We start from the raw sequence: 111,560 nt of genomic DNA, 5'->3' as shown, positions 1-111,560 counted from the left end.
ATGCACCATGCGGATCTCTACCGGGACCTTATCGAGGCCGAGCCCGATGGCGGCTGCCAGCCGGTGCTTGCCCGAGGTGTGGCGGACGAGACGGCCGTCCTTGTCGATCGCAACGCCGATGTCGCGCTCGACGAAGTCCTGCCAGAACGACCGCGCCCGGCGCGGTTGCCGGCCGGTGTTGGTCGCGCGCTGGAAGCGGTTGCGCGGCAGGATGCCGGTGCGTTCGATATTGTCGATCAGGTCGGCATAGTAGCGGAAGTAGGCGTCGAGCTTGTCCACGGTATCGATCGTTTGGCCGTTGCGCCGCGGCGGCTTACCGTCGCCGATCTGGCGCAGATAAGTCCGATAGCGCCCGCCGTCGCGGAAGTTCTCCCGTGTCCGGCAGATCTCGACGATTTCCCGATGCGCAGGAGAGCGTTGGAGCAGCGGCAGCCGGTCCTGCCAGTCCCCGGCGTCGAGGAAGCTCTCGCCGATCCAGTGCCAGCCGTCGTCATCGACATATTTCTCGTCGAGCCGGTGCGTGAGGTTCCGCGGGTCGATTTCCAGGAACAGGCTTCCGCCGAAATAGGCTGCGGCCTGCCGCGGCGACACCGCCCGCCCGCCGTCCTGCGCCAGTTGCGCGACGGCCCGGTCGAACCGCTGCGGGAAGGCGAACCAAGCCGCGATCGACGGCAGGAAGAGATGCTCGAGCGCCTGCGCCACGAGCCCGGGACGGAGATGGCGGGTCGAAGGCGCGGACGCGACCGATGGCGAAAGAACTGATCCGGTCGTCTGACGCCCATCCTTGCCGGACCTGGGTGGCGAAGACGGAATCATGCGAGGTCTCGTATCTGCGGTATCCATGGGCGCAAGTTTCACATGAGAGCATGCGCGCCGCAATCGGCAATTTACCTGTTAAGCGCGTCGATCCGGTCAGGGCTGGGAGGTTTGGGCCGCTGCGGAGCCGCTTTTAAGAGCTCGGTTGAACAAACGGGAGCAAATGGATTTTTTGTATGCGGAAATGCCGGGCGATATGTTGGCCGGCGAGCCGCCGCGATCAACGCCTGGAGGCGTCTTGCCGTAGCGATCCGTAGCCGCCGGTTGCCGATGGATTTAGCGCTTGCGCATTCCTTGCGAAAGCCTTAAACGGCTGCCAAACCGGGAAGGGCCGGTTAAGCCCAAAGTTCGTTCACAGGAAGAATAAACATGGCAAAAGGTAAGTTTGAGCGCAACAAGCCTCACGTAAACATCGGCACGATCGGCCACGTTGACCATGGCAAGACGTCGCTGACGGCAGCGATCACGAAGTACTTCGGCGAGTTCAAGGCGTATGACCAGATCGACGCCGCTCCGGAAGAAAAGGCGCGCGGCATCACCATCTCGACGGCTCACGTCGAATACGAGACGCCGGCCCGTCACTATGCCCACGTCGACTGCCCCGGCCACGCCGACTACGTCAAGAACATGATCACCGGTGCAGCGCAGATGGACGGCGCGATCCTGGTTTGCTCGGCTGCCGACGGCCCGATGCCGCAGACGCGCGAGCACATCCTGCTCGCCCGCCAGGTCGGCGTTCCGGCGATCGTGGTGTTCCTGAACAAGGTCGACCAGGTCGACGACGCCGAACTCCTCGAGCTCGTCGAGCTGGAAGTGCGCGAACTGCTGTCGTCCTACGACTTCCCGGGCGACGATATTCCGATCGTCAAGGGTTCGGCTCTGGCCGCCCTGGAAGATTCGGACAAGAAGATCGGCGAAGATGCGATCCGCGAACTGATGGCTGCGGTCGACGCCTACATTCCGACGCCCGAGCGTCCGATCGACCAGCCGTTCCTGATGCCGATCGAAGACGTGTTCTCGATCTCGGGCCGCGGTACGGTCGTGACCGGTCGCGTCGAGCGCGGCATCGTCAAGGTCGGTGAAGAAGTCGAGATCGTCGGCATCCGTCCGACCTCGAAGACGACGGTGACCGGCGTCGAAATGTTCCGCAAGCTGCTCGACCAGGGCCAGGCCGGCGACAACATCGGCGCGCTGATCCGCGGCGTGAACCGTGACGGCGTCGAGCGTGGCCAGATCCTGTGCAAGCCGGGTTCGGTCAAGCCGCACAAGAAGTTCATGGCCGAAGCCTACATCCTGACGAAGGAAGAGGGCGGCCGTCATACGCCGTTCTTCACCAACTACCGTCCGCAGTTCTACTTCCGCACCACCGACGTGACGGGCATCGTCTCGCTCCCGGAAGGCACGGAAATGGTGATGCCGGGCGACAACGTCACGGTTGCCGTCGAGCTGATCGTTCCGATCGCGATGGAAGAAAAGCTGCGCTTCGCGATCCGCGAAGGCGGCCGCACCGTCGGCGCCGGCATCGTCGCCTCGATCGTCGAGTAATCGACGAAGGACGACGGGCTAAGGCTCGTTGGCAAGCTTAAAGGAGGCCTCGCAGGCAACTGCGGGGCCTTTTTCTCTCTCTCTCTCTCTCGCTGTGAATCTGGTTGCGCGCAGGCTGACCGCCCGCGTGGGTGTGCGTCGCGGGCTTGTTCATGGTCGCGGAAACGACGGCCCTTCCCAAGGACTGGCAGGGCAGGGGCGCTAAGAACGCTCTTACCCACCTCGGCGGACGCGTCGGCCGGATGCTTTCCACGCAGAAATCTCGCTTTTCTCTGAAAGGCGCTTGTCATCGTCGGGCAAGTTGAATAATAAGCCGCTGTTCCGGAGCGAACGCCGCGATTTGCAGGCGCTGCGACGGTGACGAAGGGGTATAGCTCAGTTGGTAGAGCGGCGGTCTCCAAAACCGCAGGTCGGGGGTTCGAGCCCCTCTGCCCCTGCCATTCGCCAGTCTGCGCAGGCTCTTGCAGCGGTGGGGTGTGGCGAAGGACCCGGTCCGGTCCAATTTCATCAAAAGCGCGTTTACCTCTTGTGAAAAGGAGAATCGCGCTTTATGTAGGGTCAAACAGACACGCGGTGCGTGGGGCTGATCATTCGGCTTTACGCGCCGTAATGGCGTGAGCATTCAATGGCATCCAAGACGAACCCGATAGCGTTTCTGCAGCAAGTCCGCTCTGAAGCGTCCAAAGTGACTTGGCCGTCGCGGCGCGAGACGACGATCTCGACCGTCATGGTTTTCGTCATGGTATTCCTCGCGGCGATTTTCTTTTTTGCGGCAGATCAGCTCATGGGATGGCTGATCGGCCTGATCCTGAACGTCGGCGCGTAATCGGGTTGGAGATCAGCATGGCTTCGCGTTGGTATATCGTTCACGCATATTCGAATTTCGAGAAGAAGGTCGCGGAATCGATCGAGGAGAAGGCTCGCCAGAAGGGGCTGGAGCATCTGTTCGAAAAGATTCTCGTGCCGACCGAGAAGGTGGTTGAAGTGCGCCGCGGCCGCAAGGTCGATGCCGAGCGCAAGTTCTTCCCGGGCTACGTCCTGGTTCGTGCGAACCTGACGGACGAGGCCTACCACCTGATCAAGAACACGCCGAAGGTCACGGGCTTCCTCGGTTCCGACAACAAGCCGGTGCCGATCCCCGATCACGAGGCCGAGCGCATCCTCGGCCAGGTGCAGGACGGCGTCGATCGGCCGAAGCCCTCGATCTCCTTCGAGATCGGCGAGCAGGTTAGGGTTTCGGACGGTCCGTTCGCGTCGTTCAACGGAACGGTTCAGGACGTCGACGAGGAGCGTTCGCGCCTCAAGGTGGAAGTGTCGATCTTCGGTCGCGCGACCCCGGTCGAGCTGGAATACGCCCAGGTCGAGAAAATCTGATCATCGGCGCCGCCGGACATTGTCCCGCGGCGCATGTCGAATTCCGGCGCCTTGACGGTGCCGGCCGCGGGGTGACCCGCAATCGCGTGGGAGGGGGAGGCGCCTGAAGCCGGGCGCCCGGAACCGCACCACGCAACCGCAGCCGCCGCACACCTTCGGGTTTGCGGCAATGTTGGCCGGGAGACCGGCCGCACACAGAAAGGCAGAGAGAAATGGCTAAGAAAGTTGCAGGCCAGCTCAAGCTGCAGGTCAAGGCAGGATCGGCAAACCCGTCCCCGCCGATCGGCCCGGCACTTGGTCAGCGTGGCATTAACATCATGGAATTCTGCAAGGCGTTCAATGCCGCCACGCAGGAAATGGAAAAGGGTATGCCGATACCGGTCGTCATCACCTACTACCAGGACAAGTCCTTCACCTTCATCATGAAGCAGCCGCCGGTCAGCTACTTCCTGAAGAAGGAGGCGAAGATCCAGTCCGGTTCGAAGCTGCCGGGCAAGACGAAGGCTGGCTCCATCACCAAGGCTCAGGTCAAGACGATCGCGGAAGCCAAGATGAAGGATCTCAACGCAGCCGACATCGACGGCGCAATGGCCATGATCGAGGGCTCCGCCCGCGCCATGGGCCTGGAAGTGGTAGGTTAAGACGATGGCTGGCAAGCGCACCAAGAAGATCAACGAAGGTGTTGATCCCACCAAGCTCTATGCTCTCGACCTCGCCATCGGCATGGTCAAGGAACGGGCTGTCGCCAAGTTCGACGAAACCGTCGAAGTCGCCATGAACCTCGGCGTCGATCCGCGTCACGCAGACCAGATGGTCCGCGGCGTGGTCAACCTGCCGAACGGCACGGGCCGTGACGTTCGCGTCGCCGTCTTCGCACGCGGCGCCAAGGCTGACGAAGCCAAGGCAGCCGGTGCCGACATCGTCGGCGCCGAAGATCTGGTCGAAATTGTCCAGGGCGGCAAGATCGATTTCGATCGCTGCATCGCCACCCCGGACATGATGCCGCTGGTCGGCCGCCTCGGTAAGGTGCTCGGCCCGCGCGGCATGATGCCGAACCCGAAGGTCGGAACGGTCACCATGGACGTCACCGGTGCGGTCAAGGCTTCCAAGGGCGGTGCTGTCGAGTTCCGCGTCGAGAAGGCCGGTATCATTCATGCCGGCATCGGCAAGGCTTCCTTCGACGCCAAGGCGCTCGAAGAGAACATCAAGGCCTTCGCTGACGCCGTCATCAAGGCAAAGCCGGCTGGCGCCAAGGGCAACTACGTCAAGCGCGTAGCCATCTCTTCTACGATGGGTCCGGGCGTCAAGATCGACCCGGCGACCGTCGCCTGATTTGGGCGCCTGATTTTTCCGGTCCGGCTTCGGCCAGGCCGCAACACGAATTCCCGGTCATGTCTGGCCGGGAATTTCCGGGGAAACCCGGAACTCCTGTCCGAGATTGCAGGTGGTTATCCCTTAATCACTTTGCCTGCATGAGACGGGTAAGACTCGGATTTCGCGCGAATGCGCAAAGTTCGGTTCGAACCTACCTTGCCTTGTGCCGCGACTGAGAGGTCGAGCGCGAGGGGACAGGATCCTCGAGCGTCGCTCGGGATCTTCGACAGATGATCCCTGGCGGCAAAGGCAAACCCGATGGGGACTGCGGATGTCCGTAGCCCCGTCAACTGGAGATAGGCAGTGGAAAGAGCGGAAAAACGCGAATTCGTCACGGAGCTGAACGAAGTCTTCAAGGCTTCCGGTTCGGTTGTCGTGGCCCGCTATGCCGGTATCACCGTTTCGCAGATGAACGATCTTCGTACGAAGATGCGTGCTGCGGGCGGAACCGTCAAAGTCGCGAAGAACCGCCTGGCCAAGATCGCCCTTCAGGGTACGGAGTCGGAAGGGATGACAGATCTCTTCCAGGGTCAGACGCTCATTGCATACGCAAATGATCCGATGATCGCTCCGAAGGTTGCCATGGATTTCGCCAAGACCAACGACAAGCTCGTTGTTCTCGGTGGTGCCATGGGTGCGACCACGCTCGACGCAGATGCAGTCAAGTCGCTTGCGACCCTGCCTTCGCTCGACGAGCTGCGCGCAAAGCTGCTGGGCCTGCTTGCAGCCCCGGCAACGCGCGTCGCCACGGTCGTTGCAGCACCGGCAAGCCAGCTTGCCCGCGTGTTCGCAGCCTACGCCAAGAAGGACGAAGCCGCTTGAGGCGGTTTTTCGCTGTAATTCAAACAACCCAGTTCGAACCGAATATAAGGAACTATGAAAATGGCTGATCTCGCAAAGATCGTTGACGACCTCTCCTCGCTGACCGTCCTGGAAGCCGCTGAGCTTTCCAAGCTTCTCGAAGAGAAGTGGGGCGTTTCGGCTGCAGCTCCGGTAGCTGTTGCTGCTGCTGGCGGTGGCGCTGCTGCTGCTGCTGTTGAAGAAGAAAAGACCGAGTTCGACGTCATCCTCGTTGATGCCGGCGCGAACAAGATCAACGTCATCAAGGAAGTCCGCGCCATCACCGGCCTCGGCCTCAAGGAAGCCAAGGACCTCGTCGAAGGCGCTCCGAAGGCTGTCAAGGAAGCCGTCTCCAAGGCTGAAGCCGCTGACCTCAAGAAGAAGCTTGAGGACGCCGGCGCCAAGGTCGACGTCAAGTAATATCGGAATGTGCCGGGGGAGGCTCGTCCTCTCCCGGTCGTTTCCTCTGAACTGATTACCCAAGAGCCGTCGAAAACGGCTCTTGGGTAATGGGTTCTCAAGAGGATGGTCCAGAACCGAACCGCTTTCAGGCATTCCGGCCGGCGGGTTCGCGTGACGGACGAGATTGGGAATACCCATGTTCGACGGGATCGACTGGCCAGCGAACCCCGTCCGTTGCAGGCCCGGATGCACTAGTTTGAAGGAGCGACGATGGCTCAGACCCTTTCGTTTAACGGTCGCAGGCGCGTACGCAAGTTTTTTGGAAAAATTCCCGAAGTCGCAGAGATGCCGAACCTCATCGAGGTTCAGAAGGCGTCCTACGACCAGTTTTTGATGGTCGAAGAGCCCCAGGGCGGCCGCCCGGACGAGGGGCTTCAGGCCGTTTTCAAGTCGGTCTTCCCGATCACCGATTTCTCCGGCGCCTCCATGCTGGAGTTCGTTTCCTATGAGTTCGAGCAGCCGAAGTTCGACGTCGAGGAGTGCCGCCAGCGCGACCTGACCTATGCGGCGCCGCTCAAGGTGACGCTGCGCCTGATCGTGTTCGATATCGATGAGGATACCGGCGCGAAGTCGATCAAGGACATCAAGGAACAGAACGTCTACATGGGCGACATGCCGCTCATGACCGACAACGGCACCTTCATCGTCAACGGCACCGAGCGCGTCATCGTCTCGCAGATGCACCGTTCGCCGGGCGTGTTCTTCGACCACGACAAGGGCAAGAGCCATTCTTCCGGCAAGCTGCTGTTCGCCGCCCGCGTCATCCCCTATCGCGGCTCCTGGCTCGACATCGAGTTCGACGCCAAGGACATCGTGCATGCCCGTATCGACCGCCGCCGCAAGATCCCGGTGACGTCGCTGCTGATGGCGCTCGGCATGGACGGCGAGGAAATCCTCGATACCTTCTACACGAAGTCGCTCTACCAGCGCGACGGCGAAGGCTGGCGCGTGCCGTTCCATCCGGAAGGGCTGAAGGGCCAGAAGGCCGTCTCCGACATGATCGACGCCGATAGCGGCGAGGTCGTGGTCGAAGCTGGCAAGAAGCTGACCCCGCGCGTGCTGAAGCAGTTGACCGAGAAGGGCCTGAAGGCGCTCAAGGCGACCGACGACGATCTCTACGGCAACTATCTGGCGGAAGACGTCGTCAACGTCTCGACCGGTGAGATCTACCTCGAAGCCGGCGACGAGATCGACGAGAAGACCCTGCCGGTCATCCTGTCCGCAGGCTTCGACGAGATCCCGGTTCTCGACATCGACCACATCAATGTCGGTGCCTACATCCGCAATACGCTGACTGCCGACAAGAACGAGAACCGCCAGGACGCGCTGTTCGACATCTATCGCGTCATGCGTCCGGGCGAGCCGCCGACGATGGAATCGGGCGAGGCGATGTTCCAGTCGCTGTTCTTCGACGCCGAGCGCTACGACCTGTCGGCCGTCGGTCGCGTCAAGATGAACATGCGTCTCGACCTCGACTGCCCGGACACCGTGCGCGTCCTGCGCAAGGATGACATCCTGGCGGTCGTCAGGATGCTGGTCGAGTTGCGTGACGGCAAGGGAGAGATCGACGATATCGACAACCTCGGCAACCGCCGCGTCCGTTCGGTCGGCGAGCTGATGGAGAACCAGTATCGTTTGGGCCTGCTGCGCATGGAGCGTGCGATCAAGGAACGTATGTCCTCGATCGAAATCGATACCGTGATGCCGCAGGACCTGATTAACGCCAAGCCGGCGGCTGCTGCCGTCCGCGAATTCTTCGGCTCCTCGCAGCTGTCGCAGTTCATGGACCAGGTGAACCCGCTCTCGGAAATCACGCACAAGCGCCGTCTTTCGGCCCTTGGCCCGGGTGGTCTGACCCGCGAGCGCGCCGGCTTCGAAGTCCGCGACGTTCACCCGACCCACTATGGCCGTATCTGCCCGATCGAGACGCCGGAAGGCCCGAACATTGGTCTGATCAACTCGCTCGCCACGTTTGCCCGCGTCAACAAGTACGGCTTCATCGAAAGCCCGTACCGCAAGATCGTGGACGGCAAGGTAACGACGGACGTCGTCTACCTGTCGGCGATGGAAGAGGCCAAGTACCACGTCGCCCAGGCGAACTCGGTGCTGAACGCCGCCGGTGAATTCGAGGAAGAGTTCGTCGTCTGCCGTCACTCCGGCGAAGTCATGCTCGCCCCGCGCGACCAGATCGACCTGATGGACGTTTCGCCCAAGCAGCTCGTCTCCGTTGCGGCCGCACTCATCCCGTTCCTCGAGAACGACGATGCGAACCGCGCACTGATGGGCTCGAACATGCAGCGTCAGGCCGTTCCGCTCCTGCGGGCGGAAGCGCCGTTCGTCGGCACCGGCATGGAGCCGGTGGTTGCGCGTGACTCCGGTGCTGCGATCGCGGCCCGCCGCGGCGGCGTCGTCGACCAGGTCGACGCGACGCGTATCGTTATCCGCGCGACGGAAGATCTCGATCCGGGCAAGTCCGGCGTCGACATCTACCGCCTGCAGAAGTTCCAGCGCTCCAACCAGAACACCTGCGTCAACCAGCGTCCGCTGGTCACCGTCGGCGACGTTCTGAACAAGGGCGACATCATCGCCGACGGTCCGTCCACCGACCTCGGCGATCTGGCGCTCGGCCGCAACGCGCTCGTCGCGTTCATGCCCTGGAACGGCTACAACTACGAGGACTCGATCCTGCTCTCCGAGCGGATCGTGCGCGACGACGTGTTCACCTCCATCCACATCGAGGAATTCGAAGTGATGGCGCGTGACACCAAGCTCGGTCCGGAAGAAATCACGCGCGACATTCCGAACGTCTCGGAAGAAGCGCTGAAGAACCTGGACGAAGCCGGCATCGTCTATATCGGCGCCGAGGTTCAGCCGGGCGACATCCTCGTCGGCAAGATCACGCCGAAGGGCGAAAGCCCGATGACGCCGGAAGAGAAGCTTCTGCGCGCCATCTTCGGCGAGAAGGCCTCCGACGTCCGCGACACCTCCATGCGCATGCCGCCGGGCACCTTCGGTACCGTCGTCGAAGTTCGCGTCTTCAATCGCCACGGCGTTGAGAAGGACGAGCGTGCGATGGCGATCGAGCGCGAGGAGATCGAGCGTCTCGCCAAGGACCGCGACGACGAGCAGGCGATCCTGGACCGCAACGTCTACGGCCGCCTGATCGACATGCTGCGCGGCCATGTGGCCGTTGCCGGCCCCAAGGGCTTCAAGAAGGGCACCGAGCTCTCCAACGCCGTCATCTCGGAGTATCCCCGCTCGCAGTGGTGGATGTTCGCCGTGGAAGACGAAAAGGCGCAGGGCGAGATCGAGGCGCTTCGCGGCCAGTATGACGAATCCAAGTCGCGCCTCGAACAGCGCTTCATGGACAAGGTCGAGAAGGTCCAGCGCGGCGACGAGATGCCTCCGGGCGTCATGAAGATGGTCAAGGTCTTCGTCGCCGTGAAGCGCAAGATCCAGCCGGGCGACAAGATGGCCGGCCGTCACGGCAACAAGGGCGTCGTCTCGCGCATCGTTCCGGTCGAGGACATGCCGTTCCTCGAAGACGGCACGCATGTCGACATCGTTCTGAACCCGCTGGGCGTGCCTTCGCGCATGAACGTCGGCCAGATCCTGGAGACGCACCTGGGCTGGGCCTGCGCCGGCATGGGCAGGCAGATCGGCGAGATGCTGGACGCCTACAAGGCGGGCGGCGAGATCAAGCCGCTGCGTGACACGATCGACAGCGTCATCGGTTCGGGCCCGAAGGGCGAGCCGATCAAGCAGTACGACGACGAGTCCATTGTTCGGCTTGCCGAGCAGACCCGCCGTGGTGTGTCGATCGCGACCCCTGTCTTCGACGGCGCCGTCGAGAAGGACGTCAACGAGATGCTCGAACAGGCCGGCCTCAAGGTCACCGGTCAGTCGACGCTCTTCGACGGCCGTACCGGCGACCAGTTCGACCGCCAGGTCACCGTCGGCTACATCTACATGCTGAAGCTGAACCACCTCGTGGACGACAAGATCCACGCTCGTTCGATCGGCCCGTACTCGCTCGTTACCCAGCAGCCGCTGGGCGGCAAGGCGCAGTTCGGCGGTCAGCGCTTCGGGGAAATGGAAGTCTGGGCGCTCGAAGCCTACGGCGCCGCCTACACCCTGCAGGAAATGCTGACGGTGAAGTCGGACGACGTGGCCGGCCGAACCAAGGTGTACGAGGCCATCGTTCGTGGCGACGACACCTTCGAGGCGGGCATTCCGGAGAGCTTCAACGTTCTCGTCAAGGAAATGCGCTCGCTCGGTCTGTCGGTCGAACTCGAGAACTCGAAGGTCGATGCCGCCGCCGAGGCTGGCCAGCTTCCGGACGCCGCAGAGTAAAAACTGATCGGGTGCGCGCCGAACGCGGCGCGCACCGTTTCCGCTCCGTCCGGTCGGGCAGGGGCGGCTAAACCGTTTCAAGCAGCGCCTTGCGGCACCCGGGTATCGCCGCAATCGCTTGCTAAGCAGAGGGCCTAAGGCCCACGAAGGAGATAGGCATGAACCAAGAGGTCATGAACCTTTTCAATCCGCAGGTGCCTGCGCAGACGTTCGATTCCATCCGGATCTCGATCGCTTCTCCGGAAAAGATTCTTTCCTGGTCTTATGGTGAGATCAAGAAGCCGGAAACGATCAACTACCGTACGTTCAAACCGGAACGCGACGGTCTTTTCTGCGCGCGTATCTTCGGGCCGATCAAGGACTACGAGTGCCTGTGCGGCAAGTACAAGCGCATGAAGTACAAGGGCATCATTTGCGAAAAGTGCGGCGTCGAAGTCACGCTGTCGCGCGTTCGCCGCGAGCGCATGGGCCATATCGAGCTCGCAGCTCCCGTCGCCCATATCTGGTTCCTGAAGTCGCTGCCGAGCCGCATCTCCACGCTGCTCGACATGACGCTCAAGGATGTCGAGCGCGTTCTCTATTTCGAGAACTACATCGTCACCGAGCCGGGCCTGACCTCGCTCAAGGAAAACCAGCTTCTTTCCGAAGAAGAATACATGATCGCCGTCGACGAGTTCGGCGAGGACCAGTTCACCGCCATGATCGGCGCTGAAGCCATCTACGAGATGCTGGCCTCGATGAACCTCGAGAAGATCGCCGGCGACCTGCGTTCCGAGCTTGCCGAGACGACCTCGGACCTCAAGCAGAAGAAGCTGATGAAGCGCCTGAAGATCGTCGAGAACTTCATGGATTCCGGCAATCGCCCGGAATGGATGATCATGAAGGTCGTCCCGGTCATCCCGCCGGACCTGCGCCCGCTGGTTCCGCTGGATGGCGGCCGTTTCGCGACGTCGGACCTGAACGATCTGTACCGCCGCGTCATCAACCGCAACAACCGTCTGAAGCGCCTGATCGAACTGCGCGCTCCGGGCATCATCATCCGCAACGAAAAGCGCATGCTGCAGGAATCTGTGGACGCGCTGTTCGACAACGGCCGTCGTGGCCGCGTCATCACCGGCGCCAACAAGCGTCCGCTGAAGTCGCTGTCCGACATGCTCAAGGGCAAGCAGGGCCGCTTCCGCCAGAACCTGCTCGGCAAGCGCGTCGACTATTCCGGCCGTTCGGTCATCGTGACCGGTCCGGAGCTGAAGCTGCACCAGTGCGGCCTGCCGAAGAAGATGGCGCTCGAGCTGTTCAAGCCGTTCATCTACGCCCGCCTCGACGCGAAGGGTTTCTCCTCGACCGTCAAGCAGGCCAAGAAGCTGGTCGAGAAGGAAAAGCCGGAAGTCTGGGATATCCTGGACGAGGTCATCCGCGAGCATCCGGTTCTGCTGAACCGTGCGCCGACGCTGCACCGCCTGGGCATCCAGGCCTTCGAACCGATCCTGGTCGAAGGCAAGGCGATCCAGTTGCACCCGCTCGTCTGCACGGCCTTCAACGCCGACTTCGACGGCGACCAGATGGCCGTTCACGTGCCGCTGTCGCTCGAAGCCCAGCTCGAATCCCGCGTGCTGATGATGTCGACCAACAACATCCTGCATCCGGCAAACGGTGCGCCGATCATCGTTCCCTCGCAGGACATGGTTCTCGGCCTGTACTACCTGTCGATCATGAACCAGAACGAGCCCGGCGAAGGCATGGCCTTTTCCGATCTCGGCGAATTGCAGCACGCGCTTGAAACCAAGTCCGTCACCCTGCACGCCAAGATCAAGGGTCGCTTCAAGAGCGTCGACGCCGACGGCAAGCCCGTTTCCAAGATCTACGAGACGACCCCCGGTCGCCTCCTGATCGGCGAACTGCTGCCGAAGAACGTCAACGTGCCGTTCGAGACCTGCAACCAGGAAATGACCAAGAAGAACATCTCCAAGATGATCGACACGGTCTACCGCCACTGCGGCCAGAAGGACACGGTCATCTTCTGCGACCGCATCATGCAGCTCGGTTTCGCCCATGCCTGCCGCGCCGGCATTTCGTTTGGCAAGGACGACATGGTCATTCCGGAAACCAAGGTGAAGATCGTCGGCGATACCGAAGCGCTCGTGAAGGAATACGAGCAGCAGTACAACGACGGCCTGATCACCCAGGGCGAAAAGTACAACAAGGTCGTCGACGCATGGGGCAAGGCCACGGAAAAGGTCGCCGAAGACATGATGGCCCGAATCAAGGCCGTTGAATTCGATGCCGAGACCGGTCGCCAGAAGCCCATGAACGCGATCTACATGATGTCGCACTCGGGTGCTCGTGGTTCTCCGAACCAGATGCGCCAGCTGGGCGGCATGCGCGGCCTGATGGCCAAGCCCTCGGGCGAGATCATCGAGACGCCGATCATCTCGAACTTCAAGGAAGGCCTGACCGTGAACGAGTACTTCAACTCGACCCACGGCGCCCGCAAGGGTCTTGCAGACACCGCCTTGAAGACCGCGAACTCGGGCTACCTGACCCGTCGTCTCGTCGACGTGGCGCAGGATTGCATCGTCAACCTCGTCGATTGCGGGACCGCGACCGGTCTCACCATGACGGCGATCGTCGATGCCGGTCAGGTCGTGGCCTCGCTCGGTGCCCGCATCCTGGGCCGTACGGCGCTCGACGATATCGATCATCCGGTAACGGGCGAGCGGCTGGTCGATGCCGGCAAGATGATCCTCGAGCCGGATGTGATCGAGATCGAGAAGGCCGGTATCCAGTCGATCCGCATTCGCTCCGCACTGACCTGCGAAGTCCAGACGGGCGTCTGCTCGGTCTGCTACGGCCGCGACTTGGCTCGCGGTACGCCGGTCAACATGGGCGAAGCGGTGGGCGTCATCGCCGCGCAGTCGATCGGCGAGCCGGGCACGCAGCTGACCATGCGCACGTTCCACCTTGGTGGCACGGCAAACGTGGTCGACCAGTCGTTCCTGGAAGCGTCGTACGAAGGCACGATCCAGATCAAGAACCGCAACATGCTGCGCAACTCCGATGGCAATCTCATTGCCATGGGCCGCAACATGGCGGTCCAGATCCTGGACGAGCGCGGTGTGGAGCGTTCCTCGCAGCGCGTCGCCTATGGTTCGAAGATCTTCGTCGACGACGGCGACAAGGTGAAGCGCGGCCAGCGTCTGGCCGAGTGGGATCCTTACACCCGCCCGATGATGACGGAAATGGATGGCGTCGTCGAATTCGAGGACGTCGTCAACGGCATCTCGGTGAAGGAAGAGACCGACGAAGTCACCGGCATCACGAAGCGCCAGATCATCGACTGGCGTTCGACGCCGCGCGGTACGGACCTGAAGCCGGCGATCGTCATCAAGGACAAGAGCGGCGCCGTCGCCAAGCTGTCCCGCGGTGGCGAAGCCCGCTTCCTGCTCTCGGTCGACGCAATCCTGTCGGTCGAGCCCGGCCAGAAGGTCAGCCAGGCTGACGTTCTCGCCCGCTCGCCGCTGGAAAGCGCCAAGACCAAGGACATCACCGGCGGTCTGCCGCGTGTTGCCGAACTGTTCGAGGCTCGTCGTCCGAAGGATCATGCCGTCATCGCCGAGATCGATGGTACCGTCCGCTTCGGCCGCGACTACAAGAACAAGCGCCGCATCACGATCGAACCGGCGGAAGACGGTGTCGAGCCGGTCGAGTACCTGATTCCGAAGGGCAAGCCCTTCCATCTTCAGGACGGCGACTACATCGAGAAGGGTGACTACATCCTCGACGGCAATCCTGCGCCGCACGACATCCTGGCGATCAAGGGCGTCGAAGCACTCGCTTCGTACCTCGTCAACGAGATCCAGGAAGTCTATCGACTGCAGGGCGTTGTCATCAACGACAAGCACATCGAAGTGATCGTCCGTCAGATGCTGCAGAAGGTGGAAATCACCGATGCGGGCGACTCGACCTACATCGTCGGCGACAACGTCGACCGGATCGAACTCGAGGACGTCAACGACCGCCTGATCGAGGAAGGCAAGAAGCCGGCCTACGGCGATCCTGTCCTGCTCGGCATCACCAAGGCGTCGCTGCAGACGCCGTCGTTCATCTCCGCCGCCTCCTTCCAGGAGACGACGAAGGTGCTGACGGAAGCTGCGATCGCCGGCAAGACGGACGGCCTGCAGGGCCTGAAGGAGAACGTCATCGTCGGCCGCCTTATCCCGGCGGGCACCGGCGGAACGATGACGCAGATCCGCCGCATCGCCACTGCGCGCGACGAGATGATCCTCGACGAGCGCCGCAAGTCCACGGGCGCCGGTGTGGCCACGCCGATGCTAGCCGACCTTGCCGAAGGCGAGACCGTGCCGGCGGGCGAGTAAGCCTGCTTCCGTCGGGGCGATCTGCCGCCCCGGCGAGCTTGACCAATGCGAAACGCCCGGAGCGATCCGGGCGTTTCTTGCTTTTTGCCGGGGCGTGCGTTGACCCCGCGAGACGTCGTCTATCCGATCCTGCCGGCGGAGGCCCGAACGACCCCGAAGCCGACCGACATCAGCAAGTGACACGGCCTGTCGCCGCCGAAACAAGGCCGTCCGATCCGTCGGGCGGCTCTTGAGCGTTGCGAGCTGCCGGTCCCGGTCACGCGAAGCGGATGATGGCGACCTCGCCCTCGAGCGCGCCCTGGTAGGCGGAGGCATGCGGCTCGTCGATCGGCGCGTCGGTCAGCGTGCCGATCTGGTCGAGGTCGGCCTCCAGGAAGCCTTCCTCCGCAAGCGCGTTCAGCGCCTCGCGCACGGCGCTGTCGTCGTCGGGCGCGCGCAGCATGACGTGGATGTCGATACCTTCGTCGTCACCGTCGCGCTCATAGGCCTTGCCGATGATGATAAAGACCATGGCGTCTTCATTGTTGTTGTCGTTGTCGGGGGAGATAGGCATGGCGCTTCCTTCATGTTCGGGATTTGAAAAAGTCATTACGCCGATCATGTGAAAATGGAAAGCGCGCACGGGGCGGGGAGGCGGCGGCCAGGGGACGTCAAGCCGGCAACAGTGGCATTGATTCTTCCTTTGCGATTCCTTAAGAATCATCGGGCAATAGCATTGCAAAGCGCCGGCTGTTCCGGCTTCGATTTTGCCTGCACGTGACGCGCAAACGCCTCGAAATTCAGGGCGCGCATCCAGGGTGAAGCAAGAATATTTCGCCAGTCCCCTTGACGTGCAGGGCGTAAGCCAGTAGAGCCACGCCCATCGGAGCCTATGTGAGGCTGGCTGGTTCAGTACGACTCGTTCTGAAGTTCGCCTCAAACAAGGCTTCAACGCACGTTGAAGACATGAATGCTGCACGCATGACGTGGTTCTGCCGCGTCCTCTGCTTTGGAGGGCCATTCGCAAAGCGCGGATCGGTCCTGTTTTGCGCATGAAAAGAAAGCGTGTGGCAGTCGCCGGTAACGGCAAAATCCGCCCGCAAGGGTAACGAGACAAGATTTAAGGGATGGTTGAATGCCTACCGTAAACCAGCTGATCCGTAAGCCGCGTCAGGCACAGGTAAAGCGCAATAAGGTTCCCGCTCTTCAGGAGAACCCGCAGAAGCGCGGCGTATGCACCCGCGTCTACACGACCACGCCGAAGAAGCCGAACTCGGCTCTGCGTAAGGTCGCCAAGATCCGCCTGACCAACGGCTTCGAAGTCATTGGTTATATCCCGGGTGAAGGCCACAACCTTCAGGAACACTCTGTCGTGATGATCCGCGGCGGCCGCGTCAAGGACTTGCCGGGCGTTCGCTACCACATCATCCGCGGCGTTCTCGACACCCAGGGCGTCAAGAACCGCAAGCAGCGCCGCTCCAAGTACGGCGCGAAGCGTCCGAAGTAACCAGTCACCAGCGCCATTTCGCTGGAACCCAATTTAGTTGAGAGACGAAAAGTATGTCCCGACGTCATAAAGCAGACAAGCGCGAGATCAATCCGGATCCGAAGTTCGGCGATCTCGTAGTAACGAAGTTCATGAACGCCATCATGCTCGACGGCAAGAAGTCCGTCGCCGAAACGATCGTTTACGGTGCATTCGACAGCGTTCAGGGCAAGTCCAAGCAGGACCCGCTCGGCGTGTTCCATTCGGCGCTCGACAATGTCGCGCCGCACGTCGAAGTTCGTTCGCGCCGCGTCGGTGGTGCTACCTACCAGGTCCCGGTCGACGTTCGTCCGGAGCGCCGTCAGGCTCTCGCTATCCGTTGGGTCATCGCAGCGGCACGCAAGCGGAACGAAACCACCATGGTCGAGCGCCTTTCGGGCGAACTCATGGATGCTGCAAACAACCGCGGCAGTGCAGTCAAGAAGCGCGAAGACACGCACAAGATGGCTGACGCCAACCGTGCATTCTCGCACTACCGCTGGTAATCTCGAAAAAGGCAGTCCATTATGGCACGCGAATATAAAATCGAAGACTACCGTAACTTCGGTATCATGGCGCACATCGACGCCGGCAAGACGACGACGACCGAGCGTATCCTCTACTACACCGGCAAGTCCCACAAGATCGGCGAAGTCCATGACGGCGCCGCCACGATGGACTGGATGGAGCAGGAGCAGGAACGCGGCATCACCATCACGTCCGCTGCCACCACGACCTACTGGAAGGGCCGTGACGGCAAGATGCGCCGCTTCAACATCATCGACACCCCCGGCCACGTCGACTTCACCATCGAAGTCGAGCGTTCGCTGCGCGTTCTCGACGGTGCCATTGCTCTTCTCGATGCCAACGCAGGCGTAGAGCCGCAGACGGAAACCGTCTGGCGTCAGGCTGAGAAGTACAATGTCCCGCGGATGATCTTCTGCAACAAGATGGACAAGACCGGCGCCGACTTCTATCGCTCGGTCGAGATGATCAAGACCCGTCTCGGCGCGACCGCAGTTGTCATGCAGCTGCCGATCGGTGCGGAATCCGAGTTCAAGGGCGTTGTCGACCTGATCGAGATGAATGCTCTCGTCTGGCGCGATGAATCCCTCGGTGCCCAGTGGGACGTCGTCGAGATCCCCGACGATATGAAGGCCAAGGCTCAGGAATACCGCGAAAAGCTGATCGAGACCGTTGTCGAGATCGACGAAGCCGCGACCGAAGCCTACCTCGAAGGCAACATGCCCGACAACGATCAGATCCGTGCGCTCGTTCGCCGCGGCACGATCGACGTCAAGTTCCATCCGATGTTCTGCGGTACCGCGTTCAAGAACAAGGGCGTCCAGCCGCTGCTCGACGCCGTCGTCGACTACCTGCCGTCGCCGGCCGACATCCCGGCCATCAAGGGCATCGACGTCAAGACCGAAGCCGAGATCGAGCGTCATGCTTCTGACGAAGAGCCGCTTTCGATGCTCGCCTTCAAGATCATGAACGACCCCTTCGTCGGTTCGCTGACCTTCGCCCGCATCTATTCCGGCAAGCTCGAAAAGGGCACGTCGGTCATGAACACGGTCAAGGAAAAGCGCGAGCGCGTCGGCCGCATGCTACAGATGCACTCCAACTCGCGTGAAGACATCGAAGAAGCCTTTGCAGGCGACATCGTTGCCCTGGCCGGCCTGAAGGAAACGACGACCGGCGACACGCTCTGCGATCCGCTGAAGCCCGTCATTCTCGAGCGCATGGAATTCCCCGAGCCGGTCATCCAGATCGCGATCGAACCGAAGTCCAAGGGCGACCAGGAAAAGATGGGCCTCGCGCTCAACCGCCTGGCAGCCGAGGACCCGTCCTTCCGCGTCAAGACCGACGAAGAATCCGGCCAGACCATCATTGCCGGCATGGGCGAACTTCACCTCGACATCCTCGTCGACCGCATGCGTCGCGAGTTCAAGGTCGAAGCCAACGTCGGTGCTCCGCAGGTGGCCTACCGCGAGACGATCACGAAGCTTTGCGAAGAAGACTACACGCACAAGAAGCAGACCGGTGGTACCGGCCAGTTCGCGCGCGTCAAGATCGTCTTCGAACCGAACCCGGAAGGCGAAGACTTCAAGTTCGAGTCCAAGATCGTCGGCGGCTCCGTTCCGAAGGAATACATCCCCGGCGTCCAGAAGGGCATCGAGAGCGTCCTGTCCTCAGGTCCGCTGGCTGGCTTCCCGATGCTCGGCGTCAAGGCGACACTCATCGACGGTGCCTTCCATGACGTCGACTCGTCGGTTCTCGCCTTCGAAATCGCATCGCGTGCCTGCTTCCGTGAAGCGGCCAGGAAGGCTGGTGCCCAGCTTCTCGAGCCGATGATGAAGGTCGAGGTCGTAACGCCGGAAGACTACGTCGGCGACGTGATCGGTGACCTGAACTCCCGCCGTGGCCAGATCCAGGGCCAGGAATCGCGCGGCGTAGCCGTCGTCATCGCGGCCAACGTGCCGCTGGCGAACATGTTCAAGTACGTCGACAACCTGCGCTCCATGTCGCAGGGCCGCGCGCAGTACACGATGACGTTCGATCACTATGCACCGGTTCCGTCGAACGTGGCGCAGGAAATCCAGGCAAAGTATTCCGGTCAGAAGTGACCGGAATACCCGATCTGAAACGATTTGACCTATTCCCCGCATAGGGGACAGAAAATGGAGAGCCGGAAATGGCAAAAGGTAAGTTTGAGCGCAACAAGCCTCACGTAAACATCGGCACGATCGGCCACGTTGACCATGGCAAGACGTCGCTGACGGCAGCGATCACGAAGTACTTCGGCGAGTTCAAGGCGTATGACCAGATCGACGCCGCTCCGGAAGAAAAGGCGCGCGGCATCACCATCTCGACGGCTCACGTCGAATACGAGACGCCGGCCCGTCACTATGCCCACGTCGACTGCCCCGGCCACGCCGACTACGTCAAGAACATGATCACCGGTGCAGCGCAGATGGACGGCGCGATCCTGGTTTGCTCGGCTGCCGACGGCCCGATGCCGCAGACGCGCGAGCACATCCTGCTCGCCCGCCAGGTCGGCGTTCCGGCGATCGTGGTGTTCCTCAACAAGGTCGACCAGGTCGACGACGCCGAGCTTCTCGAGCTCGTCGAGCTGGAAGTGCGCGAACTGCTGTCGTCCTACGACTTCCCGGGCGACGATATTCCGATCGTCAAGGGTTCGGCTCTGGCCGCCCTGGAAGATTCGGACAAGAAGATCGGCGAAGATGCGATCCGCGAACTGATGGCTGCGGTCGACGCCTACATTCCGACGCCCGAGCGTCCGATCGACCAGCCGTTCCTGATGCCGATCGAAGACGTGTTCTCGATCTCGGGTCGTGGCACGGTCGTGACCGGCCGCGTCGAGCGCGGCATCGTCAAGGTCGGTGAAGAAGTCGAGATCGTCGGCATCCGTCCGACCTCGAAGACGACGGTGACCGGCGTTGAAATGTTCCGCAAGCTGCTCGACCAGGGCCAGGCCGGCGACAACATCGGCGCGCTGATCCGCGGCGTGAACCGTGACGGCGTCGAGCGTGGCCAGATCCTGTGCAAGCCGGGTTCGGTCAAGCCGCACAAGAAGTTCATGGCCGAAGCCTACATCCTGACGAAGGAAGAGGGCGGCCGTCATACGCCGTTCTTCACCAACTACCGTCCGCAGTTCTACTTCCGCACCACCGACGTGACGGGCATCGTCTCGCTCCCGGAAGGCACGGAAATGGTGATGCCGGGCGACAACGTCACGGTTGCCGTCGAGCTGATCGTTCCGATCGCGATGGAAGAAAAGCTGCGCTTCGCGATCCGCGAAGGCGGCCGCACCGTCGGCGCCGGCATCGTCGCCTCGATCGTCGAGTAATCGACACCTCGATCGCCGAGAAGTCGGCGGAGAGGGCTAGCGGAATTCCCGGGCCGCGCTGCTATGCGGTCCGGGCATAGCCGCCACGAAAGATTTAGTCGGCCGCACCGCTTGCCGACGCGAGCAAAATAGTGCAAATGGCGCGCACGCGTGATTTGTACCTGCTTCGTCATGGTGCGATCGCCAAAGGACAAGGCCGGCCACGGCCGCTCAAATAGGAAGGGGCAGGGGAAACCTTGTCCCTCCGATCTTTGAAAAACTAGCGGACTGGCCGGGCATTAATCGAAGTTCAATGCGTGTTCCCCAAAGGGACCGCGGAAAACAAGAACAAGGACAAGTCGTATGAACGGCCAGAACATCCGCATTCGCCTCAAGGCGTTTGATCACCGGATCCTCGATGCCTCGACGCGTGAAATCGTCTCGACGGCCAAGCGCACCGGTGCCAGCGTTCGCGGTCCCGTGCCGCTTCCGACGCGTATCGAAAAATTCACGGTCAACCGGTCGCCTCACATCGACAAGAAGAGCCGCGAACAGTTCGAGATGCGCACCCACAAGCGTCTTCTCGACATCGTCGACCCGACCCCTCAGACGGTCGACGCCCTGATGAAGCTCGACCTCGCCGCCGGCGTCGACGTAGAGATCAAGCTCTAGTCAGGTTTCTCAAGTCCGGCGTAAGCCGAATAACAAGGAAGGTACGTGGCGCCAGCGCCAACGACTTCTAGGAACGGGAAACCCGAAGGTCGGATGGCCTCCGTGGAATCCTTAAACAAAAGGCGTGTAGGGGCCTCGCCCCCACAGGGCTTTTAAGAGGAATGAACCATGCGTTCAGGTGTGATTGCACAGAAAGTGGGAATGACTCGCGTCTATAACGACGCAGGAGAGCATGTCCCTGTAACAGTTTTGCGATTGGACGGCTGCCAGGTTGTCGCCCATCGCACGGAAGACAAGAACGGCTACACCGCAGTTCAGCTCGGTGCCGGCCGCTCGAAGGTCAAGAACACGACGAAGGCGCTCCGCGGCCAGTTTGCGGCTGCCAGTGTCGAGCCGAAGGCGAAGCTCGTCGAGTTCCGCGTTTCCGCCGATAACCTCATCGATGTCGGTGCGGAGCTTTCCGCCAGCCACTTCATCGCCGGCCAGCTGGTCGACGTGACCGGCACGACGATCGGTAAGGGCTTTGCCGGCGCGATCAAGCGCCACAACTTCGGCGGCCTGCGCGCCACGCACGGCGTGTCCGTTTCCCACCGTTCGCATGGTTCGACCGGCTCCAACCAGGATCCCGGCCGCGTCTGGAAGGGCAAGCGCATGGCTGGCCATATGGGCCAGACGCGCGTCACCACCCAGAACCTCGAGGTCGTTTCGACCGACGAGGACCGTGGTCTGATCCTCGTCAAGGGTGCAGTCCCGGGTTCCAAGGGTTCCTGGATCGTCGTCCGCGACGCCATCAAGTCCGGCATCCCGGCTGACGCTCCGCGTCCGGCCGCTGTCCGCGCCGCAGCTAAGTAAGGGAGCCTGGTTATGGATCTCAAAGTCACGACCCTCGACGGGAAGGACGCCGGCAAGGTTTCCCTCTCCGACGCGATCTTCGGCCTCGAGCCGCGCGAGGACATCATCGCCCGCGTCGTTCGCTGGCAGCTCGCCAAGAAGCAGCAGGGCACGCACAAGGCCAAGGGCCGCGCGGAAGTCTCCCGCACCGGCGCCAAGATGTACAAGCAGAAGGGTACGGGCCGCGCCCGTCACCATTCGGCTCGCGCTCCGCAGTTCCGCGGCGGCGGCAAGGCCCATGGCCCGGTCGTCCGCAGCCACGAGCACGACCTTCCCAAGAAGGTCCGCGCGCTCGGCCTGCGTCACGCCCTTTCGGCAAAGCTGAAGGCCGAGAACGTCATCATCATCGATGACCTCGTCGCCAAGGAAGCCAAGACCAAGGCACTGGCCGGCAGTTTCGCCAGCCTCGGCCTGACCAACGCCCTCTTCATCGGCGGCGCAGAGCTCGACAGCAACTTCAAGCTCGCAGCACAGAACATCCCGAACGTGGACGTTCTGCCGATCCAGGGCATCAACGTTTACGACATCCTGCGCCGCGGCAAGCTCGTGCTGACCAAGGCTGCGGTTGAAGCCCTCGAGGAGCGGTTCAAATGACGGATCTTCGCCACTATGATGTGATCGTTTCTCCTTCGATCACCGAAAAGTCGACGCTGGTATCCGAACAGAACCAGGTCGTATTCAACGTCGCCAAGACTGCTTCCAAGCCTGAGATCAAGGCTGCCGTGGAAGCGCTCTTCGGCGTCAAGGTCACGGCTGTGAACACGCTCGTCCGCAAGGGCAAGGTAAAGCGTTTCCGCGGCTTCTCCGGCCGGCAGGGAGATGTCAAGAAGGCGATCGTCACGCTTGCGGACGGTCAGTCTATCGACGTCTCCACCGGGCTCTAATCGGGCAGTCGGCTAAAGAGGACTTAAGAAAATGGCATTGAAAAGTTTCAATCCGACCACACCGAGCCAGCGTCAGCTCGTCATCGTCGACCGTTCGGGCCTGTATAAGGGCAAGCCGGTTAAGGCTCTGACCGAAGGTCTCTCCAAGAGCGGTGGCCGTAACAACCTCGGTCGCATCACTGCCCGTTTTATCGGCGGTGGTCACAAGCGAACCTACCGTCTGGTTGACTTCAAGCGTCGCAAGTTCGACGTCGAAGGCACGGTCGAGCGTCTGGAGTACGACCCGAACCGCAGCGCGTTCATCGCACTGGTGACCTATGCTGACGGCGAGCAGGCCTACATCCTGGCACCGCAGCGCCTGGCAGCCGGTGACAAGGTCATCGCGTCCAGCAAGGCCGTTGACGTCAAGCCCGGCAACACCATGCCGCTGCAGTACATCCCGGTCGGCTCGATCGTTCACAACGTCGAGATGAAGCCGGGCAAGGGCGGTCAGATCGCCCGCTCGGCAGGCACCTTCGTCCAGCTCGTTGGCCGCGATGCCGGCATGGCGATCCTGCGCCTGAACTCCGGCGAACAGCGCCTCGTACCGGGCTCGTGCCTGGCCTCCATAGGCGCCGTATCCAACCCGGATCACGGCAACACCAACGACGGCAAGGCCGGTCGTACTCGCTGGCGTGGCAAGACCCCGCATAACCGCGGTGTCGTCATGAACCCGGTCGACCACCCGCACGGTGGTGGTGAAGGCCGCACGTCCGGTGGTCGTCACCCGGTTTCGCCGTGGGGCAAGCCGACCAAGGGCAAGCGGACCCGGTCGAACAAGTCGACCGACAAGTTCATTATGCGCTCGCGCCACTTGAAGAAGAAGTAAGAGAGGTTAGTCAGAAATGGCTCGTTCAGTATGGAAAGGCCCGTTCGTCGACGGCTATCTTCTCAAGAAGGCTGAGAAGGTTCGCGAAGGCGGCCGCAACGAAGTGATCAAGATCTGGAGCCGTCGCTCCACGATCCTGCCGCAGTTCGTCGGTCTCACCTTTGGTGTCTACAACGGCAGCAAGCACATCCCGGTCAACGTCAACGAAGACATGGTCGGACACAAGTTCGGTGAATTCTCTCCGACCCGGACCTACTACGGTCACGGTGCGGACAAGAAGGCGAAGAGGAAGTAACGATGGGCAAGGCAAAAGCCGAACGTCGGCTGAAGGATAATGAGGCGCAAGCAGTTGCGCGCACGATCCGCGTCAGCCCCCAGAAGCTCAACCTGGTTGCCGCGATGATCCGCGGCAAGAAGGTCGACCGCGCTCTGGCCGAACTCGAGTTCTCCCGCAAGCGCATCGCCGGCACCGTCAGGAAGACGCTGGAATCGGCAATCGCGAACGCTGAGAACAACCATGATCTCGACGTCGACTCGCTCGTCGTCGCCGAGGCTTTCGTCGGAAAGTCGATCGTCATGAAGCGCTTCCACGCTCGCGGCCGCGGCCGTGCATCGCGTGTCGAGAAGCCCTTCGCCCACCTGACGATCGTCGTCCGTGAAGTGGAAGCCAAAGGGGAGGCCGCATAATGGGTCAGAAAATCAATCCGATCGGCTTCCGCCTCGGCATCAACCGTACCTGGGATAGCCGTTGGTTCGCCGACAACGCCGAATACGGCCAACTGCTCCACGAAGACCTGAAGATCCGCAAGTATCTGATGGATGAACTGAAGCAGGCCGGCATTTCGAAGGTCGTCATCGAGCGCCCGCACAAGAAGTGCCGCGTCACGATCCACTCGGCTCGTCCGGGTCTGATCATCGGCAAGAAGGGCGCGGACATCGAGAAGCTCCGCAAGAAGCTTTCCGAGATGACCAATTCGGAAACGCACCTCAACATCGTCGAAGTGCGCAAGCCCGAAACCGACGCGACGCTGGTTGCCCAGTCGATCGCCCAGCAGCTCGAGCGCCGCGTGGCTTTCCGCCGTGCGATGAAGCGCGCTGTTCAGTCGGCCATGCGTCTTGGCGCCGAAGGCATCAAGATCACCTGCGCCGGCCGTCTGGGTGGCGCGGAAATCGCACGTACCGAATGGTACCGCGAAGGCCGCGTTCCGCTGCACACGCTGCGTGCGGACATCGATTATGGTACGGCAGAAGCGGAAACCGCTTTCGGCATCTGCGGCATCAAGGTCTGGATCTTCAAGGGCGAAATCCTTGAGCACGATCCGATGGCCTCCGAGCGCCGCGCGACCGAAGGTGATGCCCAGGGCTCAGGCCAGGGCGAACGCCGCCGCCGTGAAAACGCTTAATTCGCTTTAGGCGAGCAGATCGGAGAATAGAAAAATGTTGCAGCCAAAGCGTACTAAGTACCGCAAGCAGTTCAAGGGCCGCATCAAGGGCGTCGCCAAGGGCGGCTCGGACCTCGCCTTCGGCGAGTTCGGCTTGAAGGCTCAGGAACCCAACCGCGTCAACGCACGCGAGATCGAGGCGGCCCGCCGCGCGATCACCCGTTACATGAAGCGTGCCGGCCGTGTCTGGATCCGCGTGTTCCCGGATGTTCCGGTGACCGCGAAGCCGACCGAAGTTCGCATGGGTAAGGGCAAGGGTTCGGTCGAATACTGGGCGGCCAAGGTCAAGCCCGGCCGTATGATGTTCGAGATCGACGGTGTCTCCGAGGAGATCGCCCGCGAGGCGCTTCGTCTCGGCTCGGCCAAGCTCTCGGTCAAGACGCGCTTCGTACAGCGCATTGCAGAGTAAGGATTGAGCCATGAAAGCCGCAGACGTTCGCGCACTGAGTGCCGACCAGCTGAATGACGAGCTCGCAAAGCTGAAGAAGGAGCAGTTCAACCTGCGCTTCCAGAAGGCGACCGGCCAGCTCGAAAAGTCCTCGCGCATCAACGAGGTCCGCAAGGACATCGCCCGCGTGAAAACCATTGCCCGCCAGAAGGCGGCAGAAGCCAAGGCCTAAGGAAGAATAATATGCCGAAACGCATTCTGCAGGGCGTAGTCGTTTCCGACAAGAACGAGAAGACCGTTGTTGTTCGGGTAGAGCGCCGGTTCGCGCATCCGCTGCTTCAGAAGACGGTCCGCCGTTCGAAGAAGTACAAGGCGCATGACGAGAGCAACCAGTTCAAGGTTGGTGACGTGGTTTCCATCGAGGAATGCGCACCGATCTCCAAGGACAAGCGCTGGACGGTCGTTTCCGCCCAGGCTTAATTCATCACTTTTCGCGCAAGGGGTTGCCCTTTGCGCGAAAAGCTGTATGAAGCAGCGCAAGGACGCTCGGTATCGGGCGTTCTTTTGCTTTGAGCGCAGGGAAGGTCCCGGGAATCGCTAGCGATTTCCTCGAGGAAACCACCTTGGCAAGACCCATCCCGCGCGAAAAACATAGATTCTCATAAGCTGGAACAGGGGGCATCCGTGCCCAACCGGTCCGGTTACAACAAGAAGGCGACCTGACATGATTCAGATGCAGACTAACCTCGACGTCGCGGATAATTCCGGCGCACGTCGTGTCATGTGCATCAAGGTGCTGGGCGGCTCCAAGCGCAAGTACGCTTCGGTCGGCGACATCATCGTCGTCTCGATCAAGGAAGCGATCCCGCGCGGCCGCGTCAAGAAGGGCGATGTGATGAAGGCGGTGGTCGTTCGTACCGCCAAGGACATCCGCCGCGCCGACGGTAGCGTCATTCGTTTTGACAACAACGCCGCCGTCCTGATCGACAACAAGAAAGAGCCCATCGGCACCCGTATCTTCGGACCGGTTCCGCGCGAGCTTCGCGCCAAGAACCACATGAAGATCATCTCGCTGGCTCCGGAAGTACTTTAAGGAGCGATGGCAATGCAGAAGATTCGCAAGGGCGACAAGGTCGTCGTACTCACCGGTAAGGACAAGGGCCGTACCGGCGAGGTCGTTCAGGTCATGCCGAAGGAAGATCGCGCGATCGTGCGTGGCGTCAATGTGGTCAAGCGCCACCAGCGCCAGACCCAGTCGCAGGAAGCCGGCATCATCACCAAGGAAGCCTCGATCCACCTGTCCAACATCGCGATCGCCGACCCCAAGGACGGCAAGCCGACCCGCGTCGGTTTCAAGATCGACGGCGACAAGAAGGTTCGTGTGGCAAAGCGTTCGGGAGTTTCGATCGATGGCTGAAGCCAAGTACGAGCCGCGGCTCAAGAAGGAATATGTCGAGCGGATCCGCAAGGCGCTTCAGGAGCAGTTCTCCTTCGCCAACGAGATGCAGATCCCGCGCCTCGACAAGATCGTCATCAACATGGGTGTTGGTGAATCGACGGGCGACTCCAAGAAGCCCACGGTTGCCGCAGCCGACCTGGCGGCGATTGCCGGCCAGAAGCCGGTCATCACCCGTGCACGCAACTCCATCGCGGGCTTCAAGCTCCGCGAAGGCATGCCGATCGGCGCAAAGGTCACCCTTCGCGGCGCCCGCATGTACGAATTTCTGGATCGCCTCGTGAACATCGCGCTCCCCCGCGTGCGCGACTTCCGTGGTCTGAACCCGAAGTCCTTCGATGGCCGTGGCAACTTCGCCATGGGTATCAAGGAGCACATTGTGTTCCCTGAAATCAACTACGACAAGGTTGATCAGATGTGGGGCATGGACATCATCGTTTGCACGACGGCCACTAACGACGACGAAGCCCGGGCTCTTCTGAAAGAGTTCAACTTCCCGTTCCGTCAGTAATCCGTAACGACAAGCGTAAAGAAGGATAACTTTAATGGCGAAAACGAGCGCAGTTGAAAAGAACAAGCGCCGCCGCAAACTGGTTGCCAATCAGGCCGCTAAGCGTGCAGCCCTGAAGGCGATCATTCAGAATCAGTCGCTTTCGATCGAAGACCGGTTCAAGGCCACCCTGAAGCTTGCTGCCCTGCCGCGCAACGGTTCCAAGACCCGCATCCGCAACCGGTGCGAAGTCACGGGTCGTCCGCGCGCATTCTATCGCAAACTTCGCATGTCGCGTATTGCGCTGCGTGAACTCGGCAACCTCGGCAAGGTGCCGGGTATTGTCAAGTCGAGCTGGTAAGGAGACGGGCACATGGCAATGACTGATCCGCTGGGCGATATGCTCACCCGCATCCGCAACGGTGCTGCCCGCCGCAAGTCGAGCGTTTCCACGCCGGCCTCCAAGCTGCGCGCGCGCGTTCTCGACGTTCTGCAGTCCGAGGGTTACATCCGCGGTTACTCGGAAGTCGAATTCGACAATGGCAAGGCTGAGCTGAGCATCGAACTGAAGTACTACGAGGGCGCGTCCGTGATCCGCAAGATCGCCCGCGTCTCCAAGCCGGGCCGCCGGGTTTATGTCTCGGTCAAGTCCATTCCGCAGGTCGCGAACGGTCTCGGCATCACCATCCTTTCGACCCCGAAGGGCGTGATGGCCGATCACCAGGCACGCGAACAGAACGTTGGTGGCGAGATTCTCTGCTCTGTCTTCTAAGGCAGTGCATAGAGCTCCATAGCGAACAGACAGGATATAAAAATGTCTCGTATCGGTAAAAAGCCCGTTCCGGTTCCCGCTGGTGTGACGGCCTCGGTCGAAGGCCAGAAGATCACCGTGAAGGGCCCGAAGGGCGAACTCTTCTTCGTCGCCAATGACGAAGTCTCCGTGAAGCTCGAGGACAACGCCGTTGTCGTCCAGCCGACCAGCCAGTCGAAGGACGCTCGCTCCAAGTGGGGCATGTCCCGCACGATGGTCGAGAACATCTTGAAGGGTGTCAAGGACGGCTACGAGCGCAAGCTCGAGATCAACGGCGTCGGCTACCGCGCGTCGCTCCAGGGCAAGAACCTGCAGTTGGCGCTCGGTTTCAGCCACGACGTGGTCTACCAGACCCCGGAAGGCATCTCGATTGCTGTTCCGAAGCCGACTGAGATCATCGTCTCCGGCATCAACAAGCAGCAGGTCGGCCAGGTCGCAGCGGAAATCCGCGAATACCGTGGCCCCGAGCCCTACAAGGGCAAGGGCGTCAAGTATGCCGAAGAGCGGATCGTCCGCAAAGAAGGCAAGAAGAAGTAAGGATCACGCGAAATGGCTAGCAGGAAAGAAGCTCTCGTGCGCCGCGCCAACCGCGTGCGCCGTTCCATCAAGGCGGTCGCCAACGGCCGCCCGCGCCTGTCGGTTCATCGCTCGTCGAAGAACATCTACGTACAGGTCATCGACGACGTGGCCGGCAAGACGCTTGCGTCCGCTTCCACGCTCGACACCGATCTGCGCACGTCTCTGAAGACGGGCGCCGACACGGCAGCCGCCGCTGCCGTTGGCAAGCTCATCGCCGAGCGCGCCACCAAGGCTGGCGTCAAGGAAGTGGTCTTCGACCGCGGCGCCTTCATCTATCACGGCCGCATCAAGGCTCTTGCCGAGGCTGCCCGTGAAGGTGGTCTCAGCTTCTGATCGATCCTGGCGGGCCTTGTGCCCGCCATGTGACGTTCAGTTGGGTACCGGTCGCCTGCCCGAAAATGTGGAGGCGACTTTTGACAATCTGCCGATTGCACCCGGAAAAGAAAAAGGAAAAGGACAATGGCACAGGAAAGAAGGGGTTCTCGCGACGATCGCCAGAACCGCGAAGAGCGCGACAGCGAATTTGTCGACAAGCTCGTAGCTATCAATCGCGTCGCCAAGGTGGTGAAGGGTGGCCGTCGTTTCGGCTTTGCAGCCCTCGTCGTCGTCGGCGACCAGAAGGGCCGCGTCGGCTTCGGCCATGGCAAGGCTCGCGAAGTTCCGGAAGCGATCCGCAAGGCAACGGAAGCTGCCAAGCGCGAACTGATCTTCGTACCGCTGCGCTCCGGCCGCACGCTGCACCACGATGTCAACGGTCGTCACGGCGCCGGCAAGGTGCTGCTGCGTTCGGCCAAGGCCGGTACCGGTATCATCGCTGGTGGTCCGATGCGCGCCGTTTTCGAAACGCTGGGCATTCATGACGTGGTCGCAAAGTCGACCGGTTCGTCGAACCCCTACAACATGATCCGTGCGACCTTCGACGCGCTCAAGAGCCAGATGCACCCCAAGGACATCGCGGCACAGCGCGGCATGAAGTACGCAACGCTGCAGGCCCGCCGCGCTTCCGCCGGCGTTGCTTCCGAAGAATAAGGGAGCTTGACCAATGGCTAAGAAAGAAACTGCAAAGAAGACGGTTTCCGTCGAGCAGATCGGCTCGCCGATCCGCCGCCCGGCCATTCAGCGTCAGACGCTGATCGGCCTCGGTCTCAACAAGATGCACCGGGTCAGCACGCTGGAAGATACACCTTCCGTTCGTGGCATGATCCGTGCCGTCCAGCACCTCGTTCGCGTCGTCGACGAGAAGTGAGGGGGATAAGATCATGAAACTGAACGAAATCAAGGACAACGAAGGCTCGACCCACAGCCGCAAGCGCGTCGGTCGTGGCATCGGTTCGGGCTCCGGCAAGACCGGCGGCCGCGGCGTCAAGGGTCAGAAGGCTCGTTCGGGCGTTGCGATCAACGGCTTCGAAGGCGGCCAGATGCCGATCTACCGTCGCCTGCCGAAGCGCGGCTTCAACAACATCTTCGCTTCGGAGTTCGTCACCGTATCGGTGGCGCGTCTCCAGACGGCGATCGATGCCAAGAAGCTCGACCCGAAGGCGACCGTCGATGCAGCAGCCCTCAAGGCTGCCGGTGTCATCCGTCGCGCCAGGGATGGCGTTCGCATCCTCGCCGACGGTGAACTGAAGGCGAAGCTGACGATCGAAGTCGCCGGCGCCTCCAAGGCCGCGATCGAGAAGATCGAAAAGGCTGGTGGCAGCATCAAGCTGCTCTCGGCTGCTGCCGAGTAATCGACCGAAAATTCAAACGCCCGGGGTGCTTCACTCCGGGCGTTTGCGCTCCCATATGAGAGCCTCGCGCCGCAGTCCCCTTCGATGAGCCGGGGCAAGAGGTCGCGGCGACATACATACGAAAACTGCCCAATTCCTGAGATCGGCCGCGATTTCAGGAATTCGGCAGGAGCAGGCGGAAATGCTCCGCCTGTTTCCCGCGAGTTTCGACCAGGGGGAGGTCGGGATTGCTTGACAATCTCCTTTCCGCCCGGTTTACCCTCCGTGCCGCCTGCTTTGCTTTCGGGTGACAGTCGGCCGACAGATTTTCAAGCGTGCCGCTTCGCATCGGGGGCTCTCCCCGGACAGCGCGCGCTGCAACGGTTCAGCCGTTGTCCGGGCCGGGGCCTCCCAGGCCGTCTCCCGGACATGGTTACGCGGAGAAACGCATGGCATCGGCAGCGGAACAACTCGCCTCCAATCTCAACTTTTCCACCTTTGCCAAGGCAGAGGACCTCAAGAAGCGGCTCTGGTTCACGCTGGGCGCGCTGCTGGTCTATCGCCTCGGCACCTACATTCCGCTGCCCGGCCTGAACGCCGATGCCTTCGCCCGTGCCTTCCAGGGCCAGAGCAGCGGCATTCTCGGACTGTTCAATATGTTCTCGGGCGGCGCTGTGGAGCGCATGGCGATCTTCGCGCTCGGCATCATGCCGTATATCTCCGCCTCGATCATCGTCCAGCTGATGACCTCCGTCGTGCCCTCGCTGGAACAGCTGAAGAAGGAAGGCGAGCAGGGCCGCAAGATCATCAACCAGTACACCCGCTACGGCACGGTGCTTCTGGGCACGCTGCAGGCATACGGCATTGCCGTCGGCCTTGAAGGCGGGGAGGGGCTCGTCCTCGATCCGGGCTGGTTCTTCCGCATCTCCACCGTCATCTCGCTGCTCGGCGGCACGATGTTCCTGATGTGGCTCGGCGAGCAGATCACCTCGCGCGGCATCGGCAACGGTATCTCGCTGATCATCTTCGCCGGCATCGTCGCCCATCTTCCGACCGCAATGGCCGGCACGCTGGAACTCGGCCGCACCGGTGCGCTCTCCTTCGGCGTGATTGCCGCGGTCGTCGTCATGGCCGTCGGCGTGATCGCCCTCATCGTCTTCGTGGAGCGCGCCCAGCGCCGCCTGCTGATCCAATATCCGAAGCGACAGGTGGGCAACCGCATGTTCCAGGGAGATACCTCGCACCTGCCGCTGAAACTCAACACCGCGGGCGTCATCCCGGCGATCTTCGCCTCCTCGCTGCTGCTGCTGCCGGCAACGCTGGCAGGCTTCAGCAACACCGCCGAGTTGCCGGGCTGGGCGACGGCGATCGTCGTCTCCCTCGGCCACGGCCAGCCGCTCTACATGGTGATGTATGCCGCCATGATCGCCTTCTTCGCCTTCTTCTACACGGCCATCGTCTTCAACCCGAAGGACACGGCCGACAATCTGAAGAAGCATGGCGGCTTCATCCCGGGCATCCGTCCGGGCGAGCGGACCGCGGAATATATCGATTACGTGCTGACCCGCATCACGGTGCTCGGCGCCATCTACCTGGTCTTCGTGTGCATCCTTCCGGAAATCCTGATCGCGCAGACGGGCGTGCCATTCTACCTTGGTGGTACGTCGCTTTTGATTGTTGTCAGCGTCACCCTTGATACTGTAGCACAGATTCAGGGTCACCTGATTGCCCAGCAATATGAAGGGCTGATCAAGAAGTCGAAGCTGCGTGGAGGAAAGAGGGGACGATGAGACTGATATTTTTGGGGCCGCCGGGTGCCGGCAAGGGCACACAGGCCAAGCTCCTGACGGAGAGGCACGGCATTCCCCAGCTTTCCACCGGTGACATGCTGCGCGCAGCCGTTGCCGCGCAGACGGAGGTCGGCAAGCGGGCGAAGGCGGTGATGGATGCCGGTCAGCTCGTCTCCGACGCGATCGTCAACGAGATCGTCTCCGACCGGATCGATTCGGCCGACTGTTCGAAGGGCTTCATTCTCGACGGCTATCCGCGCACCGTGCCGCAGGCGCAGGCGCTCGATCAGATCCTGGCCGGCAAGGGGCTCGGCCTCGACGCGGTCATCGAACTGAAGGTGGACGAGAGGGCGCTCCTGAAGCGGATGGAGAGCCGCGTCGCCGAGACGATCGCTGCAGGCGGCACCGTCCGTCAGGACGACAAGCCGGAGGTGCTGGAGCGCCGCCTGGCGGAGTACCGCGAGAAGACCGCGCCGCTGTCGGAATACTACGCCTCCACCGGCAAGCTGAAGACGATCGACGGCATGGCGGACGTCAAGGCGGTGACCGCAGAAATCGACAGGATCCTGGCCTAGGCCTTCAATCTGTCAAATGGGCCGGTCGGGGTTGACTTTTCCGACCGATTCCTCTTAAGAGAGCGCCAACTCGCGACAAGCTAGCGATCGGCGCGGATTTCTCGAAAAAACGAGATCCGGGTGCGGTCGCTTTTGACATGTCCCGAAGCTCGAAGTTGAACGCGCGGCCTGACGGTCGCTTGACGAAGAAAACCCACTTGCCGGATGGCAACTGGAAGCAAGGAGAACAGGCGTGGCTCGTATCGCTGGCGTCAACATCCCGACTGCAAAGCGCGTCGTTATCGCGCTGACCTATATCCACGGGATCGGTCCGAAGTTTGCAAAGGAAATCATCGAGAAGGTCGGCATCCCCGTTGACCGTCGCGTCCATCAGCTGACCGACGCCGAGGTTCTGGCGATCCGCGAAGCGATCGACCGCGATTACCAGGTCGAAGGCGACCTGCGTCGCGACACCTCGATGAACATCAAGCGCCTGATGGACCTCGGCTGCTACCGCGGCCTGCGTCACCGTCGCGGCCTGCCGGTTCGCGGTCAGCGGACGCACACCAATGCCCGCACCCGCAAGGGTCCGGCAAAGGCCATCGCAGGCAAGAAGAAGTAATTTCCCGAAATCGGGAATTTGGGGGCTGGCGTTTGCGCCGGCCTCTTTTGAGTTTCGAGCGGGGCCTCGGCCGCATTTGCGGCGACCGTCTTTTGAGGTTGTCCCGGTCGGTGGAGCTGCTGGTACTACGGCAGTGACGATATCGCCGCACGTTAACCTCTCAAGGCGACGTGCTCATGACAATGCAGGGCAGGGGCGGAAATGCTCCCACCCGGTGGAGCCGCTGGAACTACGGCGGTGTAGAGATCAACGAAAGGAATACCCATGGCCAAGGAAGCCGCACGCGTCCGCCGTCGCGAACGCAAGAACATCACCTCCGGTGTTGCTCACGTCAATTCTTCGTTCAACAACACGATGATCACCATCACCGACGCGCAGGGCAACGCCATTGCCTGGTCGTCCGCCGGTGCCAAGGGCTTCAAGGGCTCGCGCAAGTCGACCCCGTTCGCAGCCCAGATGGCCGCTGAAGACGCTGCCAAGAAGGCGCAGGAACACGGCATGAAGTCGCTGGAAGTCGAAGTCTGCGGTCCGGGTTCGGGCCGTGAATCGGCGCTTCGCGCGCTGCAGGCTGCCGGCTTCATGATCACCTCGATCCGCGACGTCACGCCTATCCCGCACAACGGCTGCCGTCCGCGCAAGAAGCGCCGCGTCTGATCATTGACATTCCACATGCCGGATGGCGCGCCCGTCGCGCCGCCGGCTCTTCAAAGCTCGGCCGCCACGATTGGATGGTGGTGGCGAACGGAAGGCATCAGATATGATTCAGAAAAACTGGCAGGAACTGATCAAGCCGAACAAGGTTGAGTTCTCCTCGTCGGGCCGCACCAAGGCCTCGCTCGTGGCAGAACCGCTTGAGCGCGGCTTCGGTCTCACCCTCGGCAACGCGCTTCGCCGCGTTCTTCTGTCGTCGCTGCGCGGTGCGGCTGTTACCGCCGTGCAGATCGATGGCGTACTGCACGAGTTCTCGTCGATCCCGGGCGTCCGGGAAGACGTGACCGATATCGTGCTCAACATCAAGGAAATCGCCATCAAGATGGATGGCGACGACAGCAAGCGCATGGTCGTGCGCAAGCAAGGTCCGGGCGTCGTGACCGCCGGTGACATCCAGACGGTTGGCGACATCGAGATCCTCAACCCGAACCATGTGATCTGCACCCTCGACGAGGGCGCCGAGATCCGCATGGAGTTCACCGTCAACAACGGCAAGGGCTACGTTCCGGCCGAGCGCAACCGCGCAGAAGACGCGCCGATCGGTCTCATCCCGGTCGACAGCCTCTACTCGCCGGTCAAGAAGGTCTCCTACAAGGTCGAGAACACCCGTGAGGGCCAGGTCCTCGACTACGACAAGCTGACGATGTCCATCGAGACCGATGGCTCCGTCACCGGCGAAGATGCGATCGCTTTCGCTGCCCGCATCCTCCAGGACCAGCTGGCCGTGTTCGTCAACTTCGACGAGCCGCAGAAGGAAGCCGAAGAGGAATCGGTCACGGAGCTGGCGTTCAACCCGGCGCTGCTGAAGAAGGTCGACGAGCTGGAGCTCTCGGTCCGCTCGGCAAACTGCCTGAAGAACGACAACATCGTCTACATCGGCGACCTGATCCAGAAGACCGAGGCAGAAATGCTTCGCACGCCGAACTTCGGTCGCAAGTCGCTGAACGAGATCAAGGAAGTTCTCGCTTCCATGGGCCTGCACCTCGGCATGGAAGTGCCGGCATGGCCGCCCGAGAACATCGAAGATCTGGCCAAGCGCTACGAAGACCAGTATTGAGCGGCACGAGAAAAGCATGCGGGCGGTTCGCCGCTCGCATGTCGCGCCGATTGAAGTGAAATAGAAGGCAGGGTTTCGCCGCTGCCTTTCCCCGTCAGACAGCAGGCAAGTCGCCTGTATGTGCCAGGAAACGGCAGGACCGATGCGATATCGGGAGACCTGCGTAGAAGGAGAATAGCAATGCGCCACCAGAAAGCCGGCCGCAAGCTGAACCGTACCGCCAGCCACCGCAAGGCGATGTTCGCTAACATGGCTGCCTCGCTCATCACCCATGAGCAGATCGTGACCACCCTTCCCAAGGCGAAGGAAATCCGTCCGATCGTCGAAAAGCTCGTCACCCTCGGCAAGCGCGGCGACCTGCACGCTCGCCGCCAGGCGATCTCGCAGATCCGCGACGCCGCCGTCGTCTCGAAGCTGTTCGACGCGATCGCATCGCGCTACGCCACCCGCAACGGCGGCTACCTTCGCATCATGAAGGCCGGCTACCGCCAGGGCGACAACGCAGCGCTGGCCGTCATCGAGTTCGTCGACCGCGACGTCTCCGCCAAGGGTGCTGCCGACAAGGCGCGCGTCGAGGCCGAGGCTGCTGCCGAAGCCGCCTGATTTCAGGCTGCGGAATGAATTGAGGGCCGGGTGCGAAAGCGCCCGGCCTTTTTGCGTTGTCCTGGCCTCGAATGACTTCATGCGTGCTGAGCGCTACGCATTTGCCCCTCACCCTAACCCTCTCCCCGCAAGCAGGGAGAGGGGACGCGTTTCCGTTGGCCACCGTGACGAAGCCGATGCGTTGGTGGACCTTGTCAAGGTTGGGCGCTGATGGAAATGAGCGGAATGGAGCGCATCGCGGAACCCGTCCTTCTCCCCGCTTGCGGGGAGAAGGTGCCGGCAGGCGGATGAGGGGCCGCCTTCAGTCGTCTAAACAGATCGAAGGCGTCAGGCCGCCCGCCCCATGCCCGGCCGACCCGCCGTTCCGCGCCGCCACTGGTTGAAGCGTGGGCGAAACAGCCGCCAGACCAGCAGCGCCGTGACAACCGCGATATAGATCATCTGCTCCGGCCCCACCACCTTGACCGACATCGCGAAATGCAGCGCGCCGGCCGCCGCGATGACGTAGACGAGCTTGTGCAGCCTGTTCCATCGCGGCCCGAGCCTGCGGATCGACCAGTTGTTGGAGGTCAGCGCCAGCGGGATCAGCATGACGAACCCGGCCATGCCGATGGTGATGAAGGGGCGTTTGGCGATGTCGGCGACGATCTGCGGGAAATCCAGGTACTTGTCGAGGATCATGTAGGTGGAAAAATGCATGGCCACGTACCAGAAGGCGAGCAGCCCCAGTGCGCGGCGGTAGCGGATCCAGTTGATGCCGAACAGGTCGCGGATCGGCGTGATGCAGAGCGTGGCGATCAGGAACCGCAACGCCCAGATGCCGAGCAGGTGCTCGAATTCCTTGATCGCGTTTCCCGGCAATTGGCCGGTGGCGCCGAGGTAGAAGCCGGAGATGGCCGGGACGAAGCCGAGCGCATAGAGCGCCCAGACGGAGGCGCCGTGATATTTGCGGGGCAGGGCGGGGAGCGCGATCATGATCAGAAATTGGCCGCGAGGTCCATGCCGGCATAGAGGCTTGCGACCTCCTCGCCATAGCCGTTGAAGGGCAGCGTGTCGCGGCGACTGCCGCCGAAGAAGCCGCCTTCGCCGATCCGGTTTTCCGTGGCCTGGCTCCAACGCGGATGGTCGACGGCCGGGTTCACGTTGGCGTAGAAGCCGTATTCGTTCGCAGCCGAGAGATTCCAGGTCGTGGGCGGTTGCTTGTCGGTCAGCGTGATCTTCACGATCGACTTGATGCCCTTGAAACCGTATTTCCAGGGCACGACCAGGCGGACCGGCGCGCCGTTCTGGTTCGGCAGCGTCCGGCCGTAGAGGCCGACCGACAGGATCGTCAGCGGATGCCGCGCCTCGTCGAGCCTGAGCCCTTCGACATAGGGCCAGGGCAGGGGCTGGAAGTAGCCCGACTGGCCCGGCATCTGCTCCGGCCGCACGACCGTCTCGAAGGCGACATACTTCGCGCTCCCGAGCGGCTCGACCTTGTCGAGCAGGCTTGCCAGCGGAAAGCCGATCCAGGGGATCACCATCGACCAGGCCTCGACGCAGCGCATGCGGTAGGTCCGCTCCTCCAGCGGCATCGCCAGCAGGTCCTCCAGGCCGAACTCCCGCGGCTTGGACACCATGCCCTCGACCTTGATCGTCCAGGGGGTCGGCTTGAAGTCGGCGCTGTTGGCGGCCGGATCCGCCTTGCCCGTGCCGAACTCGTAGAAATTGTTGTAGTTGGTGACGTCCTTTTCAGGCGTCGTCGGCTCGTCGAGCTTGAAGGCGGAAGCGGCGGCCTTCAGTTCTGCCGCATGGGATCCCGACGCGCCGGCCGCGAGCAGCCCGCCCGCCGTGGCGCCGATGAAGCTGCGCCTGTTGAGGAAGATGGGCTCCGGGGTGATCTCCGTTGCCGCGATCCTGGGGGGACGGTAAGCAGTCATATCGTTTTCCTCTGCGGAACAAGGGGCCTCTCGCAGGACTTTACGGCAGGCATGACAACAAAGTTTCAGCCATTTCGATAGGGGGCCGATACGCACGATTTCGTGCGCGAGCCGGGGCGCGTCTCGCCTTGGCGCATTTGCCTTTTTTCGTGCCAGATCTTATCTGAACGTGGCGGCATCGTAAGGGAGAATCTGGAATGAAATTCGGCCATGGCCTCGCTACCGCAACCCTGCTCCTGCTCACGGTCTCCGCCCCGGCGATCGCGCAGGAAAAGGCTGTTCCCGGCTCGCAGACGGAAATGCAGCTTTCCTTCGCGCCGCTGGTCAAGAAGACCGCCAACGCAACGGTCAACGTCTATGCCGAGCGGATGGTCGAGCAGCGCTCGGTCTTCAACGATCCGTTCTTCGAGGAGTTCTTCGGCCAGCGCATGCCGAACCGGACGCAGAAGCAGTCCTCGCTCGGTTCCGGCGTCATCGTCGGCAAGGACGGCATCATCGTGACGAACAATCACGTCATCCAGGGCGCCGACGACATCAAGGTCGCGCTTGCCGATGGCCGCGAGTACCCCTGCAAGGTGCTGCTGAAGGATGACCGCGTCGATCTCGCGGTGCTGAAGATCGAGGCGAAGGAAAGCTTCGACATGCTGCCGCTCGGCGACAGCGACGCCGTCGAGGTTGGCGACCTCGTGCTGGCGATCGGCAACCCCTTCGGCGTCGGCCAGACGGTGACGAGTGGCATCGTCTCCGCGCTGGCGCGAAACCAGGTCAAGGCCGGCGACTTCGGCTTCTTCATCCAGACCGATGCCTCGATCAATCCGGGCAATTCCGGCGGCGGGCTCATCAACATGAAGGGCGAGCTGATCGGCATCAACACCGCCATCTTCTCGCGCGGCGGCGGCTCCAACGGCGTCGGTTTCGCCATCCCCGCCAACCTGGTGAAGGTCTTCATCGCCAGCGCGGTCGGCGGCAGCACCAATTTCGACCGGCCTTTCGTCGGCGCGACCTTCGATGCGGTGACCTCCGATGTCGCCGAGGCGCTCGGCCTGACCAAGGCCCGCGGCGCGCTCGTCTCCAAGGTGCTGCCGGGCAGCCCGGCGGAAAAGGCAGGGCTCAAGCCCGGCGACGTCGTCACCGCCGTCAACGGCATCGAGGTGGAGCATCCCGATGCGCTCGGCTACCGGCTGGCGACGGTCGGCATCGGCGGCACCGCAAAGCTCAGCGTCAGCGACGGCGGCAGGCAGGAGGAACTGACGATCGCGCTCGACCGCCCGCCGGAGACCACCCCGCGCGACGAGCGGCTGCTCGAGGGGCGCAACCCGTTCTCGGGCGCCGTCGTCGCCAATCTCTCGCCGCGCGTCGCCGACGAACTGCGGATGCCGGCGGGCACCGAGGGCGTCGTCGTCACCGACGTCAACCGCGGCTCGCCTGCAGCCCGAATCGGGCTCAAGCCGCGCGACATCATCGTCGAACTGAACGGCACGGGCGTCGCCTCTACCGAGGTGCTGGAGGAACTGGTAGGAGACGATCCCTCGGTCTGGCGCGTCGAGATCGAGCGCGACGGCCAGCGCATCCGGCAGTTCTTCCGATGAGCGACCTCTTCGCCCCCTCCGAACCGGTCGGAATGGCGGCGAAGCGGCCGCTGGCCGATCGCCTGCGGCCGCAGTCGCTTGCGGAGGTGGCGGGGCAGGAACACCTGACCGGTGAGGACGGCGTTCTCACGCGCATGATCGCGTCCGGTTCGCTGGGCTCGATGATCTTCTGGGGACCACCGGGAACCGGCAAGACCACCGTCGCCCGCCTTCTTTCGGGCGAGGCGGAACTGGCCTTCGAGCAGATCTCGGCGATCTTTTCCGGCGTCGCCGACCTGAAGAAGGTCTTCGACGCCGCCCGCCAGCGCCGCATGGGCGGGCGCCAGACCCTGCTCTTCGTCGACGAGATCCACCGCTTCAACCGTGCCCAGCAGGACAGCTTCCTGCCGGTCATGGAGGACGGCACGATCGTGCTCGTCGGCGCCACCACCGAGAACCCGTCCTTCGAGCTCAACGCCGCACTCCTGTCGCGCGCCCGCGTGCTCACCTTCAAGCCGCATGACGAAGACAGCCTCGGCGAGCTCCTGAAGCGGGCGGAGGCGACCGAGGACAAGCTGCTGCCGCTCGACGACGGCGCCCGCGGGGCACTCGTGCGCATGGCCGACGGCGACGGCCGCGCGGTGCTGACGCTGGCGGAGGAGGTCTGGCGGGCGGCCAGACCCGGCGAGGTGTTCGCGCAGGATGACCTGTTCCGCATCGTCCAGCGCCGTGCTCCCGTCTACGACAAGGCCCAGGACGGCCACTACAACCTGATCTCCGCCCTGCACAAGTCGGTCCGCGGTTCCGATCCGGATGCGGCTCTGTACTATCTCTGCCGGATGTTGGATGCCGGCGAGGATCCGCTGTTTCTCTGCCGACGGCTGGTGCGCATGGCTGTCGAGGACATCGGTCTCGCCGATCCGCAGGCGCTGGTCGTCTGCAATGCGGCGAAGGATGCCTACGATTTCCTAGGGTCGCCGGAGGGCGAATTGGCGCTGGCGCAGGCCTGCGTCTACATCGCGACCGCGCCGAAGTCGAACGCAGTCTATACCGCCTACAAGGCGGCGACGCGGGCGGCGAAGGAAAACGGCTCGCTGCTGCCGCCGAAGCATATCCTGAACGCGCCGACGAAGCTGATGAAGAGCGAGGGCTACAACGACGGCTACCGCTACGATCACGACGAGCCGGATGCGTTCTCGGGACAGGACTATTTTCCCGAAAGGATGGGCCGGCAGACCTTCTACGATCCGCCGGAGCGCGGCTTCGAGCGCGATATCCGCAAGCGGCTCGACTGGTGGGCGAAGCTCAGGCGCGAACGCAACGGCTGACCAGCCGTCCCGGCTTGCCTTCAGCGCTGCGCGGACTGCCGCGATGGCGGGGACAGGCGGGGGCCGGTTTTTACCTTCGGCTTCGGCACGACCCGGATCGAGGATTCGACCTTGCCGGAGTGCCCCTCGGTATCGACGACCACATGCCAATGCGCGTTCTTCGGGATCGTCAGCCGGATCGGCGATTTCTTGGCCACACCGCCGAGGAACTTGTGCTGGCGCGCATTCTTGAACAGATCGAAATCGGCATGCGTCATCAGTCGGACATTGGCAACGGCCGAAAGCGTGATCTCGATCACGACGCCCTCGCGGATGTCCTGGAGGTCGTAGTGGGTGTAGGGGATGGAGGTCTGCGCCATTGCCGTCCTTGCTGCCTTGGTCCGCTGCCACCATGCACGGCAGCGGTTAAGGATCGGTTGGCGCCGGGTGGCAAAATCCGGCGACGCCAGCGGCTGCTAAGTGGCGGATCGTGCGCCTGCGCCACGGGCCGCCGCGACGATCAGTTCCGGCGGCGGTTCGGCGCTGCCACGCGCGCGACCTTGTGTTGCCGCGGGCGTTGCGTCCGTCTCGAGGCACCTTCGAGTTCCACCCAAAGGCTCTTCGGGGCCTGGCAGACGGCTGCGGGATCGCGGCCGCTCTCGTCCCGGGCGAAATGCATGGCCGCGTCCTCGCTGGCAAACAGCCCTCCGACCTTGCCGAGCCTGTCCTGCACGACCCACCAGCCGTGGTGGTCGCGCCCGACCGTGAACCGGGCGGGCCCGGTTGTGACGCGCAGGCGATGTATTCGACTTCCCATGATGAAGATTTCCTCTGTTGACGATGAAGTCAGCCGCCGGACCGGTCGCAGGCGAGCTGGATTGCAGCGGCGATCAGGATCGTGATGCCGAGCCGCAGGCCGATGTGGCGCAGGGCGAGCATGGCGGGGCTGGGGGCCGGGCCTTGGTCTGGTCGCCGATCCGATCGGAGCCTCCGGGGAGACGCCTCTGCTGTCGCCGGTTCGGTATCGGGGCGGTCCATGGGCTATGCCGTCCGGCTCATGAGCTCGGCGCGCTCCGGCAGGGCGGCGATCGCGGCGCGCAGGAGGCTTCTGCACCTCGAGCGACGGCGGCGTCAGCGGAAGCCGCACCTCGGCCGAAAGCCCGAGCACGAGCGACAGGGCGTCCTTCGTACAGGCGATCATGTTCTCCTTCTCCAGCGCGGCCAGCAACGGTGTCAGCCGGTCCTGCAGCGCGTAGGCCACGTCGGCATTGCCGGTGCGCAGCGCATTGTGAAGCGCCGAGGTCAGGCGCGGAGCGACGTTTGCCGCGATCGAGAACACCCCGCCGCCGCCGCAAAGGCTGAAGGCGCAGGCCGCCGGCTCGTGGCCACAATAGTGAAGCAGGCGGGACCGCAGCTCCGGCGCGGTCCGGGCAAAACGCGAAACCTCGCCCGTGCAGTCGACGAGGGCCGCGACCGCCCCGATCGTCGCCAGCCGCTCGACCGTGTGCGGGGCGAGATCGACCGCGGTGCGTGCCGGCGCGTTGCAGACGATGAGGGGAATGTCGACCGCCGTTGCCACCGCTTCCACATGGCGGAAGATGCCCTCCTGCGAGGGCTTGCTGTAGCAGGGGACCGTCAGCAGCGCCGCATGGGCGCCAAGTGCCTTGGCCTGCGCTGAAAGCGCGATGGTGGTCTCGGTCGAATTGGTGCCGCAGCCGACGATGACCGGCACGGTGCGCTCAGCGACCTCCACGGCGGTCCGGATGATGCTGCAGCGCTCGTCTATCGTCAGCGTCGGCGCCTCGCCGGCTTCGCCGCAGACGACGAGGCCGGAAATTCCGCTCCTGATCTGCCATTCGATCAGGGTCAGGAGACCGATGCGATCGAGCGTGCCGCCGCGAAACGGCGTGACGAGGTCGCAGACGGCGCCGCGCGGAAGGAGGGCGTGGAAAGGAGACATCGTGGACTCCATGGGAACCTCAGGCGTCGTTGCTGCCGGAGGCGACAAGGGCCGCGAGCAGGCAGGCCGCGCGGTCCGGATGGTGAGCTGTATGAATGCGCCGGCGCCGGCTCCGCGGCGCAACCGTCGTTGTCAGCCGGCAGCTCCAGATGCCGCCGGCCTGCGTCAGTTCCAGCAGTTCGCGCGAAGGCACCGCCGAGGCGGCCAGAAGCAGGATCGCGTCGGCGAAATCGTCACGCTCCATCATCTGCCGGAAGCGGGCGAAGGCGTCATGTGCCGCGCGAAAATCCGAAAGTGCGGGCAGCACGCGCACCGCCTCCCAGACGATATGCTCGCGCAACACGCGTGCGGCGGTGATCCGGCGGCGCAGGAGTGCCACCGCATCACCATTCTCCGGCAGACCCGCATCGATGTCGTCGGGCAGGCGGCGCTTATTTGCGGGCGGAAGGGCCGTCGTGGGATTGTGTATCGGCATGGTCGCAGCCAGCCGTCAGCCGAACAGGAGCCAGCCGATGCCGGCAGCGATCGACGCCAGCGCGATGCCGAGGCGTACGCCGGTGCTTGCCCGGCCGCGACCCCGCCCGCCGCCGGCCTCGGTCCGCCGGCGCATCTGCATCCGCCGCGCCCGCTCCGCGGCGCGTATGGTCGCCCAGGCGAAGACCGTCCGCGTGCTGAACGGCGTTGGGGCGCTTTGATCTCTATGGGTGGCCATGACATCGTATCCCGTTGACGATGCCGGGAATTTAGGGCGGGTGCGGATAGGAATTCGATTGGGAAAGCCGCCGCCCGACGTAAGAAAATCATAAGGGCCGGTGGGGTCGAGAGACCGCTGACGCCTCAGGCGGCGCGATGCCGCGGCACTGCGACAGGCGGCGGTGCGGGTCTTCCGGCGCCCACGATCGTCAGTCCGGCCGGTTTGCCGGCCGGCGGATCAGTTCTTGCTGTCGTCGTATCTCGGCGGGGCGATCGGGTCGCTGGCCGGAAACGTCTCCTCCAGCGCCTCGTCCAGATAGTCGTCTTCCTTCTTGCGCTTTTCCTTGTCCTTCTGTTGAGCGCTCTTTGGGGGCGCGCTTTTGGGTGGTGACTTTCCGGGCTTGTCGGTGGGCATGGAAATTCTCCTGGTCGTGATGCCTGGTCGTGATGAAAGTCTTGCGCGTGGTTCGCTATTCCTCGTCGATCAGGGCGAGGATGTGCCGCTGGATCTCTTCGTCCTGGCTGCGGATCGCCTGCATCAGCAGGCCCAGTCTACCACGCAGGCCGTGGATCTGGTCGAGCAGTTGCATGGCGACGTCGACGCCGTCGTCGTTCACCCCCATCGGACCGATCAGGTCCTGTATGAGGCGCGCACGGGCGAGGTCGGCGTCGTGGAACAGGCGTGCTCCGTCCCGTTCTTCGGGCACCAGCCAGCGGTGCTCGATCCACGTTTCGAGAATGGTGATCTCGATTTCGAGGTTGCGGCAGAGGTCGGTGTCTTTCATCTCAGCCTCCCACATCTCAGCCTCCCATGTGTCGGCGCGGTGCCTGCGCCTTTCCGGCTTCCCAGCGTTCCGCAAACGCGGTGAGCTCGTGATCGGGCGTCTGCGGCAGGACGACCTGAAGCGTCACGTAGGCGTCCCCATGGCCGCCGCCCTGTTTATGTAGGCCCTTTCCTTTCAGGCGCAGGGTCTTGCCGGTGTTCGAGTTCGGCGGGATCGTCACGTTCACGGCGCCGTCGAGCGTCGGAACGCGGATCTTGCCGCCGAGCACGGCTTCCGTGAGCGAGATCGGGATCTCGTAGCGGACGTCGTTGCCGTCCTGCCTGTAGAAGGGATGTGGCCGCACGCGGATCTCGATGCGCGCATCGCCTGCGGGCGCGCCGTTGTGGCCCGGCTCCCCCTTGCCGCGCAGCCTCAGCGTCTGGCCGTCGCGGGTGCCGGGCGGGACGGTTAGGTCGATGGGCGGGCCGTCGGGCAGGCTGATCTGCTTCTTCGTGCCGTTCGCCGCCTCGAGAAAGTCGAGCTCCATGGTGAAGTAGGCATCGCGCCCCTTGCCGCCCTGCTGCCCGCGTCCGCGCTGCGAGAAGAAGCCGGAGAAGATGTCGTCCGCGTCGCCGAAGTCCGAAAAGCTCTGGCTGCCCTGGTATCGCTCGCCCGCTTGGCCGGCGGAGGCATAGTCGCGATAGTACTGGCGCGGCGGGGTCTCAGCCCCGGTCTCGTCGATTTCGCCCCGGTCGTACTTTCCCCGCTTCTCCTCATCCTCGAGCAGCGCATAGGCCACGGACACGGACTTGAACTTCTCTTCGGCGGTCTTGTCGCCGGGATTGAGGTCGGGGTGCAGCTTCTTGGCGAGCTTCCGGTAGGCGCTCTGGATATCCTTCTGTGTCGCGTTCTTGCCGACACCAAGGACCTCGTAGGGACTGCGGCTCATTCTCTGTTCCTTCGAACCGTGGCTGGCGAACCGTGACTGGGGCGAGGCAGAAACGAAAAGCCCCTCGCGCAGACGAAACGTCGCACTTCTCTGCCCCGATCTCAACCATAGGGCACGCCCTGGAAATGAACAGGGAGAGGTGCTGGCGAAATGTGTCGCAGGCAGCCGACGGGAGCCGAAGAAGCCGGGCGCTTCAGTTGCGGACGAGGCGGATGTCGCTCGTCACCACCGTCTTGCCGTTGGACGGATTGTGGTCGACCGTGCGCAGCCGCAGGCCGTTGTCGCCGACCTTCTGGATCGTCATCTCCGCCCGGCGGTCGCCGTTGACGACCCTGCTCCAGCGGACCGCGAGGTTGATGGTCCCGCCTTTCCGGTTCCCGGAGAGCGTCGAGGGGCGGCCGGACGGGCCGACATAGACGCCACTGTAGCGCGCGCCCCTGGCCTTGAGCTCGGCGGAGATCGCCCGGCGGAAGACGGCGAGCGCGCTGCAGTTTCCCTTCATGGAAATCGAGGCGGCGCCGGCATCGGAGCGAAGCCTGCAATCGACGCTGACCGCCGGCCTGCCAATCCGCATGACCACAGTTCCGTTGCCCCTCCAGTCGCCCGAGAGCGATTGCAGGAACGCGTTCTCGTCGGCAACCGCCGGAGCTGCTGCAACGAGCAGGGACACAAAGGACAGAAGTCTGACGGAGATATACATTCGTGACCTGCCTTGCATCAGGGCCGACGGCGATCCGTGCCTATCCTGTTTGGAAATCTAGTCGAAATCGAGGGGTTTTCTCAAACAAATCGTGGCGAGCGATCGGATGAGCGCTGAAAAGCGGCCGTAGTAGATAGGATGAGCTATCCCCTGGCTCGAAACTTCATGATAAAGCAATTTCTAATATACGTAATTCCAACACCGGACTCCCGTCTCCATTGCCGGACGGGTGCACGATCCCGCGTGTCTGCAATTCGAAATGCTTGATACATTCTTCAACGGGAGGGCGACATGGCGGTTCCGACCATCAGCATTACGCGCGTGGAGGCTCTGGAGGGCGGCTATCTCCGCTATAAGGTGAGCCTGAGCGCGCCGACGACGGACGAGGTCAGGATCGACTATCGCGGCTTCGAGGGCAGCGCCAAGGATTCGCCACTCAACCAGCAGGACTATACCGTCTACAAGGGAAACGGCGGCATCTACCGGATCGACACGCTCGTCATTCCCGCCGGACAGACGGAGGGTGAGATCGTGGTTCGTGCAAGGCCCGACTACCTCGACGAGGTCGACGAGTCCTTCTGGCTGGAACTGTTCAATCCCAAGGGGGCTGCCTTCGTCGGCAATCCTGCGGTCGTCCGGGTCCTGGGCATCGTCCAGGACAACGACGGCACGGGATCCGACCTTGCGATGTTCGTCTCGAACCCGATCGTCGTGGAGGGAGATGGCGGCACGCGGCGGGCGGTGTTCGAGGTTCACATATCCGAGGCGCTGGCCAGCGACCTGACGCTGAACTATCGCACCGCGAACGGATCGGCGCTGGCCGGAAAGGACTATGTCGCCAAGACCGGCGCGGTCACGATCTCGGCCGGCGCGACCACCGCGACGGTCGCAATCGACCTTGTGGGGGACAATTCCATCGAACTCAACGAGAACTTCTCGCTCGTCTTCGACCCGCCGGACGCGATCAGGAACGGCCACGAGGGGAGCGCCGGGACCGCCACCATCCTCGATGACGACACGGGCAACGGGGCGATCCCGATCATCTTCGCGGAGCGGGCGACCCAGACCGAGGGAGGGACGATGCGCTTCCGTGTCGTCCTTTCCAAGGCCACCGACGACGAGGTGCGCATCGACTATCGCACCGTCCTCGGATCTGCGACCGATGCGCCCCTCAACAACCGCGACTACCCGCCCCAGACGGGGACCCTCGTGATCGAGGCGGGCGACAGGGTCGGTTTCGTCGAGATCCGCGCCAATCCCGACAACCTGGACGAAGTCGACGAATCGCTGTGGCTGGAGCTTTCCGGCCCGCAGAACGCGCGGTTTGCCGGATACCAGAAGGTCGAGCGCGTCCTGGGCATCGTCAACGACGACGACGGCACCGGCAGCAACCGCTCTGTCTTCGTATCGAGCCCCACGGTGGTGGAAGGCGATTCTGGCACGCGCCAGGCGGTATTCCAGATACATCTTTCAGAGGTTTATGATGAAAGCCTCACGTTCAAGTTCAAGACCTCGAATGGAACCGCCGCGAACGGAAGCGACTACATCGGAAAGACCGGCTCGGTGACATTTCTGGCCGGCCAGACGGTCGCGGCGGTCGCGGTCGACCTGCGCGCGGACGAGCGCCTCGAGGGAGACGAGACCTTCTCGCTGGTCCTCACCCCGCCTGCGGGTGGCATCGTGAAGAACGTGATCACGGCCGGCAAGGCGACGATCGCAAACGACGACGACATTCACGAGGTGATCCGGGGCAGCGAAAGTGCAAATCGCCTCTACGGCGGCACCGGCAACGACCGCATCTTTGGCTATGGCGGCAACGATACGCTCGGTGGAGGCAGCGGCAACGACACACTCGACGGCGGCATCGGCCACGACAGGCTGGAGGGCGGCGCCGGCAACGACAGGCTCCTGGGCGTAGCCGGAAACGACACGCTTTACGGCGGCGCCGGAAAGGACGGGATGGACGGCGGTTCGGGCAATGACCGCCTCTACGGCGACAGTGGCAACGACACGCTGAAGGGAGACACCGGCAACGACGCGCTCGAGGGCGGCGCCGGTGCAGACAGGCTGCTGGGCGGGTCAGGCGGCGACACCTTCGTCTTCCGGCTGGTCGGCCATTCGACGGTCGCTTCGTCCGGGTGCGACAGGATCGACGATTTCAGCCGCAGCAGCGGCGACGAGATCAGCCTTTCCGCAATCGATGCGAAGACCGCCGTCAGCGGCAACAATGCCTTCGTCTTCATCGGCGACGACGCCTTCCACAAGAAGGCCGGCGAACTGCGCTACCAGCACAAGAACGGCGACACGCTGGTGCTGGCCGACATCAACGGCAACGGAAAGGCTGATTTCGCGATCCTGCTGGACGGTACGTTCAACCTGAAGGCGTCCGATTTCATCCTGTGAGCCGGGCCGCGCCGGCGTGCCAGATGGCGCGCCGGCGCGTTTCATGACAGTCTGCGCCCGGATGCGCCCATAGGCCTGAAGCGATCCGGCGTGGGCGAGCCATCCTTTGTGGGAGGGAAAGTCATGCGGGTTCTGCCGATTCTGGCCGCGGTCGCGATGATCGCCGTTGCACCGCTTGCTCACGGGCAATCGCTGAAACCGGACGAAGTCCTCAGCACGATCGCGGCGCGCGTGATCAGCGAACCCAATCCGGTCCTCGGCGCCGACGGTCGCGTGCATCTCGCCTACGAACTCCTGGTCGTCAATCCGAGCAAGCTGATCGTCACCCTCGAACAGGTGGAGGCAGTGGATGCGGATGGGCGCAGCCTCTGGTCGCTTGAGGGCGAAGGGCTGGCGGCGATGACGGCTTCCTATGCCGACACCGGGTCGCGGCTGCCGCCCGGCGGCTCGGCCATCGTGTTCATGGACGTCAGCTTCGCTGCCGGTGAGCCTCTGCCGGCAGACGTCAGTGCGCGCATCACGACAAACCGCATGGCCGCGGGCGCAGACGGCAAGCCGACACCTCTGCCCGAGGACAGCCCGCTGGCCGCCACCTCCAGCTTCACCGGCGCGCGCACGGCGCTCGGAAAGCCGGCCGTGGTCGTTGCCCCGCCGCTGAAGGGCAAGGGCTGGATCGCGGTGAACGGTTGCTGCGACGCCATCACCTCGCATCGTGGCGCGGTCATCCCCGTCAACGGCGCCTTGCGCGTGCCCGAGCGCTTCGCGATCGACTGGATCAAGCTCGACGATGGCGGCCGGGTCTTCACCGGCGACGCCGCCAAGCTTGAAAGCTACGCTTACTATGGAGTGCCGATCTACTCTGCGGCCGACGGCGTCGTGGTCAATCTTTACGACGAGGCCGACGAGCAGGTTCCGGGCAAGGACGCCAAGGGCATCACGGCTGAAAACGTCGGCGGAAACATGCTGGTGGTCGACATCGGCGGCGGCGCCTATGCCTTCTATGCGCACCTGCAGCGCGGCAGCCTGAAAGTGAAGCTCGGCGACCGGGTCGAGACCGGGCAGGTGATCGGCCTGCTCGGCAACACCGGCAATTCGACTGCGCCACACCTGCATTTCCACGTGATGGACGGCCCGTCGCCGCTCGACGCCAACGGCCTGCCCTTCGTCTTCACGCGCTTTTCCAGCAGCGGCACGCTCGAGCCGGGCTCGGACGATGCGATAGAGAATGGGCAGGCGGCGCGCATTGGCAAGGCGCTCGCCGGCGATCACGTCAACCAGCTGCCGCTGAACGACGAAGTCGTCGATTTCGAATGACCCGCCGGCCACTGGTCACCGGGCTGGCTGCTTGTGCGCCGAACGGGTGCGGCCCGTTCAGCTCGACTGGCCGGCCAGCCAGTTGTGCCAATCGCTCTCGCTGCCGCGGAAGACGTTGAGGTCGATCTTGCCGTTCACGCCCTGCGACAGGCCGGAACCGGAATACTGCCAGAACACCCATTTGCGGTTGGGATAGCGCTTGGACGGATGGGCTGCGACCGAGCGCAGCCAGAACGGATGGTTCGGGAACGCACCTTCGAGGTTGTCGGCATAGAAGTCCGGTGCGGTGTAGATGATCGGGCGCTGGCCGTAATGGCGCTCGAGCTTGTCCATGAACACCTGCATCTTCTCCAGCACCGTGGCACGCGACAGCCGGCGCTTGCAGCTCGACTCGCCATTGTATTCGACGTCGATCACCGGCGGCAGCGCGCCTGCTTCCCGCGGCACGTTGCGGATGAACCAGTCGGCCTGCTCTCCGGCGGTGCGGCACCAGTAGAAGAAGTGGTAGGCGCCGCGCTTGATCCCGGCTTCCTTGGCCCGGCGCCAGTTCTTCTGGAACATCGGGTCGAGGTGGTCGCCGCCGTCGGTTGCCTTGATGAAGGCGAAGTTCGCCCCTTGCGTCCGCAGCGTTCCCCAGTCGATCTCGCCCTGCCAGCGCGAAACGTCGACGCCGTGGACGGCGTGGTGGCGTGGGCTGACCTTGCCGAAGTTGATCGGCTTGGCGTCGCCGAAGCGCTGGCTGTAGACGCGAGAGCGTTTGCCGCTCCGGCCGCTTGGGGCCGGTTGCTCGGGGGCGATCGCTTCGAGCGGACGCTGCGCGGGCACCGCCATGCCGGCATCGCGCGTCACCGCCTCGAATTGCTGCTGATCGGGGACCGGGCCGGCCCAGGCGAGTTCGTGCGGTGGCGCGCCGTCTTCGCCCGTCTCTCCCGCGGCATCGCCGACGTCGGCGGTCGGCACCGGTGCCGCAGGCCGCACGATGGAGCTCGTCGTCTCGCGGGATGTCAGCCCCGCCTGGAGTGCCTCCGGGCCGGAACTGGACGAGCAGCCCGCGAGCACGAGACCGATGAGGATGAGGGCAGGGGCGGCCGAAAGATGCATGGGAACCCGTTACGCAAGACCAAGGAAGACGGCTCGAACGGAGCCGCCAGGAACCACAGAAGGGAAAGGCTAACGGAGAATTACCAAGAAAGACTGAATCCAATCTTTACGGTGCGAAATTGATACGCGCCGCAACCTGCCGGTGCTGTCGGCCGCGGGTCGGTACGCGGGGCGCCATTGCGACACCCTCTGCTCGGCCGCCGTCACTGTCGTTTTTCGCTGGCTGGAAATCTGTTGCAAGCCTATGGTTGCATCGCTTGGGGCTGGGTTGGCGCAGGAGTCCTGTCGGCCCGGTTGTTTGCCCGCTCGGCAGCGAGGCGGAAGACAGAGTTTTGAAACCGACTTTTCGACATCAACCCATTCCGGAGACGCGCATATGACACGCAAGCTAACGTTCTGCCTCCTTCTGGCAGGTACCATGGCAGTTCTGAACGGCGGCAACGTTTGGAGCCAGGACAATGTGAAGAAGCCGCATGTTCCGCTCGAGAAGACGGTCGGCCAGGTCACCCAGAAGGGTCCGTTCGCCTCCCTCCTGGTGATCAATTCCGATGGTGCGACGCTGGAAGGCGAAAAGCTCGTTCTGACCGGCGTGGCCGCAAGCGCGATCGTGTTCGCAGATCGCCCGGCGCGGGCCGCGGGTCATGTTTCGACCGACGAGATCGTCAAGCAGTGGGGGCAGGGGCCGGACAGTTTCGAGAGCGATCCGCCCAATGCGACGATTTCCATCCTCGGTGGCGGTTCGGATGTCAGCGATGCCGTGGTGACGCTCAAGTCCCCGACGCTGGAAGGCACGACGCTGACATTCGATGTCACGGTGCTCGAAGGCAGCCTTGCAGGGGCAAGCGGGCCGGCGGCGCTGTTCGTCGATCATTGGCGCGGCTGGAACAATGCCGGATGGTACGGGGTCGGGCTTGCCACCGGCGCGGCCCTGGGCGCCGCTGTGGCCGAGCCGCACTATTATCGTCCTCACCCCTATTACCCGCCTGTCGCCGCCAACCCTTGCCCTCCCGGCTACTGGCTCGGTCCGTGGGGTCATTGCCGCGACACGCCCTACCATGGCCAGTTGCCCAACGGCGGATGGCAATAAGCCTCGACGCCGCATCGTCCTGATTCTCTGTCCCACGGGCGAGGAGAGATTCAGGCAGAAGGCCATCGCCGGCCGCAAGCGTGCGGCCGGCCCTGTCGTCGTCGCTGCGGCCGCAGCCGCAGGCTCGCGCAGGATCAGACGGCGATCTTGCCGCCGCCGACCTTGGTGATCGCGACCACGGCCGGACGCACCGGCATGTCGTCCTTGAAGTCCGGCCAGCGGGTGGAGAGGTCCTCGTAGTAGGACGGGCGGCCGTGGCCGTCCCAGTCCTCGCCGCCGTCGCCCGGATGCTGGACGGCGACGAAGGCCGTCTCGTCGTCCGGGGTGAACAGCGGGCCGCACATCTCCGCGCCGACCGGCACGCGGAAGAACAGCTTGGAGGTGGCGCGGGCGTCGCCCTCGGTGTCCACCGCCCAGAGGCCGTCGGTGCGGCCAGTGGCCTTGTTGTTGTTGCCGTCGGTCGAGACCCACAGGCGGCCTGCGGCGTCGACGGCGCAGTTGTCGGGCATACCGAACCAGCCGTTTTTCGTCGTTTCGGTCGAGAAGGTGGCGCCGACGTCGGCGACGGACGGGTCGCCGCACTTCAGCAGCACTTCCCATTTGCCCGAGATCGCGGTGAAGTCGCCGCCGTCTTCCTCGATCTCGATGATGTGGCCGAAGGCGTTTTCCGCGCGCGGGTTGGCGGCGTCGACCTGGTCGGCCTTGCGCTTGGTGTTGTTGGTCAGCATGACGTAGACCTTGCCGTTGACGCCGTTCGGCTGCACGTCCTCGGGACGGTCCATCTTGGTGGCGCCGAGAAGATCGCCGGCGCGGCGGGTCTCGATCAGCACGTCCGCCTGGCTGGCAAAGCCGTTCTCGGCCGTCAGCGGACCCTCGCCATGCACGACCGGCAGCCAGGCCATGGTGCCGTCTTCATCGAACTTGGCCACATAGAGCATGCCGGCATCGAGCAGGTCCATGTTGGCGGCGCGGTCGTCCGGGTTGTAGCTGCCGTCGGTGACGAACTTGTAAACGTAGTCGAAGCGCTCGTCATCGCCGAGGTAGAAGACGACCTTGCCGTTCGCGGCCACGATCGATTCGGCGCCTTCGTGCTTGGTGCGGCCGAGTGCGGTGCGCTTCTTCGGCACCGAGGTCGGGTCCATCACGTCGACCTCGACGATCCAGCCGAAGCGATTAGGTTCGTTCGGCTCCTTGGCGAGGTCGAAGCGGTCGTAGAAGTTGGCCCACTCGTAGCCGCCTTCCGGCACGCCGTAGCGCTCGTAGTTGCCGGCCTCGGCATGGCCGGCCGGCAGTTCGCCGGAGAAGTAGCCGTGAAAATTCTCTTCCGCCATGATGTAGGTGCCCCACGGGGTCACCCCGCCGGCACAGTTGTTGAGCGTGCCGAAGACCTTCTTGCCGCTGGCGTCTCCATTGGTCTTGACGCGGTCGTGGCCGGCGACGGGACCGGTGAGTTGCATCTCGGTGCTGGCGGTGACGCGGCGGTTCAGCTTGCCGTCCGGCACGACCTGCCACTTGCCGTCGACCTTGCGGATCTCGACGATCGTGCCGCCGTGGGCGGCCATCTCGACATCCACCTGCTCCTTCGACAGCGGCCCCTGCTCGACCTTGCCGTCGACGATCTTGACGAGGCCGGGGAACATCAGGTGCGGGTTGGTGTATTCGTGATTGACCACGAGAAGGCCATGCTCGGAGGAGCCTTCCAGCGGGATGAAGCCGACATAGTCGTTGTTGTAGCCGAACTGGCGCTCCTGCGCCGCCGCGGTCTGCTTCGTCGGGTCGAAGGCGGGCGAATCGGAGAAGAGGGCGTCGCCCCAGCGCAGCAGGACGTCGGCGTCATAGCCCTCGGCGACATGGTGATTGGCGTCGACGCCGGCCTCGACCTCGGCAAACGAGAAGGCCGAACCGCCGGCCGCGCGCGCTGCATTGGGTGCGCTCAGAAGTGCTGCGGGACAGACGGTCGCGGCGATCGCCGAGACGGCGAGCGAACCCTGCAGGAACCCGCGGCGCGAGAAACGCTTGCCGATGATCTCGCCCATGGTCGGGTTCAGCGTCGGATTATGCCCGTCGCCATCGGCGTCTTCGAGCTGCGTCGTCGGGAAAATCTTTTGAGAGAATTGTTCGGTCATCTTGCGGTCTCCGCGTTGGACTGGACTCCCGGTTTAGAGTCGTTCTAGCCCATAGAGACGGCATGTTTCGGTTTTGCGACAGAGGCGGATGGAGCTGTTCATAGTCACGCAGGCCGCTCAGCCCTCCTTGCGTCGAACCTCTCGGTGTTGGCTGCGCACGGCGACGTGCTGATGCCGGGGAACGGGGAGGGGACCGATGCCGGAGTGGCGCCCGTCAGCGAGCCGGCCACACGCGTAAAAGATGGCAATGGCGGATGCGGCAGTAAAGGAGGCAAAGAACGATTCGCCGGCGCTTTCCACGAGACCTGCCAGTTGCAGCAGCCAGTATGTGACGCCGGGCGTTTGGATATAGTGCAGCGGCTCCTGCATGATGTCGAAGACGACGCCGAAGAAAACGAGGCCGCTTAGGCCCGCCAGCATGATTGCTGCATGCCTCCACCAACGGCGCTCGGTGGCCAGCAACCCCCAAAGGATCACCGGTACGGCAACGACGCCGAGTGCGGCCCAGATCACCACTTCGCCCATTTCCCCTTTCGACATGCCGAAGGTCGGCATCGTCGGCCAAAAGGTATTCACCACCACGCTGCCGCGTTCGTGGAGGCGCAGAGCGTCGTCAGCAAGGATCAGCAGGAAGATGACTGCAAAGGCGAGGAATGCCGCGACGCGCAGGCGGCGGAAGAGAGCCACCATCAGGACGACGATCAGGATCCATTTCGCATGGTTGAAGCGCTCGGCGAGCCCGACGTCGCCAAACACGGACAGGAGAGGCGGCACCTTTTCGATGACCTCCGCCGCCTCGAAGCCGCGAAGAACGATATGGAGAAGCAGAAATGCAAGGTCGACCGGCAGAAGGACGATCAGGAATTTCCGGAGGACTTCCGGCGCGGGCGCGAGGTTGAATAATCGCTGCATTTGCAGCAATCAAGGGATGAAATGTGAAGGTTTTATGACGGTGTAATATAACTGTCGTATTTGCCCGATCTGTCCCGGAAGCCTACGGGCGCACGCAGAACGACGGCTGAAAATCAGTGCGACGGTGGCTTTCGGCGCATTTGATCACAACGAAAGGATTCGCGAACGCTTCGGATCACGCCGCCTCATCGCACGCTCGGAGGCAAGCCTCGAAAGTGCTTCCGCGGAAATCTTCCGCGGAAGCAATCGTGCCAAGTTATTTTTTCTTGTTTGGTGCTTGTGTCAACGCCGAAGCCGCTACACTTTTAACGGCAGGCGACGATTTAGGGTTTTTCAGCAATCTTGACGCCGTCGACGCTACAGACTTTGACGTACGTTCATTTTGGGCCATTGGATATTCTCCCTGTTAATGGCCACCGAAGCTACCTCGACTCGGAAACGTCAAACCCCATATACTAACCATGCTACAGGCAAGGGATGTGAGTCTCTTAGCCCCGCGTAGGTTTCGGCCTTTTCGCGGTATCCAAAGCCGGGGTCAAAGGACCTCGGCTTTGTCATTTCTGTTGCACGCAAATTGATAAGTCCGAATCTTGTTTTGTTCTCTTTAACTGTCTAGCCCGAAGTTTCCTCCGGGCTAGACAATTCTTAGCTATTCAAGAAATCAGCTGCACCCGCTCGTAGCTCCACACGTGTCGCACTTCTCGCAGGTGCCGTTCCGCACCATCGTGAAGTTCTGGCACTCCGAGCACATGTTGCCGGTGTAGCCCTGCGCGATCGAGCGCATGCGGCGTTCGTTTTCCACCTTCTTGGCCTCGGCCTTGGCGGCTGCCGCGTCGGCGGCGGCCTTGTCGGAGAAGAGGGCTGTGACGGACTGCTGGCTTTCGGTGACGACCTCCTCGGAAACTTCCTCGGCGATCTCTTCGGCCAGTTCCGCCGCCCGCTCCTCGTAGTCGCGCTTGAAGGCGACGATCTCGGAGGTCGAGATCGCGGTGGCCGGCTCCAGCTTGCGGGCAGCACTACCGGCAAAGGCCGTCACGTTGCCTGCGGACGAGGCCTTGGCGGGAGCGGCGGTCGCAGCTCCCTTCGGCTCGCCTCCCTGGCGTTCACCGCCGGTGCCGGAGACGAGCGTCGGCTTGTAGCCGCGGGTCCAGCCGGTGGAGACGAGGTTGGTCTTGCCTTCCTGGATGCCCTTGCCGAGTGCCGTGTTGCCGAAGTCGGAGGTGTCGACATGGGCGAGGTCGTGGCGGCCGAGATAGGAGACAGCCAGTTCGCGGAACACGTAGTCGAGGATCGAGGTCGCGTTCTTGATCGCATCGTTGCCCTGGACCATGCCGGCCGGCTCGAACTTGGTGAAGGTGAAGGCCTCCACATATTCCTCCAGCGGCACGCCGTATTGCAGGCCGAGCGAGATCGCGATGGCGAAGTTGTTCATCATCGCGCGGAAGGCGGCCCCTTCCTTGTGCATGTCGATGAAGATCTCGCCGATGCGGCCGTCGCCGAACTCGCCGGTGCGCAGATACACCTTGTGCCCGCCGACGACGGCCTTCTGGGTGTAGCCCTGGCGCCGGTTCGGCAGCTTCTCGCGCTCGCGGGTGACGCGCTCGATGATCCGCTCGACGATCTTCTCGGTGACGGCGACCGCCTGGGCGGCGGCCGGCGCCTGGATCAGGTCCTCGACGGTCTCGTCTTCAGCCTCGTCCTCGATCAGCGAGGCGTTGAGCGGCTGCGACAGCTTCGAGCCGTCGCGGTAGAGCGCGTTGGCCTTCAGCGCCAGCTTCCACGACAGCATGTAGGCCGAGCCGCAATCCTCCACGGTCGCCTCGTTGGGCATGTTGATCGTCTTGGAGATTGCACCCGAGATGAACGGCTGCGCGGCCGCCATCATGCGGATGTGGGATTCGACCGACAGGTAGCGCTTGCCGATCTTGCCGCAGGGGTTGGCGCAATCGAACACCGGCAGGTGCTCGACTTTAAGGAACGGTGCGCCTTCCAGCGTCATGGCGCCGCAGACGTGGATGTTGGCGGCCTCGATGTCCTTCCTCGAAAAGCCGATGTGCTCGAGCAGGTTGAAGCTCATGTCGGCAAGCTGCTCGTCGGTAACCTTCAGCGTCTCCTTGAGGAAGTCGGCGCCGAGCGTCCACTGGTTGAACACGAACTTGATGTCGAAGGCGGCCTTGAGCGCACCGTTGACGGCTGCGATCTTCTCGTCGGTGAAACCCTTGGCCTTGAGCGAACCCGGGTTGACGGCCGGCGCCTGGTTCAGGTTGCCGTGGCCGACCGCATAGGCCTCGATCTCGGCGATCTGGGCCTCCGAATAGCCCAGAGTGCGCAGCGCCTCGGGCACGGCGCGGTTGATGATCTTGAAGTAGCCGCCGCCGGCGAGCTTCTTGAACTTCACCAGAGCGAAATCGGGCTCGATGCCGGTGGTGTCGCAATCCATGACGAGGCCGATCGTGCCGGTCGGCGCGATCACCGAGACCTGCGCGTTGCGGTAGCCGTGCTTCTCGCCGAGTTCGACGGCCTTGTCCCAAGCTGCCATGGCGTGGACGATCAGGTCCTGGTCGGGGCAATCGTCATGGAGAAGGGCGACCGGATCGACCGACAGCTTCTCGTAGCCGCTGGTCTCGCCGTAAGCCGCGCGGCGGTGGTTGCGCATGACGCGCAGCATGTTGTCGCGGTTCGGCGCAAAGCCGGGGAAGGTGCCGAGCTCGCCGGCCATCTCGGCCGACGTCGCATAGCAAACACCGGTCATGATCGCCGTCAGGGCGCCGGCGATGGCGCGGCCCTCGGTCGAGTCGTAGGGGATGCCCGACGACATCAGCAGGCCGCCGATATTGGCATAGCCGAGGCCGAGCGTGCGGTATTCGTAGGAGAGCTCGGCGATCTGGCGCGAGGGGAACTGTGCCATCATCACGGAGACTTCGAGCACGATCGTCCACAGGCGGACGGCATGCTCGTAGTCGGCGATGTTGATGTTCTTGGTGGCCGCATCCTTGAACTGCAGCAGGTTCAGCGAGGCGAGGTTGCAGGCCGTGTCGTCGAGGAACATGTATTCCGAGCACGGGTTCGACGCGCGGATCGGGCCGGCCGCCGGGCAGGTGTGCCAGTCGTTCATGGTCGTGTTGAAGTGCAGGCCAGGATCGGCCGACGCCCAGGCGGCGTGGGAGATCTGCTCCCACAGGTCGCGCGCCTTCAGCGTCTTCATCACACGGCCGTCCTTGCGGGCGGTCAGGTTCCAGTTTCCATCATCCTCGACGGCGCGCAGGAAATCGTCCTTGAGCGAGACCGAGTTGTTGGAGTTCTGGCCCGACACCGTAAGGTAGGCTTCCGAATCCCAGTCGGTGTCGTAGGTCTTGAACTCGATGTCCTTGTAGCCCTGGCGTGCGAACTGGATGACGCGCTTGATGTAGTTTTCCGGAACCTGGTTCTTCTTGGCAGCGCGGATCTCGCGCTTCAGCGCCGGGTTCTCGTTCGGGTCGAAGCAGGCGTCGTTGTCGGCTGCGCAATTGATGCAGGCCTTCATGATCGCCTTGAGATGGCCGGCGACGATCTTCGAGCCGGTGACGAGCGCTGCCACCTTCTGCTCTTCCTTGACCTTCCAGTTGATGTAGGCCTCGATGTCCGGGTGGTCGATGTCGACCACGACCATCTTGGCCGCGCGCCGCGTCGTGCCGCCCGACTTGATCGCACCCGCAGCACGGTCGCCGATCTTGAGGAAGCTCATCAGGCCGGACGAGCGGCCGCCGCCGGAAAGCCTTTCGCCTTCGCCGCGCAGGTGCGAGAAGTTGGAGCCGGTGCCGGAGCCGTACTTGAACAGGCGCGCCTCGCGCACCCAAAGGTCCATGATGCCGTTCTCGTTGACGAGATCGTCCTCGACCGACTGGATGAAGCAGGCATGCGGCTGCGGGTGCTCGTAGGCCGACTTGGACTTGGTCAGTTTGCCGGTGAAGGGATCGACATAGAAGTGGCCCTGGCCGGGGCCGTCGATGCCGTAGGCCCAGTGCAGGCCGGTGTTGAACCACTGCGGCGAGTTGGGGGCGACGCGCTGGGTGGCGAGCATGTAAGCAAGCTCGTCCTTGAAGGCGGATGCGTCTTCCTCGGTAGCGAAGTAGCCGCCCTTCCAGCCCCAGTAGGTCCAGGTGCCGGCGAGACGGTCGAACACCTGGCGGGCGTCGGTCTCCGAGCCGTAGCGCTCACCCTCGGGGAGCGCTTTCAGGGCTTCGGTGTCGGCGACGGAGCGCCAGAGGAAGGAGGGGACGTCGTTCTCCTCGACCTTCTTCAGCTTGGCCGGCACGCCTGCCTTGCGGAAATATTTCTGCGCCAGGATGTCGGCTGCGACCTGGCTGAACTGGGCGGGAACGTCGATGTCGGCGAGCCGGAAGACGATCGAGCCGTCCGGGTTCTTGATCTCGCTGGTGGCCTTGCGGAATTCGATCTCTGCATAGGCCGTTTGGCCCTGCTTGGTGAAGCGACGTTCTATGCGCATGGTCCCTTGTCCCTTTGATTGTCGCGCGCCCGCTGTGGCCAGCGTCAAGGCGCAATTGTCCCTGACCGGCCGCGACCTTGCGCAGCCAGCTCAAATCTTCATGTCTGTGCGGGAAACCCGTTCTCGCGGCACCCTGTATCTTGTGCTGAGCATGGCTGCAAACACTAAATATAGTGTTAACAACTTCTTTATGCCAGTCTTTTCGCGGCCCTGACCGCGACAAAATCGTGCGCAAAAACCTCCCCTGCGACTGGCGGGTCATCCACCTCGACGCATGGTCATCATTCGTTTTTGTTGATTGTCGGAACCGGACTTTAAACTTGTCGGCCCAGCCGCAACTGCAGCGTGGAAACCATTAACGCCAAGGCACCCGATTCCGTCAAGGGGTGGTTTATGACGGATTTGTGGACGCTAGATGTTGTGTGTGTTGCCTGTGGAAAGCGGGGACATGGCACAAATGCTGGAAAATCAGTCGGTTCAGGCGGGGAGGCGGGGTCGGGCGCGCTCCGGCTGTGGATAGCCCAACAAATAATGGGGCAAAATTCGGGATGGATTGCGGCATATTGGCGACAGCCGATTGCCATGCCGTCGCGGATGTGGAAACGCGAATCAGGGGCACGCAAAATCGGCCCCGAAAGGCAGAATCGGTGGCCGTCCGCGATGCCGGATTCCGCGCCGTCGCAGCCCAGGGGGCCGCAGGTCCGCCTTGGTCTCAATGGGCGCGTGAGGACGCTAGCCGCGCGGGCCCTTGGTGATCGGTTCCTGGTAGGTGAAGCCCATGTCCCATGGGAAATAGATCCAGGTATCCTGGCTGACCTCGGTGACGAACGTGTCGACCTGCGGACGGCCCTTGGGCTTGGCGTAGACCGCGGCGAAATGCGCCTTCGGCAGCATCGCGCGCACCTGTGCGGCCGTCTTCCCGGTGTCTGTCAGGTCGTCGACGATGAGAATGCCTTCGCCGCCGTTCTGCTGGAGTTCCGGCGCGATCCCCTTGAGCACATGCATGTCGCCTTGCGAAAGGTAGTCATGGTAGGAGGCCACGCAGACGGTCTCGATCAGGCGGATGTTCAGTTCGCGTGAGATGATCGCCGCCGGGACGAGGCCGCCGCGGGTGATGCAGACGATCGCCCGCCATTCCCGGTCGCCGTCGGCGAGTCGCCAGGCGAGTGCGCGGGCATCGCGATGAAACTGGTCCCAGGAAACGGGAAAGGCTTTGTCGGGAAGCGACATGGCGGGCTCCTCTCGCCGGCGTCCGGCAGAATGCGGGTGATCCCGCCTTTCTAGAGCAGATGCGCGCGGAAGAAAATCGGCACCGCCGCATGGCGGCGGGCCGATCCACAGCCAAGACGCGCGGCAAGACGCACAGCCGGCGCTAGCGCGACATGATCGCCGGGACGCGCAGTTCCTTCATCATCGCGCTGGTGACGCCGCCGAAGAGACGGTGGCGCAGCCAGGAGTGGCTGAAGGCACCCATCACCAGCAGGTTCGCCCCGGTCTCGCTGACGCGGCGGTTGATGACATGGGCCACCGTGTCGCCGCCGGATTTCACTGAAGTGAGGCTCACCTTCAGCCCGTGGCGCGTCAGGGCGCCGGCGATCTCGCTGCCGGAGAGCCCAGCACTTTGCGTCGCGTCTTCCGGCGGGTTGACCGAGAAGACCTCGATCTCCTTCGCCTCTTTCAGCAGCGGCAGCGCATCGAAGACGGCGCGTGCCGATTCGCGCGTGCCGTTCCAGGCGATCAGCACGCGGTCCGGAACCTCCGGGCCGGCCACGGCATCCGAGATCAGGCAGAGCGGCCGGCCGCTCTCGTAGAGCAGGTCCTCGATATCGGCGCGCGACGGGCCGTCGCCGGAAGGATCGAGTTGGATCGCGACCACGAGGTCGCTGCCGCGGGCGCTGTCGATCACGCCGCTGGCGCTGTAGCCGGCGCTGCCGGTGAAGAGGCGCCACTCGTGCGAGACGCCGGAGCGTTGCGCCAGCGTGCGGAACGTTCGCTCGATCGATTGCGAGACCTCGCGGGCCTGCGCCTGCTGCTCCATGATGGCGTTGGGATCGGGAAACTCCATCGGGGCGGCGATCGTCACGACGATCGGTGTTTCCGCATGCACGCCGACGAGATGCGCGCCGTGCCGCTCGGCCAGCGCGATCGCGTGCCGGGTGACCTTCTCTGCGTCCTCTGCGGTGCTGAGTACGGCGGTGATGGTCCTGTATGTCATGGCGCTCTCCGTTGCGTTCGGCCAACTGCGCAGCGAACCGGGGCTCTCTCGCCCCGGCGCGGTAACGCGTTGAAATCCCGACTGATCCTTTCCCCAAATCGACCGCAGTTCAAGGGGGTTGCGACCTCTCACCGCATGGGAGCTTCAAAAGCGTGCGAATTGTCGGCGACGGCGTCACTGTGGGGCGGCGTCGGGCCGTCGTCCCTGACACTGATCAACTACGCCGATCAACCCGCGGCTTTGGCAGAAGCAATCTCGGCGATCATGGCGAGGACCGCCTTTTCGGCCACCTCCGCCGGTGCCTCGTCCCGGCTGCGGATGACGATCTCGGTGGAGAATCGATTTCCGTCGAAGCGCGGATAGGAGCCGATCGAGGTGTCGGGATGCGCCTTCTGGATGGCGGTCAGCTGCGTGCCGATGTCGCCTTCGCCGAAGGGCGAAACGACGCTTCGCGACAGGACGGGCGCGCCGGTCTCGAGCGTCGGCAGCAGCGCCTCGAGCATGGCGATGAACACCTGCGGCACGCCGGCCATCACATGGACGTTGCCGATGCTGAAGCCCGGCGCGGTGGAGACGCTGTTGGGAATGTGGCTGGCGCCCACCGGCATGCGCGCCATCCGCTGCCGCGCCTCGTTGAATTCCATGCCGCGCCGCGCATACATCGCCGCCATCAGTTCCATCGCGGCCGGGTCGTGGGTGCACGGTACGCCGAAGGCCTTTGCCACCGCGTCCGCGGTGATGTCGTCATGCGTCGGGCCGATGCCGCCGGAGGTGAAGACGTAGTCGTAGCGCCCCCGTAGTGCGTCCAGCGCCTCGACGATCATCTCCTCCTCGTCGCCGACGATGCGCACTTCCTTCAGGTCGATGCCGGCGAGATGGAGCATGTCGGCGAGGTGGCCGATATTCTTGTCCTTGGTGCGGCCGGAGAGGAGTTCGTCGCCGATCGCGAGCATGCCGGCGGTGATGATCTTGTCTGAACCCATGGGAACTCTCCTGATCCGGCGCCGATCGTTCACACCCCGGGCACGACTGTCAATCGATGGTGAACAGTCTGTTGCCCGGCCGGCTTCTGGCGCAGCGGTCTCCTCTGCTACATCTTCGCCTCGGCCGCAATCAAGCGGAAAGACGTGTGTCACAGACACGACAGGAGAAGCGAATGGCAAGGGTTCTGGTCCTCTACTACTCGGCCTACGGGCATATCGAGGCCATGGCGAATGCGGTGGCGGAAGGTGCGAAGTCCGCAGGCGCCGAAGTGGTGGTCAAGCGCGTGCCGGAACTCGTTCCGGAAGAGGTCGCCAAGGCCTCGCACTTCAAGCTCGACCAGGCAGCCCCGGTCGCCACCGTCGACGAACTGGAAGAATACGACGCCATCATCGTCGGCGCCGGCACGCGTTTCGGCACGGTCGCAGCCCAGATGCGCAATTTCTGGGACCAGACCGGCGCCCTGTGGTTCAACGGCAAGCTCGTCGGCAAGGTCGGCTCCGTCTTCACCTCGTCGGCCACCCAGCACGGCGGCCAGGAATCGACCATCCTCGGCTTCATCCCCACCCTGCTTCACCATGGCATGGCGGTGGTCGGGCTTCCCTATGCCTTCCAGGGCCAGATGGGCGTCGACGAGATCAAGGGCGGCTCGCCCTACGGCGCCTCCACGATCACCGACGGCGACGGCTCCCGCCAGCCCTCGAAGGTCGAACTGGACGCCGCTCGCTTCCAGGGCGCCCATGTGGCGAAACTGGCGGCCAAGATCGCCGGCTGACGGCACTCCTAGCCTCATGCGAACAAAAAGGGCGTGGCCGCTTGCCGCGCCCTTTTCGTGCCGGGCGGGCCCCCTCCGAGCAGGCCGGACGCCTCCGCCGCTCTCGCGTCCGGCGCGCCACGGCCGGGAGGGCGGAGCCGGGTCGCGAGTGGCCCGAAACGGGTGGCGCAAATATGCAACGGCCACTGCCGCCCCTCTGTGGAGCCGTGCCGGGTTTCTCTCAAGCCGCCCCATTATGCCCGCATTGTCGCGTTGGGACGGTCATGGAGGAGGAATTCGTATGCGGTTTCACCCATGCCAATCGGACCCCGGCAGATGGCCGCGCTCCCGCGAGGCGGCGAAAATCGCGCTTGCCGCTGTGACTGCGGCCGGCCTGACCTATCTCAGTGCCGGCGACCTCATCGCCTCCGCCACCGCCCGCGCCCGTGGCTGCGCCATCAAGGGCAACATCAGCGCCCAGACCGGCGAGCGCATCTACAGCATCCCTGGCCAGGACTACTACGAGGCGGTCCGGATCAGCCCGGAATACGGCGAACGCTGGTTCTGCAGCGAAAGCGAGGCCGAAGCCGCAGGATGGCGCAAGGCGACGCGGTAGGGCTAGTCAAGGCATCGACCTGTGCGGTGCCGCCATGTCTGCGACGCGACCTTGTCTCGATACAGAAGCGCTTGGCCTTCACCGCTTTGGTGCGGGCACCAGATGTAGTGATGGGACCAACCGCCCTGTGGAGTCGGGACAACCTGCGCGGAGCCACGCCGGGGATCGATACCACCTTTCGTCTAAGGCTGATGCTGCTTGCCGTCGGGCGAGGCTCCATCTAGAACGCCGGCTGAAGTCTTGTCGGAGTCATTCATGCTGCAGTACCGTTACGGGTTCCTTTGCCATCACAAAGCCGAGGCGATGGCTGGATCATGGCCGGGAATGCCGGTCTCGTTCGTTCGTCACGATGTGCAGGACTTCGTCATCTGGCTCCATCCTGAAACCCGCCTCGAGGTCGTAGCCCATGCGGCCGGCGACATCGTTGTCCTCGGTGACGCCTACTGCCACTCCGGCATGGACTTGCAGGCGCGGCTCGCGGGGCTCGAATGGAGCGATCCGTGGCCCGGTATCGATGACCTTGGCGGGCGGTTCGCGATCCTGTTCCTCTCCGGGGCCAGCATCCGCGCGGCAAACGATCCGTTCGGGTCGAGGATGGTGTTCTACGCCCCCGACCGCATGGCCATCGCCTCGCATTCCGCGCTTCTGGCTGGGGCGCTGGGCATCGAGAGGTCGGAGCCGGTTGCCGCCTTCATGGCGTCTGCGGAATACAAGTCGAGGACTGTCGGCTATCTGCCGGGGGATCTGACGATCTTCAGCAACATGTTTGCGCTCGTCCCAAACAACTATTGGGACGGGCAGGGGACGCACCGCTACTGGCCAAGAGGACCGATGACCCCGACCAGCAGGAAGGATTTCCTTTCTGCGTCGATGTCGTATTTCGAGGCGTTCCACCCCTTCATCCAGGCTCGATACACACCGGTTTTCGGGATTACGGGCGGCATAGACAGCAGAGCGGGGTTCGCCCCGTTCGCCGATGATTTCCTCGGGATGACGTGGACGCGGCCTCTGAAAGACGACGAAAGGCCGATCATTTCCGAGATTGTTTCGAAGCTCGGTGTGGAGCATGTTCGGATAGATCCGTCAGAGTACCGGCCGGGCGAGATCTCGCGCGCAGCTGGGTCGGCTGGCGGCGGGATGCGCAGCGGCCGGCGAACCTATGTCGAGGGCATGGCAAAGGAATTCGGCGGGGCGAACAATGTCTTCATCCGCGGATATGGAGGCGAAATCCTGAGAGGATTCCCCATCTACCAAAAGCGGAACAACGTCTTCAGCCATACCGCCATGACCTATACCTACAGCACGAGCATGCGAGGGACCGAGAAAGGCAAGGATTATCTGGCCTTCTGTCACGAAGCTTTCGAGGGGTTCTGGAGAAGGGCGAACTACGACGGCATCGACCGGTTCGGATACAAAGTTTGGGATCTCTTCTACTGGGAGCACCGCATGGGCATGTGGGGCGCATCGATGCTGAACGAGATGGATCCGACCGTCTACAGCATGGTCGCCTTCAACAGCCGCCCGCTCTACGAGGCGGGGTTCGGGCTTACGGACAATGAGCGCTTGACGAAGGAACTGCTCAACGACGTGGTCCGGATGTACAGCCAGGAACTTGCTGATATCCCCTACACATAACGTTGGCCGTCACCTTCGGATCAGTCCGACGGTGGTTCTTCGGGGCCGCCTTTCCCTTCCCATCGGAAACCAGCAGGCGATTCGTCTGCGCTGGACCCAAAGGTCTGAGGTGAGGGCACGCTGCGATTGTTGAGAGAAGCCGATGGCCCCGGCAACAGGGGAATGAAAGGGTCTTTCTTCCCCCGAAAGCGCAAAGCCCCGCGTCTGCAGGGCTTGACAAGGCAACTCTTGAGAAAAAATGGTGGGCGATGACGGACTCGAACCGCCGACATCCTCGGTGTAAACGAGGCGCTCTACCAACTGAGCTAATCGCCCGCCGCGTTGGTGGCCGTGATCTATGCGGAACCGGATGAAACCGCAAGAGCCCTCGTCATCTTTTTCGCAAAATTGTGCGACCGGCCGTCAAAGCGGGCAGCCGTGGCGGCGGCTGCATCCGTGGGAAACGGGGCAGAGGCGCCGGCGCATGGGCGGATATGGTCGATGCGGGCAAGGCGCGTGCTTACAATGACATTCCGCTCGGCGATCCCGAAGGGTTGCGCAAGGCGGATGTGGACAAGTCTCCGGCGACTCGCCCCGTGACATGAGAGCGGGGCCGGGGCGGGCCATAGATGGGAAGGGCCGGCTTCCTGGCGTCCGCCGCCTGGCGATCGAGGCGGGCAAAGGACGTTTGGCGAGGCGGTTTTCAACATTTCGCGCCGCGTCACCGTTTTGTCTTCAAACTCGCTTGACACCCATAGGCGAACCCCTTAGTTAGCCGCTCATCGAACGGCCCCGGCCGCTTCGAAAGGATGCCTGCGGGCATCCGGACTTGGTCAGAATGCGGGTGTAGCTCAGTCGGTTAGAGTGCCGGCCTGTCACGCCGGAGGTCGCGGGTTCGAGCCCCGTCACTCGCGCCATTTCCAAGGTCCGGATATCGAGGGCGTCACGGTCGGAAGACCAAATGCGCGGGTGTAGCTCAGTCGGTTAGAGTGCCGGCCTGTCACGCCGGAGGTCGCGGGTTCGAGCCCCGTCACTCGCGCCACTTTACTTTCTCTTATATGAGTCCGTTGTGAGTGCCGCGGTCCGGTGCCGCGACATATCGCCCCGGTGCCGCGTCAATTCCATGTCTGCAGGGGTGGCGGCGACATCGGTGCCGGCGTCCTGTGCGGCACGAGCGGAATGGCGCAGATCGCGGCGATCAGGCCGGCGACGAGCACGACGCCCAGGTTCAATCTCTTCGTTCCCATCGGGATGCCTGTCGATTCGCGAACGTTGCCAGTCTGGCGCGCGAAGCTGACGGGATACTGAACGCCTGCGGGCGGCGGCAGGGGCGGGCGCCTACGACCCGGACTGCGTATTTCCTCGGGCATCGCCTGCTCTGGCGCGCGGCTTACTAATCGCACGGCGCGACCGCCTGCGTGCCGCCGCAGGTTACCCTTTTGTCACCGCTGGCCGGCTATCGGGAAATGTGCGCACTGATTGGGCGAATGCCCGAGCAAAGTCTTGCGCGGGGCCTCTCACTGCGCTAACGACGTGGGCGTTGCAACATACTTTCTCGGCTTGCAGGTCGATGGACCCGGCGGCGTTTCTCCGACGCCAAATGCAGGCAGGACGGACGAAAATGACTGAACTTCTCGGATCCTATATTCCGATCGCCATCTTCATCGGCATCGCGCTCGTGATCGGCATCGCGTTGCTGGTCGCCCCCTTCGCCGTCGCCTACAAGGCGCCCGACTCGGAAAAGCTCTCTGCCTATGAATGCGGCTTCAACGCGTTCGACGATGCGCGCATGAAGTTCGACATCCGCTTCTATCTGGTGTCGATCCTCTTCATCATCTTCGACCTCGAAGTGGCCTTCCTGTTTCCCTGGGCGGTGTCGTTCCACGATCTGGGCTGGTTCGGTTTCTGGTCGATGATGGCGTTCCTCTTCGTGCTCACCATCGGCTTCATCTATGAATGGAAGAAGGGAGCGCTGGAATGGAACTGACCTCCGGCACCACTCTTACGGCCCCGCGGGCCAAGGGGATCATCGATCCTTCGACCGGCAAGCCGGTCGGCAGCGACGACGCCTTCTTCGGCGAGATCAACAACGAGCTGGCCGACAAGGGCTTTCTCGTCACCTCCACCGACGAACTGATCACCTGGGCGCGCACCGGTTCGCTGATGTGGATGACCTTCGGTCTCGCCTGCTGCGCGGTCGAGATGATGCAGCTTTCCATGCCGCGCTACGACGTCGAGCGCTTCGGATTTGCGCCGCGGGCCTCTCCGCGCCAGTCCGACGTCATGATCGTCGCGGGCACGCTCACCAACAAGATGGCGCCGGCACTGCGCAAGGTCTATGACCAGATGCCCGAGCCGCGCTATGTCATCTCGATGGGCTCGTGCGCCAATGGCGGCGGCTACTATCACTATTCCTATTCGGTGGTGCGCGGTTGCGACCGCGTCGTGCCGGTCGACATCTATGTGCCGGGCTGTCCTCCCACGGCAGAAGCGCTGCTCTATGGCGTGCTCCTGCTGCAGAAGAAGATCCGCCGCACCGGCACGATCGAGCGCTAAGGCAGGGGACTGACATCATGAGCGAGGCCCTCCAGGAGCTTGCTTCCTATCTCGGCGAGGTGCGCGGAAACCTGATTTCCGAGACCGCGCTTGCCTATGGCGAATTGACGCTTTCGACCACCGCCGACAAGGTCATCCCACTGCTGACCTTCCTGCGCGACGACGTGCAGTGCCGGTTCGTCAACCTGATCGACGTCTGCGGCGTCGACTGGCCGGCACGCGAGGCGCGCTTCGACGTGGTCTATCACCTGCTGTCGCCACAACAGAACGTCCGCGTCCGGGTCAAGGTCGCGACCTCGGAATTCGAGCCGGTGCCGTCCGCCTTCGGCGTCTTCCCGGGCGCTGACTGGTTCGAGCGCGAAGCCTACGACATGTACGGCATCCTGTTCACCGGCCATCCGGACCTGCGCCGCATCCTGACGGACTACGGCTTCGAGGGCTACCCGCTGCGCAAGGACTTCCCGACCACCGGCTTCGTCGAGGTTCGCTACGACGACGAGGTCAAGCGCGTCGTCTATGAGCCAGTCCAGCTAAGGCAGGAATTCCGCAACTTCGACTTCCTCTCGCCCTGGGAAGGCACGGACTACGTGCTGCCGGGGGATGAGAAAGCGAAGACGAACTGATTTTGGGTCGCGCGGCCCGATAGGGCGCCGGCCTCTGGAGCAAGCGGTATGAACGAGCACAACGTTCGCAATTTCAACATCAACTTCGGCCCGCAACATCCTGCGGCGCACGGCGTTTTGCGTCTCGTGCTCGAGCTCGACGGCGAGATCGTCGAGCGCGTCGATCCGCATATCGGCCTTCTGCACCGCGGCACCGAGAAGCTGATCGAGACCAAGACCTACCTGCAGGCCGTGCCCTACTTCGACCGCCTCGACTACGTGGCGCCGATGAACCAGGAGCATGCCTTCGCGCTCGCCGTCGAGCGGCTTCTGGGCGTCGAGGTGCCGATCCGCGGCCAGCTGATCCGCGTGCTCTATTCGGAGATCGGCCGCATCCTGTCGCATCTTCTCAACGTCACCACGCAGGCCATGGACGTCGGCGCGCTGACGCCGCCGCTCTGGGGTTTCGAGGAGCGCGAGAAGCTGATGGTGTTCTACGAGCGCGCCAGCGGCTCGCGCATGCATGCCGCCTATGTTCGTCCGGGGGGTGTCCACCAGGATCTGACCGACCAGTTGGTCGAAGACATCGGCAAGTGGATCGATCCGTTCCTCAAGACGCTCGACGACATCGACGAACTCCTGACCGGCAACCGCATCTTCAAGCAGCGCAACGTCGACATCGGCGTCGTCAAGCTTGAGGACGCCTGGGCCTGGGGCTTCTCCGGCGTGATGGTGCGCGGTTCGGGCGCCGCCTGGGACCTGCGCCGTTCGCAGCCCTACGAGTGCTATTCCGACCTCGACTTCGACATCCCGATCGGCAAGAACGGCGACTGCTACGACCGCTACCTGATCCGCATGATCGAGATGCGCGAATCGGCCAAGATCATGCGCCAGTGCGTCGACCGTCTTCTCGGCGATGCCCGGGTCGGTCCGGTCTCCTCGCTCGACGGCAAGATCGTGCCGCCGAAGCGCGGCCAGATGAAGCGCTCGATGGAAGCGCTGATCCATCACTTCAAGCTCTACACCGAGGGCTACCACGTGCCGGCCGGCGAGGTTTACGCCGCGGTTGAGGCGCCGAAGGGCGAGTTCGGCGTCTATCTGGTCGCCGACGGCTCCAACAAGCCCTACCGCTGCAAGATCCGCGCGCCGGGCTATGCCCACCTGCAGGCCATGGATTTCCTGTGTCGCGGTCACCAGCTCGCCGACGTTTCCGCCGTGCTGGGCTCGCTCGACATCGTTTTCGGCGAGGTGGACCGCTGATGCTTCGACTGAGCCTCGCCCTTGCAGCCCTCGCCGCATCGACGGCAATCGTCCACGCCCAGACAGCGGATGTGACCGCAGGGGCGGGTGCAGCGCAGTCGACGATGGCCCGGCTGCTTGCCGACGGCTACGAGATCAAGGGCACGGCCCAGGCCAGCAGCCGCTACATCGTGTTCATGCAGAAAGAGAAGACGGCCTACGCCTGTCAGTTCGTCACCGTGACGACGACGCGCTGCGGGCTGATCACTGAATAAGGCGCCAAAGAATGTCCGTTCGTCGATTGGCCGATGAGGCCGTGCAGCCCGCAGGTTTCGCCTTCTCCGAGGAGAATGCGGCCTGGGCGAAGGCAACGATCAACAAGTACCCGAAGGGCCGTGAGCAATCGGCCGTGATCCCGCTTCTGATGCGGGCGCAGGAGCAGGACGGCTGGGTCACCAAGGCGGCGATCGAGAAGGTCGCCGAGATGCTCGGCATGGCCTATATCCGCGTCCTCGAGGTGGCGACCTTCTACACCCAGTTCCAGCTGAAGCCGGTCGGCACGCGTGCCCACGTCCAGGTCTGCGGCACCACGCCCTGCATGCTGCGCGGTGCCGAGGACCTGATCAGGGTCTGCAAGAGCAAGATCCACGCCGAGCCCTTCGAGCGCAACGCCGGCGGCACGCTGTCGTGGGAAGAGGTCGAGTGCCAGGGCGCTTGCGTCAATGCGCCGATGGTGATGATCTTCAAGGACAGTTTCGAGGACCTGACCCCGGCCCAGCTTGAGGGGATCATCGACCGCTTCGAGGCGGGCGAGGGCGCGAGCGTCAAGCCCGGCCCGCAGATCGACCGCATCTACTCCGCCCCGATCGGCGGCCTGACGTCTCTGACGGCTTCCGACACCGCACCTGCCAAGTCCGCGGCCAAGCGGGCCGCGAAGCCTGCCGGCGAGGCTGCCTCCACGCCGCCCTCGAATGCCGCGCGGGCCAAGACCGCGGCCGATGAGACCAACCCGACCCTGAAGACGCCGGCGACTGCCAAGGCTGAGGCCGCGGCAAACGCCAAGGTCAAGGGCGAGACCCGTGCAGAAGGCGGCAAGCCGTCGCTGGAAGACAAGAACCGTCCCGCAGGCATAGGCAAGCCCGCCAACCCGGATGACCTGAAGCTGATCTCGGGTGTCGGCCCGAAGATCGAGGGCACGCTGCACGAACTCGGCATCTTCACCTTTGCGCAGGTCGCAGGCTGGAAGAAGGCCGAGCGCGAGTGGGTCGACGGATACCTCAATTTCAAGGGTCGCATCGAGCGCGATGACTGGGTCAAGCAGGCCAAGGCACTCGCCAAGGGCGGCGAAGCGGAATACATCCGCGTCTTCGGCAAGAAGCCGCGTTGAAAGGTGAAACATGCTTAAGGATCAGGACCGCATCTTCACCAATCTCTACGGCCTCAAGGACAAGTCCCTCAAGGGCGCGATGTGCCGCGGCCATTGGGACGGCACCAAGGGGATACTCGAAAAGGGCCGCGACTGGATCATCAACGAGATGAAGGCTTCCGGCCTTCGCGGCCGCGGCGGCGCAGGCTTCCCGACCGGCCTGAAGTGGTCCTTCATGCCGAAGGAAAGCGACGGCCGCCCGCACTATCTCGTCGTCAACGCCGACGAATCCGAGCCCGGTACCTGCAAGGACCGCGACATCATGCGCCACGATCCGCATACGCTGATCGAAGGCTGCCTGATCGCAAGCTTCGCCATGGGCGCGCATGCGGCCTATATCTACGTTCGCGGCGAATACATGCGCGAGCGCGAGGCGCTGCAGGCGGCGATCGACGAGTGCTATGATGCCCGTCTGCTCGGCAAGAACAACATCCACGGCTGGGACATGGACATCTACGTCCACCACGGCGCGGGCGCCTATATCTGTGGTGAGGAAACAGCGCTGCTGGAAAGCCTCGAGGGCAAGAAGGGCCAGCCGCGCCTGAAGCCGCCGTTCCCGGCCAACATGGGCCTCTACGGCTGCCCGACGACTGTCAACAACGTCGAATCGATTGCTGTCGCACCGACGATCCTGCGGCGCGGCGCCACCTGGTTCTCGGCGATCGGCCGGCCAAACAATGTTGGCACCAAGCTGTTCATGGTCTCCGGCCACGTCAACCGTCCCTGCACGGTCGAAGAATCGATGGGCATCACCTTCCGTGAGCTGATCGAGACGCATGCCGGCGGCATCCGCGGCGGCTGGGACAACCTGCTCGCCGTCATCCCCGGCGGCGCATCGTGCCCGGTCGTCAAGGCCGAAGACATAATCGATTGCCCGATGGATTTCGACGGCCTGCGCGAAGTGAAGTCGTCGTTCGGCACGGCGGCTGCGATCGTCATGGATCGCTCGACCGACATCATCAAGGCGATCGCCCGCATCTCGGCCTTCTTCAAGCATGAGAGCTGCGGCCAGTGCACGCCGTGCCGCGAAGGCACGGGCTGGATGTGGCGCGTGCTGGAACGCATGGCCAGGGGCAACGCGCAGAAGCGCGAGATCGACATGCTGTTCGACGTCAGCAAACAGATCGAGGGACACACGATCTGCGCGCTCGGCGATGCTGCGGCCTGGCCGGTTCAGGGCCTGATCCGCAACTTCCGTCCCGAGATCGAGAAACGGATCGACCAGTACACCCACAGCGCCATGGCGCACGGCGCCGTGCTGGAGCCGGCGGAGTAAGGCGATGACAAAGCCGGCAGGACAGGAAGCTCAAGCAACCCAGGTCCCGCCGGCGGCAGCCGCGGTCGACGATCCGTTCGGACTGTCGCCCTGGCTGAAGGAAATGCCACAGGTGGCGATCCCGCCGCTGATGGCGCATCCGGTGGCCGCGATGGCAGCAGTGACGGCGATCGGCTTCGGCCTGACCAGCCAGATCGCAGGCGCCGTCATCGGGGCGATGCAGGGAAGCGCCGAGCGGATGAAGGCGGTGCTGGACGAAGCCGCGAAGGCCGATGGCCGGACGGCAGAGCCCGGACGGGTAGGGCGGCAGGAAGCTGCAGCGCCGGTGGCGGAGGCGAAAAAGACGGCCGGGGCGGATACCCGCCCGGCCATGGCGAAGTTGAAGAGGCCGGCCACGGTTCGGAAGGGTTCCGGATCCAGGGCCGGGAAGACCGATGACCTGAAGGCGATTTCAGGGGTCGGTCCGAAGCTGGAACAGGCGCTGAACGGCAAGGGGATTTTCCGCTTTGCCGATATCGGCCGTTGGACCAGTGCGGAGGTAGAGAAGTTCGAAGCCGAACTCGGCCTCGACGGGCGGATTGCCCGCGACGGCTGGGTGGAGCAGGCAAGGGCGCTGGCGAAGGCGAAGGGCTGAAGGCCTGGAGGCGTCGGCAGACGGGAACTGAAGCGGGCGAAGCGCGAAGAGCGCAGACGCCTGCAACGGAAATGGCGCTGGCGCGGCGAAAGCCGGGCATCGGAAGCGGGAAGACGGATATGGCAAAACTGAAAGTCGACGGAAAAGACATCGAGGTTCCGGATCATTTCACGCTGTTGCAGGCGTGCGAGGAGGCCGGCGCCGAGGTTCCGCGCTTCTGTTTCCACGAGCGGCTGTCGGTTGCCGGCAACTGCCGCATGTGCCTGGTCGAGGTCAAGGGCGGCCCGCCGAAGCCGGCGGCCTCCTGCGCCATGAGCGTGCGCGACCTGCGCCCCGGTCCGAACGGCGAAGCGCCGGAAGTCTTCACCACCACGCCGATGGTCAAGAAGGCCCGCGAAGGCGTGATGGAATTCCTGCTGATCAACCATCCGCTCGATTGCCCGATCTGCGACCAGGGCGGCGAATGCGACCTGCAGGACCAGGCGATGGCCTTCGGCATCGACAGTTCGCGCTACGCTGAAAACAAGCGCGCCGTCGAGGACAAGTATATCGGTCCGCTCGTCAAGACGATCATGAACCGCTGCATCCACTGCACGCGCTGCGTCCGCTTCACCACCGAAGTCGCCGGCATCAGCGAGCTCGGCCTGATCGGCCGCGGCGAAGATGCCGAGATCACCACCTATCTCGAGCAGGCGATGACCTCTGAGTTGCAGGGCAACGTCGTCGATCTCTGCCCGGTCGGCGCGCTGACCTCCAAGCCGTTCGCCTTCACCGCCCGTCCGTGGGAACTGAACAAGACCGAATCGATCGACGTGATGGATGCGGTCGGCTCGGCGATCCGCGTCGATACCCGCGGCCGCGAAGTGATGCGTGTTCTCCCGCGCGTCAACGAGGACATCAACGAGGAGTGGATCTCCGACAAGACCCGCTACATCTGGGACGGCCTGAAGACCCAGCGCCTCGACCGCCCCTATGTCCGCAAGGACGGACGCCTGCAGCCCGCAAGCTGGGCGGACGCCTTCGATGCGATCAAGGCGGCGGTGGCCGGCAAGCCGGGCGACCGGATCGGCGCGATCGCCGGCGACCTGGCTTCGGTCGAAGAGATGTATGCGCTGCGCGAGCTGATGGCCTCGCTCGGCTCGGCCAATATCGACTGCCGCCAGGACGGCACGGTGCTGCACCCGGCCTTCGGCCGCGCCAGCTACCTGTTCAACCCGACGATATCAGGCATCGAGCAGGCGGACGCGCTTCTCATCGTCGGCGCCAACCCGCGCATCGAGGCGGCGGTGCTCAACGCCCGCATCCGCAAGCGCTGGCGCATGGACGGCTTCCCGATTGCCGTCATCGGCGAGCAGGCCGAACTGCGCTACGGCTATGAATACCTCGGCGCCGGCCCGGAGACGCTTTCCGAGCTCGTCGCCGGCAACGGCGCATTCGTCGAGACGCTGAAGAACGCGAAGAACCCGATGATCATCGTCGGCCAGGGTGCGCTGTCGCGCACCGACGGCCTGGCGGTCCTGTCGAACGTCCTCAAGCTTGCCGATGCCGTGGGCGCCGTCACCGCCGAATGGAACGGCCTCGGCATCCTGCACACCGCAGCCGCCCGCGCCGGCGGCCTCGATCTCGGCTTCGTGCCGGGCGAGGGCGGCAGGACGGCGGCAGAGATGCCGACCGGCACCGACGTGCTGTTCCTGCTCGGCGCCGACGAGATGGACTTCTCGAAGAAGACGGCGTTTACGGTCTATATCGGTTCGCACGGCGACAACGCCGCGCATGTCGCAGACGTGATCCTGCCGGGTGCGGCCTATACCGAAAAATCCGGCACCTGGGTCAACACCGAAGGCCGCGTCCAGTTGGGCAACCGCGCCGGCTTTGCGCCCGGCGAGGCCCGCGAGGACTGGGCGATCCTGCGCGCGCTCTCCGACGTACTCGGCAAGAAGCTGCCCTTCGATTCGCTGGCGCAACTGCGCTCCAGGCTCTATGCGGCGCATCCGCATTTCGCCGAAGTCGACGAGATTGCCGCCGGCGACAGCGGCCAACTCGCGGCACTTTCGAAAAAAGGCGGGAAGATGACCAAATCCGGGTTTGCGTCTCCCGTCAAAGACTTCTATTTGACGAACCCGATAGCGCGCGCCTCCGCGGTCATGGCCGAGTGCTCGGCACTGGCCCGCAACAACTTCAAAGCCGCGGCGGAATGAGCGCGAGGGAATAGGCACTATGGACGCTTTCATTTCGAGCTATGTTTGGCCCGCGGTCATCATGATCGGCCAGTCGCTGCTGCTGCTGGTCGCGCTGCTTCTCTTCGTCGCCTACATCCTGCTGGCCGACCGCAAGATCTGGGCTGCCGTCCAGCTGCGGCGCGGCCCGAACGTGGTCGGCCCCTGGGGCCTGTTCCAGTCCTTCGCCGACCTTTTGAAGTTCGTCTTCAAGGAGCCGGTGATCCCGGCCACCGCCAACAAGGCGATCTTCCTGCTGGCGCCGCTCGTCTCGGTGACGCTGGCGCTGGCCACCTGGGCGGTGATCCCGCTCAACGAGAACTGGGTGATCGCCAACATCAACGTCGGCATCCTCTACGTGTTCGCCATTTCCTCGCTCGAGGTGTACGGCATCATCATGGGCGGCTGGGCTTCGAACTCGAAGTATCCGTTCCTGGGCGCGCTGCGTTCGGCTGCGCAGATGGTATCCTACGAAGTCTCGATCGGCTTCGTCATCGTCACCGTCCTTCTCTGCGTCGGCTCGCTGAACCTGACCGACATCGTCAATTCGCAGCGCGACGGCATCGGCACGATGATCGGCCTGCCAGGGTCCTTCCTGGACTGGCACTGGTTGGCGCTGTTCCCGATGTTCGTGATCTTCTTCATCTCGGCGCTGGCCGAGACGAACCGCCCGCCCTTCGACCTGCCGGAAGCCGAATCCGAACTCGTCGCCGGCTTCATGGTGGAATACGGCTCCACGCCCTACATGATGTTCATGCTCGGCGAGTACGCCGCCATCTGCCTGATGTGCGCGCTGACGACGATCCTCTTCCTCGGCGGCTGGCTGCCTCCGATCGATTTCTGGCTGTTCAACTGGGTTCCGGGCATCGTCTGGTTCATTCTGAAGGCCGGTTTCGTCTTCTTCATGTTCGCGATGGTGAAGGCATTCGTGCCGCGCTACCGCTACGACCAACTCATGCGTCTCGGCTGGAAGGTCTTCCTGCCGATATCGCTCGCCATGGTCGTGATCGTTGCATTCGTGCTGAAGCTCACGGGATGGACCGCCTGATGGTCCTCCAGGGTTTCGCCAGCATTGGAGCTAAGTAATGGCTAGTCTGTCGCAAGCCGTCAATTCGCTGTTCCTGAAGGAGTTCGTCGGCGCCTTCTTCCTGTCGATGCGCTATTTCTTCCGGCCGAAGGCAACGCTGAACTATCCCTTCGAAAAGGGCCCGGTTTCGCCGCGTTTCCGTGGCGAGCACGCGCTGCGCCGCTATCCGAACGGCGAGGAACGCTGCATTGCCTGCAAGCTGTGCGAGGCCATCTGTCCGGCCCAGGCCATCACCATCGAGGCCGGTCCGCGCCGCAACGACGGAACGCGCCGCACGGTGCGCTACGACATCGACATGGTGAAGTGCATCTATTGCGGGTTCTGCCAGGAAGCCTGCCCGGTCGACGCCATCGTCGAGGGGCCGAACTTCGAATTCGCCACGGAAACCCGTGAGGAGCTCTACTACGACAAGCAGCGGCTGCTCGACAACGGCGATCGCTGGGAGCGGGAAATCGCCCGCAACATCGCAATGGATTCGCCCTACCGGTAACGACGGTCGGGCAGGGGACTGCCGCCCATAGGGGCTGCGGACATCGAACGCTCAATATCTGCCTGGTGGCGCAGTCGCCGGGCTTCGACGGAAGAGGCGGCTGTAGCGCCGGTCTCTCCCGGGGAAGAAAAAAGGCACCAAAATGGGTCTGCAGGCTCTCTTTTTCTATCTGTTCGCCTTCGTGGCGGTGGCGTCGGCCTTCATGGTGATCGCGGCGAAGAACCCGGTCTATTCCGTGCTGTTCCTCATCGTCACGTTCTTCAATGCGGCCGGCCTGTTCCTCCTCACGGGCGCCGAGTTCCTGGCGATGATCCTGCTGGTCGTCTATGTCGGCGCGGTCGCGGTGCTCTTCCTCTTCGTCGTGATGATGCTGGACGTCGACTTTGCCGCGCTCCGCTCCGGGATCATCGAGCACGCGCCGGTCGGCGCGCTGGTCGGGCTGGTGCTGGCGGTGGAACTGATCGTGGTGATCGGCGGTTCGACGCTGTCGCCCGAGATCGCAACCCATGCCGCCCACCCGATCCCGCCGATCTCTGAGCGGACGAACACGGCGGCGCTCGGCGACGTGCTCTATACCAACTACGTCTACTTCTTCCAGATCGCTGGCCTGGTGCTCCTGGTCGCCATGATCGGCGCGATCGTGCTGACGCTGCGCCATCGCGAGAACATCAAGCGGCAGGACATCTCCGTGCAGGTCGCCCGCACGCCGGAGACCGCGGTCGAGGTCATCAAGGTCAAGCCCGGGCAGGGTCTCTGAGGCGCGCTGGACTTAAGGAATTCGCATCATGGAAATCGGTATTTCCCACTATCTCACGGTCAGCGCCATCCTCTTCACGCTCGGCGTCTTCGGCATCTTCATCAACAGGAAGAACGTCATCATCATCCTGATGTCGATCGAACTGATCCTGCTTGCCGTCAACATCAACATGGTCGCCTTCTCGGCCTTCCTGAACGACATCGTCGGCCAGGTCTTCGCGCTGTTCATCCTGACGGTCGCAGCCGCTGAAGCCGCGATCGGTCTTGCAATTCTCGTCGTCTTCTACCGCAACCGCGGCTCCATCGCCGTGGAAGACGTCAACGTGATGAAGGGTTGAGCGGCCATGGATACCATCATCAAGGCTATTGTCTTCCTGCCGCTCTTCGGCTTCCTGATCGCCGGGCTCGGCGGTAACGCGATCGGCGCCAAGGCGTCCGAATACGTCACCACCGGCTTCATGATCCTCGCTTTCGCGCTGTCCTGGCTGGTCTTCTTCAACATGGCGCTCGGCCATGAAGAGATGATCAAGGTTTCACTGATGCGCTGGTTCCAGTCCGGCAGCTTCGATGCCGAGTGGGCCTTCCGCGTCGATACGCTGACGGCGGTCATGTTCGTCGTCGTCAACACGGTGTCGATGCTCGTCCACGCCTATTCGATCGGCTACATGCACCACGATCCGCATCGGCCGCGCTTCTTCGCCTACCTGTCGCTGTTCACTTTCGCGATGCTGATGCTGATCACGTCGGACAACCTCGTGCAGATGTTCTTCGGCTGGGAAGGCGTGGGCCTGGCGTCGTACCTGCTGATCGGCTTCTGGTACAAGAAGCCGTCCGCCAACGCCGCCGCCATGAAGGCCTTCATCGTCAATCGCGTCGGCGACTTCGGCTTCATGCTCGGCATCTTCACCGTCTTCTATCTGTTTGGCTCCGTCAGCTTCGAGACGATCTTCGCTACGGCTGCGACCTACCTTCCGGCCGAAGGCGCCGCCGATGCCGCAGAGCCCGTCATCACCCTGTTCGGCATGCATCTCGACAAGGCCAATGCCGTGACGGCTGCCTGCCTGCTGCTCTTCATGGGCGCGATGGGCAAGTCGGCGCAGTTCCTGCTGCACACCTGGCTTCCGGACGCGATGGAGGGCCCGACACCGGTTTCGGCCCTCATCCATGCTGCGACCATGGTCACCGCCGGCGTCTTCCTCGTCGCCCGCATGTCGCCGCTGTTCGAACTTTCCCCGGATGCGCTGACCGTCGTCACCGTCATCGGCGCGATCACGGCCTTCTTCGCAGCCACCGTCGGCCTGGTGCAGAACGACATCAAGCGCGTGATCGCCTATTCGACCTGCTCGCAGCTCGGCTACATGTTCGTGGCACTCGGCGTCGGCGCCTACGGTGCAGCGATCTTCCACCTGTTCACGCACGCCTTCTTCAAGGCGCTGCTGTTCCTTGGCGCCGGCTCGGTCATCCACGCCGTCGACGGCGAGCAGGACATGCGCCACATGGGCGGCCTGCGCACGCATATCCCGGTCACGTTCTGGATGATGACGATCGGCACGCTGGCGCTCACCGGTGTCGGCATCCCTGGCACGCTCATCGGTTTCGCCGGCTTCTTCTCCAAGGATGCGATCATCGAATCCGCCTTCGCGTCGCACAGCACGGTATCCGGATTCGCCTTCACGCTCCTGGTGATCGCGGCCCTGTTCACCAGCTTCTATTCCTGGCGCCTGGCGTTCATGACCTTCTTCGGCAGGCCGCGCGCTTCGTCGGACGTCATGCACCACGTCCATGAATCGCCGGCCATCATGCTGGTGCCGCTCTACATCCTCGCCGCCGGCGCGGTGCTCGCGGGCGTGCTGTTCCACGACTACTTCTTCGGCCACCACTACGTGGAATTCTGGAAGGGTGCCCTGTTCACCGGTCCGGAGAACGAACTGGTCGAGGAATATCACCACGTGCCGCTCTGGGTGAAGTGGAGCCCGTTCGCTGCCATGGCGCTCGGCCTGTTCACGGCCTGGTTCATGTACATCCGCCGTCCGGACCTGCCGAAGTACCTGGCGGACCAGCACCGCGGCCTGTACCAGTTCCTGCTGAACAAGTGGTACTTCGACGAGCTGTACGATTTCCTCTTCGTGCGTCCGGCGCTCTGGATCGGCCGCCTGTTCTGGAAGGGTGGTGACGGCGCCGTCATCGATCGTCTCGGCCCGAACGGAATTGCCGCGCGCGTCCTCGACGTGACCGACCGCGTCGTCCGCCTGCAGACCGGTTACCTTTATCACTATGCCTTTGCGATGCTGCTCGGAATTGCGGCACTCGTAACCTGGATGATGCTCGGGAGTTCCATCTGATGACCGATTGGCCGATACTTTCCGCGGTCACCTTTCTTCCGCTGGTCGGCGTGGCGCTGCTGCTGCTGACCCGCGAGGACAGCCCCTACGGGCGGCGGAACATCCTGAACGTCTCGCTGCTGACGACGGTCTTCACCTTCATCCTGTCGCTCTTCGTCTGGATCGGATTCGACTATTCGAACCCGGGCTTCCAGATGATCGAACACCGTGAATGGCTCGGCACCGGCATCGCCTATCACCTCGGCATCGACGGCATCTCCATGCTGTTCGTCATCCTGACGACCTTCCTGATGCCTTTCTGCGTGCTCGCCAGCTGGAACTCGATCGAGAAGCGCCTGAAGGAATACATGATCGCCTTCCTCGTCCTGGAAGTGTTCATGGTCGGCGTCTTCGTCTCGCTCGATATCGTCCTGTTCTACGTCTTCTTCGAGGCGGGCCTCATCCCGATGTTCATCATCATCGGCGTCTGGGGCGGCAAGGACCGCGTCTATGCGAGCTACAAGTTCTTCCTCTATACGCTGCTCGGCTCGGTGCTGATGCTGCTCGCCATCATGGCGATGTACTGGCAGGCCGGCACGACCAGCATCCCGGAACTGCTCGCCTACAACTTCCCGGCGCAGATGCAGACCTGGCTATGGCTCGCCTTCTTCGCCTCGTTCGCGGTTAAGATGCCGATGTGGCCGGTCCACACCTGGCTTCCCGACGCGCACGTGCAGGCGCCGACGGCAGGCTCGGTGATCCTGGCGGGCATCCTGTTGAAGCTCGGCGGCTACGGCTTCCTGCGCTTCTCGCTGCCGATGTTCCCGCTGGCATCCGATTACTTTGCGCCCTTCGTCTTCACGCTCTCGGTCGTCGCCATCATCTATACCTCGCTGGTGGCGCTCGTTCAGGAGGACATCAAGAAGCTGATCGCCTACTCGTCGGTGGCGCACATGGGCTATGTCACCATGGGCATCTTCGCCGCCAACGAGCAGGGTGTGCAGGGTGCGCTGTTCCAGATGCTCTCGCACGGCATCGTCTCCGGCGCGCTCTTCCTCTGCGTCGGCGTCGTCTACGACCGCCTGCACACCCGCGAGATTTCGGCCTATGGCGGGCTTGTCAACAACATGCCGAAATATGCCGTCGCCTTCATGATCTTCACCATGGCCAATGTCGGTCTTCCCGGCACTTCCGGCTTCATCGGCGAATTCACGACGCTCCTCGGCACATTCCGCGCCAACACCTGGGTCGCCTTCTTCGCCACCACCGGCGTCGTGCTGTCGGCGGCTTACGCGCTCTGGCTCTATCGCCGGGTGGTCTTCGGCCCGCTGGAGAAGGAAAGCCTCAAGGCGTTGCTCGATCTTTCCGGCCGCGAGAAGGCGATCCTCTATCCGCTGGTGGCCCTGACGCTCCTCTTCGGCATCTATCCGGCTCCCGTCTTCGACGCCACTGCGGCCTCGGTCGACGCACTCCTCAACAATTACACCGCGGCCCTCGAAGCAGCGCAATCCGTTGCGCTCTCGGCGAACTGACGACGGGATGATCCGACATGACTGCTGAAATCCTCCTTTCCAGCCTTCAGCTCTCGACGCCCGAGGTCATCCTGGCGCTGGGTGCCCTGGCGCTCCTGATGATCGGCGTCTTCTCCGGCGAACGGTCGGCGACGACCGTCACCGGACTTGCGGTGGCACTTCTCATCATCGCCGGTGTCTGGCTGGTGCTTCGGGGCGGCGAGGGCGTCGCCTATGGCGGCGCATTCGTTTCCGATCCCTTCGCCAGGTTCATGAAGATCCTGACGCTGATCGGCTCCATCACCGCCATGGTGATGACGGTCGGCCATGCGCGCTCGCAGCAGCTCGACCGCTTCGAGTTCCCGGTCCTCCTGGTGCTCGCGACGCTCGGCATGATGCTGATGATCTCGGCCAACGACCTGATATCGCTCTACCTGTCGCTGGAACTCCAGTCGCTCGCGCTCTACGTGGTCGCCGCGATCAATCGCGACAGCGTGCGCTCCACCGAGGCCGGCCTGAAGTATTTTGTCCTGGGTGCGCTGTCCTCGGGCATGCTGCTCTACGGCATGTCGCTGGTCTATGGCTTCACCGGCCACACCGGCTTCCAGGAGATCGCGTCCGCGCTGTCGGCCGACGGCCGTTCGCTCGGCCTCGTCTTCGGCCTGGTGTTCGTCCTTGCCGGTCTCGCCTTCAAGATTTCGGCCGTGCCGTTCCACATGTGGACGCCGGACGTCTATGAGGGCGCGCCGACACCGGTTACCGCCTTCTTCGCCGCGGCCCCCAAGGTCGCCGCCATGGCCATGCTCGTTCGCATCGTCATCGAAGCCTTCGAGCCGGTGGTCGCCGACTGGCAGCAGATCATCGTCTTCATTTCGATCGCCTCGATGCTGCTCGGCTCGTTCGCCGCCATCGGCCAGCGCAACATCAAGCGCCTGATGGCCTATTCCTCGATCGGCCACATGGGCTACGCGCTCGTCGGCCTTTCGGCAGGCTCGATGGCGGGTGTGCGCGGCGTGGCGCTCTACATGCTGATCTACATGGTCATGACCCTCGGCACGTTTGCCTGCATCCTCGCCATGCGCCGCCGCGAGGGCGGCAACGTCGAGGCCGTCGACGATCTGGCCGGCCTGTCCACGACCAATCCGTTCATGGCGAGCGTGCTCACGGTGATGATGTTCTCGCTGGCAGGCATTCCGCCGCTCGCGGGCTTCTTCGCCAAGTACTTCGTCTTCATGGCCGCGATCGAGGCGCATCTCTATGCGCTCGCGATCATCGGCGTGCTGTCGTCGGTCGTCGGCGCCTACTACTACCTGCGCATCGTCAAGCTGATGTGGTTCGATGCCGCCACCGACGAGTTCGCCCGCACCCCTGGCGAACTGAAGCTGGTCTTCGGCGTCGCGGGCCTGTTCGTGGCCGGCTACGTCCTGATCGGCGGGCCGATAGGCGAAGCGGCGGAAGCCGCCGCCCGGACCTTCTTTTGACCGGCCGGACCGGCACCGGCCAGCTTTCGCTGGATGATTTCCGGCACGAAGCGCTGGTCGAGACCACCTCGACCAATTCGGAATGTTTCGAGCGCGCCCGCAAGGGCGCGCTTTCCGGTCTATGGGTGACGGCGGCGCGCCAGACCGGCGGCCGGGGACGGCGCGGCCGGCCGTGGACATCGGAACCCGGCAACCTCTATGCCTCGCTGCTCCTGATCGATCCCGCCCCCGTCGACCGGCTCGCCTCGCTTCCGCTCGCCGTGGCCGTCGCCGTCCAGGCCACGGTCGCTTCGGTGATGCCGATCGCAGCCCCGCCGGTCGCCATCAAGTGGCCGAACGATATCCTGATCGACAAGAACAAGGTCTGCGGCATCCTGGTGGAAGCCGAGACCCTTTCGGATGGCCGCCAGGCGATCGTGATCGGCTGCGGCATCAATGTGGCGGTCGCGCCGGAGGCGGGGCTCTATCCCGTTGCCAGCCTCGCCGACTACGGCTGCGCCGTGGCACCGGCGGAGCTCTTCGCCCGTCTCTTCCGCGAGATGGCCGACATCCTCAGGCTCTGGGACAGCGCCAACGGGATCGGCGAGATCATGGCGCGCTGGCGCAAGGTCGCCGGCGGGATCGGCGAACGGATTACGGTCAATCTGCCGACCCAATCAATTTCCGGGCGCTTTGCCGGAATTGATGATAGTGGTCTGCTCAAGCTTCAGACCGACGACGGCGGCGTGCGCTTGATCGCAGCCGGCGATGTTTTCTTCGAATAATCGGAAATTTTCAGAATATGGCAAACCAAGAAGACCTGGTGTTCCTGCCCCTTGGCGGGGTTGGCGAGATCGGCATGAATCTCGCACTCTATGGCTACGGCACACCCGGTAACCGCAAATGGATCATGGTCGATTGCGGCGTGACGTTCCCTGGCCCCGACCTGCCGGGCGTGGACCTCGTGCTGCCCGACATCCGCTTCCTCGCCGAGGAAAGGAAGAACCTCAAGGGCATCATCATCACCCATGCCCACGAGGATCATTACGGCGCCCTGAACGACCTGTGGCCGGGCCTGAACGTGCCCGTCTATGCGTCGCCCTTCACCGCCGGCATGCTCGAGGCCAAGCGCGACTACGAGCGCAGCCGCACCGAGATCCCGGTGACGATCTTCAAGCAGGGCGACCGGATCAATGTCGGTCCCTTCGAGATCGAGGGCATCGGCGTCAACCACTCCATTCCCGAGCCGATGTCGCTGGCGATCAAGACGCCGCTCGGCACCGTCATCCACACCGGCGACTGGAAGATCGACCTTCACCCCTCGCTCGGTCCGCTGACGGACGAGGCCCGCTTCCGCAAGCTTGGCGACGAAGGCGTTCTCGCGCTGATCTGCGACAGCACCAACGCGCTGCGCGACGGCGTGTCACCGTCCGAGGAGGAGGTGACCGAAAGCCTCGCCAAGATTATCGAGAGCGCCGAGGGTCGCGTCGGCATCACCACGTTCTCGTCGAATGTCGGCCGTATCCGCTCGATCGCGAAGGCTGCCGAAACCGCCGGCCGCGAGGTGCTGCTGCTCGGCAGCTCGATGAAGCGAGTGACGGCGGTCGCGCGCGACATCGGCCTGATGGAGGGCATCAGGCCCTTCATCGACGAGGACGAGTTCGGCTACATCCCGCGCGACAAGGTCGTCGTCATCCTGACCGGCAGCCAGGGCGAGCCGCGCGCCGCACTCGCCAAGATCGCCCGCGACGAGATGCGCAACGTCGCCTTTACCGCCGGCGACACCATCATCTTCTCCTCGCGTGCCATTCCCGGCAACGAGAAGGCGATCAACGACATCAAGAACGGCCTGGTCGACCAGGGCATCCACGTGATCACCGACAGCGAGGCGCTGGTCCATGTGTCCGGACATCCGCGCCGCAGCGAGTTGCAGCAGATGTATGCCTGGACCCGGCCGCAAATGGTCGTGCCGGTGCATGGCGAGGCGGCGCATCTGGTCGCCCATGCCGAGCTTGCCGAGCAGTCGGGCATCCCCGTCGTGCCGCGCGTGCGCGACGGCAAGATGCTGCGGCTCGCGCCGGGCACGCCGGCGATCATCGACGAAGTCCATTTCGGCCGCATCTTCAAGGACGGCAACCTGATCGGCGACTTCGAGGAAATGGGCATCGGCGACCGCCGCAAGCTTTCCTTCGTCGGCCACGTGGCGGTCAACATCGTGCTCGACGCGCGCTACGACTTCCGCGGCGATCCCGACGTCGTTCCCTACGGCCTGCCGCAATTCGACGACGAGGGCGAGGATATGGGCGACACGCTCTATGATGCTGTGCTGGGTGCCGTCGAAAGCATTCCGCGCGCACGGCGCAAGGACCTCGGCACCATCCGCGAGGCGGTGCGCCGCGCGGTGCGCTCCATGGCGAACGAGGTCTGGGGCAAGAAGCCGGTCGTCACCGTTTTCGTCACGAAGGTCTGACGGCGGCCATCGGGCCAGCGCGACGGCGGACGGACGGCCAAAGGATAGGCAGGGACATGCAGGAGAAGGAGGCGGGAATGCTGGGACGGGTCAACCACATTGCCATCGCCGTGCCAAACCTGGCGGCGGCGACGGCGTCCTATCGCGACGTGCTCGGCGCCCGTGTCAGCCCGCCGCAGGCGCTGCCGGAGCACGGCGTCACCGTCGTCTTCGTCGAACTGCCCAACACCAAGGTCGAACTGCTCGAGCCGCTGGGCGAGGGATCGCCGATCGCAGCCTTTCTGGAGAAGTCGCCCTCCGGCGGCATGCACCATATCTGCTACGAGGTGGACGACATCCTTTCCGCCCGCGACCGTTTGGTCGCCGGCGGCGCGCGGGTGCTGGGCGACGGCACCCCGAAGACCGGGGCGCACGGCAAGCCGGTGCTCTTTCTGCACCCGAAGGATTTCTTCGGCACGCTGATCGAACTGGAAGAAGTGTGACCGCAGGCCACAGCCGGCGGATTTGAATTGCCGCGGCCATGGGGGTAAAAGGCCATGGCGGCAGTCACGCCGCAAAGGGAGCCGTCACGCATCGGATCCCGGCCGCATCGGCCGCGGCCGGCGCGCTGCCATCACAGTTTTCTGCGCGACGGTCCAGGGCCGTGGCGCCATCGGGTATCGGACATGCCGCTGTTTTCGCTCTTCGCCGTCTATTTCATCATCTGGTGGGTCACGCTCTTTGCCGTGCTGCCGTTCGGCCTGCGCACCCAGGCAGAGGAAAACGAGGTCGTTCCCGGCAGCGTCGAGAGCGCGCCCGCGCGCTACCGGGCCGGGCGGGTCCTTCTCATCACCACCCTCGTAGCAGCCGTCATCCATGCCGCCTGGTATGTGCTGTCGGTGAAATTCGGCTACGGGCTGGATGCCATCCCGCAATTCTATCCCGATTTCGACTGAAGCATTCGTCCTTGCGAAAAACCAATGTGAACGGTATCGTTCATTTTGGCGCGCGGCGATCGGACAGCCCAATGGCTTCGCGGGACCGTGCAACCGTGTGCGCGTTTGTCGCATCGGACTGTCGTGTATTTGTCATACAAATACTGTATCGGAAGGCTGGCGGATACAAAAGGCAAAAAAAAACAAGGCTGAAAGCCTTGTTTTTAAAGTATCGCGTGATCTTTGCCCGTTTCCGGTGGCAGCGGCTAGGCGCGCCAAGATCTGATCCTCCCAAGACTTGACCGCGAAATTGGCAAGAATTTGTACTTCTTGCCTGTTTTGTGGCCTGAAACTAGCTCAAAGGTTGGGCGTTGTCATCTGGTTTTTTGCATATTTGTTACACTTGAAGAAAATTTTTCCGTTGACTTTGGGTCGGCATTTGTCGCTATTGAGCGCCCCCATTGCCGACGGCAGGCGATGCGTCCCTGCGGCGCGATTTCGATGGACGGCTGGACGGCGGCGGGTTCACTTCCGGCCGTGAAGCGTCTATGAACGCTTCGAAATCAACGTCTTTTCGCCCGAATCCACAGCTAGGCGAAAACCTGTCTATTTGGAACCCGCCATGCGTCTCTCCCGCTTCTTCATGCCCATCCTCAAGGAAAATCCCAAGGAGGCGGAAATCGTCTCGCATCGCCTGATGCTTCGGGCGGGGATGATCAAGCAGCAGTCGGCCGGCATTTATACCTGGCTGCCGCTTGGCAAGCGCGTGCTGGACAAGGTCAACGCCATCATCCGCGAAGAACAGAGCCGTTCCGGCGCAGTGGAACTCCTGATGCCGACCCTGCAGTCGGCCGAGCTCTGGCAGGAGAGCGGGCGCTATGACGCCTATGGCAAGGAGATGCTGCGCATCAAGGACCGCCAGGACCGCGCCATGCTCTATGGCCCGACCAACGAGGAGATGATCACCGACGTCTTCCGGTCCTACGTCAAGTCCTACAAGGACCTGCCGCTGAACCTCTACCATATCCAGCTGAAGTTCCGCGACGAGATCCGTCCGCGCTTCGGCACCATGCGTTCGCGCGAGTTCCTGATGAAGGATGCCTATTCCTTCGACCTGAACCGCGAGGGCGCGGAGCACGCCTATAACCGCATGTTCGCAGCGTACCTTCGCACCTTCACGCGGCTGGGACTTCGCGCGATCCCCATGCGCGCCGACACCGGCCCGATCGGCGGCAACCTCAGCCACGAGTTCATCATCCTGGCCGACACCGGCGAATCCGAAGTGTACTGCCACAAGGATTTCCTCGGCTTCGACATTCCGGGCGAGGATACGAATTTCGACGACGTCGCCGGCCTGAAGGCGATCTTCGACAAGTGGACGTCGCGCTATGCCGCCACCTCCGAAATGCACGACGAGGCCGCATTCGACGCGATCCCCGAGGGCGAGCGCCTGTCCGCGCGCGGCATCGAGGTCGGCCACATCTTCTATTTCGGCACGAAATATTCTGAGGCGATGGGCGCCAAGGTCCAGGGACCGGACGGCAAGGAGCATACCGTCCACATGGGCTCCTATGGCATCGGCCCGACCCGGCTCGTGCCGGCCATCATCGAGGCCTCTCATGACGAGAACGGCATCATCTGGCCGAAGGCGGTTGCTCCGTTCGAAGTGGTGGTGATCAACATGAAGGCGGGCGACGCGGCCTGCGACGCGGCGAGCGAGAACATCTATAGCGCACTGATCAAGGCGGGCGTCGACGTGCTTCTCGACGACAAGGACGAGCGGGCCGGCACGAAGTTCGCCACAGCGGATCTTATCGGTGCGCCGTTCCAGGTCGTCGTCGGACCGCGTTCGGTCGCAGCCGGCGAGGTCGAGGTCAAGGACCGCAAGACCGGCGAGCGCGAGACGCTGACGATCGACGCTGCGATCGCGCGCCTGACGTCCGCCGGCTGAGGTCGCGCGGGCCGGGACCGGGCAAGCGCGCAGTGGGGCGGAATCAACATTCCGCCATCACCGTAACGCCCTAATTCCACTGCATAATTTTAGCTGCAAATCGATTCCGGTTTCGGCGATTATGCAGTAGCATTGTGCGCAGAATCGAGATGCTGCCGAATCGTGTCCGCCGGGCGCGGGCTTCGGCGGCGACAGGACCGGAGGTATCATGGCGGAAGCGACGGGCGAGGGCACCGTGGTCGAGGCGAAGGCGGCGCCCGCAAGCCGAGCGTTTTCCGGCTTCGAACGCATGGTCGCATGGCGCTACCTCCGCTCGCGGCGCAAGGAAGCGTTCATCTCGGTCATTGCCGGCTTCTCCTTCATCGGCATCATGCTGGGCGTCGCGACGCTGATCATCGTCATGGCGGTGATGAACGGTTTCCGCACCGAACTGATCTCGCGCATCCTCGGCATCAACGGTCACATGATCGTCCAGCCGATCGACGGGCCGTTCGACAATTATGCGGATCTGGCCGAGCGGTTCTCGAAGGTGCCGGGCGTCAAGCTGGCGATCCCGCTGGTGGAGGGCCAGACGCTGGCCTCGGGTGCGGGCGGTGCGGGAACCGGGGCGCTCGTCCGCGGCATCCGCGCCGACGACTTCACCAGGCTCAAGACCGTCTCCGACCACATCAAGGCCGGCGATATGGTCGGCTTTGCCGCCGGCAGCGGCCTTGCGATCGGCGCGCGCATGGCCGAGCAACTCGGCATTTCCGCCGGTGACCAGATCACGCTGGTGGCGCCCGAGGGCGACGTGACCCCGCTGGGCGTCAATCCGCGCGTCAAGAGCTACACCGTGTCCGCGGTCTTCGAGATCGGCATGTCGGAATACGACGCCACGATCATCTACATGCCGCTGGAGGAAGCCCAGCTCTATTTCAATGCCGAGGGCCTGGTGCAGTCGATCGAGCTCTTCGTCGACAACCCCGACGCCGTCGATGCCCTGCGCCAGCCGCTCGAGGCCGCCGCCAAACGGCAGATCTACATCACCGACTGGCGCCAGCGAAACCGCACCTTCTTCTCCGCGCTCGAGGTCGAGCGCAACGTGATGTTCATGATCCTGACGCTGATCGTCCTGGTCGCGGCGCTGAACATCATCTCCGGGCTGATCATGCTGGTGAAGGACAAGGGCAGCGACATCGCCATCCTGCGCACCATGGGGGCCACGTCCGGCTCGATCATGCGCATCTTCTTCATGACCGGGGCTGCGATCGGAACGGTCGGGACGATCGCCGGCGTCCTGCTCGGGGTCGTCGTCTGCCTCAACGTCGAATCGATCCGCCAGTTCTTCTCCTGGCTTTCCGGCCAGACCCTGTTCGATCCGGAACTCTATTTCCTCAGCCAGCTTCCCGCGGACATGAATTTCGGCGAGACGCTGTCGATCGTCCTCATGGCGCTAGCGCTGTCCTTCCTGGCCACGATCTTCCCCGCATGGCGCGCCTCCAAGCTCGATCCCGTGCAGGCCCTGCGGTATGAATAGGACTGACCGATGAACGCGCGTGTGGCACTCAAGTTGACCGGCGTCGATCGCCAATACGGCCAGGGCGAGACGGTGCTGTCGATCCTGAAGGGGGCCGACTTCACCCTGCGCAGCGGCGAGATCGTGGCACTCGTGGCGCCCTCGGGCACCGGCAAGTCGACGCTCCTGCATGTCGCCGGCCTGCTGGAGCGGCCCGATGCCGGCGATGTCGTCGTCAACGGCCACTCCTGCGCCAGGCTCGGCGACGAGGAGCGCACGGCCATCCGCCGCAACGAGATCGGCTTCGTCTACCAGTTCCATCATCTCCTGCCGGAGTTTTCGGCGCTGGAGAACATCATGATGCCGCAGCTGATCGCCGGTCTCTCCAAGCCGGAGGCCAGCGAACGGGCCAAGCAGTTGCTCGACTACATGCGCATCGGCCACCGCGGCGACCATCGCCCGTCGGAGCTATCCGGCGGCGAACAGCAGCGGGTGGCGATCGCACGCGCGGTCGCCAATGCGCCGCTGCTGCTTCTGGCCGACGAGCCGACCGGCAATCTCGACCCCGAGACGGCCGGCTATGTGTTCGAGGCGCTTCAGGCGCTGGTGCGCCAGTCGGGACTGGCGGCGCTGATCGCCACGCACAATCACCAGATCGCCTCGCTGATGGACCGCCGCGTGACCATCGAGGACGGCAAGGTCCGCGAAATGTGATGAGCCGCAGCCGCGGCTGTTTGCAATCTGGTCCAGCCGAATCGGCCCGCCTGCCAGACCGGCAGGCGGCTACTCCTGCTTCATCCGGCAGGCCTTCTGCCCCATCTCGTCGCGCCACGCCTCGAACGTGACCTGCGCGCCCTTGGTCGCGACCGGTTTGCCGTTCGCGGTCCCCTTGCCGGTGAGCACGTTCAGGTCGCAGCTTTCGGTATGGTTCGGATCGAGCGTATCGTGGCCGGAATAGGTGTAGCCTGCGACGACGAATTGGGAACTGCGGTAGGCGATGGTCACCCGCTGCTCCCAGCGGTCCCGGCCGATGGTGCTGTTTCGCGAGGTGAGTTCGATCGAGCCGTTCGCCAGGGCGGCGACGCCCGCCTCCTGCCCGTAGACCGTGGTGCTTCCCCAGATCCTGTTCGGCGCCGACACCTTCAGCGACAGCCGCGACAGGCCGCCCTCGGTTAGATAGATGTAGACGCCGTTGTCGTCGTCGCTGCCCTCGGGCGGGCTTGCGATCACGGCCAGATCCTGCGCGCCGTTCCTGTCCCAGTCTCCGACAGCCGCCGCTGTGATCCTGTCGGCTGGGAAGTCATCTGCCAATGCCGCCGCCGCCGGCAGCAGGACGGCAAGCGCGAGCGGCAGTGCGGTCTTCGTCATGCACGATCCCCTGTTTCCGTGTCCGAGAATAGGAAAAGCCGCCGTCCCAGTCCAGCGTTCCGGCTTGCCGCGCGCCTGAACAGCCCTTGCGAAAACCGGGGTTGACGACAGAACAAAAATAGAACAAACTAAAAACATAAACAGATTGGAGACGTCAAATGACCGATTTCATGCGTGAACTCGCCGCCTTTACCTCCATTGCCATGTTCGTCGCGAGCCTGTCCGTCCTCGCCCTCGGCGTGTGACGCCAACGATCACTCTGGCCGATCGCCCCCGCATCCGCAACGGCCGCACACCCATGTGCGGGGATAAGGGCTGCGGTAGAAATGTTTGACTGGACTTCCGCGGCCCGAATCCGCTTATCCTTGCCCCTCTGACATGGAGTGGCAAAGATGGCGCAGACGATTGCGGGCACGACGGGCGGACATTCGGCGGGAGACGGCGTCCAGTTCGTCCATCTGCGCGTCCACTCCGCCTATTCGCTGCTGGAAGGCGCGCTGCCGATCAAGAAGATCCTCGGCAAGGCCGTCTCCGACAGCCAGCCGGCGATTGCCATCACCGATACCAACAACCTGTTTGCCGCGCTCGAGTTTTCGCAGAAGGCCGTCTCGGACGGCATCCAGCCGCTGATCGGCTGCCAGCTGTCGATCGACATGGAAGACGAGGGCGAGGGCGAGCGCCGCGGTCCGTCGCAGGCGCTTGCCAAGCTGCCGTCGATCGTCGTCCTCGTCGCGACCGACGCGGGCTATGCCCGCCTGATGGCTCTTGTCAGCCGCGCCTATCTCGGCGGCGAGGGCAGCGGCCATTCGGTGCACCTCATGCGCTCGTGGCTGGAGGAGGGGACGGACGGACTGATCGCCTTGACCGGCGCCTCTACCGGTCCGGTCGACATGGCGTTGGCTGCGGGCCAGCCGGCTGTCGCAGAGGCACGGCTTCTGGAACTGAAACGGCTGTTCGGCGACCGTCTCTATGTCGAGCTGCAGCGGCATGCCGACTACGACCGCAAGCACGAGCGGCGGATGGTCGAGCTGGCCTACCGGCACGACCTTCCGCTGGTGGCGACGAACGAGCCGTTCTTTCCGACGCCGGACGACTACGAGGCGCATGACGCCCTGATGGCGGTCGCCCACAATGCGATGGTGTCGGACGACAACCGTTTCCGACTTTCGCCCGACCACTACCTGAAGAGCCGCTCGGCCATGGCCGCCCTTTTCGCCGATCTGCCGGAAGCGCTGGAAAACACCGTCGAGATTGCCAGGCGCTGCTCCTTCGTCCTGAACACGCGCGCGCCGATCCTGCCGCGCTTCACCGGCGCCACCGACGACGCGGAGGAGGCAGAGCGCGCGGAGACGGCGGAATTGCGCCGCCAGGCGGTGGAAGGGCTCGAAGGGCGCATGGCAGCACTCGGTCTGTCGCCGGGCTACAGCGAACAGGACTATCGCGAACGGCTGGATTTCGAGCTGGGCGTCATCGAGCGGATGAAGTTTCCGGGCTACTTCCTGATCGTCGCCGACTTCATCAAGTGGGCCAAGCAGCAGAACATCCCGGTCGGTCCGGGGCGCGGATCGGGCGCGGGTTCGCTCGTCGCCTATGCGCTGACGATCACCGACGTCGATCCGCTGCGCTTCTCGCTGCTGTTCGAGCGCTTCCTCAATCCCGAACGCGTGTCGATGCCGGACTTCGACATCGACTTCTGCCAGGATCGCCGCGAAGAGGTGATCCGCTACGTCCAGCGCAAGTACGGCCGCGAGCAGGTGGCGCAGATCATCACCTTCGGTTCGCTGCAGGCGCGCGCCGCACTGCGCGACGTCGGCCGCGTCCTGGAGATGCCCTACGGCCAGGTCGACAAGATCTGCAAGCTGGTGCCGAACAACCCGGCCAATCCGACGCCTTTGTCCAAGGCGATCGAAGAGGAGCCGAAGCTTTTGGAGGAGGCGGAGAAGGAGCCGGTCGTCGGCCGGTTGCTTGACATCGCCCAGAAGATCGAGGGCCTCTACCGCCACGCTTCGACGCATGCCGCCGGCATCGTGATCGGCGACCGGCCGCTGTCGCAGCTGGTACCGATGTACCGCGATCCGCGTTCCGACATGCCGGTGACCCAGTTCAACATGAAATGGGTCGAGCAGGCGGGGCTGGTGAAGTTCGACTTCCTCGGCCTGAAGACGCTGACGGTGCTGAAGACCGCGGTCGACTTCATCCGCAAGCGCGACATCGAGGTTGCGCTCGAAAGCCTGCCGCTCGACGACCAACTTACCTACGAGATGCTCTCGCGCGGCGAGACGGTGGGCGTGTTCCAGGTGGAAAGTGCCGGCATGCGCAAGGCGCTGATCGGCATGCGGCCCGACTGCATCGAGGACATCATCGCCCTCGTCGCCCTCTACCGTCCGGGTCCGATGGAAAACATCCCGACCTACAACGCCCGCAAGCACGGCGAGGAGGAGATCGAATCGGTCCATCCCTCCATCGACTACCTGCTGAAGGAAACGCAGGGCGTCATCGTCTACCAGGAACAGGTGATGCAGATCGCCCAGGTCCTGTCCGGATACTCGCTCGGGGAAGCCGACCTTCTGCGCCGCGCCATGGGCAAGAAGATCAAGGCCGAGATGGACCAGCAGAGCGAGCGCTTTGTCGATGGCGCCGTCAAGAACGGGGTCTCCAAACCGCAGGCGAAGAACATCTTCGAACTGCTCGCCAAGTTCGCCAACTACGGCTTCAACAAGTCGCATGCAGCCGCCTATGCGATCGTCTCCTACCAGACGGCCTATCTGAAGGCGCATTACCCGGTCGAGTTCCTCGCCGCGTCGATGACCTACGACATGGCCAACACCGACAAGCTGAACGACTTCCGCCAGGATGCCGGCCGGCTCGGCATCACCGTCGTTCCGCCGTCGATCCAGACCTCCTTTGCCCATTTCGAGACCGGTGAGAAGAAGATCTACTACGCGCTCGCCGCCATCAAGGGCGTCGGCGAGGCTGCGGTCCACCATATCGTCGAGGTGCGCGGCGACCGGCCGTTCGAGAGCCTGGAGGATTTCTGCCTCAGGATCGATCCGAAGCTCGTCAACCGCCGCACCTTCGAAAGCCTGATCTGCGCCGGTGCGTTCGAGTGCTTCGGCCACGACCGTGCCGCCCTCATCGCCGGCCTCGACCGGCTACTCGGCTTTGCCCAGCGCGCGCAGGAGAACAAGACCAGCGGCCAGAGCGACATGTTCGGGGCGGGGGCTGCGACCGGGCCGGAGGTGATCTCGTTCCCGTCCTACGCGCCGTGGCTGGCGTCTGAGAAGCTGCACCGGGAGTTCCAGGTGCTCGGCTTCTATCTCTCCGCCCACCCGCTCGACACCTACAACGCCATGCTTGCCAAGATGCGCGTGCAGAATTTCGCCGATTTCGCCGTCGCCGTGAAGCAGGGGGCGACCGCCGGCCGTCTGGCCGGCACGGTCACGTCCAAGCAGGAGCGCAAGACCCGCACCGGCAACAAGATGGGCATCGTCGCCTTCTCCGATGCGTCCGGCCAGTTCGAGGCGGTGCTGTTCTCCGAGATGCTGCACCAGTATCGCGACCTGCTGGAGCCGGGAAAGTCGCTGGTGATGACGGTGCAGGCGGAGGAGCGCCCGGAAGGCATCGGGCTGAGGATCCAGACCCTGCGCTCGCTGGAGGAGGAGGCGCTGCAGCAGCAGAAGGCGCTGCGCGTCTTCGTCCGCGACTCTGGCCCCTTGCGCTCCATCGCCGCCCACCTGAACGCCAGGGGCGACGGCCTCGTCTCCTTCATCGTCATCAAGGACAATGGCGAGCGCGAAATCGAGGTGGAACTCGGCGAACGCTACCGCATCTCGCCCGAGATCGCCGCCGCCCTGCGCTCCGCCCCGGGCGTCATCGACGTCGAGATGGTGTGACGGCGGCTGGCGGCAATATGCGCAAAACTGCGACAGCCCCTTGATCGCACCCGCCCCGTCGGCTACCGACGATGACAGGCGGACGTGGCGAAACTGGTAGACGCAAGGGACTTAAAATCCCTCGGAGTGATCCGTACGGGTTCGACCCCCGTCGTCCGCACCAGATTGAGGGTTCAGGGCAACAATTAAGCGCCACGCTTCCCGGCGGAGACGTTTACGGGGATGTACTACGGTGGCTGATACCGGATCGGTGTCGGCCTATCGACGGTGCGGCAGCATCGCCTAACCGTTGCCGATGATCTTGCCCGCTTGCAGCGTGCCGCCGTCGTTCTCGCGGGGCGACGCTTGAGCCTTCTCGTCGGCCTTCTTGTCCGATGCGCGCTCTTGCGTTTCTGTGTCGGCACTCTTCTTTTCAGGGGCAGTCGGTTTGTCAATTCTCGACATGTTCCTACTCCTCCAACAAGAGGCACCGATTGTCCTCCTTCGGATAGATCGTGTCCAGCTTGCGCCCGAACGATCGGCGGCTCGAGGCCCCGGACTCGCCCCCTTTCACTGCGGCGAAATCGAGAACTTCTGGTCCGACAGTGCGACGGCGCCGCTGATGGCGTCGCGGAAGCGGTAGCGGACGACGTAGTCGCCCTGTGGCGGGCCTTCGGCGCTGAGCGTGAGCGTGAGCTTTGCGAAGATCTCCTGGTTGCGCATGAAGCCGCGATAGGTGAACGAGCCGAAGGCCTTCTTCTCGGCCAGCGTGTCGCCCTTGTCGTTCAGGAGTTCCAGGTCGACGGTGAACTGCGCCTCCACCTTGCCGCCGTCGATCGGCCGCCAGGAAAGCCCGACCGGCTCGACATAGGATATCAGCGGCTCGCCGGTCTTGTAGACGGCGTTCGGGCGCGGCGTGTACATGCCGTAGCCCTCCGGCAGGTCGGTGACGAAGGTGACCTTGCCGATCGAGAACGGCAGGCCCGACGAGAAGGCGCCGTAGGCTTCGCGTATCGCGTCATGCGCGCCGACGGGGTTGCCGGACGTCGCCATCTGCTCGGCCCTCGTGGCGGCGTCGACCAGCGGGCCGGCCGCTGCCGGCAGGGAGAGGAGGCTGAAGGCGGCGGCAAGCATCGATGCGGAAAAAGGTGGCATTGCGGGCATTCTTCCTCCCTCGGATCGTCGCCGAAGGATGCGCAGATGCCGGCAGGCAGTCAAGCGCTCGCAAGGTACAGGGATGGAACAGGCCGCAAACCGCCTCAGCTCTTCCAGAACAGCGGGGTGAGGATGACGAGCACGGTCAGCACCTCGAGACGTCCGAGCAGCATCAGGAACGACAGGAGATAGAGGGCCGGGTCGCTCATGCCGGCGAATGTGCCGACCGGCCCGATCGACGGCGTGACGCCGGGGCCGACGTTGGATAGGGCCGTGGCCGAGGCAGAGATCGATGTCAGCGCGTCGTAGCCCATCAGCCCGAGAAGCAGCCCGCCGGCAAAGCAGATCATCATGTAGGAGATGAAGAACAAAAAGACGTTGCGTTGCACGTCCGCGTCCACCGTGATGGGGCCGTAGCGCACGGCATGGATGCCGTTCGGATAGATCAGCCGATAGAGCCCCGAGCGGACGAAATTGAACAGGATGATGATGCGGTAGGCCTTGATGCCGCCGGCGGTCGAGCCAGAGCAGCCACCCATGAAGGTCGCGATGAAGGCAAGCACGACGATGAAGTGGCCCCAACTCGTGTAGTCGTCGCTGGCAAAGCCCGTGGTCGACAGGATCGAGGTGACGGTGAAGAAGGAATGGGCGAGCGCCTCATGGAAGGGAACGCCGTTCTCCAGCCGCTGGTAGAGGCTGGCGGCAACCGCGAAGAAGACGACGTAGCCGAGGAAGACGATGATCTGCGGGTCCTTCAGCGTGTCCAGCCGCCCGCGCACGATGAACAGGATCAGGATCGAGAACGGCAGGCTGCTGAGCGTCATGAAGAACGACGCCGCCCACAGCAGCGGCAGGCTGTCGTAGTAGCCGAAGGAGGCGTCGTGGGTCGAAAGCCCGCCGGTCGCCACCGTCGACATCGCGTGGTTGATCGCGTCGAAGCGGTTCATGCCGAGCGCATTGTAGGCGATGGCGCAGACGACGGTGAGGAAGACGTAGATCAGGATGAAGGCGCGGCTGTAGACGGCCATACGGGCAAACGGCTTGTCGCCGCTGTCGGAGGATTCCAGCTTGAAGAAGGACAGTCCGCCGACGCGCAGGTAGGGCATGATGAACAGCCCGAGCGCGAGGATGCCGATGCCGCCGAGCCAGTGCAGCAGCGATCGCCACATCAGGAGGCCGGGCGGTGCATGGTCCAGCCCGACGATGACGGTAGAGCCGGTGGTGGTCACGGCAGAGACCGATTCGAAGAAGGCCTCGGCGAAGTCCATCTTCAGGGACGACATCCAGAACGGGATGGCGCCGATCAGGCACCAGACCAGCCAGAGCAGGTTGACGACGAGAAAGCCCATCTTCTTGCTGAAGGGCGGCGGGCCGGCGCGCGTCGCGGCCGCCGTCGCAAGCGACAGCCCGCCCATCATGAAGGCCGAGATCGCGAAGATCTTCCAGTCCGGATGCCCGTAATAGAGGTCTGTCACCATCGGCAGCAGCATCGACAGCGACAGATAGAGACCACAGGTGGCGGCGATGTTGATGGCGGAGCGGTAGATCGTGGCGTTCAAAGGCGTCTCGTTCTCATGGGGCGGCGTCGCCGCCACGCTCCGCCCGGAAGAGGACGGGTGGCCTCCGCGGCTGCGATATGCAATAGCGTCTGGCAGGATCAAACTCAAGGATGCCGCAGGTCATGAAACAGGATGTGGAGCGCGCAACCGAAGCTCTGCGCACGCTTTTTCCCGAAACGCCGTTGCAGTTGAACGAACACCTGAGCGCCCGCTACGGCGCGCAGGTCTACCTGAAGCGCGAGGACCTTTCGCCCGTCCGATCCTACAAGATCCGCGGCGCCTTCAACTTCTTCCGCAAGATCATCTCAGGCGAGGGCAAGCAGGACAGTTTCGTCTGCGCATCGGCCGGCAATCATGCGCAGGGGTTTGCCTTCGTCTGCCGCCATTTCGGCGTGAAGGGAACGGTGTTCATGCCGGTGACGACGCCGCAGCAGAAGATCGACAAGACGCGCACCTTCGGCGGCGATTCCGTCGAGATCCGCCTCTTTGGCGACTTCTTCGACCAGTGCTACCGGGCAGCACAGGAGCATGCACGCGACACCGGCGCCGTCATGGTACCGCCCTTCGACGATCCGGACGTCATCGAGGGGCAGGCGACGGTGGCGGCCGAAATAGCGGCCCAGCTCGGCGACATCAGGCCCGATCTCGTCGTCCTGCCGGTCGGCGGCGGCGGGCTTGCGGCCGGGGTGACCGGCTATCTCTCAGACATGGTGCCGAAGGAGGGATTCGTCTTCTGCGAGCCGGAAGGCGCCCCGAGCCTGCGCCGCAGCCTGGAGGCGGGCGAGGTGATCACCCTCGAGCAGGTGGACAATTTCGTCGACGGCGCCGCCGTCGGCCGGATCGGCGACCTGAATTTTGCAGCACTGCGCACCTTCGATGCCGGGCAGGCCATGCTCCTGTCGGAGAATGCGATCTGCGTCACCATCATCGACATGCTGAACGTCGAAGGCGTGGTGCTCGAGCCTGCGGGTGCGCTGTCGGTCACGGCACTCGAGGCGCTGGGCCGCGAGCGGCTTCAGGGCAAGACCGTGGTCGCGGTGGTCTCGGGCGGCAATTTCGACTTCGAGCGGCTGCCCGACGTCAAGGAACGGGCCATGCGCCACCGCGGCCTGAAGAAATACTTCATCCTGCGCATGGCGCAGCGGCCCGGTGCGCTCCGCGACTTCCTCAACCTGCTCGGTCCGGACGACGATATCTCCCGGTTCGAATACCTGAAGAAGTCGGCCCGCAACTTCGGCTCGATCCTGATCGGCATCGAGACGAAGTCACCGCAGAACTTCGTCGCCCTGAAGGAAGCCTTCGACGGCGCCGGCCTGCGCTATCAGGACATCACCGACAACGAGGTCCTCGCGAACCTGATCATCTGACAGTCGGGCGTGAGGCGGTCGGACGGGAAGCGGTTGACAGCCCTTCAAGCTGTGTTACCACTCGGCCATGGCATCATTCTTTTCCAAGCTGTTCGGCCTCTCCGGCAAATCCGACGCGCCGGCTTCGACCCCGGACGAGCGCGAGACCTACAACGATCTCGTGCTCGTCGCGACGCCGATGCAGGAGGGGTCGCAGTTCCGCCTGGCGGGACGCATCGAAAAGCACGACGGCGACGTCGTGCTGGTGCGCAGCTTCGTGCGGGCCGACGTCTTCACCAGCCGCGACGACACGGTGGCTGCAGCCTTCCGCAAGGCCCGGCAGATCGTCGACCAGCACGGCCCGTCGCTCTTTTCCGATGGCGAGCCGTCGCGCAACGTCTGATCGCGGCCACAGCCTCTCCGCAACGATCGGCAGCTTCCCGCAATTCGCTCTTGCATGTGCGCGAGAATCGGCGCCTGAAAGACAGGCGAGGGTCCTGACCCCTAAAATTTAAGACTATCTTTGCCGCCCGGATCGCGGATAGCGTCGGAGCGGGGCGAAGAATTGATGCAGGCGCGTGCATGGAATTCAACAACCTGATCCTGTTCTTCGTGGAGGCGCTCGTCTATTTCGCCTTCATGGTGACGTTGCTCCACCAGCGCCATCGCATCGGCATCGGCGTGTTCATCACTGCGCTCGGCGTGATGCATTTCCTGGAGACCTACCTGGCCGCGGTCTTCTACGTCCAGCTTCCGTTCGGGGTGCTCTCGCCCGGTTCGTCGATCCTCTTTTCCGGCAAGCTGATGATGATCCTGCTGCTCTACATCAAGGAGGATGCGGGCATCGTCCGCGCGCCGATCTACGGCCTGCTCGCCGGCAACTTCTTGACGGTCCTGCTCGCGTTGATCCTGCAGTACCATGACACCGTCAGCGTCGTGCCTGGGCGGGTGGTCGACCTCTCCTTCATCGACGAGATGGGTTGGCTGATGCTCTGGGGCACGACTCTGCTCTATATCGACGCGCTCGCCATCATCCTGATCTACGAGAGGCTCGGCCGATCGAGACGGATGCCCATCTGGCCGCGCCTGTTCCTCTCCGGCGCCGTCGTGCTGACCTTCGACCAGGTCGGCTTCTTCGCCGTCCTGCATCTCCTGAACGCCGCACCGCTTTCGGTGCTGTGGGGCGGATGGATCGCCAAGATGCTGGCGACGCTCGTTTTCGCCACCTTGACGACCGGCTACCTGCGGCTCGCGCGCATCTCCGCCATTCCCGTCTCCTCGCGCCCGATCGCCGACATCTTCAACGACCTGACCTTCCGCGAACGCTACGAGGATCTCCTCGACCGGTCCGGGCGCGATGCGCTGACCGGCCTTTGGGACCGGAGCAGGCTGGAATATGAGGGACAGCGCCTGTTGCAGGCATCCGTCATGGCCGGTTCGATGACGAGCCTGATGGTCGTCGACGCCGATCACTTCAAGACGATCAACGACGATTTCGGCCATCTGGCCGGCGACCAGGTGCTGAAGGCGACGGCGGCCGCGCTGCAGCAGTGCATGCGCAGCGGCGACCGGGTCTACCGATTCGGCGGCGAGGAATTCGTCGTCCTGTGCGAGGGGCTGTCCCACGGGGACACGGTGGCGCGCGCCGAACAGGTCCGCCGCGCCGTCGAGGAACAGATCGTCCGCCCGGATGGCCGTCCGGTGACGATCAGCATCGGTGTATCGAGCAGCGATCATGACGGCACGACGCTGATCGCGCTGCTCTCCGCCGCCGACCGGCGCCTCTATGCCGCCAAGCGCGGCGGACGCAACAAGGTCGTCGGCAAGGACCTGTCAGACGCCGATGTTCGGACGGTCGATGACTTCGCGTAGGGCGAAGCTGGAATTGATCTTCACCACATGGGGCAGGGCCGACAGCCAGTCCCGGTGGATGCGCTCGTAGTCGGCCAGGTCCTTCGCCGCGATCCGCAGGATGTAGTCGTATTCGCCCGACATCAGGTAGCAGACGAGCACGTTCGGGCAGAGCTTCACCGCCGCCTCGAACTCCGCCAGCGTCTTGGCGAACTGGCCGGACAGCGAGATGTGCACGATCGCGATCATCTTGTAGTCGAGCGCCTGCTGCGACAGGTGGGCATGATAGCCGCTGATGACACCGGACTTTTCCAGGATGTCGAGCCGCCGCGAGCAGGCGGACGGCGACAGACCGACGCGCTCGGCGAGTTCCGCGTTCGAGATGCGCCCGTTCTGCTGAAGCAGGCGCAGCATGGCAGTATCTATCGAATCAAGCGCACTCAACGCTGTTTCCTTCGAAGGGGGGAAGATCAGGCGCAAGGATACGCGGAAAATCGCGAAGAATCCAATCGTCTTCGCAAGGACATTGCGCAGCACTTCTGCTCCAATTGTGCCGCCCGCAGGGAGTGGCGGGCGAGGCCGTGAGCCTCAGGATTTGGCATACCAGCGAGAGAGGAACGCAAGCATGCGTGTCGGTTGCCCGAAGGAAATCAAGAACCATGAATATCGTGTGGGCCTGACGCCAGGCGCGGTGCGCGAATATGTGGCGCATGGCCACGAGGTGATCGTCGAGACGAAGGCTGGCGCCGGCATCGGCGCGGACGACGACGCCTACCGCGCAGCCGGCGCGAAGATCGTCCCCACCGCCAGGGACATCTTCGACAAGGCCGACATGGTCGTGAAGGTGAAGGAGCCGCAGCCCTCCGAATGGGCGCAGCTTCGCGACGGCCAGATCCTCTACACCTATTTGCACCTCGCGCCCGATCCGGAGCAGACCAAGGGCCTGCTGCACTCCGGCGTGACGGCGATCGCCTACGAGACGGTCACGGACGAGCGCGGCGGCCTGCCGCTGCTGGCGCCGATGTCCGAGGTGGCCGGTCGCCTTTCGATCCAGGCCGGCGCCACCGCGCTGCAGAAGGCAAACGGCGGCCGCGGCATCCTGCTTGGCGGCGTGCCGGGCGTGGAGCCTGCCAGGGTCGCGATCATCGGCGGCGGCGTCGTCGGCCTCCATGCCGCCAGGATGGCCGCAGGGCTCGGCGCAGACATCACCATCCTCGACCGCTCGATCCCGCGCCTGCGCCAGCTCGACGACCTCTTCAACGGCCGCGTCCATACCCGCTACTCGACGATCGATGCGCTGGAGGAGGAGGTCTTTGCGGCCGATCTGGTCATCGGCGCGGTGCTCATTCCCGGCGCTGCCGCACCCAAGCTCGTCACCCGCGAGATGCTGTCGGGCATGAAGCGCGGCTCGGTGATCGTCGACGTGGCGATCGACCAGGGCGGTTGCTTCGAGACCTCGCACGCCACGACCCATTCCGAGCCGACTTACGAGGTCGACGGCGTCATCCACTATTGCGTGGCCAACATGCCGGGCGCGGTGCCGATCACCTCCGCACAGGCCCTGAACAACGCCACCCTGCACTACGGCCTGCAACTGGCCGACCGCGGCCTGAAGGCGATCGCCGAGGACCGCCACCTTCGCGCCGGCCTCAACGTCCATCGCGGCCGCATCACCAACAAGGCCGTCGCCGAGGCGCTGGGCTACGAGATGGCGGCGCCGGAGGCTGTTCTCAACGTCGCCTGAGGCGACCGTCGCGCATCCGGAACGATGCGGACGACAGCAACCGGCCCCGGAAGCCTCGCGTCCGGGGCCTTTCGTTTGCGGCGACGCGCCAGATCTTTACGCGCGCACGATCTTGCACTGGTAGCAGTTGTTGCGGGCCGACCGTATATGCACATAGGCGATGTCCTCCCGCCCCAGCAGCGTCTCGGCATAGCCGGCGATCTCGCCGGTCGGGGTCACCGCACCGGTGCCGTAGACGATGCGGTTGCGGTCGTCGTAGCCGCGGACGATATAGTCCCGGCTTTCCAGCATCGGCGGCAATCCGGGCCCGGCATAGGCGGGGCAGGGTGCCGCGTGCAGGAAGATCGGGCCGGTCTCCGCATAGGGCTGCAGGTCGGGGAAGGGGCGGTGGGCGAGGATCAGGTAGACCTCTCCGGCCCTGACGCCGCGCAGGCAATGCCGGCAGGGCACGCCGTCGCCGTCGGAGATCGCCCGTTCCGGCGTCATGCCATAGGCGTCCGGCCCGCCGTTCCAGTAGGCGGTCGCGGTCTCGGTCGGAATGGGAAGGAACTGGACTGTCATCGCGGCCTCCGTTGGGTGTGGAGCCATGATGATCCCGAACCTCTTCCGGCGACACCCGATTCCGTACCCGGCTTCAGCGCGGGCGGCGGGTGGTGGCGCCTCTGGCCTTCCGGTAGCGCTGGTCGCATATTTTCAGGAGCGCGACCGGACCGATGCCCGGACGCCTGATGCACACCCTGACCATGACACGCGCCACGCTCTGGTAATAGGCCTCGTTGCGTTGCGCGGCGCGCACGATCTTGCGGTGGCTCTCCCGCACCCGGTCGTGGGAGGCCTTGTCGCGGCCGAAAGGTAGCAACCGGCGCAGGGAGAGGAACCGCTCCCGCCGTTCGATATGGCTGACCCGATCCTGCCGTGACAGCGCCAGGCGTGCGGCCGCAGCAAAGATGAAGTCGCGGCTGTTCTCCCTCCAGGCCTGCCGGAGTTCTGGGGGACAGGAGGTCATGTAGGCGCGCAGCAGTGCCCGGCGCGTCCGCTCGTTGCGGCAGAACGGCCGCAGAAGCGTCGCCGCCAGCTCGATGCCGGAAAGGTCGTAGGCCAGAAGCTCGTAATCGATCAGACCCACCGAGCGATCGGCATCCACGATGATGTTGGCGCTGTGAAGGTCGCCATGCGTCAGTTGCGTGGCCGCAAGCATCTCGAGCCGCGCAAGGCTCGCCCGGATCCAGTCCCGCTGGGCGTCGGTCAAACTGCCTTCGGCGGCGAGATAGTCCTCGTGCGGCAAGGTCGGATGCCTGCGCTGGAACAGCGCACGGCGCGGCTCGCCGTCGAGCGAATTGAGGCGTGCCATCGTTTGCCCCAGCGAGGTCAGGCTCTGCTCGTCCGGCCGCCGCTCGAGCGGCTGGCCGGGGAGATAGGAGAGGGCCAGCCAGTTGCCATAGCGCAGCCGCTCGCCGAGGCTCGATGTGCGTGCGCAGATGGTCTGGACGGAAAGTCCCGCCCGTTCGAGCCTGCTGAGCGCTTCCTCGAACCGCGCCATGGCGTGCCGGAAGCGGAAGCGGTAGAGAACGTATGTCCGCCCGTTCAGCTTCACGATCCGCTTCTGCAGGTGGAAACGCCACTTCCTGTGCAGGACATCGGCGTGCCCGCCGAGCAGTTCGCTGATGCTGGGATGGGCGCTCTTCATGCGAAGGGGAACGATCCTGTTGTGGCTGTTGGCGGCCGCATCCCGATGGCGGCGCCCGTATATGGCCCAAACCGATCCGCGTTTCCAGTCGCAAGCGGGAGGCGTCCCCGCCTTTCCAGGCCCGCCCGGCCAGAAGGAGAAGCGGAATCCGTCAGCCGTGCCGTGCCAGTTCGAGCAGTTCGGCGTCCGACAGCGGGATGACGACGTCGTCGCGGGTACGCACCGGCGAAAAGCCGAACATCTGGTAGAGCTGCAGGGCGCGGGGATGGTCGAGGTTGTTGGTGGTGACCTCCAGCGCCTTGGGGTCGGAGGCCCAGGCGGCGTAGAGCGTCTGCAGCAGGAACCACTTGCCGAGCCCGAGCCCGAGCGCCCGCTCGAACAGGCCGAAATGCACGAGCTCGGTCGTTTCCGCATCGTGCTGGAACAGCTCGAAGAAGCCGGCCGGCGCGCCGTCGACATAGAGCACGGTGACGTTGGTGCGCTTGTCGTGCAGGACCGCCGCGAGCGCCTCGTCGTCCATCCGCAGCCGATCGACCCAGTGCCACCGGCGGCCGACCTGGGTGTAGAGGAAGCGATAGTAGGCTGTCGGGATCTCCGGCACGCGCATGATGGCGGTCTGGATGTTGACCGGCACCGGCAGGCTCTGCTTGGGCGGCGCCGTCATGCGCAGTTCGGTGATGTGGACCGGCAATGGCGCCGGCTTGGCAGCGGCAGCCATGGGCTCAGCCCCGCCCCGTGACAACCGGCGTATCCTCGCGCGCACCCCATTCGGACCACGAGCCGTCATAGAGCGTGTTGTTCTCGTGGCCGAGCGATTGCAGCGCCAGCGTGATGATGGCCGCGGTCAGGCCCGAGCCGCAGGTGGTGACGACCGGCTTGTCCAGGTCGATCCCGGCCGCCTCGAACGTCGATTTCAGCGCGTCGAGATCCTTCAGCCTGCCGTCGGCGGAAAAGACGCCCGAGGGCAGGCTGCGGGCGCCGGGCATGTGGCCCGAGCGCATCCCGGCGCGCGGCTCGGCCTCCTCGCCGCTGAAGCGCCCAAGGCTGCGGGCATCGGCGATCTGGCGACCGCCCGTCGAGGCGACAGCAAACATCTCGTCGAAGGAGGTGACGGCATCCGCCTTGAACCGCGGCCGGAAATGTCCCGGCTTCGGCTCCGGCAGGTCGGTCTCGAGCGGCCGGCCCTCCTTCTTCCAGCCGTCGAGGCCGCCGTCCATCACGAACACGTTCTCAGCACCCATGGTCCGCAGCAGCCACCACACGCGCGGCGCGGTGAAAATGCCGGGGCCGTCATAGACCACGATCGTGTCGGTATCGGAGATGCCGAGTTTTTCGACCGCGGATGCGAAATCCTGCGGCGAGGGGATCGAATGCGGCAGGCCCGTCGAGTGGTCGGCGATCGCGTCCTGGTCGTAGAAGACCGCCCCGGGGAGATGCCCGACGGCATATTCGGCAGCGCCGTTGCGGTTCTGCGCGGGCAGATACCACGATGCGTCGACGATCCGGAATTCGGGAGCGCCCAGTTGCTTCTGGACCCAGTCGGCGCTGACGACGAACTTGCTCTTTTCGGCGGTCACGAATGCTTCTCCTTAAGGTGCAGGGTCGGGCGCGCCGAACTTGATGCGGAAACGCCGGTTCTCCTTGCCCTTCTTCTCGATCTTCGAAATGTGGATGGCGCCGACCTCCTGCGTTTCGGAGACATGCGTGCCGCCGCAGGGCTGGCTGTCGACCGCCGAGTTCTCGCCGATGCAGACGAGGCTCACCCGTCCGAGCCCGATCGGCGGGCGCACGTTCTTCGACTTCACAATGTTTGGATTGGCCGCAAGTTCCTCGTCGGTGATCCACTGGACGTAGACGGGGTGGTTCTCGTCCACGAGCTGCATCAGCCGTGCCGTCACCTCGTCCTTGTCGATCGTCTCGCTCATGTCGAAGTCGACGCGGCTCTCCTCTTCGCCGACCGCAGCCCCGGTGATCGGGAAGGGACAGGCGACGGAGAGCAGGTGGCAGGCCGTGTGCATGCGCATCAGCCGGTAGCGGCGCGCCCAGTCGACGTGCAGCACCAGCTTCTCGCCCACGGACGGAAGCAGGGCGGTCTCGAGCGGGCGATGGAGGATGATGTCCTTCGTCGCGCCGTGCACGGTCGGGCCCAGCGCGATCCGACTGCCGTCCGCGCGCTCGAGGAAGCCGGCGTCGCCCGGCTGCCCGCCCGACGTGGCGTAGAAGCAGGTCTGGTCGAATTCGACGCCGCCATCCTCGTGAACCGCCGTCACAATGGCCTCGGTGGTGGCAAGATAGAAATCGTCACGAAAGAGCGCAGCAACGGGCTTCGTCATCGATCACGCAACAGCCTGGTAGGGGACCTTGATCGTCGATGTCGCTTTCAGCCACGCCGGTACCGGCAGACCCTTCGAATCGAGGAAGTCCGGGTTGAACAGTTTGGACTGGTAGCGGTTACCATAATCGCACAGGATCGTCACGATCGTATGGCCGGGACCGAGATCCTTCGCCAGCCGGATGGCGCCGGCGATGTTGATCCCGGTCGAGCCGCCGACGCAGATGCCCTCGTGCTCGATCAGGTCGAAGACCAACGGGACCGCCTCGGTGTCGGGGATCTGGTAGGAGAAGTCCGGCGTGAATCCTTCCAGGTTGGCGGTGATCCGGCCCTGGCCGATGCCTTCGGTGATCGAACTTCCGGACGAGGCGAGCTCGCCATGGGCATAGAAGTTGTAGAGTGCGGCGCCGTCCGGGTCGGCAAGGCCGATCTTGATCGCAGGGTTCTTGGCGCGCAGGCCGGCGGCGACGCCCGCAAGCGTCCCGCCCGAGCCCACGGCGCAGACGAAGCCGTCCACCTTGCCGTCGGTGTCGCGCCAGATCTCCGGTGCCGTCGTTTCGATGTGCGCGTCGCGGTTGGCGACGTTGTCGAACTGGTTGGCCCAGATCGCCCCGTTCGGCTCGCTCCTGGCCAGTTGCTCGGCCAGCCGGCCGGACAGCTTCACGTAGTTGTTGGGGTTCTTGTAGGGGACGGCCGGAACCTCGACCAGTTCGGCGCCGAGCAGCCGCAGCGCGTCCTTCTTCTCCTGGCTCTGCGTCTCCGGGATGACGATGACGGTGCGGTAGCCGAGCGCCTGCGCCACCAGCGCAAGGCCGATGCCGGTGTTGCCGGCGGTGCCCTCCACGATGATACCGCCCGGGCGCAACTGGCCGGCCTTTTCCGCAGTGCGGATGATCTTCAGCGCCGCGCGGTCCTTCACCGACTGGCCCGGATTGAGAAACTCGGCCTTGCCCAGGATGGTGCATCCAGTCGCTTCAGAGGCGCCCTTCAGCCTGATGAGCGGGGTGTTGCCGATTGCGTCCAATACCGAAGGAAGAATTGCCATTGTCCGCGACCTCGCACTTTAACGTCCTAGCTTAGGCAGCGACTTTTCGGATCGCAAGCAATGGTTTGCAAGAAAATCTGTTCCCCGTGTCGGGTCCCCGGAGGCAAATTTTGGCCGAGGTGCCGCTGACCCATGACCTTGCCCGGGCGCGCCGGAGCGTGGCGCGCTGCCTTTTGGGCCCAGGGGGCCACCGACCTATTCTTTGAGCATCGACTCGTTGATGATTTTCGACAGGCTGTAGAGCCGCTGCTCGATCAGCGTCGGGACCTCGCAGACATAGGTCAGCGACTGGACCCGCTCCTCGAAGATGCGGGTCTCCCATGCCAGTTGCTGGTCATGTCTCGCAAGCTCTGTCGGGTCGGAATCGGATGCAGCGTGCATCTTGTCGATCTCCGCGGCCTTCTTCCGGATATCCGACGCCAGGTCCCTTTGCTTGCCGGCATAGCGGGCGATGCCGGAGATGATCTGACCGCGCTCCATGTTGAGCCTGTCGAACACGGCCATGAACAACTGCTCCAGCCTTTCATTCACCTGGTCTTTCGGCAGTGCCGAGGCATAATCGGAAATCTGCTGTCGCACATTTTCGATCGCATTACTGCGCTTGGTCAATTCGGCGGCGAGATCGGACAGCCGGGGATCCTTTCCCCATTCCTTGGCACTTTCGGGAATTTCGCTTCCGTTCCATACCTGCGCGATCGAGAGTTCGGGCACCTTGCGCTGGATGCAGGGCCAGTCCGGATCGGTGTTGGCCGCGGCGCGGGCCGATGGCGCTGCCGACAGCGCGACGAGCAAGGGAACGAGAAAAACAGGCCGGTTCATTGGCTTCCTCCCATATCCTGTTTGCGGACGGTCAGGCCGCGCGCGGGATTGTAGGCCAGGATGGCTGCGCCCAGCAGGGCGAGTGTGACGGCCAGTACGACGACAAGCGATGTCCATTCGATCCGTGCGTAAAATGCGAAACGAATGAGTTCGACCGCATAGGTGAACGGGTTCAGGAGGCAGATCTTGTAGAGCAGGGGGCTCGACTCCTGGACCCGCCAGAGCGGGTAGAGCGCCGAAGATGCGAAATACATCGGAAAGATCACGAAATTCATGATCCCCGCGAAATTCTCCAGTTGCTTGACAAGCGACGACAACAGCATGCCGAGCGCTCCCAGCATCAATCCTGCGAAGAAGAGGGCAGGCAGGATCAGAAAATAGCCCGCGACCGGCGCCCTGACGTCCCAGAACCAGGCGATCGCCAGAAAGGCATAGACCTGCAGGAGGGAAACCCCGACACCCGCCAGAAGTTTCGACACCAGCAGGTACCAGCGCGGAAAGGGACTGACGAGCAGGATGCGCATGTTGCCCATCTCCCGGTCGTAGACCATCGACAAGGAGGATTGCATGCCGCTGAAGAGAAGGATCATCCCGCACAGACCTGGCGTGATGTAGACCTCGTAGAGAACATAGGTCTCGTACGGCGGAATGATCGAGACGCCGAGTACCTGCCGGAATCCGGCTGCGAATATGAAAAGCCAGAGCAGAGGCCGCACCAGCGAGGAGACGAAACGCTCCTTCTGCGAGAGGTATCGCAGCCACTCTCGGACAAGAATGCCCTTCAGGCAGATGAAGTACTGGTTGGCGGAGAAGCCCGTCCATTTCTCCCGGGACGAACCGGCGAAGTCGGTTGCGTCGGTCATGGCCTTCCTCCCCGGACGTTCATGTCCGTGATGCCGGTCAGTTTCGAGAAGGCCTGGTTGATCGTCTCCGTTCCGGTACTTGAAAGAATGGTCGCCACTGGGCCGTCGGCGACCAGTTTTCCCTTGTCGAGAACGAGAACCTGATCGGCCTGGCCGACCTCGTCGATCAGATGGGTCGCCCAAAGCACGCTGATCCCGTCCCGCTCTACGAGCGCACGGATGTCCTTCAGAATGGTCGCCCGGGACTTGATGTCGAGCCCCACAGTCGCTTCGTCGAGAAGCAGCAGGGAAGGCCGGTGCAGCAGGGCGCGGATGATCTCGACGCGCCTGACCTGCCCACCGGAGAGGCCGCGCACCTTCTCCTCGATGCGGTCGGTCAGGTCGATGGCGTGGAGTAACTCGTCGATCCGCTGCCGCGCCACCCGCGTTCCGATGCCGTGCAGGGCGGCGTGATAGAGGAGATTCTGCCGGACGGTGAGATCGAGATCGAGGGTGCGGGCCTGGAAGACGATGCCGAGACGCCTGAGCGCCTGCCCCGAGTTCCGGTCTATATCCTGGCCGAAAACGCGGATGCGGCCGGTCCGCGGCGAAAAGAGATGGCTGACGAGCGAGAACAGCGTCGTCTTGCCGGCGCCGTTGAGTCCCAAAAGCACCGTGAACCGCGCCGGCTCTATGGAAAACGAGACGTCGTCGAGTGCCTTTCGTTGTCCATAATTGTAGCTGATCGATGCGAGTTCGAGAGCGGCGACTGCCGCTCTCTCATCGGTTCGGGGCGTTTCGGGTGAACGCGATTGCAGTTTCATCGGATGTGCCTCTCGCAAGCGGCGGCATTGTTGCCGCGGCTTGCTGGAACTACGTTACTTGATGATGATCTTTCCCGTCATGCCCTTGTCCGCGAGGTCGGGGACCGACCATGTATATTCACCCGGCCGCACCGTGGTGAACTGCACGTTGATCGTGCCCTCCGCATCGAATTCCAGCCAGGCCGGGGCGCCGTTCATGTGGACCTCGAGATCATTGATGACGATCTGGTTCACCCAGACATTGCGGAACAGGTCGGTCATGAACTTGTATTCGAGGCCGGCCGCAGAGGTGATCTTCCACCGGTAGCCCTGTCCTGCGATGAGCTCGAAATCCTTCTGGTTCACGGCGAAGTTGTCGTCCTTCGAGCCGAGGATCAGTTCCGGAACGTTCTGGCTGGCGCGGGTGACCTTGGGCGCGTCGTCGTCATCGTCGTCATCGTCGGACTGGGCGAAGGCCGGGTGTTGCATGGAAAGGGCGCCGGCTACGAGTGCGGCAAAGGCAATGACTTTGAATTTCGACATGGTTTCCTCCCATTGAAAATTGAAAATTCGACTCAGTTGGGTGCGACCGTCACGCCCCAGGGCAGTGCGCCGACGGTGACGGACTTGATGGGCTCGTCGGTCGCGGTATCGATGAAGGTGATATCGTTCGAAAGGCCGTTGGTGCTGATCAGCGTCTTGCCGTCCGGCGTGAACGCCAGCTGCCAGACACGCTGCCCGACGAGGATGTATTTCTCGACCTCGTAGGTTTCGGTATTGACGACCGCCACCCGGTTGGCCGGGCCGAGCGCGACATAGGCCTTCTTGCCGTCGCTGGTGATCCGCACGCCCACGGGTTGAATGGCCTCCGAGCGCAGGCCCTGGATCTCGAACGTGATCTTCTCGACGACTTCTCTCGAGGCATTGTCTATGACGGAGACCGTGCCGCCGATTTCGGCGGATATCCAGACCTGCGAGCCGTCCGGCTTGAATTCGGCAAAGCGCGGGCGCGAATCGACGAGCACGTTGGCCACGATTTCATGGGTCGCGGTGTCGATGAAATGCGCCATATTGGTGGTCTCAGAGGTGTTCACCATGGTCTTGCCGTCGGGGCTGATGCCCATGCCCTCCGGCTCCACGCCGACCGGTATCTCGGTGATGACGCGCTTCTTGTCGACGTCGATGACGGTGACGAGATTGTCGTCCTCATTGGCGACGTAGAGGGTCTTGCCGTCCGGGGAGAGCA

At 63.5% G+C, this 111,560-nt stretch carries 112 protein-coding genes and 5 tRNA genes (2 of these 117 cut by a window edge); 80 read left to right on the top strand and 37 right to left on the bottom strand.

Annotated features, from left to right (window positions below; translation table 11 throughout):
• Positions 1 to 816 carry the 5' portion of a ParB N-terminal domain-containing protein gene (locus tag GGQ64_RS15815; protein WP_183806004.1) on the bottom strand. It extends 90 nt beyond the left edge of the window, so the window shows 816 of its 906 coding nt (coding positions 1-816); its start codon is at positions 814 to 816; the stop codon falls past the left edge of the window.
• Positions 817 to 1,185: 369 nt separating this feature from the next.
• On the opposite strand from GGQ64_RS15815, the gene tuf (GGQ64_RS15810) reads away from it, so the two are divergent.
• The 10 genes from tuf (GGQ64_RS15810) (at position 1,186) to rpoC (ending at position 15,137) form a co-directional block, all read left to right on the top strand.
• Entirely contained in the window at positions 1,186 to 2,361 is a 1,176-nt protein-coding gene (gene tuf / locus GGQ64_RS15810) for an elongation factor Tu (RefSeq protein WP_183805978.1), read from the top strand.
• A 364-nt stretch (positions 2,362 to 2,725) separates the two neighbouring features.
• Positions 2,726 to 2,801: transfer RNA gene (locus GGQ64_RS15805), tRNA-Trp, on the top strand.
• A 185-nt stretch (positions 2,802 to 2,986) separates the two neighbouring features.
• Complete coding sequence (gene secE, locus GGQ64_RS15800; protein ID WP_112600304.1) at positions 2,987 to 3,187, top strand: preprotein translocase subunit SecE; 201 nt, start codon at positions 2,987 to 2,989, stop codon at positions 3,185 to 3,187.
• Between the two features lie 17 nt (positions 3,188 to 3,204).
• Positions 3,205 to 3,735, top strand: a complete 531-nt coding sequence (nusG, locus tag GGQ64_RS15795; protein ID WP_183806002.1) for a transcription termination/antitermination protein NusG — start codon at positions 3,205 to 3,207, stop codon at positions 3,733 to 3,735.
• Between the two features lie 212 nt (positions 3,736 to 3,947).
• The gene (rplK, locus tag GGQ64_RS15790; RefSeq protein WP_183806000.1) at positions 3,948 to 4,376 is read left to right on the top strand and encodes a 50S ribosomal protein L11; all 429 of its coding nucleotides are present in this window, start codon (positions 3,948 to 3,950) and stop codon (positions 4,374 to 4,376) included.
• 4 nt (positions 4,377 to 4,380) lie between these two features.
• Positions 4,381 to 5,067 (top strand): 50S ribosomal protein L1, encoded by a 687-nt coding sequence (gene rplA, locus GGQ64_RS15785; RefSeq protein WP_183805998.1) that lies wholly within the window; start codon positions 4,381 to 4,383, stop codon positions 5,065 to 5,067.
• 345 nt (positions 5,068 to 5,412) lie between these two features.
• Positions 5,413 to 5,931: a 50S ribosomal protein L10 gene (gene rplJ / locus GGQ64_RS15780; protein WP_183805996.1), complete on the top strand. Its 519-nt coding sequence runs from the start codon at positions 5,413 to 5,415 to the stop codon at positions 5,929 to 5,931.
• Positions 5,932 to 5,991: 60 nt separating this feature from the next.
• Positions 5,992 to 6,369, top strand: coding sequence for a 50S ribosomal protein L7/L12 (gene rplL, locus GGQ64_RS15775; protein WP_183805994.1), 378 nt, complete (start codon positions 5,992 to 5,994; stop codon positions 6,367 to 6,369).
• 252 nt (positions 6,370 to 6,621) lie between these two features.
• Positions 6,622 to 10,764, top strand: a complete 4,143-nt coding sequence (gene rpoB / locus GGQ64_RS15770) for a DNA-directed RNA polymerase subunit beta (RefSeq protein WP_183805992.1) — start codon at positions 6,622 to 6,624, stop codon at positions 10,762 to 10,764.
• A 158-nt stretch (positions 10,765 to 10,922) separates the two neighbouring features.
• Entirely contained in the window at positions 10,923 to 15,137 is a 4,215-nt protein-coding gene (gene rpoC, locus GGQ64_RS15765; RefSeq protein ID WP_183805990.1) for a DNA-directed RNA polymerase subunit beta', read from the top strand.
• Positions 15,138 to 15,393: 256 nt separating this feature from the next.
• Here rpoC and GGQ64_RS15760 read toward each other — a convergent pair whose 3' ends face one another.
• On the bottom strand, positions 15,394 to 15,690 hold the full coding sequence (locus GGQ64_RS15760) for a transcriptional regulator (RefSeq protein ID WP_112600313.1): 297 nt from the start codon (positions 15,688 to 15,690) through the stop codon (positions 15,394 to 15,396).
• Between the two features lie 561 nt (positions 15,691 to 16,251).
• Here GGQ64_RS15760 and rpsL point away from each other — a divergent pair.
• The 31 genes from rpsL to rplQ all read left to right on the top strand — a co-directional run bounded on the left by rpsL (position 16,252) and on the right by rplQ (position 36,018).
• Complete coding sequence (gene rpsL, locus GGQ64_RS15755; protein WP_003507760.1) at positions 16,252 to 16,623, top strand: 30S ribosomal protein S12; 372 nt, start codon at positions 16,252 to 16,254, stop codon at positions 16,621 to 16,623.
• 53 nt (positions 16,624 to 16,676) lie between these two features.
• Positions 16,677 to 17,147, top strand: coding sequence for a 30S ribosomal protein S7 (gene rpsG, locus GGQ64_RS15750; RefSeq protein ID WP_183805988.1), 471 nt, complete (start codon positions 16,677 to 16,679; stop codon positions 17,145 to 17,147).
• 21 nt (positions 17,148 to 17,168) lie between these two features.
• Positions 17,169 to 19,268, top strand: coding sequence for an elongation factor G (gene fusA / locus GGQ64_RS15745; RefSeq protein WP_183805980.1), 2,100 nt, complete (start codon positions 17,169 to 17,171; stop codon positions 19,266 to 19,268).
• 68 nt (positions 19,269 to 19,336) lie between these two features.
• Positions 19,337 to 20,512, top strand: a complete 1,176-nt coding sequence (gene tuf / locus GGQ64_RS15740; protein WP_183805978.1) for an elongation factor Tu — start codon at positions 19,337 to 19,339, stop codon at positions 20,510 to 20,512.
• Between the two features lie 342 nt (positions 20,513 to 20,854).
• A complete protein-coding gene (gene rpsJ / locus GGQ64_RS15735) occupies positions 20,855 to 21,163 on the top strand; it encodes a 30S ribosomal protein S10 (RefSeq protein ID WP_003547547.1) in 309 nt (102 codons plus the stop codon).
• 168 nt (positions 21,164 to 21,331) lie between these two features.
• A complete protein-coding gene (gene rplC / locus GGQ64_RS15730) occupies positions 21,332 to 22,015 on the top strand; it encodes a 50S ribosomal protein L3 (RefSeq protein WP_183805976.1) in 684 nt (227 codons plus the stop codon).
• A gap of 12 nt (positions 22,016 to 22,027) precedes the next feature.
• Complete coding sequence (rplD, locus tag GGQ64_RS15725) at positions 22,028 to 22,648, top strand: 50S ribosomal protein L4 (protein ID WP_183805974.1); 621 nt, start codon at positions 22,028 to 22,030, stop codon at positions 22,646 to 22,648.
• Positions 22,645 to 22,938, top strand: coding sequence for a 50S ribosomal protein L23 (locus GGQ64_RS15720; protein ID WP_112599133.1), 294 nt, complete (start codon positions 22,645 to 22,647; stop codon positions 22,936 to 22,938). Before rplD ends, GGQ64_RS15720 begins: the two co-directional genes overlap by 4 nt.
• Before the next feature lie 31 nt (positions 22,939 to 22,969).
• A complete protein-coding gene (gene rplB / locus GGQ64_RS15715) occupies positions 22,970 to 23,806 on the top strand; it encodes a 50S ribosomal protein L2 (protein WP_183805972.1) in 837 nt (278 codons plus the stop codon).
• 16 nt (positions 23,807 to 23,822) lie between these two features.
• Entirely contained in the window at positions 23,823 to 24,101 is a 279-nt protein-coding gene (rpsS, locus tag GGQ64_RS15710; protein WP_183805970.1) for a 30S ribosomal protein S19, read from the top strand.
• Between the two features lie 2 nt (positions 24,102 to 24,103).
• On the top strand, positions 24,104 to 24,493 hold the full coding sequence (gene rplV / locus GGQ64_RS15705; protein ID WP_183805968.1) for a 50S ribosomal protein L22: 390 nt from the start codon (positions 24,104 to 24,106) through the stop codon (positions 24,491 to 24,493).
• Positions 24,493 to 25,209, top strand: a complete 717-nt coding sequence (rpsC, locus tag GGQ64_RS15700) for a 30S ribosomal protein S3 (protein WP_183805959.1) — start codon at positions 24,493 to 24,495, stop codon at positions 25,207 to 25,209. The genes rplV and rpsC overlap by 1 nt, the downstream gene beginning before the upstream one ends.
• A gap of 34 nt (positions 25,210 to 25,243) precedes the next feature.
• Positions 25,244 to 25,657 (top strand): 50S ribosomal protein L16, encoded by a 414-nt coding sequence (rplP, locus tag GGQ64_RS15695; RefSeq protein WP_117372290.1) that lies wholly within the window; start codon positions 25,244 to 25,246, stop codon positions 25,655 to 25,657.
• Between the two features lie 10 nt (positions 25,658 to 25,667).
• Positions 25,668 to 25,868 (top strand): 50S ribosomal protein L29, encoded by a 201-nt coding sequence (gene rpmC / locus GGQ64_RS15690; RefSeq protein WP_112599126.1) that lies wholly within the window; start codon positions 25,668 to 25,670, stop codon positions 25,866 to 25,868.
• 11 nt (positions 25,869 to 25,879) lie between these two features.
• Positions 25,880 to 26,116 carry a 30S ribosomal protein S17 gene (rpsQ, locus tag GGQ64_RS15685; protein WP_183805957.1) on the top strand — a complete coding sequence of 79 codons (237 nt, stop codon included), beginning with the start codon at positions 25,880 to 25,882 and terminating at the stop codon, positions 26,114 to 26,116.
• 244 nt (positions 26,117 to 26,360) lie between these two features.
• A complete protein-coding gene (gene rplN / locus GGQ64_RS15680) occupies positions 26,361 to 26,729 on the top strand; it encodes a 50S ribosomal protein L14 (RefSeq protein WP_003495199.1) in 369 nt (122 codons plus the stop codon).
• A gap of 12 nt (positions 26,730 to 26,741) precedes the next feature.
• Entirely contained in the window at positions 26,742 to 27,053 is a 312-nt protein-coding gene (gene rplX, locus GGQ64_RS15675) for a 50S ribosomal protein L24 (protein WP_183805955.1), read from the top strand.
• Positions 27,046 to 27,603, top strand: a complete 558-nt coding sequence (rplE, locus tag GGQ64_RS15670) for a 50S ribosomal protein L5 (protein WP_183805953.1) — start codon at positions 27,046 to 27,048, stop codon at positions 27,601 to 27,603. Before rplX ends, rplE begins: the two co-directional genes overlap by 8 nt.
• A gap of 34 nt (positions 27,604 to 27,637) precedes the next feature.
• Entirely contained in the window at positions 27,638 to 27,943 is a 306-nt protein-coding gene (gene rpsN / locus GGQ64_RS15665) for a 30S ribosomal protein S14 (protein ID WP_183805951.1), read from the top strand.
• 12 nt (positions 27,944 to 27,955) lie between these two features.
• Entirely contained in the window at positions 27,956 to 28,354 is a 399-nt protein-coding gene (rpsH, locus tag GGQ64_RS15660; RefSeq protein WP_183805947.1) for a 30S ribosomal protein S8, read from the top strand.
• Positions 28,355 to 28,396: 42 nt separating this feature from the next.
• Positions 28,397 to 28,930, top strand: a complete 534-nt coding sequence (gene rplF / locus GGQ64_RS15655) for a 50S ribosomal protein L6 (RefSeq protein ID WP_183805945.1) — start codon at positions 28,397 to 28,399, stop codon at positions 28,928 to 28,930.
• A gap of 12 nt (positions 28,931 to 28,942) precedes the next feature.
• Complete coding sequence (rplR, locus tag GGQ64_RS15650; RefSeq protein ID WP_183805943.1) at positions 28,943 to 29,305, top strand: 50S ribosomal protein L18; 363 nt, start codon at positions 28,943 to 28,945, stop codon at positions 29,303 to 29,305.
• A 126-nt stretch (positions 29,306 to 29,431) separates the two neighbouring features.
• Entirely contained in the window at positions 29,432 to 30,001 is a 570-nt protein-coding gene (gene rpsE / locus GGQ64_RS15645; protein WP_183805941.1) for a 30S ribosomal protein S5, read from the top strand.
• Between the two features lie 13 nt (positions 30,002 to 30,014).
• Positions 30,015 to 30,218: a 50S ribosomal protein L30 gene (rpmD, locus tag GGQ64_RS15640; protein WP_183805939.1), complete on the top strand. Its 204-nt coding sequence runs from the start codon at positions 30,015 to 30,017 to the stop codon at positions 30,216 to 30,218.
• A gap of 13 nt (positions 30,219 to 30,231) precedes the next feature.
• On the top strand, positions 30,232 to 30,702 hold the full coding sequence (rplO, locus tag GGQ64_RS15635; RefSeq protein ID WP_183805937.1) for a 50S ribosomal protein L15: 471 nt from the start codon (positions 30,232 to 30,234) through the stop codon (positions 30,700 to 30,702).
• A 428-nt stretch (positions 30,703 to 31,130) separates the two neighbouring features.
• Positions 31,131 to 32,471 (top strand): preprotein translocase subunit SecY, encoded by a 1,341-nt coding sequence (gene secY, locus GGQ64_RS15630; protein WP_183805935.1) that lies wholly within the window; start codon positions 31,131 to 31,133, stop codon positions 32,469 to 32,471.
• Complete coding sequence (locus GGQ64_RS15625; RefSeq protein ID WP_183805933.1) at positions 32,468 to 33,046, top strand: adenylate kinase; 579 nt, start codon at positions 32,468 to 32,470, stop codon at positions 33,044 to 33,046. Before secY ends, GGQ64_RS15625 begins: the two co-directional genes overlap by 4 nt.
• Before the next feature lie 232 nt (positions 33,047 to 33,278).
• The gene (gene rpsM / locus GGQ64_RS15620) at positions 33,279 to 33,647 is read left to right on the top strand and encodes a 30S ribosomal protein S13 (protein WP_183805931.1); all 369 of its coding nucleotides are present in this window, start codon (positions 33,279 to 33,281) and stop codon (positions 33,645 to 33,647) included.
• A 264-nt stretch (positions 33,648 to 33,911) separates the two neighbouring features.
• The gene (gene rpsK, locus GGQ64_RS15615) at positions 33,912 to 34,301 is read left to right on the top strand and encodes a 30S ribosomal protein S11 (protein ID WP_183805929.1); all 390 of its coding nucleotides are present in this window, start codon (positions 33,912 to 33,914) and stop codon (positions 34,299 to 34,301) included.
• Positions 34,302 to 34,404: 103 nt separating this feature from the next.
• Positions 34,405 to 35,415 carry a DNA-directed RNA polymerase subunit alpha gene (locus tag GGQ64_RS15610; protein WP_112599102.1) on the top strand — a complete coding sequence of 337 codons (1,011 nt, stop codon included), beginning with the start codon at positions 34,405 to 34,407 and terminating at the stop codon, positions 35,413 to 35,415.
• A 180-nt stretch (positions 35,416 to 35,595) separates the two neighbouring features.
• Positions 35,596 to 36,018, top strand: coding sequence for a 50S ribosomal protein L17 (gene rplQ, locus GGQ64_RS15605; protein ID WP_183805919.1), 423 nt, complete (start codon positions 35,596 to 35,598; stop codon positions 36,016 to 36,018).
• A gap of 327 nt (positions 36,019 to 36,345) precedes the next feature.
• Here the strand turns inward: rplQ and msrQ are convergent, their stop codons facing one another.
• Both msrQ and msrP read right to left on the bottom strand, forming a co-directional pair.
• Positions 36,346 to 36,993: a protein-methionine-sulfoxide reductase heme-binding subunit MsrQ gene (gene msrQ, locus GGQ64_RS15600; RefSeq protein WP_183805917.1), complete on the bottom strand. Its 648-nt coding sequence runs from the start codon at positions 36,991 to 36,993 to the stop codon at positions 36,346 to 36,348.
• 2 nt (positions 36,994 to 36,995) lie between these two features.
• Positions 36,996 to 37,937 (bottom strand): protein-methionine-sulfoxide reductase catalytic subunit MsrP, encoded by a 942-nt coding sequence (msrP, locus tag GGQ64_RS15595; RefSeq protein ID WP_183805915.1) that lies wholly within the window; start codon positions 37,935 to 37,937, stop codon positions 36,996 to 36,998.
• 197 nt (positions 37,938 to 38,134) lie between these two features.
• Between msrP and GGQ64_RS15590 the strand changes: the two genes are divergently transcribed.
• The gene (locus GGQ64_RS15590; protein WP_183805913.1) at positions 38,135 to 39,526 is read left to right on the top strand and encodes a DegQ family serine endoprotease; all 1,392 of its coding nucleotides are present in this window, start codon (positions 38,135 to 38,137) and stop codon (positions 39,524 to 39,526) included.
• The gene (locus GGQ64_RS15585; protein ID WP_183805911.1) at positions 39,523 to 40,833 is read left to right on the top strand and encodes a replication-associated recombination protein A; all 1,311 of its coding nucleotides are present in this window, start codon (positions 39,523 to 39,525) and stop codon (positions 40,831 to 40,833) included. Before GGQ64_RS15590 ends, GGQ64_RS15585 begins: the two co-directional genes overlap by 4 nt.
• 20 nt (positions 40,834 to 40,853) lie before the next feature.
• On the opposite strand, the gene GGQ64_RS15580 is transcribed toward GGQ64_RS15585, so the two are convergent.
• The 8 genes from GGQ64_RS15580 to GGQ64_RS15545 all read right to left on the bottom strand — a co-directional run bounded on the left by GGQ64_RS15580 (position 40,854) and on the right by GGQ64_RS15545 (position 45,878).
• Positions 40,854 to 41,192: a DUF1883 domain-containing protein gene (locus GGQ64_RS15580; protein ID WP_183805909.1), complete on the bottom strand. Its 339-nt coding sequence runs from the start codon at positions 41,190 to 41,192 to the stop codon at positions 40,854 to 40,856.
• Between the two features lie 140 nt (positions 41,193 to 41,332).
• The gene (dapA, locus tag GGQ64_RS15575) at positions 41,333 to 42,772 is read right to left on the bottom strand and encodes a 4-hydroxy-tetrahydrodipicolinate synthase (protein WP_183805907.1); all 1,440 of its coding nucleotides are present in this window, start codon (positions 42,770 to 42,772) and stop codon (positions 41,333 to 41,335) included.
• 19 nt (positions 42,773 to 42,791) lie between these two features.
• Positions 42,792 to 43,247 (bottom strand): hypothetical protein, encoded by a 456-nt coding sequence (locus tag GGQ64_RS15570; protein WP_183805905.1) that lies wholly within the window; start codon positions 43,245 to 43,247, stop codon positions 42,792 to 42,794.
• A 15-nt stretch (positions 43,248 to 43,262) separates the two neighbouring features.
• Positions 43,263 to 43,484 carry a hypothetical protein gene (locus GGQ64_RS15565; protein ID WP_183805903.1) on the bottom strand — a complete coding sequence of 74 codons (222 nt, stop codon included), beginning with the start codon at positions 43,482 to 43,484 and terminating at the stop codon, positions 43,263 to 43,265.
• Positions 43,485 to 43,703: 219 nt separating this feature from the next.
• Positions 43,704 to 43,880, bottom strand: a complete 177-nt coding sequence (locus tag GGQ64_RS15560; RefSeq protein WP_183805901.1) for a hypothetical protein — start codon at positions 43,878 to 43,880, stop codon at positions 43,704 to 43,706.
• Between the two features lie 55 nt (positions 43,881 to 43,935).
• Positions 43,936 to 44,250, bottom strand: a complete 315-nt coding sequence (locus tag GGQ64_RS15555; RefSeq protein WP_183805899.1) for a chaperone modulator CbpM — start codon at positions 44,248 to 44,250, stop codon at positions 43,936 to 43,938.
• Between the two features lie 16 nt (positions 44,251 to 44,266).
• Positions 44,267 to 45,178, bottom strand: a complete 912-nt coding sequence (locus GGQ64_RS15550) for a DnaJ C-terminal domain-containing protein (protein WP_183805897.1) — start codon at positions 45,176 to 45,178, stop codon at positions 44,267 to 44,269.
• A 193-nt stretch (positions 45,179 to 45,371) separates the two neighbouring features.
• Positions 45,372 to 45,878, bottom strand: a complete 507-nt coding sequence (locus tag GGQ64_RS15545) for a hypothetical protein (RefSeq protein ID WP_183805895.1) — start codon at positions 45,876 to 45,878, stop codon at positions 45,372 to 45,374.
• 291 nt (positions 45,879 to 46,169) lie between these two features.
• Between GGQ64_RS15545 and GGQ64_RS15540 the strand changes: the two genes are divergently transcribed.
• A complete protein-coding gene (locus tag GGQ64_RS15540) occupies positions 46,170 to 48,281 on the top strand; it encodes a calcium-binding protein (RefSeq protein WP_183805894.1) in 2,112 nt (703 codons plus the stop codon).
• A gap of 123 nt (positions 48,282 to 48,404) precedes the next feature.
• Positions 48,405 to 49,595 (top strand): M23 family metallopeptidase, encoded by a 1,191-nt coding sequence (locus tag GGQ64_RS15535; RefSeq protein ID WP_183805892.1) that lies wholly within the window; start codon positions 48,405 to 48,407, stop codon positions 49,593 to 49,595.
• Between the two features lie 57 nt (positions 49,596 to 49,652).
• Here the strand turns inward: GGQ64_RS15535 and GGQ64_RS15530 are convergent, their stop codons facing one another.
• Positions 49,653 to 50,696, bottom strand: a complete 1,044-nt coding sequence (locus GGQ64_RS15530; protein ID WP_183805890.1) for a glycoside hydrolase family 25 protein — start codon at positions 50,694 to 50,696, stop codon at positions 49,653 to 49,655.
• Positions 50,697 to 51,114: 418 nt separating this feature from the next.
• Here GGQ64_RS15530 and GGQ64_RS15525 point away from each other — a divergent pair, with 418 nt between their 5' ends.
• Entirely contained in the window at positions 51,115 to 51,783 is a 669-nt protein-coding gene (locus tag GGQ64_RS15525; RefSeq protein WP_246422694.1) for a hypothetical protein, read from the top strand.
• 134 nt (positions 51,784 to 51,917) lie between these two features.
• Here the strand turns inward: GGQ64_RS15525 and GGQ64_RS15520 are convergent, their stop codons facing one another.
• The 6 genes from GGQ64_RS15520 to GGQ64_RS15495 all read right to left on the bottom strand — a co-directional run bounded on the left by GGQ64_RS15520 (position 51,918) and on the right by GGQ64_RS15495 (position 62,505).
• A complete protein-coding gene (locus GGQ64_RS15520; RefSeq protein ID WP_183805888.1) occupies positions 51,918 to 53,909 on the bottom strand; it encodes a PhoX family protein in 1,992 nt (663 codons plus the stop codon).
• 117 nt (positions 53,910 to 54,026) lie between these two features.
• Complete coding sequence (locus GGQ64_RS15515) at positions 54,027 to 54,830, bottom strand: hypothetical protein (RefSeq protein WP_183805885.1); 804 nt, start codon at positions 54,828 to 54,830, stop codon at positions 54,027 to 54,029.
• Positions 54,831 to 55,482: 652 nt separating this feature from the next.
• Positions 55,483 to 59,307: a vitamin B12-dependent ribonucleotide reductase gene (locus GGQ64_RS15510; RefSeq protein ID WP_183805883.1), complete on the bottom strand. Its 3,825-nt coding sequence runs from the start codon at positions 59,305 to 59,307 to the stop codon at positions 55,483 to 55,485.
• Between the two features lie 732 nt (positions 59,308 to 60,039).
• Positions 60,040 to 60,537: a xanthine phosphoribosyltransferase gene (gene gpt, locus GGQ64_RS15505; RefSeq protein ID WP_183805881.1), complete on the bottom strand. Its 498-nt coding sequence runs from the start codon at positions 60,535 to 60,537 to the stop codon at positions 60,040 to 60,042.
• Positions 60,538 to 60,679: 142 nt separating this feature from the next.
• Positions 60,680 to 61,522: a universal stress protein gene (locus GGQ64_RS15500; protein ID WP_183805879.1), complete on the bottom strand. Its 843-nt coding sequence runs from the start codon at positions 61,520 to 61,522 to the stop codon at positions 60,680 to 60,682.
• Positions 61,523 to 61,749: 227 nt separating this feature from the next.
• Positions 61,750 to 62,505, bottom strand: coding sequence for a competence/damage-inducible protein A (locus tag GGQ64_RS15495; protein WP_183805877.1), 756 nt, complete (start codon positions 62,503 to 62,505; stop codon positions 61,750 to 61,752).
• A 173-nt stretch (positions 62,506 to 62,678) separates the two neighbouring features.
• Between GGQ64_RS15495 and wrbA the strand changes: the two genes are divergently transcribed.
• The 3 genes from wrbA (at position 62,679) to GGQ64_RS15480 (ending at position 65,508) form a co-directional block, all read left to right on the top strand.
• Entirely contained in the window at positions 62,679 to 63,278 is a 600-nt protein-coding gene (gene wrbA / locus GGQ64_RS15490; protein ID WP_183805875.1) for an NAD(P)H:quinone oxidoreductase type IV, read from the top strand.
• Between the two features lie 280 nt (positions 63,279 to 63,558).
• Entirely contained in the window at positions 63,559 to 63,873 is a 315-nt protein-coding gene (locus GGQ64_RS15485; RefSeq protein ID WP_246422693.1) for a sunset domain-containing protein, read from the top strand.
• 255 nt (positions 63,874 to 64,128) lie between these two features.
• A complete protein-coding gene (locus GGQ64_RS15480; protein ID WP_183805873.1) occupies positions 64,129 to 65,508 on the top strand; it encodes a hypothetical protein in 1,380 nt (459 codons plus the stop codon).
• A 239-nt stretch (positions 65,509 to 65,747) separates the two neighbouring features.
• Here the strand turns inward: GGQ64_RS15480 and GGQ64_RS15475 are convergent.
• Positions 65,748 to 65,823, bottom strand: a tRNA-Val gene (locus tag GGQ64_RS15475).
• Positions 65,824 to 66,327: 504 nt separating this feature from the next.
• Here GGQ64_RS15475 and GGQ64_RS15470 point away from each other — a divergent pair.
• A tRNA-Asp gene (locus GGQ64_RS15470) sits at positions 66,328 to 66,404 on the top strand.
• A gap of 48 nt (positions 66,405 to 66,452) precedes the next feature.
• Positions 66,453 to 66,529, top strand: a tRNA-Asp gene (locus GGQ64_RS15465).
• 73 nt (positions 66,530 to 66,602) lie between these two features.
• On the opposite strand, the gene GGQ64_RS28095 is transcribed toward GGQ64_RS15465, so the two are convergent.
• On the bottom strand, positions 66,603 to 66,734 hold the full coding sequence (locus GGQ64_RS28095) for a hypothetical protein (RefSeq protein ID WP_281380533.1): 132 nt from the start codon (positions 66,732 to 66,734) through the stop codon (positions 66,603 to 66,605).
• A gap of 374 nt (positions 66,735 to 67,108) precedes the next feature.
• Here GGQ64_RS28095 and GGQ64_RS15460 point away from each other — a divergent pair, with 374 nt between their 5' ends.
• The 23 genes from GGQ64_RS15460 (at position 67,109) to GGQ64_RS15350 (ending at position 90,605) form a co-directional block, all read left to right on the top strand.
• Positions 67,109 to 67,474: an NADH-quinone oxidoreductase subunit A gene (locus tag GGQ64_RS15460; RefSeq protein ID WP_112599049.1), complete on the top strand. Its 366-nt coding sequence runs from the start codon at positions 67,109 to 67,111 to the stop codon at positions 67,472 to 67,474.
• Positions 67,465 to 68,043: a NuoB/complex I 20 kDa subunit family protein gene (locus GGQ64_RS15455; RefSeq protein ID WP_183805871.1), complete on the top strand. Its 579-nt coding sequence runs from the start codon at positions 67,465 to 67,467 to the stop codon at positions 68,041 to 68,043. The genes GGQ64_RS15460 and GGQ64_RS15455 overlap by 10 nt, the downstream gene beginning before the upstream one ends.
• Before the next feature lie 17 nt (positions 68,044 to 68,060).
• Positions 68,061 to 68,666 carry an NADH-quinone oxidoreductase subunit C gene (locus tag GGQ64_RS15450; protein WP_183805869.1) on the top strand — a complete coding sequence of 202 codons (606 nt, stop codon included), beginning with the start codon at positions 68,061 to 68,063 and terminating at the stop codon, positions 68,664 to 68,666.
• A 48-nt stretch (positions 68,667 to 68,714) separates the two neighbouring features.
• A complete protein-coding gene (locus GGQ64_RS15445; protein WP_183805866.1) occupies positions 68,715 to 69,905 on the top strand; it encodes an NADH-quinone oxidoreductase subunit D in 1,191 nt (396 codons plus the stop codon).
• Entirely contained in the window at positions 69,905 to 70,159 is a 255-nt protein-coding gene (locus GGQ64_RS15440) for a hypothetical protein (protein WP_183805863.1), read from the top strand. Before GGQ64_RS15445 ends, GGQ64_RS15440 begins: the two co-directional genes overlap by 1 nt.
• Before the next feature lie 11 nt (positions 70,160 to 70,170).
• Complete coding sequence (locus tag GGQ64_RS15435) at positions 70,171 to 71,271, top strand: NADH-quinone oxidoreductase subunit E (RefSeq protein ID WP_183805861.1); 1,101 nt, start codon at positions 70,171 to 70,173, stop codon at positions 71,269 to 71,271.
• A gap of 10 nt (positions 71,272 to 71,281) precedes the next feature.
• A complete protein-coding gene (nuoF, locus tag GGQ64_RS15430; protein ID WP_183805859.1) occupies positions 71,282 to 72,586 on the top strand; it encodes an NADH-quinone oxidoreductase subunit NuoF in 1,305 nt (434 codons plus the stop codon).
• Between the two features lie 4 nt (positions 72,587 to 72,590).
• Entirely contained in the window at positions 72,591 to 73,220 is a 630-nt protein-coding gene (locus GGQ64_RS15425; RefSeq protein WP_183805857.1) for an NADH:ubiquinone oxidoreductase, read from the top strand.
• A 119-nt stretch (positions 73,221 to 73,339) separates the two neighbouring features.
• Positions 73,340 to 75,418, top strand: a complete 2,079-nt coding sequence (gene nuoG, locus GGQ64_RS15420; RefSeq protein WP_183805855.1) for an NADH-quinone oxidoreductase subunit NuoG — start codon at positions 73,340 to 73,342, stop codon at positions 75,416 to 75,418.
• A gap of 19 nt (positions 75,419 to 75,437) precedes the next feature.
• Complete coding sequence (nuoH, locus tag GGQ64_RS15415; RefSeq protein ID WP_183805853.1) at positions 75,438 to 76,484, top strand: NADH-quinone oxidoreductase subunit NuoH; 1,047 nt, start codon at positions 75,438 to 75,440, stop codon at positions 76,482 to 76,484.
• A gap of 37 nt (positions 76,485 to 76,521) precedes the next feature.
• Complete coding sequence (nuoI, locus tag GGQ64_RS15410) at positions 76,522 to 77,013, top strand: NADH-quinone oxidoreductase subunit NuoI (RefSeq protein ID WP_112604999.1); 492 nt, start codon at positions 76,522 to 76,524, stop codon at positions 77,011 to 77,013.
• A gap of 142 nt (positions 77,014 to 77,155) precedes the next feature.
• Positions 77,156 to 77,770, top strand: a complete 615-nt coding sequence (locus GGQ64_RS15405) for an NADH-quinone oxidoreductase subunit J (RefSeq protein ID WP_183805851.1) — start codon at positions 77,156 to 77,158, stop codon at positions 77,768 to 77,770.
• A gap of 28 nt (positions 77,771 to 77,798) precedes the next feature.
• Positions 77,799 to 78,107, top strand: coding sequence for an NADH-quinone oxidoreductase subunit NuoK (gene nuoK, locus GGQ64_RS15400; RefSeq protein WP_112599027.1), 309 nt, complete (start codon positions 77,799 to 77,801; stop codon positions 78,105 to 78,107).
• A gap of 6 nt (positions 78,108 to 78,113) precedes the next feature.
• Positions 78,114 to 80,111, top strand: coding sequence for an NADH-quinone oxidoreductase subunit L (gene nuoL, locus GGQ64_RS15395; protein WP_183805849.1), 1,998 nt, complete (start codon positions 78,114 to 78,116; stop codon positions 80,109 to 80,111).
• Positions 80,111 to 81,622, top strand: coding sequence for an NADH-quinone oxidoreductase subunit M (locus GGQ64_RS15390; protein ID WP_183805847.1), 1,512 nt, complete (start codon positions 80,111 to 80,113; stop codon positions 81,620 to 81,622). Before nuoL ends, GGQ64_RS15390 begins: the two co-directional genes overlap by 1 nt.
• A 17-nt stretch (positions 81,623 to 81,639) precedes the next feature.
• Positions 81,640 to 83,082, top strand: coding sequence for an NADH-quinone oxidoreductase subunit NuoN (nuoN, locus tag GGQ64_RS15385; RefSeq protein ID WP_183805845.1), 1,443 nt, complete (start codon positions 81,640 to 81,642; stop codon positions 83,080 to 83,082).
• Positions 83,079 to 83,846: a biotin--[acetyl-CoA-carboxylase] ligase gene (locus GGQ64_RS15380; protein ID WP_183805843.1), complete on the top strand. Its 768-nt coding sequence runs from the start codon at positions 83,079 to 83,081 to the stop codon at positions 83,844 to 83,846. Before nuoN ends, GGQ64_RS15380 begins: the two co-directional genes overlap by 4 nt.
• 17 nt (positions 83,847 to 83,863) lie before the next feature.
• Positions 83,864 to 85,531 (top strand): ribonuclease J, encoded by a 1,668-nt coding sequence (locus tag GGQ64_RS15375; RefSeq protein ID WP_183805841.1) that lies wholly within the window; start codon positions 83,864 to 83,866, stop codon positions 85,529 to 85,531.
• A gap of 77 nt (positions 85,532 to 85,608) precedes the next feature.
• The gene (mce, locus tag GGQ64_RS15370; protein WP_183806391.1) at positions 85,609 to 86,013 is read left to right on the top strand and encodes a methylmalonyl-CoA epimerase; all 405 of its coding nucleotides are present in this window, start codon (positions 85,609 to 85,611) and stop codon (positions 86,011 to 86,013) included.
• Positions 86,014 to 86,196: 183 nt separating this feature from the next.
• On the top strand, positions 86,197 to 86,466 hold the full coding sequence (locus GGQ64_RS15365; protein ID WP_183805839.1) for a DUF1467 family protein: 270 nt from the start codon (positions 86,197 to 86,199) through the stop codon (positions 86,464 to 86,466).
• 601 nt (positions 86,467 to 87,067) lie between these two features.
• The gene (gene proS, locus GGQ64_RS15360; protein ID WP_183805837.1) at positions 87,068 to 88,396 is read left to right on the top strand and encodes a proline--tRNA ligase; all 1,329 of its coding nucleotides are present in this window, start codon (positions 87,068 to 87,070) and stop codon (positions 88,394 to 88,396) included.
• Positions 88,397 to 88,604: 208 nt separating this feature from the next.
• A complete protein-coding gene (locus GGQ64_RS15355) occupies positions 88,605 to 89,912 on the top strand; it encodes a lipoprotein-releasing ABC transporter permease subunit (RefSeq protein ID WP_183805835.1) in 1,308 nt (435 codons plus the stop codon).
• 9 nt (positions 89,913 to 89,921) lie between these two features.
• Complete coding sequence (locus GGQ64_RS15350) at positions 89,922 to 90,605, top strand: ABC transporter ATP-binding protein (protein WP_183805833.1); 684 nt, start codon at positions 89,922 to 89,924, stop codon at positions 90,603 to 90,605.
• 69 nt (positions 90,606 to 90,674) lie between these two features.
• Here the strand turns inward: GGQ64_RS15350 and GGQ64_RS15345 are convergent, their stop codons facing one another.
• A complete protein-coding gene (locus GGQ64_RS15345) occupies positions 90,675 to 91,259 on the bottom strand; it encodes a hypothetical protein (protein ID WP_183805831.1) in 585 nt (194 codons plus the stop codon).
• 392 nt (positions 91,260 to 91,651) lie between these two features.
• Between GGQ64_RS15345 and dnaE the strand changes: the two genes are divergently transcribed.
• Positions 91,652 to 95,152, top strand: coding sequence for a DNA polymerase III subunit alpha (dnaE, locus tag GGQ64_RS15340; RefSeq protein WP_183805829.1), 3,501 nt, complete (start codon positions 91,652 to 91,654; stop codon positions 95,150 to 95,152).
• A gap of 78 nt (positions 95,153 to 95,230) precedes the next feature.
• Positions 95,231 to 95,315, top strand: a tRNA-Leu gene (locus tag GGQ64_RS15335).
• Between the two features lie 119 nt (positions 95,316 to 95,434).
• Here GGQ64_RS15335 and GGQ64_RS15330 read toward each other — a convergent pair.
• The 3 genes from GGQ64_RS15330 to GGQ64_RS15320 all read right to left on the bottom strand — a co-directional run bounded on the left by GGQ64_RS15330 (position 95,435) and on the right by GGQ64_RS15320 (position 97,845).
• Positions 95,435 to 95,596, bottom strand: coding sequence for a hypothetical protein (locus GGQ64_RS15330; protein WP_183805827.1), 162 nt, complete (start codon positions 95,594 to 95,596; stop codon positions 95,435 to 95,437).
• A 105-nt stretch (positions 95,597 to 95,701) separates the two neighbouring features.
• Positions 95,702 to 96,286, bottom strand: coding sequence for a hypothetical protein (locus tag GGQ64_RS15325; protein ID WP_183805825.1), 585 nt, complete (start codon positions 96,284 to 96,286; stop codon positions 95,702 to 95,704).
• Between the two features lie 104 nt (positions 96,287 to 96,390).
• Positions 96,391 to 97,845 carry a TrkH family potassium uptake protein gene (locus GGQ64_RS15320; RefSeq protein ID WP_183805823.1) on the bottom strand — a complete coding sequence of 485 codons (1,455 nt, stop codon included), beginning with the start codon at positions 97,843 to 97,845 and terminating at the stop codon, positions 96,391 to 96,393.
• A gap of 122 nt (positions 97,846 to 97,967) precedes the next feature.
• Here GGQ64_RS15320 and ilvA point away from each other — a divergent pair, with 122 nt between their 5' ends.
• The 3 genes from ilvA (at position 97,968) to GGQ64_RS15305 (ending at position 101,063) form a co-directional block, all read left to right on the top strand.
• Positions 97,968 to 99,212 (top strand): threonine ammonia-lyase, encoded by a 1,245-nt coding sequence (gene ilvA, locus GGQ64_RS15315; RefSeq protein WP_183805821.1) that lies wholly within the window; start codon positions 97,968 to 97,970, stop codon positions 99,210 to 99,212.
• Between the two features lie 67 nt (positions 99,213 to 99,279).
• Positions 99,280 to 99,594, top strand: coding sequence for an HlyU family transcriptional regulator (locus GGQ64_RS15310; protein ID WP_183805819.1), 315 nt, complete (start codon positions 99,280 to 99,282; stop codon positions 99,592 to 99,594).
• A 179-nt stretch (positions 99,595 to 99,773) separates the two neighbouring features.
• Entirely contained in the window at positions 99,774 to 101,063 is a 1,290-nt protein-coding gene (locus tag GGQ64_RS15305; RefSeq protein ID WP_183805817.1) for a GGDEF domain-containing protein, read from the top strand.
• Here the strand turns inward: GGQ64_RS15305 and GGQ64_RS15300 are convergent.
• On the bottom strand, positions 101,025 to 101,486 hold the full coding sequence (locus GGQ64_RS15300; RefSeq protein ID WP_183805815.1) for an Lrp/AsnC family transcriptional regulator: 462 nt from the start codon (positions 101,484 to 101,486) through the stop codon (positions 101,025 to 101,027). The genes GGQ64_RS15305 and GGQ64_RS15300 overlap by 39 nt on opposite strands.
• Positions 101,487 to 101,667: 181 nt before the next feature.
• On the opposite strand from GGQ64_RS15300, the gene ald reads away from it, so the two are divergent.
• Entirely contained in the window at positions 101,668 to 102,786 is a 1,119-nt protein-coding gene (ald, locus tag GGQ64_RS15295; protein ID WP_183805813.1) for an alanine dehydrogenase, read from the top strand.
• A gap of 96 nt (positions 102,787 to 102,882) precedes the next feature.
• Here the strand turns inward: ald and GGQ64_RS15290 are convergent, their stop codons facing one another.
• The 11 genes from GGQ64_RS15290 to GGQ64_RS15240 form a co-directional block, all read right to left on the bottom strand.
• On the bottom strand, positions 102,883 to 103,347 hold the full coding sequence (locus GGQ64_RS15290; protein WP_183805811.1) for a DUF1203 domain-containing protein: 465 nt from the start codon (positions 103,345 to 103,347) through the stop codon (positions 102,883 to 102,885).
• A gap of 73 nt (positions 103,348 to 103,420) precedes the next feature.
• Positions 103,421 to 104,473: a phosphotransferase enzyme family protein gene (locus GGQ64_RS15285; RefSeq protein WP_183805809.1), complete on the bottom strand. Its 1,053-nt coding sequence runs from the start codon at positions 104,471 to 104,473 to the stop codon at positions 103,421 to 103,423.
• 151 nt (positions 104,474 to 104,624) lie between these two features.
• The gene (locus tag GGQ64_RS15280) at positions 104,625 to 105,191 is read right to left on the bottom strand and encodes a GNAT family N-acetyltransferase (protein WP_183805807.1); all 567 of its coding nucleotides are present in this window, start codon (positions 105,189 to 105,191) and stop codon (positions 104,625 to 104,627) included.
• A gap of 4 nt (positions 105,192 to 105,195) precedes the next feature.
• Complete coding sequence (gene sseA / locus GGQ64_RS15275; RefSeq protein ID WP_183805805.1) at positions 105,196 to 106,050, bottom strand: 3-mercaptopyruvate sulfurtransferase; 855 nt, start codon at positions 106,048 to 106,050, stop codon at positions 105,196 to 105,198.
• Positions 106,051 to 106,062: 12 nt separating this feature from the next.
• A complete protein-coding gene (locus GGQ64_RS15270) occupies positions 106,063 to 106,806 on the bottom strand; it encodes an alanyl-tRNA editing protein (RefSeq protein WP_183805803.1) in 744 nt (247 codons plus the stop codon).
• Between the two features lie 3 nt (positions 106,807 to 106,809).
• A complete protein-coding gene (locus GGQ64_RS15265) occupies positions 106,810 to 107,850 on the bottom strand; it encodes a cysteine synthase A (protein WP_183805801.1) in 1,041 nt (346 codons plus the stop codon).
• 195 nt (positions 107,851 to 108,045) lie between these two features.
• Positions 108,046 to 108,669, bottom strand: a complete 624-nt coding sequence (locus GGQ64_RS15260; RefSeq protein WP_183805799.1) for a hypothetical protein — start codon at positions 108,667 to 108,669, stop codon at positions 108,046 to 108,048.
• Positions 108,666 to 109,532: an ABC transporter permease gene (locus GGQ64_RS15255; RefSeq protein ID WP_183805797.1), complete on the bottom strand. Its 867-nt coding sequence runs from the start codon at positions 109,530 to 109,532 to the stop codon at positions 108,666 to 108,668. Before GGQ64_RS15255 ends, GGQ64_RS15260 begins: the two co-directional genes overlap by 4 nt.
• On the bottom strand, positions 109,529 to 110,335 hold the full coding sequence (locus GGQ64_RS15250) for an ATP-binding cassette domain-containing protein (RefSeq protein WP_183805795.1): 807 nt from the start codon (positions 110,333 to 110,335) through the stop codon (positions 109,529 to 109,531). The genes GGQ64_RS15255 and GGQ64_RS15250 overlap by 4 nt, the downstream gene beginning before the upstream one ends.
• Positions 110,336 to 110,389: 54 nt before the next feature.
• Positions 110,390 to 110,857, bottom strand: a complete 468-nt coding sequence (locus tag GGQ64_RS15245) for a cupredoxin domain-containing protein (RefSeq protein ID WP_183805785.1) — start codon at positions 110,855 to 110,857, stop codon at positions 110,390 to 110,392.
• A 32-nt stretch (positions 110,858 to 110,889) separates the two neighbouring features.
• Positions 110,890 to 111,560, bottom strand: the 3' portion of a protein-coding gene (locus GGQ64_RS15240) for a YVTN family beta-propeller repeat protein (protein ID WP_183805783.1). Its footprint extends 304 nt past the window's final position; 671 of the gene's 975 nt are visible here — the last part of the coding sequence; its start codon lies off the right edge, out of view — the gene reads right to left on this strand; its stop codon occupies positions 110,890 to 110,892.

The sequence above is a fragment of the Mycoplana azooxidifex genome (genome assembly GCF_014196765.1).
Classification (GTDB): domain Bacteria; phylum Pseudomonadota; class Alphaproteobacteria; order Rhizobiales; family Rhizobiaceae; genus Mycoplana; species Mycoplana azooxidifex.
Note: the sequence above shows the minus strand (reverse complement) of the source record. Positions and strands in the feature narration are given on the sequence as shown.

Coding starts and splice junctions, on each gene's coding strand:
- tuf (WP_183805978.1), top strand. CDS start 1,186: ATGGCAAAAGGTAAGTTTGAGCGCAACAAGCCTCACGTAAACATCGGC.
- secE (WP_112600304.1), top strand. CDS start 2,987: ATGGCATCCAAGACGAACCCGATAGCGTTTCTGCAGCAAGTCCGCTCT.
- nusG (WP_183806002.1), top strand. CDS start 3,205: ATGGCTTCGCGTTGGTATATCGTTCACGCATATTCGAATTTCGAGAAG.
- rplK (WP_183806000.1), top strand. CDS start 3,948: ATGGCTAAGAAAGTTGCAGGCCAGCTCAAGCTGCAGGTCAAGGCAGGA.
- rplA (WP_183805998.1), top strand. CDS start 4,381: ATGGCTGGCAAGCGCACCAAGAAGATCAACGAAGGTGTTGATCCCACC.
- rplL (WP_183805994.1), top strand. CDS start 5,992: ATGGCTGATCTCGCAAAGATCGTTGACGACCTCTCCTCGCTGACCGTC.
- rpoB (WP_183805992.1), top strand. CDS start 6,622: ATGGCTCAGACCCTTTCGTTTAACGGTCGCAGGCGCGTACGCAAGTTT.
- rpoC (WP_183805990.1), top strand. CDS start 10,923: ATGAACCAAGAGGTCATGAACCTTTTCAATCCGCAGGTGCCTGCGCAG.
- GGQ64_RS15760 (WP_112600313.1), bottom strand. CDS start 15,690: ATGCCTATCTCCCCCGACAACGACAACAACAATGAAGACGCCATGGTC.
- rpsL (WP_003507760.1), top strand. CDS start 16,252: ATGCCTACCGTAAACCAGCTGATCCGTAAGCCGCGTCAGGCACAGGTA.
- rpsG (WP_183805988.1), top strand. CDS start 16,677: ATGTCCCGACGTCATAAAGCAGACAAGCGCGAGATCAATCCGGATCCG.
- fusA (WP_183805980.1), top strand. CDS start 17,169: ATGGCACGCGAATATAAAATCGAAGACTACCGTAACTTCGGTATCATG.
- tuf (WP_183805978.1), top strand. CDS start 19,337: ATGGCAAAAGGTAAGTTTGAGCGCAACAAGCCTCACGTAAACATCGGC.
- rpsJ (WP_003547547.1), top strand. CDS start 20,855: ATGAACGGCCAGAACATCCGCATTCGCCTCAAGGCGTTTGATCACCGG.
- rplC (WP_183805976.1), top strand. CDS start 21,332: ATGCGTTCAGGTGTGATTGCACAGAAAGTGGGAATGACTCGCGTCTAT.
- rplD (WP_183805974.1), top strand. CDS start 22,028: ATGGATCTCAAAGTCACGACCCTCGACGGGAAGGACGCCGGCAAGGTT.
- GGQ64_RS15720 (WP_112599133.1), top strand. CDS start 22,645: ATGACGGATCTTCGCCACTATGATGTGATCGTTTCTCCTTCGATCACC.
- rplB (WP_183805972.1), top strand. CDS start 22,970: ATGGCATTGAAAAGTTTCAATCCGACCACACCGAGCCAGCGTCAGCTC.
- rpsS (WP_183805970.1), top strand. CDS start 23,823: ATGGCTCGTTCAGTATGGAAAGGCCCGTTCGTCGACGGCTATCTTCTC.
- rplV (WP_183805968.1), top strand. CDS start 24,104: ATGGGCAAGGCAAAAGCCGAACGTCGGCTGAAGGATAATGAGGCGCAA.
- rpsC (WP_183805959.1), top strand. CDS start 24,493: ATGGGTCAGAAAATCAATCCGATCGGCTTCCGCCTCGGCATCAACCGT.
- rplP (WP_117372290.1), top strand. CDS start 25,244: ATGTTGCAGCCAAAGCGTACTAAGTACCGCAAGCAGTTCAAGGGCCGC.
- rpmC (WP_112599126.1), top strand. CDS start 25,668: ATGAAAGCCGCAGACGTTCGCGCACTGAGTGCCGACCAGCTGAATGAC.
- rpsQ (WP_183805957.1), top strand. CDS start 25,880: ATGCCGAAACGCATTCTGCAGGGCGTAGTCGTTTCCGACAAGAACGAG.
- rplN (WP_003495199.1), top strand. CDS start 26,361: ATGATTCAGATGCAGACTAACCTCGACGTCGCGGATAATTCCGGCGCA.
- rplX (WP_183805955.1), top strand. CDS start 26,742: ATGCAGAAGATTCGCAAGGGCGACAAGGTCGTCGTACTCACCGGTAAG.
- rplE (WP_183805953.1), top strand. CDS start 27,046: ATGGCTGAAGCCAAGTACGAGCCGCGGCTCAAGAAGGAATATGTCGAG.
- rpsN (WP_183805951.1), top strand. CDS start 27,638: ATGGCGAAAACGAGCGCAGTTGAAAAGAACAAGCGCCGCCGCAAACTG.
- rpsH (WP_183805947.1), top strand. CDS start 27,956: ATGGCAATGACTGATCCGCTGGGCGATATGCTCACCCGCATCCGCAAC.
- rplF (WP_183805945.1), top strand. CDS start 28,397: ATGTCTCGTATCGGTAAAAAGCCCGTTCCGGTTCCCGCTGGTGTGACG.
- rplR (WP_183805943.1), top strand. CDS start 28,943: ATGGCTAGCAGGAAAGAAGCTCTCGTGCGCCGCGCCAACCGCGTGCGC.
- rpsE (WP_183805941.1), top strand. CDS start 29,432: ATGGCACAGGAAAGAAGGGGTTCTCGCGACGATCGCCAGAACCGCGAA.
- rpmD (WP_183805939.1), top strand. CDS start 30,015: ATGGCTAAGAAAGAAACTGCAAAGAAGACGGTTTCCGTCGAGCAGATC.
- rplO (WP_183805937.1), top strand. CDS start 30,232: ATGAAACTGAACGAAATCAAGGACAACGAAGGCTCGACCCACAGCCGC.
- secY (WP_183805935.1), top strand. CDS start 31,131: ATGGCATCGGCAGCGGAACAACTCGCCTCCAATCTCAACTTTTCCACC.
- GGQ64_RS15625 (WP_183805933.1), top strand. CDS start 32,468: ATGAGACTGATATTTTTGGGGCCGCCGGGTGCCGGCAAGGGCACACAG.
- rpsK (WP_183805929.1), top strand. CDS start 33,912: ATGGCCAAGGAAGCCGCACGCGTCCGCCGTCGCGAACGCAAGAACATC.
- GGQ64_RS15610 (WP_112599102.1), top strand. CDS start 34,405: ATGATTCAGAAAAACTGGCAGGAACTGATCAAGCCGAACAAGGTTGAG.
- rplQ (WP_183805919.1), top strand. CDS start 35,596: ATGCGCCACCAGAAAGCCGGCCGCAAGCTGAACCGTACCGCCAGCCAC.
- msrQ (WP_183805917.1), bottom strand. CDS start 36,993: ATGATCGCGCTCCCCGCCCTGCCCCGCAAATATCACGGCGCCTCCGTC.
- msrP (WP_183805915.1), bottom strand. CDS start 37,937: ATGACTGCTTACCGTCCCCCCAGGATCGCGGCAACGGAGATCACCCCG.
- GGQ64_RS15590 (WP_183805913.1), top strand. CDS start 38,135: ATGAAATTCGGCCATGGCCTCGCTACCGCAACCCTGCTCCTGCTCACG.
- GGQ64_RS15585 (WP_183805911.1), top strand. CDS start 39,523: ATGAGCGACCTCTTCGCCCCCTCCGAACCGGTCGGAATGGCGGCGAAG.
- GGQ64_RS15580 (WP_183805909.1), bottom strand. CDS start 41,192: ATGGCGCAGACCTCCATCCCCTACACCCACTACGACCTCCAGGACATC.
- dapA (WP_183805907.1), bottom strand. CDS start 42,772: ATGTCTCCTTTCCACGCCCTCCTTCCGCGCGGCGCCGTCTGCGACCTC.
- GGQ64_RS15570 (WP_183805905.1), bottom strand. CDS start 43,247: ATGCCGATACACAATCCCACGACGGCCCTTCCGCCCGCAAATAAGCGC.
- GGQ64_RS15565 (WP_183805903.1), bottom strand. CDS start 43,484: ATGGCCACCCATAGAGATCAAAGCGCCCCAACGCCGTTCAGCACGCGG.
- GGQ64_RS15560 (WP_183805901.1), bottom strand. CDS start 43,880: ATGCCCACCGACAAGCCCGGAAAGTCACCACCCAAAAGCGCGCCCCCA.
- GGQ64_RS15555 (WP_183805899.1), bottom strand. CDS start 44,250: ATGAAAGACACCGACCTCTGCCGCAACCTCGAAATCGAGATCACCATT.
- GGQ64_RS15550 (WP_183805897.1), bottom strand. CDS start 45,178: ATGAGCCGCAGTCCCTACGAGGTCCTTGGTGTCGGCAAGAACGCGACA.
- GGQ64_RS15545 (WP_183805895.1), bottom strand. CDS start 45,878: ATGTATATCTCCGTCAGACTTCTGTCCTTTGTGTCCCTGCTCGTTGCA.
- GGQ64_RS15540 (WP_183805894.1), top strand. CDS start 46,170: ATGGCGGTTCCGACCATCAGCATTACGCGCGTGGAGGCTCTGGAGGGC.
- GGQ64_RS15535 (WP_183805892.1), top strand. CDS start 48,405: ATGCGGGTTCTGCCGATTCTGGCCGCGGTCGCGATGATCGCCGTTGCA.
- GGQ64_RS15530 (WP_183805890.1), bottom strand. CDS start 50,696: ATGCATCTTTCGGCCGCCCCTGCCCTCATCCTCATCGGTCTCGTGCTC.
- GGQ64_RS15525 (WP_246422694.1), top strand. CDS start 51,115: ATGGCAGTTCTGAACGGCGGCAACGTTTGGAGCCAGGACAATGTGAAG.
- GGQ64_RS15520 (WP_183805888.1), bottom strand. CDS start 53,909: ATGACCGAACAATTCTCTCAAAAGATTTTCCCGACGACGCAGCTCGAA.
- GGQ64_RS15510 (WP_183805883.1), bottom strand. CDS start 59,307: ATGCGCATAGAACGTCGCTTCACCAAGCAGGGCCAAACGGCCTATGCA.
- gpt (WP_183805881.1), bottom strand. CDS start 60,537: ATGTCGCTTCCCGACAAAGCCTTTCCCGTTTCCTGGGACCAGTTTCAT.
- GGQ64_RS15500 (WP_183805879.1), bottom strand. CDS start 61,522: ATGACATACAGGACCATCACCGCCGTACTCAGCACCGCAGAGGACGCA.
- GGQ64_RS15495 (WP_183805877.1), bottom strand. CDS start 62,505: ATGGGTTCAGACAAGATCATCACCGCCGGCATGCTCGCGATCGGCGAC.
- wrbA (WP_183805875.1), top strand. CDS start 62,679: ATGGCAAGGGTTCTGGTCCTCTACTACTCGGCCTACGGGCATATCGAG.
- GGQ64_RS15485 (WP_246422693.1), top strand. CDS start 63,559: ATGCGGTTTCACCCATGCCAATCGGACCCCGGCAGATGGCCGCGCTCC.
- GGQ64_RS15480 (WP_183805873.1), top strand. CDS start 64,129: ATGCTGCAGTACCGTTACGGGTTCCTTTGCCATCACAAAGCCGAGGCG.
- GGQ64_RS28095 (WP_281380533.1), bottom strand. CDS start 66,734: ATGGGAACGAAGAGATTGAACCTGGGCGTCGTGCTCGTCGCCGGCCTG.
- GGQ64_RS15460 (WP_112599049.1), top strand. CDS start 67,109: ATGACTGAACTTCTCGGATCCTATATTCCGATCGCCATCTTCATCGGC.
- GGQ64_RS15455 (WP_183805871.1), top strand. CDS start 67,465: ATGGAACTGACCTCCGGCACCACTCTTACGGCCCCGCGGGCCAAGGGG.
- GGQ64_RS15450 (WP_183805869.1), top strand. CDS start 68,061: ATGAGCGAGGCCCTCCAGGAGCTTGCTTCCTATCTCGGCGAGGTGCGC.
- GGQ64_RS15445 (WP_183805866.1), top strand. CDS start 68,715: ATGAACGAGCACAACGTTCGCAATTTCAACATCAACTTCGGCCCGCAA.
- GGQ64_RS15440 (WP_183805863.1), top strand. CDS start 69,905: ATGCTTCGACTGAGCCTCGCCCTTGCAGCCCTCGCCGCATCGACGGCA.
- GGQ64_RS15435 (WP_183805861.1), top strand. CDS start 70,171: ATGTCCGTTCGTCGATTGGCCGATGAGGCCGTGCAGCCCGCAGGTTTC.
- nuoF (WP_183805859.1), top strand. CDS start 71,282: ATGCTTAAGGATCAGGACCGCATCTTCACCAATCTCTACGGCCTCAAG.
- GGQ64_RS15425 (WP_183805857.1), top strand. CDS start 72,591: ATGACAAAGCCGGCAGGACAGGAAGCTCAAGCAACCCAGGTCCCGCCG.
- nuoG (WP_183805855.1), top strand. CDS start 73,340: ATGGCAAAACTGAAAGTCGACGGAAAAGACATCGAGGTTCCGGATCAT.
- nuoH (WP_183805853.1), top strand. CDS start 75,438: ATGGACGCTTTCATTTCGAGCTATGTTTGGCCCGCGGTCATCATGATC.
- nuoI (WP_112604999.1), top strand. CDS start 76,522: ATGGCTAGTCTGTCGCAAGCCGTCAATTCGCTGTTCCTGAAGGAGTTC.
- GGQ64_RS15405 (WP_183805851.1), top strand. CDS start 77,156: ATGGGTCTGCAGGCTCTCTTTTTCTATCTGTTCGCCTTCGTGGCGGTG.
- nuoK (WP_112599027.1), top strand. CDS start 77,799: ATGGAAATCGGTATTTCCCACTATCTCACGGTCAGCGCCATCCTCTTC.
- nuoL (WP_183805849.1), top strand. CDS start 78,114: ATGGATACCATCATCAAGGCTATTGTCTTCCTGCCGCTCTTCGGCTTC.
- GGQ64_RS15390 (WP_183805847.1), top strand. CDS start 80,111: ATGACCGATTGGCCGATACTTTCCGCGGTCACCTTTCTTCCGCTGGTC.
- nuoN (WP_183805845.1), top strand. CDS start 81,640: ATGACTGCTGAAATCCTCCTTTCCAGCCTTCAGCTCTCGACGCCCGAG.
- GGQ64_RS15375 (WP_183805841.1), top strand. CDS start 83,864: ATGGCAAACCAAGAAGACCTGGTGTTCCTGCCCCTTGGCGGGGTTGGC.
- mce (WP_183806391.1), top strand. CDS start 85,609: ATGCTGGGACGGGTCAACCACATTGCCATCGCCGTGCCAAACCTGGCG.
- GGQ64_RS15365 (WP_183805839.1), top strand. CDS start 86,197: ATGCCGCTGTTTTCGCTCTTCGCCGTCTATTTCATCATCTGGTGGGTC.
- proS (WP_183805837.1), top strand. CDS start 87,068: ATGCGTCTCTCCCGCTTCTTCATGCCCATCCTCAAGGAAAATCCCAAG.
- GGQ64_RS15355 (WP_183805835.1), top strand. CDS start 88,605: ATGGCGGAAGCGACGGGCGAGGGCACCGTGGTCGAGGCGAAGGCGGCG.
- GGQ64_RS15350 (WP_183805833.1), top strand. CDS start 89,922: ATGAACGCGCGTGTGGCACTCAAGTTGACCGGCGTCGATCGCCAATAC.
- GGQ64_RS15345 (WP_183805831.1), bottom strand. CDS start 91,259: ATGACGAAGACCGCACTGCCGCTCGCGCTTGCCGTCCTGCTGCCGGCG.
- dnaE (WP_183805829.1), top strand. CDS start 91,652: ATGGCGCAGACGATTGCGGGCACGACGGGCGGACATTCGGCGGGAGAC.
- GGQ64_RS15330 (WP_183805827.1), bottom strand. CDS start 95,596: ATGTCGAGAATTGACAAACCGACTGCCCCTGAAAAGAAGAGTGCCGAC.
- GGQ64_RS15325 (WP_183805825.1), bottom strand. CDS start 96,286: ATGCCACCTTTTTCCGCATCGATGCTTGCCGCCGCCTTCAGCCTCCTC.
- ilvA (WP_183805821.1), top strand. CDS start 97,968: ATGAAACAGGATGTGGAGCGCGCAACCGAAGCTCTGCGCACGCTTTTT.
- GGQ64_RS15310 (WP_183805819.1), top strand. CDS start 99,280: ATGGCATCATTCTTTTCCAAGCTGTTCGGCCTCTCCGGCAAATCCGAC.
- GGQ64_RS15305 (WP_183805817.1), top strand. CDS start 99,774: ATGGAATTCAACAACCTGATCCTGTTCTTCGTGGAGGCGCTCGTCTAT.
- ald (WP_183805813.1), top strand. CDS start 101,668: ATGCGTGTCGGTTGCCCGAAGGAAATCAAGAACCATGAATATCGTGTG.
- GGQ64_RS15290 (WP_183805811.1), bottom strand. CDS start 103,347: ATGACAGTCCAGTTCCTTCCCATTCCGACCGAGACCGCGACCGCCTAC.
- GGQ64_RS15285 (WP_183805809.1), bottom strand. CDS start 104,473: ATGAAGAGCGCCCATCCCAGCATCAGCGAACTGCTCGGCGGGCACGCC.
- GGQ64_RS15280 (WP_183805807.1), bottom strand. CDS start 105,191: ATGGCTGCCGCTGCCAAGCCGGCGCCATTGCCGGTCCACATCACCGAA.
- GGQ64_RS15270 (WP_183805803.1), bottom strand. CDS start 106,806: ATGACGAAGCCCGTTGCTGCGCTCTTTCGTGACGATTTCTATCTTGCC.
- GGQ64_RS15265 (WP_183805801.1), bottom strand. CDS start 107,850: ATGGCAATTCTTCCTTCGGTATTGGACGCAATCGGCAACACCCCGCTC.
- GGQ64_RS15260 (WP_183805799.1), bottom strand. CDS start 108,669: ATGAACCGGCCTGTTTTTCTCGTTCCCTTGCTCGTCGCGCTGTCGGCA.
- GGQ64_RS15255 (WP_183805797.1), bottom strand. CDS start 109,532: ATGACCGACGCAACCGACTTCGCCGGTTCGTCCCGGGAGAAATGGACG.
- GGQ64_RS15250 (WP_183805795.1), bottom strand. CDS start 110,335: ATGAAACTGCAATCGCGTTCACCCGAAACGCCCCGAACCGATGAGAGA.
- GGQ64_RS15245 (WP_183805785.1), bottom strand. CDS start 110,857: ATGTCGAAATTCAAAGTCATTGCCTTTGCCGCACTCGTAGCCGGCGCC.